A 111,292-nucleotide genomic window follows, 5' to 3' on the forward strand; every position below is an offset into this window, starting at 1 on the left:
CTGGGTCACCGCTTCGATCAGGGTGATGGCGGCCGGCGCCGCATCCTTCGCCACGGCGCTCACGAGCGCTTCTCCAGGGCGATGGCGGCCGCGCGCTGCTCGAGCAGGTCGGCCGGCGGATCGGCATACAGATAGTCGAACATCGCTTCCACGGGCTGCACCTTGCACTCCAGGTAGGCGTTGATTTCCACGTCGACCATGCGGCCGCACTCCTCGATCCAGGCCGTTTCCTGCGCCTCGTCCCACACGCCCTGGGCGGTGAGCCAGGTGCGCAGGCGGGTCATCGGGTCGCGGGTCCAGCCGTCCTTGACCTCGGCCTCGTCGCGGTAGCGGCGGGCGTCGTCGGCGGTGGTGTGGTCGTGCAGGCGGTAGGTCATGAATTCGATCACGCTGCCGCCGCCGCCCGAGCGCGCGCGCTCCATGGCGCGGCGCATGCCCTCGAGCACTGCGAACAGGTCGTTGCCGTCCACCTGCAGGCAGTGCAGGCCGCCGGCCAGCCCCTTCTGGGCCAGCGTCTTCGCGCCGGTCTGCGACTTGCGCGGCACCGAAATCGCCCAGCCGTTGTTGATGATGCACTGGATGAAGGGCAGCTCGAACGCGCCGGCGGAGTTGATCGCCGCGTAGGTGTCGGTCTTGGACGAGCCGCCGTCGCCGCAGCAGGTCACGGCCACGCGGTCTTCGCCGCGGAGCTTGAACGACAGCGCCGCACCGGCGGCGTGCAGGCACTGGGTGGCGATCGGCACGCACCACGGGAAATCGTGCTTCGGGCCCGAGAAGTCGTTGCCCCGCTCGTCGCCACCCCAGTACATCAGGACGTCGCGGGGCTTCACGCCGCGCATGAACTGCGCGCCGTATTCACGGTAGCTGGGTGCGAACACGTCCTCGGGGCGCATCGCGGCGCCGATGCCGATGTGCGTGGCTTCGTGGCCCAGGCAGGCGGCGTAGGTGCCGAGCTTGCCGGTGCGCTGCAGCGCGATGGCCTTGGTGTCGAAGGTGCGCACCATCAGCATCTGCTTGAACAGCGGCAGGATGTCCGCCGCCGGAAGGGCTTCCGGAGGCAGGTCGGCCACCAGGGTGCCATCCGGGCCAAGATACTGGAGGTATTCGATTTCAAAGGTCGCGGCAACGCTCATACGGGCACGTGCTCGGTCATCCACGGGAGCCGGACATGATACCCGGAGCGGGTTTTTCTTCCGTTGCGCGGTGCGGCAAGGCCTTCCTTGGCGTAGCCGGTGCCCGCGGCGGCGCGCTGTGGCGCCGCCCGGGCCCTTGACGGTCAGTTGCCGCGGACGGTGCGGATGCGGGCACGCGCGGCGTTGTTGCCGGTGTCCGGGTCCTGGACGTCCGACTCCACCTGCACGGTGACGTCGTAGATCGGCGGAGTCAGGCGACCGCCGGTTCCGGTCATGAACGCGAAGTGGCGGACCTGGCCGGCCTCGATCGTCCCCTCCAGCACGCAGAGGGCACGGAACGGGTTGGCCGACTCGGTGACGCAATCGAGCGCGCTGCCGACATGGACCAGATTCTCGCGAACGCCGGTCGACAAGCGCACGACCACGTCTTCCACGGTCGCCGCACCCTCGTTGCGCACGCTGATCGCGTGGCTTCCCCAGGCACCGCGGACGATCCGCTCGGCCGCCACCATCGTCACCGCCAGGTCGGCCTGTGCATCGACGGCGATCGTGGCGCTGTCGCTGTCGTTGGCCGCCTCGGGATCTTCGGTCTGCGAGGTTGCCGCGGCCGTCAGCGTGGCCGTGTGGCCCGCGAGGTGCGCGGGGGCCGTCGCACGGAGCGTGAACGCGGCCGTGGCGGACGCTGCCAGGGTGTCGGCGGTACATGCGGAGGTGGTCAGGCCAGCCTCGGCCGTCGTCGCATCGCAGGTCCAGCCGGCAGGCGCCTCGACCGTCAGCGTCGGCAACAATGTGCCCACCGAGAAGCCTACTCCCGGGAACCCGGCTGCGTCGGGGCCTTCATTCCGGGCGTGCACCACCCAGCTCATCGTCCCGCCCACCTGCACGGCGGACTGGGGCGTGCTCACCACGGCCTGCATGTCGGCGAACTGGATGGCGTTCATGCGCAGCATCAGCACCGACGGGTCGTGGTCGGACAGGCGCGCGGCGCTGTCGGGGTCGTTGCGCGCGGTTTCCGGGAAGTCGGCGTTGAGCCGGGCGTGGCTGATGGTCCACGAGTTGAACAGCGGCGAGGCCAGCAGCCTCTGGTTCACAAGGATGTGGTCGAGCGACTGTGCGTTGTTCTCGAACACGAACGAGTATCGCTGCGACGGATCCAGGGCATGTGTCGCGTTCACGTAGCCGGGCTCGACGAGGTTGGCCCCGTCGTGCTCGACCGCCGTGGCCTCGTCGGGCGAAGCCATGCCGGTCAGGGCGCCCATCACGTCGACGTAGCCATCGTTGAACTCGAACGCGTTGAAGTCACCGAGCACCACGACCCTGCGGTCGAGCAGCGGGCTCTGCAGCTCCTGCAGCAGGTTTGCGAGGAATCCGGCCTGGATCTGGCGCTTCTGCCGCACGCGGTCACCGTTGGTGCCGGTACCCAGCGGGGTTTCGTCATTGATGCCGCTGAGCGAACGCTGGTGCACGGTCACCACGGTGATGGGAAACGCGCGGCCGTCGGCGAAGTTCACCACCGCGTGGAGGACCAGCGGCGGACGGTCGTTGATGCGCGAGGTCGAGCCGTCGCCGGCATAGGTCCAGGTATCGGTCGCGCCGACCTGCTCCAGCGCCACCACCTGCACCCGCTGGAGGCCCGCGGCGATCTCGCCGGACTTCACCAGGAAGCCAACGTCGATGCCGCCGACGTCGTTGCCTTCCTCGAGGTAGGCGACGTAGCCGGGATCGGGCTCGCCGAGCGCCACCGCATCGGCATTGATCCTGTCGGCCAGGGCCTGCAGCGTGGGCAGGTTCTCGACTTCGCTCACGCCGATCACGTCGGGCGAATGCATGTAGGCGCGGATGCCGAGCGAGGCCTTGTTGAGCCGGGCCGCGAACGCGTCGGCGGTGAGCACCGGTTCGCTGATGGCCGGATCGTTCACCGTGTCGAAGAAGCGCTGCAGGTTGTAGGTGGCGAAGGTGGCGTGGTCCTCGCTGGGCACCACCGCGCCGCGCGGCTGGTCGAGGCCGTCGCAGGCGGTCGCCAGGGGGCCTTCGGGATAGATGGTGTAGCGGCGGAAGGTGTAGTCCAGCGGACCGGTCAGCGTACCGTCGACGATCCGGCAGCCGGCGGCCAGGTCCGCCTGCGGCGCGCCGATGGCGTCGCTGTCCACCGCGATGACCTCGGGGTTGAAGTCCCAGCGCGGGATGGCGGTGGCCGTGGTGCCGCTCGGATCCGGGTCGGGCACCTGGATGCCGGCCTCGCGCAGCGGGCGCGGTACGCCGGTGACCACCACCGCGAACTGGCCGTTGCCGGTCGACGTGGCATTGGCTTCGCTGGTGTTGCCGCGGGTGGGCGCGACCACGGTGGCGCTCGCGATGCTGACGCGCATGCCTTCGAAGGCCTCGAGCTGGCCGAGCCCGCCCTCGGGCAGCACGCTGTCCGCCGCCAGCACCATCGGCGCCGGCAGCGCATGGCCGGTGCCGAGCTGGGTGACGGTGGCGAAAGTCAGCTCGGTCATCGGCAGCTGGTAGGGATCGGCGGCGGGAATGTATTCCTCCACCGTGGCCTGCACGCGCACGCGGTGGCCAATCGAGGCCGCCGCGGGCGGGGCCCCCGCGGTGAACACGAAGATGCCCTCGGACGTGGCGTCGTCGCCGTCGTCCTGGCCGTCGGCGGTCTGCATGAAAAAGCCGTTGTTCTTGCGCGCGGTGACGATGCCCTCGGTCACCACCGACTGGCCCGCGAGCGGCGAGCTCGCGCCCGCGCCCTGGATGGCGGCGATCGGCACGATCGTGAAGTCGTCGTTGACGATGGTGCCGGTGCCAACGAGGGTGCCGTCCGCCGCGCCGGAGATGTTCGACAGCGCCAGGCCGAAGGTTTCGTCGGCCTCGGCCACGGTGTCACCGACCACGGTGACCGAGAGCGAGATCGAGGTGTCGCCTTCGGCGATGGTGGCCGTGCCGCTCTTGGCGACGTAGTCCTCGCCGGCCAGCGCGGTGCCGTTGGCGGTCGCATAGTCGAAGCTGGCGCCGCCGGGACCGGCGGGCCGGCTCAGGCCGACCTGGAAGAACATCTCGGTGGTGCCCGAATCGCCCTCGGCCACGCTGCCGTTGCCGAGGTTGATCACCGGGACGGCGCCGCCGCCGCCGGCAACCACGCTGATGTCGTCGATGCCGATCCATTCGTCGTTGCCGGCGGCGTTCGTGGTCATGATCCGCAGCTCAACCAGCGCCTGGTTGTCGGCGTCGGCGGGCAGGTTCACCGACACCGGCGTGTCGCGCGTGCCGCCGGGGCTGCTGGCGTCGGCGACGTAGGCCTCGGGCACGTTGCTGAAGTCGCCGATGCCGCCGACGCGGTAGTGCAGGGCGACCTGCTGGGCGGCGTCGTCGGCCGAGGCATCGACGTCGCGCAGGCGGTAGGACACCTGGATGCCGCTCGCGCCGCGGGTGTCGAGGTGGATCCGGAGATAGGGCGCGTCAGCCGAACCACTGCCCTGCAGCCCCACCACCGGATCGGCAATGTGGAACTCGGCCACGCCGCCGTTGCTGATGCTGGTACTGGTCTGGTTGGCGATCACGTCGACGACGCCGGCGGCATCGGCGCCGAGCACCGTCTGCGGGTCGACCCCGTTGGCCGAAGTCAGGTCGCCGCCGAGGTAACCGAGGATGCCCGGCACGTTCGACCAGTCGTCATTGGCGGTGACCAGGCCGGTATCGGTCCAGTCCTGCGCGAACGGCAGCGCCTGCGGCGTGGAATCGGCCTGCGCGGCGCCGATGGCCGCGGACAGGGCAAGGGCGAGCGCCAGGCGGCGCGGAGTCGGTTGCATGGTGTGGTTCCCCTGGAAGATGTCTGGTGCGGCCCCCGCCGCAGCCCAGCGATTCTGCACCAGCCGGGCGGCAGTTGTGTGACGCACCCGGGCTCGGCCATCCCCCGCCATGGGACGGGCCTGAGCTACCCTTTGCGCATGAGCATCGAACACAACGAACGCGCGCTTGAGGCCGGCATCCACACCGAGCTTTCCGGCCGCATGACCTACGGCGGCTACCTGCGTCTGGACCGGCTGCTGTCGGCGCAGCAGCCGGTGACCGACCCGCCGCACCACGACGAGATGCTGTTCATCATCCAGCACCAGGTCTCGGAGCTTTGGTTGAAGCTGCTGGTCCACGAGCTGCAGGCGGCGGTCGGCCACCTGCGGGCAGGCCGGCTCGATCCGTGCCAGAAGATCTTCGCGCGCTGCAAGGCCGTGCTGCGCCAGCTGACCGCGATGTGGTCGGTGCTGGAAACGCTCACGCCCTCCGAATACGCCGAGTTCCGCGACCTGCTGGGGCCGTCCTCGGGATTCCAGTCGGCCCAGTACCGCACGGTGGAATTCCTGCTCGGCAACAAGAACGCCGGCATGCTCAAGGTCTTCGCCCATGACCCGGCGGCCGAGGCGATGCTGCGCGGCGCGCTCGAGGCACCCAGCCTGTATGACGAAGCCCTGCGCCACCTTGCGCGCACCGGCCATGCGGTGCCCGCGCGCCACCTGGAACGCGACTGGACCCGGCCGCACGTGATGGACGAAGAGCTGATGCCGGTCTTCGAGCGCATCTACCGGGACACCGCATCGCACTGGGAGGCCTACCACCTCTGCGAGGACCTGGTGGACCTGGAAACCGAGTTCCAGCTCTGGCGCTTCCGCCACATGCGCACGGTGATGCGGATCATCGGCTTCAAGCGCGGCACCGGCGGCTCCAGCGGCGTGGGCTTCCTGAAGCAGGCGCTGGACCTGACCTTCTTCCCGGAGCTGTTCGAGGTGCGCACGCGCATCGGCGGCGCGCCCGACAGCGCCTACTGAGCGGCTGATGGAGGCCAGCGCCGGACTCCCCGCCTGGGCCACGCCGCTGGCCTGGGCGCTGGCGCTGGCGGTGCTGGCGGCGTGCGCGCGCCGCAGCGTGCTGGAGCGCGTCCGCGCCGGCGGCGAAGCGCGCCGCGTGTTGCTGGCGGCCACGCTGGCCGCGATGGCGCTGCGCTGGTTCAACACCGCGGCGCTGCAGGGCGTGGTGCTGCATTTCCTCGGCGCCACCGTGCTCGCGCTGATGTTCGGCGGCCGGGTCGCATGCTGGATCATGGCCCTGGCAAGCCTGGCGGGGGTCGTACTCGGCGCAGGCTGGCAGTCCAGCTGGCCCGCCGATTTCCTGCTGTCCGGCGCGTTGCCGGTGGCCGTGACCCTGGCGGTCGGCGTCGCGGCAGCGCGCTGGGTGCCGGCGAACATCTTCACCTACGTCATGGTCAACGCGTTCGGCGCGGGCGCGCTGGCGATGGCGGCCTCGTCGATGCTGAAGGCCGCGATCGCGGCGGCGCTCGGCGTGCCGGAAGCATCCTTCGGCGGCGCAGCGGCGGCCTACCTGGTGGCGACGCCGCTCTTGATGTTCGGCGAAGCCTTCCTGAGCGGCGGGATCATGGTCCTGCTGGTGGTCTATCGCCCGCAGTGGTGCGCGAGCTTCGACGACCGCCTCTACCTGGGACCGGGGCGGCCGATGTAGGCGGGAGCCTGCCGTCGGTCCGCCTGCTAGGATCCGCCACTGATTCCAAGGGGGACTCCCGCATGAACCAGCCAGCACCGGAGCGCGCCGATGCGTCGCGCGGCGTCGTTTCGCGCGCCCTCGACGCCATCGAGCGCGTCGGCAACCGGCTTCCGGATCCGGCGATCCTGTTCCTGATCCTGATGCTGGCGACCTGGGCGATCTCGGCGCTGCTTTCCGGCGTCAGCTTCAGCGAGATCGATCCGCGCAGCGGCGATCCGGTGGTGATCCGGAACCTGCTCTCCGGGGCCAGCCTGACCGCGTTCATGGCCACGATGGTGTCGACCTTCGTGAACTTCGCGCCGCTGGGCGTGGTGCTGGTGGCCATGCTGGGCCTGGGCGTGGCCGAGCACACCGGTTTCATCAATGCGGTGCTGCGCGCGATCCTCGGCGTGACCCCGAAGATGCTGCTGACGCCCGCGCTGATCGGCGTGGGCATCCTCAGCCACGTCGCGGTGGATGCGGGCTACGTGCTGGTGATCCCGCTCGGCGCGGTGATCTTCTATGCGGCCGGGCGCCATCCTTTGGCCGGCATCGCGGCGGCCTTCGCAGGCGTGTCGGGCGGCTTCTCCGCGACGTTCTTCGTGCCGTCCAGCCTCGACCCGATGCTGGCCGGTCTGACCCAGGAGGCCGCGCGCATCATCGCGCCCGAGGCCCTGGTCAATCCGATGAACAACTACTTCTTCACCACCGCTTCGACCTTCCTGGTGGTGCTGGTCGGCTGGTTCCTGACCGATCGCGTCATCGAGCCGCGCCTGCAGGCCACGGTCGTCGACGGTGACAGCGGTGACATGCCGACCATGGATCCGCTGACGCCCGTCGAGAAGCGCGCCCTATGGAGCGCGCTCGCGGCCATGGGCGTGGCGGTGGTCCTGTTCGTGCTGAGCCTGCTGCCGGCGGGGACGCCGTGGGCCGCGGACCCGGCCACGCTGCCGGCCTCGACCCATCCGTTGCTCGCATTCAGCGCACCGCTGATGCAGTCGATCGTGGCCCTGATCTTCCTGTTCTTCCTGATTCCGGGCGTGGTCTACGGCTACGTGTCGGGAACGGTCGGCAGCCATCGCGACATCGTCCAGGGCATGAGCAAGTCGATGAGCGGCATGGGCTACTACATCGTCATGGCCTTCTTCGCGGCGCAGTTCATCTACGCATTCAGCCAGTCCAACCTTGGCGTGCTGCTGGCGATCAAGGGCGCCAACTCGCTGCAGTCGATGGGCCTGCACATGTCGCTGATGGTGATCGGCATCGTGCTGCTTTCGGGGACGGTGAACCTGCTGATCGGCTCGGCGTCGGCCAAGTGGGCGCTGATCGGCGCGATCATGGTGCCGATGATGATGCAGCTGGGGATCTCGCCCGACCTGACCCAGGCCGCCTACCGCGTCGGCGATTCGAGCACCAACATCATCACGCCGCTGATGCCGTATTTCCCGCTGATCGTGGTGTTCTGCCAGAAGTACGTGAAGTCGGCCGGCGTCGGCACGCTGCTGGCGCTGATGCTGCCGTTTTCGCTCACCCTGCTGGTCACCTGGAGCCTGTTCCTGGTCGGATTCTGGGCGTTGGGCCTGCCGCTGGGCGTGGGCTCGAGCTACGGCTACCCGGGCTGACAACATCTGCGGCACGGGCCCCGCACTTCCCCTTGGCGGCGGCATCACGCTAAGTTAACCGGTCGGCCAGCGCGCCGGACCCAATCAGCCAGGAGTAGCGAGTGACCCCGAATCCCTACGCAGCCGAGGAAAAGAAGACCATCCTCGGCCATCCGCGCGGCCTGTTCGTGCTGTTCTTCGCCGAGATGTGGGAGCGCTTCTCCTACTACGGCATGCGCGCGCTGCTGATCTTCTACCTCGTCCAGCACTGGATGTTCTCGGACGGCGAGGCCTCGGTGATCTACGGCGCCTACACCGCGCTGGTGTACATCGCACCGGTCGTGGGCGGCTACCTCGCAGACCGTTACCTCGGGCAGCGCAAGGCTGTGCTGTTCGGCGCCGTGCTGCTGACCTTCGGCCATTTCCTGATGGCGTTCGAAGGCACCGGTGGCCAGGGCGCGGCCGAGATCAACATCTTCTGGTTGGCGCTGTCCTTCATCATCGTCGGATCGGGCTTCCTCAAGGCCAACATCTCGGTGATGGTCGGCCAGCTGTACCCGCGCACCGACATCCGGCGCGACCCGGCATACACGATCTTCTACATGGGCATCAACCTGGGCGCGATGCTCGGTTCGCTGATCGCCGGCTACCTCGGCCAGACCTACGGCTGGAAGTACGGCTTCGGTGCCGCCGGCGTCGGCATGCTGTTGGGCCTGGTGGTGTTCATCATCGGCAAGCCGATGCTGATGGGGCGCGGCGAGCCGCGCGATCCGCAGCGGCTTGCGGCGCCGATGTTCGGCATCCGCTTCGAGTGGCTGCTCTACGCGCTCAGCTTCCTGACCGTGGGCCTGGTGTGGTGGATGATCCAGCACCAGAAGCTGGTCGGCTTCCTGCTGGGTGGCGCGGGCCTGATCCTGGTCTGCTACGTGCTGTACAAGGCGGTGTTCTCGATGCAGCGCGAAGAGCGCAACCGCATCTTCGCCGCGATGTACCTGATCATCGGCTCGATCCTGTTCTGGGCGCTGTTCGAGCAGGCCGGTGCGTCGCTGAACCTGTTCACCGACCGCTCGGTCGACCGCAACATCCTCGGCTGGGAAGTCCCGGCCTCGATGTTCCAGTCGCTGAACTCGATCTACATCGTCTGCCTGGCGCCGCTGTTCGCGATGATGTGGCTGGCGCTGGCCAGGCGCGGCCTGGAGCCATCGACCCCGGCCAAGTTCGCAATCGGCGTGGTGCTGGTGGGCGCGGGCTTCCTGGCCCTGGTCGCCGGCGCGAATGCGTCGACCGTGGGCGCGACGCCGGTGATCTTCATCTTCGTGATCTACCTGATCCACACCCTTGGCGAGCTGTGCCTGTCGCCGGTCGGCCTGTCGGCGATGAACCGGCTGACGCCGGCGCACATGGCCAGCCTGATCATGGGCACCTGGTTCTTCGCCTCGGCCACCGGCAACTTCGCCGCGGGCCTGATCTCCGCCGCTACCGGCGGCGAGGGCGCGGGCCCGGAGAAGGTGCTGGAGGTCTACTCCAACGTCGGCTGGCTGGCGGTGGGCGTGGGCATCGTGATGCTGTTGATCGCGCCGCTGGTGAAGAAGCTGATGCACCTCGACACCCTGCGCGACGACGATCTGGCAGGGCAGAACGAACTCGGCGAGCCCACCGCCGCAGGGGTGGATATCACCGAGGAGCGTCGCTAGGCGATACGCTCCGACAGGCAACTGCATGCTGCGCCGCGCCCTTCGGGGCGCGGCTTTTTTTTCCCCGGCCTGCCTTCAGTCCAGCTGGATGCCGAGTCCGGAGGCCAGTGGTCCCAGGTGCTCGCGATAGGGCCACCAGTCCGGCTGACGCGGCGCGCGGATGCCACCGCGCACCTGGGCCGCGCTGGCGGTCGAGATCGCACCGCCGTCGCGTTCGGGCAGGAGCACTTCGGGCTGGAAGGCGAGCCCGCAGTGCGCAAGCACGCGTTCCAGCTCGTGCGCGGGGTCGCGCACCAGGTCCGCGTGTGCGACGTCCAACAGGCGCTCGCCAAGCACCGCGCGCCAGTGCGCCATCAGTGCGGCGTGGTCCTGGTGCCAGGCGGCCAGCTCGCGCTGGTCGTAGGACCACGGTGCAAAGCCGCCATAAAGCATGCGCAGGTTGGAGAAGCACACGTCCATCGGTGGCCGCCACGCATGCACGAAGCGCGCGTCGGGCAGCGCGCGCGCCACCAGTCCCAGCAGCAGGGCATTGGTCGGCAGCTTTTCCGTCCACCATGCGCGCCCCTGCGCGCGCCAGCCGTTGGCGGCGATGAACGCCGCACCCAGCGCGGGCCAGTCGGCGCCGTCGGCGCGGCGCAGCGTTTCGATATCGATCACGCCGCGCGCGCGATGGTCCACGGCGTGGCGCACCGCGGCGGTAAACCCCATGCTCTCGCCGCCTTCGGCGATGGCGGTGTGTCCGCCCAGCATGCGTTCGAGCAGGGTGGTGCCGGAGCGGAACATGCCGACGATGAACAGCGGGCGCGGCGCCCCGGCTTCGCTGCGATGGCCCGGGCCCGATGCGAAACCAAGGTCGCAGCGTGCGCGGATGGCTTCGAACAGGCGGGCATCGTCGGCCGGGTCGTAGCGAAGGCTGGCGCGCTTGGCGGCAGCGCCGCGGGCCAGCGCCTCCCAGGCGGCGTCGTGCTCGCCGAGGTCGTGCAGCTCGTCGAACAGGGCATGGCTGAAGTGGATGTCGTGCTCGCTGCCCGGCGCTACGCGGTCGCGCTCGGCGCGCAGGCGGTCGATACGCACACGGGCGCCATCGCGATCCTCGGCACGCAGCTGCGACAGGCGGCGGTGGGCGTGGGCGAAGTGCGGCGACGCGGCGATCGCGTGTTCCAGGTCGTCGCGGGCGCCGGCCATGTCGCCCAGGAACAGGCGCGTGCTGCCGCGAACATAGCGCGCGGGGGCGTGGGTGGATTCGCGCTGCACGGCGCGGTCGAGCCAGGCCAGCCCCTGGTCGTGCAGATCCTCGTCGCCGAGCAGGTCGGCCAGGGCCACCATGTCGTCGACGGTGGCCTCGGCGGCGCGTTCCGCCAGCCTGGACGAGAGTTCGGCCAATGTCCGGGTTTCATGCAGTTCGCGCAGCAGGCGCGCCAGGGCAAGCGCATGCGGCCAGTTGCCCGCGCCAGCGGCGTGCGCGCGCATGGTCGCCGCGTGCATGTCACGGTAGTGGCCGCCGCGACCGCGCGATTTGGCCAGTCCGATCCAGGCCGCTGCATCGTCAGGCGCGGCTTCGGCCAGCAGTGCGTACGCCGCTCCGGCGGCATCCCAGTCGCGTGCTTCGGCCAGGGCATTGGCCCGCCGGAAGGCGTCGGGCCCGGCAGTGGCTGCGTGGTCGGAACCGGCGTCTGCTGGCATCGTGGTCAGTGGATCAAAGCCCGTAGCGTTCGCCGAGTTTGTCGAGCATGCGCGAAAACTGCACGCGTTCATCCCCGCTCAGCGGCGACAACAACTCTTGTTCGTATGCCAGGGCCAGCGGAGCGACCTGCGAATACACCTCGCGCCCGGCTTCGCTGAGCTCCAGCACCGAGCGCCGGCGGTCGTCATCGTGCATTTCCCGGTGCAGCAGGCCGCGTTCGAGCAAGCGTGCCACCGCGCGGCTGACCGCCACCTTGTCCATCGCGCTGCGCTCGGCCACGCCCGCCGCCGAGAGCCTCGGGAAGCGGCCGAGCACGGCGATGATCCGCCACTCGGTGACCGCCAGGCCGAAGCGTTCGCCGTAGGCCTGTGCGATCTCCTGGCTGACGACGTTGGACAGCAGGCTGAGCTGGTAGGGCACGAAGCGCTCGAGGTCGAGGGCCGCGTCACGGGCGGCGTCGCCGTCGGCGCCGAAAGGGCTTTTCTTATCGGGAGGCTGGGACATTGCTGCGCTGCGCCTTGCAACTGGTTTCACATGAAACTATAACAACGCATCCCTCCCGTCCACTCCCAGGAGCCGCCATGAGCGCCCAGACCCAGGCCCAGCCGAACCTCGGCATGCAGGTCACCACCTTTGAAAACCCGATGGGCATCAACGGCTTCGAGTTCGTCGAGTTCGCCGCGCCTGCGGGTCGTGCCGACGCGATGCGCACGTACCTGGAGCAGCTCGGCTTCACCGCCGTTGCGAAGCACCGCAGCCGTGCGATCACCCTGTACCGCCAGGGCACGATCAACTTCCTGCTCAACGAGGAGCCCGATTCCTTCGCCTCCGACTTCGCCGCCAGGCACGGTCCTTCGGCCTGTGGCTTCGCGATCCGCTTCAAGACCCCGGCCGCCGAAGTGCTGGAGCACGTGCTTGCCAACGGCGGCGAGAAGGCCGACTTCAAGCCCGAGACCGGCGCCGTGGACTTCCCCGCGATCAAGGGCATCGGCGACTGCATGCTGTACCTGATCGACGACACCAGCGCCGATGTGTACGCCGACTATGAGCCGCTGCCGGGCGTCGACCAGCACCCCAAGGGCTTCGGCCTGACCTTCATCGACCACCTCACGCACAACCTGTTCCTGGGCAACATGCAGAAGTGGTCGGACTACTACGAGAAGCTGTTCAACTTCCGCGAGATCCGCTACTTCGACATCAAGGGCTCGAAGACCGGCCTGCTGTCGAAGGCGATGACCGCGCCCGACGGCGTGGTGCGCATTCCGCTCAACGAGTCCTCCGACGAGAAGAGCCAGATCAACGAATACCTGCGCGACTACAAGGGCGAGGGCATCCAGCACATCGCGCTGTTCACCGACGACATCTACGAATCGGTGGAGAAGATGCGCGAAGCGGGGGTCGCCTTCCTCGACACGCCGGCCACCTACTTCGACGTGATCGACCAGCGCGTGCCGGACCATGGCGAGGACGTCGAGCGGTTGCGTCGCAACGCGATCCTGATCGATGCCGATCCGGAGACCAAGCAGCGCAAGCTGCTGCAGATCTTCGGCAAGAACGCGTTCGGGCCGATCTTCTTCGAGATCATCCAGCGCAAGGGCAACGAGGGCTTTGGCGAAGGCAACTTCCAGGCGCTGTTCGAGTCGATCGAGCGGGACCAGATGGAGCGCGGGGTGCTGTAAGAGGCGCGCTCGGGTTTGGCAGGAAGAGCACGCTTCGCTTTACCACGGATGACGCGGATCACGCGGATTTACGCGGATCAAGCAAAGGCATGAGTTGCACTTTGCCTTGATCCGAACCATCCCCGCGCAACCGCGGCATGAGTGCCTCGGCTGAATCCGTGTGATCCGCGCGAATCCGTGGCAAAAAAGCTTTTCCGTACACAAACCCGCCCGCCGCACGGATGCGGCGGGCGGTTGGATCAGTAATTTCCGGTAGCGCCGGCGAGGCCGGCGAGCATGGCGAAGCCGCCCAGCGCGAACATCGCGCCAACCGCCAGCAGGCCGATCAGCATCAGGATGCCCTGGATCATGAAGAACAGACGCAGCTTGTCGGTGGCACGAGTGGCCAGCACAACATCGCCGGAGCTGGAAGCCTGCTCCGCGGCGCTTGCCGACTGGAACAGCAGCACGCCCAGCCAGATCGGCAGCCAGCACCACAGGATGCCGACGATGGTCAGTACCTGGAGGGCGCCGCTGATGATCAGCATGACGCCAAGCAGCTTCATCCACAGCTTGCCGTCGGTGAGCGGGCGCATGATCGCCCGCACGTCGTCGAGTGACGTTTGCATCGGTGTATTCCCCTTCCCCTGGAGTGAACGCGCCGCCTGATGGCGGCGCAGGGCGATTATTCGCGATTCGACGCGGACCCGCCAATCCCTGCGACCGAGGAACCCAACATGTCCGACCGCACTGCCGCTTCCAGCCGCTATATGTCCGGCTTCGGCAACGAGTTCGCCACCGAGGCGGTGGCCGGGGCGCTGCCTGAAGGGCGCAATTCGCCGCAGAAGGTGGGGCACGGTCTTTATGCCGAACAGCTCACGGGCACGGCGTTCACCGCGCCGCGCCATGCCAACCGCCGCAGCTGGCTGTACCGGATCCGTCCGGCGGCGATGCACGGCAGCTTCCAGCCGTATGCGCAGCCGCGCCTGCACGAGGATTTCGGCGATGGGCCGGTGACGCCGGACCAGCTGCGCTGGGATCCGCTGCCGATGCCGGCCGACGGGACCCGGGTCGACTTCGTCGATGGCCTGTTCACCATGGCCGGCAACGGTGGTTCGCGCGCAGGCACGGGCGTCGGCATCCACATGTACGCGGCCAACGCTTCGATGCGCGGCCGTTTCTTCTACAGCGCCGACGGCGAGCTGCTGATCGTCCCGCAGCAGGGTCGCCTGCGCATCGCCACCGAGCTCGGCGTGCTGGAGGTGGAGCCGCAGGAGATCGCGGTCATCCCGCGCGGCGTGCGCTTCCGGGTCGAGCTGCCGGACGCCGACCGCGACGGCGGCACCGTGCGCGGCTACGTCTGCGAGAACTTCGGCGCGCTGTTGCAACTGCCCGACCTCGGCCCGATCGGCTCCAACGGCCTCGCCAACCCGCGCGATTTCCTCGCGCCGGTCGCGACGTATGAAGAGGACGAGGGCGACTTCGAGCTCATCGCGAAGTTCCAGGGCCACCTGTGGCGCGCCGGCATCGGCCATTCGCCGCTGGACGTGGTCGCCTGGCACGGCAACTACGCGCCGTACAAGTACGACCTGCGTCGCTTCAACGCCATCGGCTCGATCAGCTACGACCATCCGGATCCGTCGATCTTCCTGGTGCTGCATTCGCCCAGCGACACGCCCGGCACCAGCAACATGGACTTCGCGATTTTCCCGCCGCGCTGGCTGGTGCAGCAGGACACGTTCCGGCCGCCGTGGTTCCATCGCAACATCGCCAGCGAGTTCATGGGCCTGGTGCACGGCGCCTACGACGCCAAGGCCGAGGGCTTCGCGCCCGGCGGCTGCAGCCTGCACAACTGCATGACCGGGCACGGGCCCGATGCCGCGACCTTCGAGAAGGCCTCGGCGGCCGACCTGTCGCAGCCGGACGTGATCAGCGACACCATGGCCTTCATGTTCGAGACCCGGGCCGTGATCCGGCCGACGCGGCAGGCGCTCGAGGCGGGGCACCGCCAGCGCGGCTACCAGGCCTGCTGGGCGGGGCTGCGCAGGCACTTCCCGGCCGGCGGCTGAGCGACGGCGCGGGGCGCGTCAGCGCTTCGCGGGATCTCCACGCCGTCAGCGCATGGTTTTGTCGTAGCCTTGGACCATCGCCATCCGGAGCAAGCGCATGCGTCGTGCCCCCACAGTTGTCCTGCTGACCCTGACCCTGGCGCTCGCCGCCTGCGACGCCGAGCGCAGCGCCGAGAACGGCGTGGACGCGGCCACCGACGCCATCGAGGCGATCGAGCCCGTGACCGAACCCGCAGCGGCCGCCGCGGCGATTCCGGCCGCGGGTGATTCACGCATGGACGGTTACGCGGACCTGGAGTTCGGCATGACCGCGGACGAGGCGCGCGCGGACTGGAGCGGCAACCCGCTCGAATCCCTTGGCGAGCCGGCCGACGGCTCCAGCTGCCACCACCTGGTCCCGGCAGGCCAGGCGACGCCGGCCGACCTGGCCTTCATGTTCGAGGACGACCTGTTCGTGCGCTACAGCGTCGAGTCGACCGAAGTCACCGCTCCCGGCGGCGGCCGCGTCGGCATGGACGAGGCCACCCTGCAGGGCCTCTACGGCGAACGGCTGCAATCTACCCCGCACAAGTACGTTGAAAAGGGCAAGGTGCTGATGAGCCCCGAGGACGGCGGCGCGCTGCCGTCGCGGCTGTTCTTCGAGCTGGGTGCCGACGGCGTCGTGAGCAGCTGGCGCGTCGGCATGGTGCCGCAGGTCGGCTACGTGGAAGGCTGCAGCTGATGCTGGAGGCGGGCGTGGCCACGGCCGCGAGACCCGCTGTGCAATCGCGGCCATGGCCGCCCCCATGGGAATGAGCGGCTCGGAGACAAGGCGATGTTCGAGGCAATAGGCTTCACGGTCCTGGGCCTGGTGCTCCTGGCCCTCGGTGGCGACTCCCTGGTCAAGGGCGCGGCGGGGCTGGGCGAGCGCCTGGGCATCCCGCGCTTCGCGGTTGGACTCGGGCTGGTCGCGGTGGCGACGTCGTTGCCGGAGCTTGCGGTCAATGCACGCGCGGTGGCGTCCGGCGACAGCGCGCTCGCGCTGGGCAACGCGGTCGGCAGCAACATCGTCAACATCGGCCTGACGTTGGGGCTGGCAGCGCTGGTAGCGCCGCTGGTCATCCGCTGGCGGGCGCTTTCCCCGCTGCTCGCGGTGCTGCTGCTGTCCACGCTGGCGATTGCCGGGCTCAGCCTGGACGGTGGGCTTTCTCGCATCGAAGGGGTTGTGCTGCTGCTGGTTTTCGTTGGCGTCGTGGCCTTCGTCGCGATGCGTGGCGATGACGAGTCGCCGGAGGTGCGCGCGGAGATCGATGCGTTCGCGGCCACGCGCGGTGGCGTCGGCCTGAACATCATCCGGGTTGCCCTGGCCACCGTGCTGCTGTGGTTCGGCGCGGGCTGGGTGGTGGCCCATGTGCCGACCATCGGCCACGCCCTGGGAATGGACTCGCTGCTGTCCGGCCTGGTGCTGGTCGCCGTGGGCACGGCGCTGCCGGAAGCCGCGGCCGCGGTTGCGGCGGCGCGTCGCGGCCAGGGCGACATCGTCGCCGGCCATGTGATCGGCTCGAGCCTGTTCAACCTGCTGGTGGTGCTGGGAGGCATGGCGGCGGTCGGCGGCAGCATTCCGGTGCCGGCATCGTTCGTGCGCCTCGAGCTGCCGGTGGCCTTCCTGTTCGCGCTGCTGCTGGTGCCGCTGCTGCGCGGCAACACCACGGTCAGCCGGGGCGAGGGCGGGATGTTGCTGGCCGCGCTGGCCGCCTGGCTCGTGCTGGAAGCCGCGCTGCTCGGCTGAGTTGCCCGGGCCGGCGGCGGTGCGACGGGCCGGGGCTCAGAAGCCCTCGTCGTCGCTGCCGTCCGGGCGCGGTGGCACATGGGTGTCCTCGTCGGACTTGCCCGGAAGCTGCGGCCACTCGTCCATCCGCAGTGACAGTGCGGCCTTGGACATCAGGTGCGCGCTGATCGGCGCGGTGATCAGCAGGAAGGCGACGATCAGCAGTTCGCGCGGCTGCGGGTCGCTGCCCACGAACATGTGATAGCCGACCGATGCGCTCAGCACGCAGCCCACGCCCAGGGTGCTGGCCTTGGTGGGCGCGTGCAGGCGCCGGAAGAACTCCGACAGTTTCACCAGGCCCACCCCGCCCATCAGGATGAAGAAGCTGCCCACGAGCAGCAGCGCGACCAGCAGCAGTTCCCAGAAGACGTTCATTCGACGATGTCCCTCCGCATCACGTACTTGCTCAGCACCACCGTGCTGACGAAGCCGAGCATGGCGATGATCAGCGCCGCCTCGAAGTAGATGGCGGTCTTCAGGTGCATGCCCAGCAGCATGAGCTCGGCGATGGCGGTGACGTTGAGCGTGTCCAGGGCGAGAATGCGGTCGGGCACGGTGGGGCCGCGCAGAAGCCGCCACAGCGCCAGCAGCATCGCCAGGCCGACCACGTACATCGACACGCCGATGGCGACGTCGATCAGGCCGTGGCCGAAGACCTGGATGCCGGCGAGTTCGGGAGGGTTCACGGGAAGATCTCCATCAGCGGGCATTCGTAGCGGTGCTTGATGTCGGCCACCAGCGTGGCTTCGTCGGCAAGGTCCAGCACGTGCACCAGCAGGTAGCGGCGGTCGTGGGACAGCGCGGCGGTGACCGTGCCCGGGGTCAGGGTGATGCAGCACGCCAGCGCGGTAATGCCGTGGATGTTGCCGATGTCCAGCGGGTACCAGATGAAGCCGGAATGGATCCGCGACTCGCGGCCAAGCACCTGCCGCGCCACGCGCACGTTGCACATCAGGATGTCCCAGAGCAGCACGACGAGCAGCTTCGGCAGCGGGCGCAGGCTGCCGATGTTCGCGAATTCGCGATCGATCCGGGTGGCATACAGCGGGATCACCAGGCCCAGCGCCAGCGCGAGCGTGAGCTGCGCGGCGTTGACCTCTGACACCATCAGCAGCCAGAACACGGTGATGGACAGGGTGAGCGGCAGCGAGGGCAGCCAGCGGCGGGGGTTCATGGCAGCCTCCGCTGCGGCATGGCGGCGCGCACCTGGTCGACATAGGTGGCCGGGGCGAGCAGTTGTTCGGCGGTCGCGCGCGTGTAGGCCGTCACCGGGCCCGGAGCGACCGCCATTGCGACGCCGTAGGACAGCAGCAGCATGGTCGCGATGGTCTCGGGCAGCCGTAGCCGCCCGCGCCCCTCGCGGGGGGCGTCGCCGGCAGCCGACAGCTGGGCCGCGGCGGGCTTCCAGAAGATGCGCGTTCCGGCACGCGTCAGTCCAACGATCACCAGCATGCTGCTGCCCAGGATCGCCGGCCACGCCCACTGGATGTCGACCTCGGGCACCGCCTGCAACAGCAGGGTCTTGCCGATGAAGCCCGACAGCGGAGGCAGGCCCGCGACGGAGATCGCGCCGACCATGAACATGGCGCCCGCCATGATCCGCACGCCGGGCGCGGGGGCGAAGGCGCGCAGCGCGTCGCCGGCGTCGCCGCGCCCGCGGCGGACCAGGTCGGCGACCAGGAACAGCGCCGCGGCGACAAAGGTGCTGTGCACCAGGTAGTAGAGGCCGGCGCCTATGGTGCCGGCGGTGCGCAGGCCGAAGGCGATGAACAGCGTGGTTGCCGAAACCAGGACCACGTAGGCCACCAGCACCCGCAGGCGCGACGCGGCGAGGACGCCGAGCGTGGCCAGCGCCAGCCCGCCGACCGCCGCCGGCAGGATCCAGTCCCAGCCGTAGCCGGCCATCGGCCCCGCGTCCTCGCCCAGCATCAGTGAACCCACGCGCAGCACGGCGTAGATGCCGACCTTGGTCATGATCGCGAACAGCGCCGCGACCGCGGCCGGGGCACGGGTATAGGCCTCGGGCAGCCACAGGTACAACGGCATCAGCGCGGCCTTGGAGCAGAACACCACCAGCAGCAGGCCGATGGTGGCCTTGGCCAGCTTCAGGTCGCCGGGCGGAAGCGTGGCCACGCGCGCGGCGAGTTCGGCCATGTTGAGCGTGCCGAACACGCCGTAGACCAGGCCCAGCGCGATCAGGAACAGGGTCGAGGCGGCGATGTTGAACGCCACGTAGTGCATGCCCGCGCTCATGCGCACGCCGCGGCCACCGGACAGCAGCAGGCCGTAGGACGCGATCAGCATGACCTCGAAGAACACGAACAGGTTGAAGATGTCGCCGGTGAGGAAGGCGCCATTGATGCCCATCAGCTGCAGCTGGAACAGGGCGTGGAAGTGCGGCGCGCGCCGGTCCCAGCCCGAACAGGCGTGCAGCAGGCAGGCCGCGCCCAGCAGCGAGGTGGTGAGCACCATCAGCGCCGAGAGCCGGTCGACCATCAGTGCGATGCCGATGCGCGCCGGCCAGTCGCCAAGCAGGTAGACCAGCACCGAACCTTCGTGGGCGCGGGACACCAGCAGGATCGACGCCACCAGGGTGGCCAGCATGAAGGTCCACGCTACCGAGCGCTGCACGATGGTGCCCACGCGCCGGTGCTCGACGAACAGCGACAGCGCGCCACCCAGCAGCGGCAGCAGGATCGGGAGGACGGGCAGCTGGCTCATCCGCGGTTCCCCCGGTCGTCGCGCACATCGCCGGCATCGACATGGTCGCTGTCGTTGTCGGCGCGGCTGCGCATCGCCAGCACGATGAGGACCGCGGTCATCGCGAACGAAATCACGATCGCGGTCAGCACCAGCGCCTGCGGCAGCGGGTCGGTGTGGTTGGCCAGCGTCGCCTCCAGGCCCGGTTGCAGCACCGGCGGCTTGCCGATGGTGAGCCGGCCGCTGGAGAAGATCAGCAGGTTGGTGCCATAGGACAGCAGAGTGAGGCCCAGAATCACGTCGAAGCTGCGCGCGCGCAGGACCAGGTACACGCCGACGAACACCAGCACGGCGATACCGCTGGCAATGGCCAGTTCCATCAGAGGGCCTCCCCGGTGGTGGCGGAGCGGGTGGCCGGATCGATCGTGCCGCGATGGGCGATCATCTTCTTGGAGGACTCGACGGTGCCCATCATCGACAGGATCAGCATGGTGCTTCCGAATACGACCAGGTAGACGCCGAGGTCGAAGACCGCCGCGCTGGCCAGGGGGATCGTGCCCAGCAGCGGCAGCTCCAGGTCGTAGTGGCCGCTGGACAGGAAGGGCACGTCGAACAGCATCGCCGCCGCGCCGCCGAAGAGCGCGATCAGCAGGCCGAGGCCGATGGCACGGATGTAGTCGAAGCCGAAGCGCGACTCCACCGAGGCCGCGCCCTGGATCACGTACTGGATCAGCAGGGGCACCGCCAGCGTCAGGCCGGCGATGAAGCCGCCGCCGGGCGAGTTGTGGCCGCGCAGGAACAGGAAGATCGACACCACCAGCGTCAGCGGGAACATCATCTGTGCAAGGTCGGCGGGTACCGGCAGCTTGACCGGCGGCCCCGGCATCACCTTTTCCGGCGCCATGTGCGCGCGGCGCAGCATGGCGTGCACCACCAGGCCGGCGATGCCGAACACGGTGATCTCGCCCAGGGTGTCGAAGCCGCGGAAGTCCACCAGGATCACGTTGACGATGTTGCTGCCCCAGGCTTCGGGCAGGGCGCGGGCGGTGATCTCCGCGGCGACGCCGTTCGACGGTGGCCGGGTCATCATCGCCCAGGCCAGGCCGCCGGCGCCGGCACCGGCAACCAGCGCCACCGCGCCATCGCGCAGGCGGCGCGGCAGGGAGCGCAGTGGCGGCGAATCCTTGGGCAGGTAGTGCAGGCCCAGCAGCATCAGCGCCACCGTCACCAGCTCCACCAGCAGCTGGGTGAGCGCGAGGTCCGGCGCCGACAGCGCCACGAAGGTCATGCTTACCGCCAGGCCGCAGCCGCCCATCACCAGCACCGCCAACAGGCGGTGGCGGTACAGCGCCAGCGTGCCGAACGCGCAGCACACCAGCATCAGCCACAGCACCCAGGCCAGGCGCACCATTGGCTGGCCGGCGAACACCGTGGGCACGTCGGGGTCGCCCCAGGCGGCGATGAACGGCGCTGCGCCCGCGGCGATCGCCACCAGCACCAGCCACAGCAGGCTGCGCTGCATGCTGCCGTTGGCGATGGTGTGGGTGAATCGACGCCCGAGCCGGAACAGCGCCTCGATGTTGAGATGGAACAGCTTGCGCCCCTGCGACTGGCGCACGATCGCGTGCAGGTCGAGCACCCGGTTCAGGCCCAGGTACAGCAGCACGCCGCAGACCACGCCACCCAGGCTCATCAGCAGCGGCGTGTTGATGCCGTGCCAGACTGCCAGGCTGTATTCGGGCAGCGCGTCGCCAAGCACGCCGCGCGCCGCCGTCTGCAGGAAGGGGCCGATCGTCCACTGCGGCGCCATGCCCACCGCAACGCAGGCCACCACCAGGATCGCCACCGGCACCTGCATGAAGCGCGGCGGCTCGTGGACTTCGCCCTCGACCGCGCGCGGGCCGCGCCCGAGGAAGGTGTCATGGACGAAGCGCAGGCTGTACGCGACGCCGAAAGTCGCGAACAGGAAGGCGGCCGCGGTGATGAACCAGCGCATCTCCTCGTGGCCCTCGATTTCGAGCGCTTGGGCGAAGAACATTTCCTTGGACAGGAAACCGTTGAGCAGCGGGATGCCGGCCATCGCCAGCGAGGCGATGATCGCCAGTGCGCTGGTATAGGGCATGATCCGGCGCAGCCCGCCCAGGCGGCGCATGTCGCGGGTCCCGGTCTCGTGGTCGACGATGCCCGCGGCCATGAACAGCGAGGCCTTGAACGTGGCGTGGTTGAGGATGTGGAACATCGCCGCCACCACCGCCATCGGCGTGGACAGGCCGAGCAGCAGCGTGATCAGGCCGAGGTGCGAGATGGTCGAATACGCGAGCACGCCCTTCATGTCGTGCTGGAAGATCGCGTTCCAGGCGCCGATGAGCAAAGTCAGCCCGCCGACGATGCTGACCGTGTAGAAGAACAGGTCGGTGCCCGCCAGCGACGGGTGCAGCCGCGCCAGCAGGAACACGCCGGCCTTCACCATCGTCGCCGAGTGCAGGTAGGCCGAGACCGGCGTCGGCGCCGCCATCGCGTGCGGCAGCCAGAAGTGGAACGGGAACTGCGCGCTCTTGGTGAACACGCCGGCCAGCACCAGGCCCAGGATCCACGGGTACAGCGCGTGGGCGCGGATCGCGTCGCCCGCGGCCAGCACCGCATCGAGCTCGTAGCTGCCTACGACGCGGCCGATCAGCACCACGCCGCCGAGCAGCGCCAGGCCGCCAGCTGCGGTGATGGTCAGCGCCATGCGCGCGCCCTCGCGGGCGTCGTCGCGGTGGAACCAGAAGCCGATCAGCAGGAACGAACTGATCGAGGTGAGCTCCCAGAACACCACGGTCAGCAGCAGGTTGCCCGACAGCACCATGCCCAGCATCGAGCCCATGAACAGCAGCAGGAAGCAGAAGAAGCGCCGGGTCTTTTCCTGCGGACCAAGGTAGTAGTGCGCGTACAGCACCACCAGCGCGCCGATGCCAAGGACCATGGCCGAGAACATCCAGCCCAGGCCGTCCAGGCGCAGGCTGAAGGCGAGGCCGGCCTGCGGCAGCCACTCGTGCATGGCACGCGGGATGTCGCCGGCCATCACCCCCGGCGTCAGCCAGGCCAGCACCGCCAGCGCGAGCAGCGGGGCCAGGCCCGCCAGCCACGCGACCGCGCGGGCCGGTGCATCGCGCAGGATCGCGAGCACCAGCGCCAGCACGAAGGGCAGGGCCAGCATGAGTTCGAGCATCGGTGTCCTTGGTCTTGCATGGGGGAGACCGCGCTCCGCACGGTCGTCAGGGGATTCTAACAGCGCCGCATATCGCCCCCGGTCATCGCGTCGCCTATCCTGAGTCGATGCATGCCCATCACACGCACGCGGCCGCGCCGCCATGGACGCCCCGCGCATGAGCGCCGGGCGCGGGCGCGTGCTGCTGTTCGGCGGCAGCGGACAGGTCGGCGCCGCGGTGCTCGCGCGCCTGCTGGATGCGGGATGGGAGGTGGATGCGCTTTCCCGCAGCGGACGTGCACCGGCGCCCGGACTGCGTTGGCTGCCGGGGGGCTTCGATGCCATGCCGCTCTTGGCATCGGGCTACGACGTGATCCTGAGCTGCGGCCCGCTGGACCGGTTCGCGCGCTGGTATGCGGCGGGCAAGTTCGCGTCGCCGCGCGTGATCGCGTTCGGTTCGACCAGCCTTGCTGTGAAGCGTGCATCGATCGATGCCGCCGAGCGTGACCTGGCGACGCGCCTTGCCGTAGCCGAGGACGCGCTGTTCGCGGCGGCGGCGGCGCGCGATGGCGACGCCATCGTGCTGCGCCCGACCCTGGTCTATGGCGCGGGGCGCGACCAGACGCTGAGCCGCATCGCCGCGATGGCCGGGCGGCACGGACTGTTCGTGCTGCCACGCGGGGCGACGGGCCTGCGACAGCCGGTGCACGTCGACGATCTTGCCGCGACGGCAATGGCTGCGCTGGATGCGCGTGGCGCGGGTGGGCGTGGCTATGACCTTCCGGGTGGCGAAACCCTGGCCTATCGCGACATGGTGGCGCGCGTGCTGGCTGCGCTGCGGCCACCGGCGCGGCTGGTGGAGTTGCCGGCGCCGCTGTTCGCGGTGCTGGCCGCCGCGCTGCGCGCGGGTGGACGGCTGCAGGGCTTCGGGGGGCAGGCACAGGCGCGCCTGCGCGAAGATCTGGTGTTCGACATCGCTCCGGCCGCGGCCGCCCTGGACCATGCGCCGCGGCCGTTCCGGCCGGATGCGGCGATGCTCGGCGTGGAGTGATCCCGCCGCCGCGGCGGCCAGGCGCGGTGGCTCAGATCTCGCGCGCGGGCGGCAGCGGGCGGGACTTGGCCAGCGCGCGCAGCGCGATCGCCACCACCCCGCCCAGCACCAGCGCACCGCCGATCCACAGCTGTGGCCCTGGCCGGTCGCCCCAGACCAGGATGCCCAGCAGCACCGCAAGCAGCGGCGTCAGCATCAACCACGGCGTCAGCTGCGCCACGGGATGGCGCTGCAGCAGCAGGAAGTACACGCCGTGGCCCAAAAGCGAGGCCACCAGTGCCGAATAGGACACGCCGATCCAGGCCCGGGGGCTCGCCGCCGCCAGCGCGGGGATGCCGCCCGGTTCGAAGACCAGGCTGAGCGCAAGCAGCGGCAGCACGGCGATCAGCGCGCTCCAGCCCTGCTGGGTGGCCATGCCGATGCCGCCCAGGCGGCGCATCAGCACCGTGCCCAGCGCAAGGAACGCGGCGGAGACCAGCATGGCCAGGATCGCCACCGGCTTCTCGACGATCGACGGGTCGAAGCCGATCACCAGCACGCCGATGAAGCTGGCAGCGATCGCGGTGCCGGTGCGCCAGGCGAAGCGCTCGCCCAGTACCACCCAGGCCAGCAGCGCCGACATCGGCACGTAACTCTGCATCACGATCGCCACCGCGGACAGCTCGCCGGCCAGGCGCAGCGCCCAGAAACTGAGCCCGAAGTGGAACACGTTCATGCACAGCGCCACGGCGAGGAAGCGCGGCCATTGCTCGCGCCGCACCGGCTTCAGGAAGGGCAGCAGCACCAGGGCCACGATCGCCATCCGCAGCGCGGTGTACAGGAACGCCGGCATCTCCAGCAGCGCGTAGGCCGAGAACAGGAAATTGCCGGCCCAGGCCAGGCAGATGGCCAGGATCAGGAAGAGGTCACGTGGGGACATTGGCCATTGTCGCCCGTGCCGGTCCCGCGTGCCCGCCGATCCGGGTGACGGCCCTGGCACGCAGCGTTGTGCACTGCCGTGTGGGAGCCGCCATGGCGGCGATGCGTCGTCCTACCAGCGCCAGCCCAGCCGCCGGTACAGCTTCGACAGCACCCAGGCCGGCCCGATCAGCAGGTAGACCAGGTCGGTGAGGAAGCTCGGCTTGCGGCCTTCGATCCGGTGGCCGACGAACTGCGCGATCCAGGCCACCACGAACACCGCGATCGCGAGCGTCAGCAGCCCGCGCGTCCCGAACGCCCCGTGCAGCCACCAGGTGAGCGAGGCCATGGCCAGCAGCACCAGCGCCATGCCGACGCCCAGCGGCCGCGAGCTGCGCTGGTAGAACAGCCATGCCGCGAACATCGGCAGCACCGCCCAGATCCCCGGCTTGAACAGCGTGCCCGGCGCCGGGATGCACCACAGCAGCGCGATCACGCTCCACAGGATGGCCGGCACCGCGAAATAATGGATGGCCTGGTTGCTGCCGTTGCGGTGGTCGCCGGAGTAGCTGGCGAACCAGCGGTCGATCGGACGGTCTGTGTGGCCGTTGCCTGCCATGGTGGAACCCCCTGGACGCCTGTGCGCCGAGGATAGGGGAATCGGCCGGGGGGCGTCCGCGCGATCGGCACTCAGGACAGGCCGAGGCGGGCGCGCACCGCGGCGGCCACCCGCGCGGTTTCGCGCAGCGGCGGCGCGTCGAACGGCAAGGCCGTGGCGTCGAGCGGACGCACCCGGCCGCGCGCCAGCAGCTCGTCGACGAAGCGCCGGGGGCGGCCGCGCACGGCGTCCGGGCGGTGCACGAACACCGGTGCCGTGGTGGCGCAGGCTTCCGACAGCATGTTCACCGAGTCCGCGCTGCAGGCGATGCGGTCCGCCCAGCCCAGCATGCCGGCATAGGGGTTGGCGCCATCCGCCGCGTCGACCCAGGCCACGGTCGGCACCCGCTCCGGGCGGGCGCGCAGCGCACTGCGCACCTCCGGCGGCGTGCGCCGTGATGCGGTGACCATCAGGCTGCCGCGGGAGCGATCGGCCATGGCTTCGGCCGCGGCCATGAGGGCATCGAGATCGCCGGGGTCGAAGCCGGCGTGGGCGCTGGGACCGCCGATCAGCACCGCGATCCGCGGCGCCGGGAGCGCGGCGAGGACGGCGAAGGCATCGCGGCCGCGCGCAAGCCACGCATCGTCCACCGCATGCAGGCTGCCGAGCAGGGTCACGACGTTGTCGCCGCGCAGCCGGTCGTGCAGCGGCGCGACCACCACGTCCCAGTGCCGTGGCGGCAGGCGCGGGTCGAGGACCTGGACCACGCGCGAGCCGCGGGCGCGGAGGATGCGCGTGGCCAGCGCGGCCTGGCGCCCGCAGCCGACGGCCAGCGGCGGCGGTTCCGCCAACGCGCGTGCGAAGGCCTCTCCGAACGCACGCGCATCGCCGGGCAGCCGGCGCGGCGCCAGCCATCGCCAAGGCGCGCGTGGGTCGAGGACCAGTTCCGGCGGCGCGGGCGGCGGCACGTGCGCCTGGGCGGTGCCGGGCGTGGGATGCGCCGCCAACGCAAGCGCCGCGGCCAGGGCCTGTGCCTGGCGCGCATTCCCCGCGCGCCCGTCGCTCAGCGCGACCACGCTTCCAGGGTCGCCGTCGATCGTGCTCATGACCATGCGTTGCGGCCGTGGGACGGTGGAGTCATCGCCGAAACTCTACACTGCGGCCTCCACCTGCCGACCCCGAGGGATCCCGATGTCCGATGTGCTGCCCGATGCCACGCTTGCCCGCCTGTTCCGCGAGGCGCGCACCCACAACGCCATCGGCGGCGAAGTCGACGACGCCACCCTGCGCACGCTCTACGACCTGGTGAAATTCGGGCCCACCGAGGCCAACTCCTGCCCGGCGCGCTTCGTGTTCGTGCGCTCCCCCGAGGCCAAGGCGAAGCTGGCGCCGGCGCTGAGCGACGGCAACCGCGACAAGACCCTGGCCGCGCCGGTGACCGTGATCATCGGCCACGACCTGGCCTTCTACGACAAGCTGCCGGTGCTGTTCCCGCACACGGACGCGCGCTCCTGGTTCGCCGGCTCCGACGAGGCACGGCTGGAGCGCGTGGGGCTGCGCGGGTCGAGCATGCAGACGGCCTACCTGATCATGGCCGCCCGCGCGCTGGGCCTGGACTGCGGACCCATGACCGGCTTCGACAACGCCATGGTCGACGAAGCCTTCTTCAGTGGCACGGCGATCCGCTCCAACATCCTGGTCAACCTGGGCAAGGGCGACCCGGCGCAGCTCTTCCCGCGCTCGCCGCGGCTGCCGTTCGACGAGGCCGCGCGCATCGAATGAGCGACGACGCGACCACGCCCTCGCCGCGCCGTGCATCCGTGCGCGGGCGCTCCGACCGGGACGGCATCGTGGCGCTGGAGGCCTTCTCCCGCGGCGGGGTGATCGACCGCGACTGGATGGGCTGGGGCGTGCTTCGCGTGCTGTCGCGCCAGGACTGGGCGCCGGCTGCCCGCCGCGACGACGGCCGCGTCGCCAACATGGAGCGGCTGCTGGTGCTGCTGGACGGCGCCCTCGAGCTCGACTGCGGGCCACTGGGCGGTCATCGCCTCGAGCCCGGCGACCTGCTGTGGATCGGCTGCGGACACGGGCTGCCGTCGCGACTGCGCAACGCATCGGCCACCGCGCCGCTGCGCCTGGTCGAGTGCTGGCTGCAGCCCGGCCGCGTCAATGCCGCACCGGCGACCGGACTGCGCGCCGCGACGCCCGCCGATGCCGACGGCACCTGGACGACGCTGGCGGCCGATGACAGGCGCGCCGGCCCCGCGCTCCCCGGTGTATTGCCGTTGCGGCAGCACGCGCGGGTGATGTCGGCGCGGGTCGCCGCGGGCGCCACCGTCGAACTGCCGGCCTGCGACGGCGGCAGGCAGTGGCTCGAGGTGCTCGAAGGCGACGTTTCGGTATCCGACGGTGCCCGGGGTGCCCATGGCCAGCAGCTCGCTGCCGGTGACGGCATCGGCTGGGTCGCGGCGGCCACCGGCGCGCCGGCCACGCTGGCCGCCACCGGCACGGGACCGGCCTGGCTGCTGCTGTTCGTGCTCCCTGCCTGAGCCGGCGCCACGCGGGCGCAGGCGCGGTAAACTGTGCAGGTCCCCGCAGCTTCCGGTCACGTCACGATGTCCACCGCCACGCCGCAGCCCGTACAGGCCAATGCCGAAACGCAGTACGAGGTCCGGCGCGCCGACCTGCCGCTGAGCTGCCCGCTGCCGTCGATGGCGCTGTGGAATTCGCACCCGCGCGTGTACCTGCCGATCGAAGACGAAGGCGGGCAGTCCGACTGCCCCTATTGCGGCGCCCATTTCGTCCTGGTCGACTGAGCGCGGCGCGCCGCGCCGCCGGCGCATGCCCCGGCCACTGACCGTCCTGCAGCTGCTCCCGGCCCTGGAGTCGGGCGGCGTCGAACGTTCCACCCTCGAAGTGTCCGCGGCCCTGGCCGCGGCCGGCCACCGCGCGCTGGTCGCGTCGGCCGGCGGCCGGCTGCTGCCGGCGCTGCTGGAGTGCGGCGGGGAGCACGTGGCCCTCGACATCGGCCGCAAGTCGCTGGCCACCCTTGGCCTGGTGCGCCCCTTGCGGCGGCTCCTGGTGGCGCAGGGCGTCGACATCGTGCATGCGCGGTCGCGGCTGCCGGCCTGGATCGGCTGGCGCGCGCTGCAGGGCCTGCCCGCGGACTCGCGGCCGCGCTTCGTCACCACGGTCCACGGCCTCAACTCACCGTCGCGCTACAGCCAGGTCTTGGCCCGCGGCGAGCGCGTGGTCTGCGTCTCCGACAGCGTGCGCGAACACCTGCTGCGGCACTACCCCGGCACCGATCCCGGCCGGCTGCGGGTGATCCCTCGCGGGATCGACCCGGCGGCATTCCCGCGCGCGCCGCTGCCGGACCCGGCGGCACGTGCCACGGCGGCGGCCGCACACCCGTCGCTGGATAGCCACGGCCCCCTGCTGCTGATGCCAGGCCGCGGCACCCGCCTCAAGGGGCATGCCGATGCGCTCGAGCTGCTTGCCGGCCTGCGCGCCGGCGGACTGGACGCCAGGCTGTGGATGCCCGGCGCACGCGATCCCGCGCGCGCGGCCTACGTCGCCGAGCTTGAAGCGCAAGCGCGGGCCCTCGGCGTCGCCGGTGCCATTGCGATCACGCCACCGACCGCGGCGATCGCCGAAGCCTATGCCGCCTGCGACCTGGTGCTGCAGCTTTCGCGCAAGCCCGAGGCCTTTGGCCGCACGGTGATCGAAGCCCTGTCCGTGGGTCGGCCCGTGCTTGGCTGGGACCACGGCGGCGTCGGTGAACTGCTGCGCGAACTGCAGCCCGATGGCGCGGTAGGGGCCTTCGACGCGGCCGCGTTGATCGAAGGCGCACGCGCCATGCTTGCGCGCGACGCGCGGCTTCCAGCTACGATTCCATCGGCTCCCGCCAGGTATTCGCTCCGGTCCATGCAGGACGCCACGCTTTCGGTCTATGACGAACTCCGCTGACACCACGCCCGCCACGCCGCACGCGACCGCCGCCGGATGGCGCTGGGCGCCGCACTGGGTGCTGGCCTTCGTCGCGCTGTGGCCCGCGCCCGGCTATGCCGAAGCCGTCATGGTGCTGGGCGCGCTGGCGGTGATCGCCAAGCTCGCGGCCACGCGTTTCCGCGGCGGCGCGACGCTGCTCAGTGGCCCGGCCTGGGCCCTGACCAGCGTGCTGTTCTTCGCCTACTGGCTGCCGGAGCTGCTGTCGGCACCGGGTTCGGTCGACCCCGGGCGCGCGCTGCGCGAAGCGGCCGTCGACCTCCGCTACCTGCCTTTCCTGTGGCTGGTGGCGATCGCGGTCGCCGACGACCGTGGCCGGCGGCTGAGCTTCGGCGGGCTGGCGGTGATCGTGGCGCTGTGGACCGCGGACGCGCTGGCGGAGGTGGTGTTCGGCACCAGCCCGCTGTTCTGGGGCATCGACGCCGCCAAGCAGCTGATCAGCGGCCGCCCGATGTGCGGCCTGGACGAACTTGCGCGCGCCGACCGGCTGGGCGGCGTGCTCGGCCCCTGCAACCTCAAGCTCGGCCTGGTGCTGGCCAGCCTGTCGCCGTTCCTGCTGTATGCCGCGGGGCGGCGCTGGAAGACCGCCGGCTGGGTGGCCGCGGCGGCGGCGGTCGGCATCGTCATCGTGTTCGCAGGCTCGCGCGCCTCGTGGCTGACCTACGGCCTGGTGCTGCTGCTCTCCGGCTGGCGCCTGCTGGGCTGGAAGCGGCTGCTGCTGGTGTTCGCCGCCGGGGCCGCGGTGACGGTGGTCGTGGGCCTGGCGTCGCCGGAGGTGCGCCTGCGCCTGGAGCGGACATCACACGCCTTCCAGGCGGGCGAGAGCGGCGTCGACACCGCGCTGTCCGGGCGCACGCGGATCTGGGGCGCCGCACTGTGCATGGTGCGTGAGCACCCGTTGAACGGCGTCGGTGCCCGCGGCTTCCGCGAAGCGTTCCCGGCCTGCGACCCTGACGCCGGCACGACGGCCGCCTGGGGCGAAGGGCCGGCGCTGCACGCACACCAGGTCGTGCTCGAGATACTCAGCGAAACCGGCCTCATCGGCCTGCTGCTGTGGCTGGCGGGCGTGGCGCTGGCGGTACGCGCCTGGCGCTACGCGGGCATGGCGGCGCGCGAACGCGCACGGCCGGCGATGCTGGCGCTGCTGGTCACGGTATTCCCGCTCAACACCCACCTGGCGTTCTATTCGACCTTCTGGGGCGCGCTGACCCTGATGCTGGCCGCGCTGTATGCCGGCAGCCTGCTGGCGCGCGCCGGGACGGCTGCGGCCACACCGCCCACGGCCGGAACCTCCACGGCGCCACCAGCGGCTCAGTAGGCCGAGCTGCCGTCCGGCTGCCGCTTGAAGCGGCGGTGGATCCAGAGGTACTGCCCGGGCGCGGCGCGTGCCATGGTCTCGATCGCGGCCATCACTTCGGCCGTATCGGCGGTCGCATCGCGCGAGGGATAGCCCTCGCTGGCAGGGAACAGGCGCAGGGTATAGCCACCGTCATCGCGCCGGGCGTGCTGGAAGAACAGCACCGCCGCGCCCGACATGCGCGCCAGCTGGTGGGTCGAGGTCAGGCTGTGCGCCGGCTGGCCGAAGAAAGGCACGTACACGCTGTCGCCGCGGCTCGGGTCCTGGTCGGGCGCGTACCAGAGCAGGCCGCCGCGCTTGAGGTGGCGCACGCTTCCGCGCAGGTCCTGCTTGGGGAACATCGCCGCGGCGTAGCGCAGGCGGCCGCGGCGCACCGCCCACTCCATCGCCGGCTGCGCGTGCGGCCGGTACATGCCGGCCAGCGGCACGTGGTCGCACATCAGCCGGCCGCAGACCTCCAGCGTGGTGAAGTGGCCGCTGACCACGATCACCCCGCGGCCGCCGGCGCGCGCCGCCTCCATGTGCTCCAGGCCCTCGACCACGAGCCCGCGGCGCAGCGGCTCCACCGAGCCCCACCACGCGCGCGCGAATTCGAACAGGCCGATGCCGATGGCGGCGAAGTGCCGGCGCAGCAGCGCTTCGCGTGCGGCGGCGTCGAGTTCCGGGAAGCACAGTTCGAGGTTGCGCGCGGCCACGCGCCGCCGCGCGGGCAGGGCGCGGCGCAACAGGCCGCCAACGGCGCGGCCAAGTGCGCGCTGCAGGGGCCACGGCAACCGTGCCAGCAGCGCCATCGCGCCGATTCCCGTCCACGTGGGCCAGTGGCGTGGTCCCAGCGGTGGTTTGTCCTGGTGTGTGGCCATGCATTGATTCTAAGGGCTGCGCCTCGGCACGCGCCCGCGCGGGCAGCGGCTTCGCTATCCTTGGCGCATGGAGGCCGCCCCCCGGGATCGCGCTGTCGAACGCCTGCTGCGCGGCCTGTACTCGGCCGCGCTGTACCTGCTGGTGCCGGTCACGGTCTATCACCTGATCTGGCGTGGCTTCCGCCAGCCCGAGTACCTGGAGCGCTGGGGCGAGCGCTACGCCGCCTACCGCACGCCGCCGCTGGATGGATGCGTATGGGTGCACGCGGTCTCGGTGGGCGAGGTCACCGCCGCCGCGCCGCTGGTCAACGCCCTGCTCGAGCGCCGCCCCGACCTGCGCCTGCTGGTCACCACCATCACCCCGACCGGCTCGGCGCGCGTGCGCGCGCTGTGGGGCGATCGCGTCGAGCACGTCTACCTGCCCTACGATCTTTCCGGCGCGGTGCGCCGCTTCCTCGGGCATTTCCGGCCGCGGCTGGCGCTGGTGCTGGAAACCGAACTCTGGCCGAACCTGCTGTTCTGCTGCCGTGACCACGGCGTGCCCGCCTACCTGGTCAACGCGCGACTGTCGGAACGCTCGCTGCGCGGCTATCGCGCGCTGCGTCCGCTGATCGGTCGCGCCCTGCGCACGCTCGCCTGCGTGGCCGCGCAGTCGGATGCCGATGCTGCGCGCTTCGTGCGCCTGGGCGCGGAGCCGGCGTCGGTCTCGGTGCTCGGCAACCTGAAGTTCGACGTCAAGGTGGATGACGCCGCGCGCCGGGTCGCGGCCGCATTCGCCGAGCAGAGCGGCGGGCGCATGGCCTGGATCGCCGCCAGCACGCATCCCGAGGAAGAGGCCGCGGTGATCGCCATCCACCGCCGGCTGCGCGAGCGCTGGCCGGAGCTGGTGCTGCTGTGGGCGCCGCGCCATCCCGAACGCTTCCGCCCCGTGGCCCAGGCCTGCGTCGAGGCCGGATGGCGGGTGGCCACGCGCAAGCTCACGCAGTGGCCCGACCGCGACGACGAAGTCTTCGTGATCGATACCCTGGGCGAACTGGTGAATTTCTACGCCTGCGCGAAGGTGGCCTTCGTCGGCGGCAGCCTGCAGCCGGTGGGCGGGCACAACCTGCTGGAGCCCGCGGCGCTGGGCGTGGCCGTGGTCACAGGGCCGCACCTGCACAACTTCGCCGACATCGCGAGGCAGATGGACGCTGCCGGCGCGGTGCGCATCGGCGCGGACGCCGAGGCGGTGGGGGATGCGGTGGAAACGCTGCTGGCCGATGCGGATGCGCGCGCGTCGATGTCGGCGCAGGGGCTGCGCCTGGTGATGGAAGGCCGCGGCGCGCTGGCGCGGACCATCGCGATGGTCACGCCGGAACTGCCCCCGGCGTGACCGTCGTGGCCCGGCTCAGCCCTCGGCGCTGGTGTCCGGGGTGGCTGCGTCAACCGTGAGCAGGCGGTTGATTTCCTGCACGTTGCCGATGTCCAGCGTGCCGGCGGCCTGCGCCAGCAGCAGCCGGTTCTGCAGGTAGTTGTAGCGTGCCAGCGCGTACTGCTGCTCGGCGTTGAACAGGTTCTGCTGGTTGATCAGCACGTCGACCACGGTGCGGGTGCCGACTTCCAGGCCGACCTGGGAGGCTTCGTACGCGCTGCGCGCCGAGACCAGCGCCTGGCGGCGGGCCTCGATCTCGCTGACGCCGGCGACTACCGTCTGGTACGCGTTGCGGGTGTTGCGGTCGAGCGCGCGGCGGGCCTGCTCGAGCTGCTGCTCGGAGATGTCGCGGCGCGACAGTGCCTGGCGGACCTGCGACTGGGTCGCGCCGCCGGCGAAGATCGGCACGGTCAGGGTCAGGCCCACGCTGTGGCCTTCGCCGGTGGACGTGCCGGTACCGCCGCCGGTGCCGAGATCGCCCCAGGCCGCGCCGTTGTCATAGCCGGCGCCAAGGGTGAGTCGCGGCAGGTGGCCCGAACGGGCGGTGTTGACGCTATGTTCGGCGGCGCTGACGTTGTACTCGGCGGCGCGCAGCGAAGGGTTGTTCTCCAGCGCGCTCGCGAGCCAGCGGCCGAGCCCGTTGCCTTCCGGTGCTTCGGGCTGGAAGTCCTCCGGCAGCGCACGCAGGGTGCGCACCGGCCGGCCGGTGATCTCGGCCAGGCCCTGGTATGCGTCCTCCAGGGCGTTGCGCGCGAGGATGGTGTTGGCGCGCGCGGCGTCGTACTGGGCGCGCGCCTCGTGCACGTCGGTGATCGGCGCCAGGCCGACCTCCAGGCGCTTGTCGGCGAAGTCGAACTGCTTCTGCAGCGCGGCCTCGGCGGCCTCGGCGGCGGCCAGGGTCTCGATCGCCACCAGCACGTTGAAGTAGCTGGCCGAGGTGCGCGTGATCAGCTCGTCGTTGGCGGCTTCAAGGTCGAGCCCGGCGGCCGCGTCCAGGTCGCGTTGCGCGCGCAGGTTGGAGATCGCACCGAGATCGAACACGGTCTGGCTGAGGTCGACGCCGACGCTGCGGCGGCGCGCATCGCCGTCGACGCCGGCGGCGTAGCTGCGGCTGAGCGAGGCGCTGCCATTGATCTGCGGCAGCAGGCTGGCGCGCGCCTGGACGCGGCCTTCGCGGCTGATGTCGCGGTTGGCTTCGGAGATCGCCAGCTGCGGGTCGCTGCCACGCGCCAGCTCGTAGGTCTGCAGCAGGTCTTCGGCCGATGCCGCGGTGGGCAGCAGGGCGAGGAGGAGCGCGAGGGCGAGGGGGCGACGGATCATCAGGGGAGGTCCTTGGTCGGGCCGGCGGTCAGCCGGTGGTCAGAACGCGAATGCGGGCACCGGCGCGGCGCCGGCGAGATAGGCGAGGTCGGTTTCGAACAACGATTCGATGCGCTTGCCGTTGACGTCGGCGTGCACGAGCACCGCCTCCATGGCCGGCGCCTGGCCGCGCACGATGAACATGCGGCCGCCGGGGCGCAGCCAGCCGATGAAGCGCTCCGGCACGATGTCGGCCGCGGCGCTGACGCAGATCGCATCGAACTGGCGGCCCGGCTCCCAGGCGAAGGCATCTGCATGGACTACCGAGACGTTGCTCGCGCCCTGCGCCATCAGCGCGGCCTGCGCGCACTGGGCCAGGTCGGCGTGGCGTTCGATCGTGGTCACCGCGCGCGCAAGCCGGCCCAGGCAGGCCGCCATGAAGCCGCTGCCGGTGCCGATCTCGAGGACGTCCTCGGAACCTTCCAGCGCCAGCGCCTGCAGCGCGCGGCCTTCGACCACCGGCTTCATCATCGATTCGCCGTGGGCCAGCGGCAGGGCGATGTCGGCATAGGCCAACGCCCGGTGCGCGGCCGGCACGAAGGCGTGGCGCGGCAGGCGCAGCAGCACGTCCAGCACGCGGGGCTCGAGCACATCCCACGGACGGATCTGCTGCTCGACCATGGCTTCACGTGCTTTGGCGAAATCGAGGGTCATGGTCTGGGGCCTGGCGGGTCTGGGTGACCGGCCATTTTACGGTGTATTGGCTGGGGGTGCCGACAGCATCGCCGCGACGGGGTGCCGTACCTGAGTGCCGGAAGTCACCGGGCCGGTCGGCGGGGCGCTCACGGCCCCGGGCGAGGGGCGTAGGCGCGCAGGAAGAGGTCCACCGTGGCCTCCAGGTGCGCGTCGACGTCGAAACCGGGCATGTCGCCGCAGCCCATCATCAGCCGCGGGTGGAGCTCCCCGCGAAGCAGGGCGAAGAACTGGCTTGCCGCGCGCCCGGTGTCGGCCACGTCCAGCTCGCCGGTGGCGGTGCGTCGCGCAAGGAGTGCAGCGAATCCGGCCTGCAGATGGCCGGCGCCGGCGTCCCAGAACATCCGCGACAGCCGGGGATCCACCCGCGCCGACCCGCACACCAGGCGGAAGCCGGCGAGCGCTTCGGGCGAGATCATCAGCGCATGCACCGCGCGCGCGATGCCGATCAGGCGCGGCCGCAACGGCGTGCCCGGCGACGGCGTGAACAGCGACGGCGGCACCTGCTGCTCGCAGTAGTTCTCGACCGCGGCGGCGAACAGCGTGTCCTTGTCGCCGAAGTGACTGTAGACGGTGAGCTTCGACACGCCGGCCCCGGCCGCGATCTGGTCCATGCTCACGCCCTCGAAGCCGTGCTCCAGGAACATGCGCTGGGCCGCGTCGAGGATCGCGGCGCGCTTGGCGAGGTCCTTGGGGCGGCCCGGTGCGGGACGCGGCACCGCCGGATGGTCGCTGGGCGTGGGCATCGGCAAATACTAGACCGTGGAGTTTTGTAAATATAGCATTCGCCCCCTGAAGCCCGGGTCGCGGGCCGGTGACAGGAGCGACGCCATGGTTGGCATGCGCGGGATCCGATGGCTGGGTGGTGCCGCGGTTGGCCTGGCGCTGGCCGCGTGCGGCGGTTTGGAGCCGGAACAGCCGGCATCGCGTCCGGTGCTGGTGGACCGGCCGCAGGCGGCGGCCGGCGTCGGGCGCAGCTATTCCGGCGAGGTCCGCGCGCGCGAGGAAAGCCCGCTGGCCTTCCGCGTGGGCGGCAAGCTGCTCCGGCGCGAGGTCGATGTCGGGGACCGGGTGGCCCGTGGCGACCTGCTGGCGGTGATCGACGCCGGTGATTTCCAGGCCCAGGCCCGCGCCGCCGAAGCCCGGCTGTCCGCCGCCGAGGCCCAGCGCAAGCGCGCGGCCGCCGATCGCGCCCGCTACGCCACGCTTGCGGGGGAGCAGCTGGTCAGCCGTTCCGCGCTTGACGCCCAGGATGCCGCCTGGCGCGCGGCCGAAGGCGAGGCCCGGGCCGCGCGCGCCCAGGTCGAGGTCGCGCGCAACCAGGCCGGCTATGCGGAGCTGCGCGCGCCCGCCGACGGCGTCATCGCCAGCCGCCAGGCCGAGGCCGGGCAGGTGGTGGCGGCCGGGCAGGCGGTGTTCACCCTGGCCGGCGGCGACGGCCGCGAAGTCGCGATCGCGCTGCCGGAGTCCGCGGTGGGCAATTACGCCGTGGGCCAGCCGGTCGAGGTCGAGCTGTGGACCGCGCCCGGCGGGCGCCTGCGCGGGCATTTCCGCGAGATTTCCCCGGCGGCCGACGCCACCGCGCGCACCTACGCGGCCCGCGTGGCGCTGGACGGCGAGGGTGCCGCGCGCGTCGCACTGGGGCAGAGCGCGAAGGTGCACGTGGCCAGTGGCGGGTCTTCGCTTTCGGTGCCGCTGGCAGCGGTACAGCCCGGGGAAGGCGCCAGGACTGGTGACAGCAAGGCTGGCGACAGCGCGGCTGGCAGCAGCACGGCGTCGGTGTGGGTATTCAAGGACGGCCGCGTCCACGCCGTCGCCGTGGGGACTGGCGATTTCGGCGCCGCGCGGGTCCCGGTGACCACCGGCCTGGACGTGGATGACTGGGTGGTGGTCGCCGGCGGCCATCTGCTGCGCGATGGCCAGGAAGTCACCGCGGTCGATCTGCACAATCGTCCGGTCCAGGCGCATGCCCGGGCGGAGCCGTCGCAGTGACAGCCCGAGCCGCGGCGCGATGAGCGGCCCGCGCTTCAACCTGTCCACATGGGCGCTGCGCAACCGCGCGCTGGTTGTGTACGTGATGCTGGTCGCGGCCCTGGTGGGCGCGTGGTCGTACAAGCAGCTCGGGCAGTCGGAAGACCCGCCGTTCACCTTCAAGGCGATGGTGGTGCGCACCGTGTGGCCGGGCGCCACCGCCGACCAGGTCGCGCGCCAGGTCACCGACCGCGTCGAGCGCGCGCTGATGGAGACCGGGCGCTACGAGACGATCCGCTCGTACTCGCGGCCCGGCGAGTCGCAGGTCATCTTCATGGCCTCCGATTCGCTGCCGCAGCGCGACGTCCCCGGGCTCTGGTACCAGGTGCGCAAGAAGGTCGGCGACATCCGGCCGACGCTGCCGGCCGAAGTGATCGGCCCGTTCTTCAACGACGAATTCGGCGACACCTTCGGCAATATCTATGCGCTGACCGGCGAGGGCTTCGACTACGCCGTGCTCGAGGACTATGCCGAGCGCATAGAACTGGAACTCCAACGCCTGCCCGACGTCGGCAAGGTCGAGCTGATCGGCCTCCAGGACGAGAAGGTCTTCGTCGAGGCCAGCAACATGCGCCTGGCCACGCTGGGCGTGCCGATGGAGGCGCTTCAGCAGGCGCTGGCGCGGCAGAACGCGGTGGCACCGGCGGGCTTCGTCGAAACCGCGACCGACCGCGTGCAGCTGCGCGTGGACGGGGCCTTCCGTTCGGTGGACGAGATCCGCGCGCTGCCCGTGCGCGCCGGCGACCGCACGCTGCGCCTGGGCGACGTTGCCGAGGTCAGGCGCGGGTACGCCGACCCGGCGGCGCCGCGGATGCGCTTCATGGGCGAGGACGCGATCGGCATCGGCGTGGCCCTGCGCGACGGCGGCGACATCCTGGCCCTGGGCGACACGCTGGCCGCGGCGGCCGTGCGCCTGCGCGACACGCTGCCGCTCGGCATGGAGCTGCGCAAGGTGTCCGACCAGCCGGCGGCGGTGCGCGAATCGGTGGGCGAGTTCGTGAAGGTGCTGGCCGAGGCGGTGGTGATCGTGCTGCTGGTCTGCTTCTTCTCTCTGGGCTTGCGCACGGGCCTGGTGGTGGCCGTTTCGATACCACTGGTGCTGGCGATGACCTTCGCCCTGATGCACTGGTTCGGCATCGGCCTGCACAAGGTCTCGCTGGGCGCGCTGGTGCTTGCGCTCGGCCTGCTGGTGGACGACGCGATCATCGCGGTGGAGATGATGGCCATCCGCATGGAGCAGGGCGACGATCGGCTGACGGCCGCGGGCTACGCCTGGTCGCACACCGCGTTTCCGATGCTGACCGGCACGCTGGTGACGGCGGCCGGGTTCCTGCCGATCGCGACCGCGGCGTCGTCGGTGGGCGAGTACACGCGCTCGCTGTTCCAGGTGGTCGGCATCGCCCTGGTGGTGTCGTGGATCGCCGCGGTGCTGTTCATCCCGCTGCTGGGCGAGAAGATGCTGCCGGACTTCGCCAACCCGAAGCAGCCGAAGCCCGGTTCCCTGGCCGGACGCCATCGCGCCTGGCGCCTGCGACTGGTTGATCGCTGGCCGCAGTATGCGTTCGTGCTTGCCCCGCGGGAGCCGCACGCGCACGACCATGATCCCTACCAGCGTCCGTTCTACCGGCGCCTGCGGAGGATGCTCCACTGGTGCCTGGTGCACCGTTGGCTGGTGATCGCGACGACGGTGGCGCTGCTGCTGCTGTCGCTGCTCGGCTTCCGCTTCGTTCCCCAGCAGTTCTTCCCCGATTCGCAGCGCCTGGAGCTGATGGTCGACCTGGAGCTGGCCGAGGGCGCTTCGCTGCGCGCGACCGCCGACGCCGCCACGCGGCTCGAGGCGCTGCTTGCGGACCATCCCGGCATCGAGAACCACGTCGCCTACGTCGGCAGCGGTTCGCCGCGCTTCTACCTGCCGCTCGACCAGCAGCTGCCGCAGACCAATTTCGCCCAGTTCGTGGTCCTGGCGCGCGATGTCGAATCCCGCGAGACCCTGCGCGACTGGCTGATGGAGGAGGTCGCGCCGCTGTTCCCCGAGCTGCAGCTGCGCGTGACCCGGCTCGAGAACGGGCCGCCGGTGGGCTATCCGGTGCAGTTCCGGGTCTCGGGCGAGCACGCCGACCAGGCGCGCGAGATCGCGCACAGGGTCGCCGACGTCGCGCGCGCCAGCCCGCACGTGGCCAACGTCAACCTCGACTGGGACGAGCCGAGCAAGGTCGTGCGCCTGGTGATCGACCAGGAGCGCGCGCGCGTGCTGGGCGTCGACTCGCAGCAGCTGGCGCGGTTCCTCTCGGCCTCGCTGTCGGGCCAGGCGGTGGGCGTGTACCGCGAGGGCAACGAGCTGATCGAAGTGGTGATGCGCGGGCCCGTCGACGAGCGCATCGCGCTCGACCAGCTTGGCAGCCTCACCGTGCACGGCGCCGACGACAAGCCGATCCCGGTGTCGCAGGTGGCGCGGCTGGAGTACGCCTTCGAGGACGGCATCATCTGGCACCGCGACCGCCTGCCGACGGTGACCGTGCGTGCCGACGTGCGCGGCGACGCGATGCCGGCGACGGTGGTTGCCGAGCTCCTGCCCGGGCTGGAAGGCATCCGCGACGCGCTGCCGCCCGGCTACCTGCTGGAGACCGGCGGCACCATGGAGGATTCGGCGCGCGGCCAGGATTCGATCGCCGCGGGCATGCCACTGTTCCTGTTCGCGGTGGCGACGCTCCTGATGCTGCAGCTGCGCAGCTTCTCGCGCAGCGCAATGGTCTTCGCCACCGCGCCGCTGGGGCTGGTGGGCGCGGTGCTGTTCCTGCTGGTGTTCCGCGTGCCCTTCGGTTTCGTGGCGCTGCTGGGCACGATCGCGCTGGCCGGCATGGTGATGCGCAACTCGATCATCCTGGTCGACCAGATCCAGCAGGACATCGACGCCGGGCACGCGCGCTGGGACGCGGTGATCGATGCAACCGTGCGCCGCTTCCGCCCGATCGTGCTGACCGCTCTGGCCGCGATCCTGGCGATGGTGCCGCTGTCACGCAGCGTGTTCTTCGGGCCGATGGCGGTGGCGATCATGGGCGGGCTGACGGTGGCCACCCTGCTGACCCTGGTGTTCGTGCCCGCGCTGTATGCGGCCTGGTTCCGGGTGCGCCGCGACGAGCCCGCGCCGCAGCGATCATCGAACCCGTCGGCCTCGATCCACCCACCGCGGTAATCCCCCACGGGAGACGCGCTGTAGCCGCCCCTACAGGGTATGTGGCTGCGGGCGGGATCCCGGGTTGGAGTCGGGACGGGCGACAGGATGGTCCAGCAGCTCCGCGCGCGGCCCTGCCACGGGCGAAACATGCGCCTTTGCGGCGACGCCCGCGGTGGCGAAGCCTGCCACCATCCCGGGCGCCGCGGCCTCCGCCTGCGCCCGCGATGCGAACCACGCGAAGCACGAAGGACCGCCGCCGGAGATGCTGGCGCCCAGTGCGCCATGGTCGAGCGCGGCCTGCTTCACCGCGGCAAAGCCGGGGATCAGGGGCGCGCGCCGCGGCTCCACCAGCACGTCGCGCAGGCCGTCGCCGATCAGCACGGCGTCGGCGCGAGCCAGGCCGGTGAGGAACAGGGCGAGGTGCGTGGAGTGTTCGACCACCCGGGCCAGCGGACAGGGCTCGGCCAGGACCGCGCGCGCATGGCGGGTCTCAAGCACCAGGTCCGGCTGCACCACCACGCAGTGCAGCCAGTCCGGCACCTCCAGGCGAAGCAGCCGCGTGGGCGTGGCCAGCGCCACGCCGCCCACCAGCATCGGGCCGACGTTGTCGCCCTGCCGGCTGTGGGTCGAGGCCCACTCGCCTTCCAGCGCGTACGGGTAGAGCGCTTCGCGCGACAGTGGTTGCGCCAGCAGCGCGTTGGCCGCGACCAGGGCGGCCACGCAGGACGCCGCCGAGCCCCCCAGTCCCGAGCCCATGGGGATGCCCTTGTCGAGCTCGATTGCAAAGCCGTGGCCCAGCCCAAGCGCTTCGCGCAGCGTGATCAGCGCACGCCCGGCGGTATTGCGCGCAGCGTCCAGGGGAATGTCGCCGATGCCACGCACCGGTCCGCGCACCGCGTCCACCCGCACCACCGGCGCTTCGATGGCGCGCACGGTGGCGACGTCCCGCGGGCCGTCGATCACGTGCCCGAGCAGGTCGAAGCCGACACCGATGTTGCCGACGCTTGCGGGCGCGAATGCGCGGGCCTGGCGATGTGATGGGTCCATGGGCGGATTGTCCCATCCCGGGTCGTGTTGCGGCGCGGCAACAGGGGCGCCCGCTTGCGGCCTAGACTGGGCCCACGAGCGAGGACCGGCGCGGCCGGCCAGCCACGGGGGGCGCGATGAAGCCGACCGATATCCGCAATCCGGACACCTTCCACAGGGTCGTCGATTGCCAGTGGGCCTGCCCGGCGCACACGCCGGTTCCCGAGTACATCCGCATGATCGCCGCCGGTCGGCCGGCAGACGCCTACATAGTGAACTGGGTGAGCAACGTGTTCCCGGGGATCCTCGGCCGCACCTGCGACCGGCCGTGCGAGCCGGCCTGTCGCCGCGGCCGGGTCGAGGTGAACAACGGCCCGCCGTCGATGCGCGGGAAACCGGAGCCGGTGGCGATCTGCCGGCTCAAGCGCGTGGCCGCCGACCACAAGGGCGACGTCCGCGCGCGCATGCCGAAGGCGCCCGCGGAGGGCAACGGACGGCGCATCGCCTGCGTCGGCGCCGGCCCGTCGTCGCTGACCGTGGCCCGCGACCTGGCGCCGCTGGGCTACGCGGTCACGGTGTTCGAGGCCGACCCGAAGGCCGGTGGCTTCATGCGCACCCAGGTGCCGCGCTTCCGCCTGCCGGAGGAGGTGATCGACGAGGAGACGGGCTACATCCTCGACATGGGCGTCGAGTTCGTCGCTGACACGCGCATCGAGTCGATGCGCGCGCTGCTGGCGCGTGGTTTCGACGCGGTGTTCATCGGCAGCGGCGCGCCGCGGGGACGCGACCTGGACCTGCCGGGCAGGCAGGAATGCGCGAGCAGCATCCACGTCGGCCTGGACTGGCTGGCGAACGTGTATTTCGGCCACGTCACCCGCGTCGGCCGGCGGGTGCTGGTGCTGGGCGGTGGCAACACCGCGATGGATTGTTGCCGCTCGGCAAGGCGCATGGGCGGCGACGAGGTCACGGTGGTGGTGCGTTCCGGCTTCGACGAAATGAAGGCCAGTCCCTGGGAGAAGGAGGACGCGATGCACGAAGGCATCCCGATCCTCGACTTCCGCGTGCCCAAGGCCTTCGAGCACGCCAGCGGGCAGCTCACCGGCATGCGCTTCCAGCGCGTGCGGGCGGAGTACGACGAGCGCGGCCGGAGACGGTTGGTGCCGACCGGCGAGCCGGACGACGTCATCGCCTGCGACGAAGTGCTGATCGCGGTCGGGCAGGAGAACGCGTTTCCCTGGATCGAGCGCGACCTCGGCATCGATTTCGACGAATGGGGCATGCCGGTCGTTGAGCCGGTCACGCACCAGTCGACCCTGCCACGCGTGCTGTTCGGCGGCGACGCGGCGTTCGGGCCGAAGAACATCATCTGGGCGGTGGCCCATGGCCACGCCGCGGCGATCTCGATCGACCGCCTGCTGGAGGGGCGTGATCCGCGCGACCGCCCGGCGCCGGGCGTGACGCTTGCTTCGCAGAAGATGGGCATCCACGAATGGCGCTACGACAACGCCGTCTCCCCCGACGAGCGCTTCGCAGTGCCCTGGTCGGAGGCGGCGAAGAAGCTCGACAGCATGCATGTCGAAGTTGAGCTCGGGTTCGACGCCGCCACCGCGTGGAAAGAGGCCCAGCGCTGCCTCAACTGCGACGTGCAGACGGTGTTCACCGACGACAAGTGCATCGAGTGCGATGCCTGCGTCGACATCTGTCCCACCGACTGCATCACCTTCACCGCCAATGGCGATGAAGCCGACCTGCGCACGCGGCTGGCCGCGCCCGCACTCAACCTGGACCAGCCGCTGTACGTGTCCGGACCGCTGAAGACGTCTCGGGTGATGGTCAAGGACGAGGACGTCTGCCTGCACTGCGGCCTGTGCGCGGAGCGCTGCCCGACCGGCGCCTGGGACATGCAGCAGTTCCTGCTGCGCGAAACCCGCGCCGGCGGCGACCGCGTTTTGGCCGGGTCGGCAGGCGTGGCGGTGGCGGAGGCGACGGCATGACCCCTGGCCATGCGCCGCTCCAGGCGGTCAACGATTTCGTCGTCAAGTTCGCCAACGTCAACGGATCGGGCTCGGCTTCGGCCAACGAGCTGTTCGCCAAGGCGATCCTGCGCATGGGCGTGCCGGTCAGCCCGCGCAACATCTTCCCTTCGAATATCCAGGGGCTGCCGACCTGGTACGAAGTGCGCGTCTGCGAGCGCGGCTGGCTGGGGCGCCGCGGCGGCGTCGACATGATGGTGGCGATGAACCCGCAGACCCGGGACGCCGACATCGCCGGGATCGAGCCCGGCGGCTACCTGTTCCACGACAGCAGCAAGCCGCTGCCGCGCGCGCGCCTGCGCGACGACATCACCGCGATCGGCGTGCCGCTGACGGACATCTGCAACGCGCACTACGGCGATCCGCGCCAGCGCCAGCTGTTCAAGAACATCATGTACGTGGGTGCCCTGTCGGCGCTGCTGGACATCGACCCCGACGTGATCGAGGCCCTCATCGGCGAGCAGTACCGCAGCAAGCCAAGGCTGCTGGAGCCGAACGTCGAGGCCCTGCACCTGGGCCGCGACTGGGTGCGCGAGAACCTGGCGCACCCGGTCGGCCTGCGCGTGCAGCCGGCCGACGCGGTCGGCGACCGGATCTTCGTCGACGGCAACGATGCCGCGGCGCTGGGCTGCGTCTACGGCGGCGCCACCGTCTGCGCCTGGTATCCGATCACGCCGTCGTCGTCGCTGGCCGAGGGCTTCCAGAAGTACTGCGCGAAGTTCCGCGTCGATGTCGAGGGCAGGGCGCGTTACGCCGTCATCCAGGCCGAGGACGAGATCGCGTCCATCGGCATGGTGGTCGGCGCGGGCTGGAACGGCGCGCGTGCGTTCACCACCACCTCGGGACCGGGTGTGTCGCTGATGAACGAATTCATCGGCCTGGCGTACTTCGCGGAGATCCCGGTGACGATCCTCAACGTGCAGCGCGGCGGGCCATCGACCGGCATGCCCACGCGCACCCAGCAGTCCGACGTGCTGGCCTGCGCGTTCGCCTCCCACGGCGACACCAGGCACGTGCTGCTGTTTCCCGAGGACCCACGCGAGTGCTTCGACTTCGCGGCCGCGGCGCTGGACCTGGCCGACCGCCTGCAGACGCCGGTGTTCGTGATGAGCGACCTCGACATCGGCATGAACCAGCGCCTGTGCGCGCCCTTCGAGTGGGACGACGCGCGCGCCTACGACCGCGGCAAGGTCATGACCGCGGCGCAGCTGGACGACGGCCGCGAGTTCGCGCGCTACAGGGATGTGGATGGCGACGGCATCCCGTGGCGGACCTGGCCCGGTACGCATCCGGACAAGGGCGCGTACTTCACGCGCGGCACGTCGCGCAACCCGCAGGCGCAGTACTCCGAAAGCGGGGAGGACTACGTCTACAACATGCAGCGCCTGCTGCAGAAGTTCGATACCGCAAAGGCGCTGGTGCCGCAGCCGGTGCTGGCCCCGGCGCACGAGCCCGCGCGCTTCGGCGCGATCTTCTACGGCTCCACGAGTCCGGCGATGGACGAGGCCGTGGAGCAGCTGCGCGCGGCCGGCGTCGCGCTGGATACGCTGCGGGTGCGCGCCTACCCGTTCCCGGACCAGGTGCGCGGGTTCATCCACGGCCACCAGCAGGTGTTCGTGGTCGAGCAGAACCGCGACGGGCAGCTGCGCCTGCTGCTGGTCGACGCCTTCGGCACAGACCCCGCGCGACTGGTGGCCGTGCTCCACTATGACGGCACCCCGATCACCGCGCGCTTCATCTCGGGTGCGATCCAGGCCCATGTGCGCTGCGGAGTGCCGCAGGAGGAGGTGGCATGACCTGGCTGGCGAAACCGAAGCTGCACCACCCGACGCTGCCCTGCAACGCCATCGGCTTCACCCGCCGCGACTACGAGGGCAAGATCAGCACGCTGTGCGCGGGCTGCGGACACGACTCGATCTCCGCGGCGATCATCCAGGCCTGCTGGGAGCTCGACATCCAGCCGCACCGCATCGCCAAGCTGTCGGGCATCGGCTGCAGCTCCAAGACCCCCGACTATTTCCTCGGCCAGTCGCACGGCTTCAACACCGTGCACGGGCGGATGCCGTCGGTGCTGACCGGCGCCAGCCTGGCCAACCGGTCGCTGACCTACTTGGGCGTGTCCGGTGATGGTGATTCGGCATCCATCGGCATCGGCCAGTTCGTGCACGCGATCCGGCGGGGGGTCGACATGACCTACATCGTCGAGAACAACGGGGTGTACGGGCTGACGAAGGGCCAGTTTTCCGCCACCGCGGACCAGGGCTCGGTGTCCAGGCGCGGCGTCGCCAATGCCGACAGCCCGCTGGACCTCGTGGCGATGGCGCTGCAGCTGGGCGCGAGCTACGTCGGCCGCGGGTTCTCCGGCGACAAGCAGCAGCTGGTGCCGCTGATCAAGGGCGCGCTGTCGCATCGCGGCGCCGCGTTCATAGACGTGATCAGTCCCTGCGTCGCGTTCAACAACCACGCCGGAAGCACCCGGAGCTATGACCACGTGCGCGAGCACAACGAGGCCGTGAACCGCCTCGACGTGATGCCGCCGCGCGCCGCGATCGAGCTCGAGCAGGCCGCCGGCAGCACGATCGACGTCGCCCAGCATGACGGCAGCGTGCTGCGCCTGCACAAACTCGATGCCGGCTACGATCCGCGTGACCGGCTGGCGGCGATGAACCTGCTGCAGCAGCGGCAGGCGCGAGGCGAGGTGGTGACCGGGCTGCTCCATGTCGACCCCGGGGCCGGCGACCTGCACGGCCATCTCGGCACGGTGGACACGCCACTGAACGCCCTCGGCCCCGCCGAGCTCGGGCCCGGCACCGCGGCGCTGGCGAGGATCAACGCCGCCCTGCGCTGACCCGCAGTCGTGCTTAAATATCGCCTGAAGCGGGGGTACCGCGCCACGGCGCGGTTGAGACAGACCCTTCGAACCTGATCCGGCTGATACCGGCGTAGGGAGCTTCGCGGCCGTGCCGTATCGCCTTCCCGCCATGCCTGCGCATGCGGGCCGCGTGCGCCCACGGCACGCGCCGCCGCTTCGTCCCGCCACCAAAGGACGATGCCGATGAACGCAGTGCCTTCCACCCTGGCCCAGCAGGCCGAACAGCTTTCCGATTCCGTCACCCGCCCGATCCCCGGCTCGCGCAAGGTCTTCGTCGGGGGTTCGCGCCCCGACCTGCGCGTGGCCATGCGCGAGATCGTGCAGTCGAGGACCCCGACCCTCTTCGGCGGCGAGGACAACCCGTCGATCCCGGTCTACGACACCTCGGGTCCCTACACCGACCCGGATGCACGCATCGACTTGTCCGCCGGCCTGTCGGCGCTGCGCGCAGGCTGGATCGCCGGGCGGGGCGACACCGAACGCCTGGATGCGCCGAGCTCGGCCTTCGGCCGCGGCCGCGAGCAGGATGCCCGCCTGGACGCCGTGCGCTTCCCGTCGCGCGCGCTGCCGCTGCGCGCCCGCGCCGGCGCCAACGTCACCCAGATGCACTACGCGCGGCGCGGCATCGTCACCCCCGAGATGGAATACGTCGCCATCCGCGAGAACCAGCGCCTTGACGAAGTGTGGGAGCGGCTACAGCCGCGATCCGGGGAGACCATCGCGGCCTTGGCCGCTCCCACATTGCTGGCGCAGCACCCGGGACAGTCCTTCGGCGCGTCCATCCCCGCGCGGATCACGCCCGAATTCGTGCGCGACGAGATCGCGCGTGGCCGCGCCATCCTGCCCTGCAACATCAACCACCCGGAAAGCGAGCCGATGATCATCGGCCGCAACTTCCTGACCAAGATCAACGCCAACATCGGCAACAGCGCGGTGTCGTCCGGCATCGCGGAGGAAGTGGAGAAGCTGGTCTGGGCGATCCGCTGGGGCGCCGACAACGTCATGGACCTCAGCACCGGCAAGCACATCCACGAAACCCGCGAGTGGATCATCCGCAACTCGCCGGTGCCGATCGGCACGGTGCCGATCTACCAGGCGCTGGAAAAGGTCGATGGTCGCGCCGAGGAGCTGACCTGGGACATCTTCCGCGACACGCTGATCGAGCAGGCCGAGCAGGGCGTGGACTACTTCACCATCCATGCCGGCGTGCTTCTGCGCCATGTGCCGCTGACTGCGAAGCGCGTCACCGGCATCGTCTCGCGCGGCGGCTCGATCATGGCCAAGTGGTGCCTTGCGCACCACCGCGAAAGCTTCCTGTACGAACATTTCGAAGACATCTGCGAAATCATGAAGGCCTACGACGTGGCCTTCTCGCTGGGCGACGGACTGCGCCCGGGCTGCATCGCCGATGCCAACGACGCTGCCCAGTTCGCCGAGCTGGAGACCCTGGGCGAACTCACGAAGATCGCCTGGACGCACGACGTCCAGACCATGGTCGAAGGCCCAGGCCACGTGCCGATGCAGCTGATCAGGGAGAACATGGACAAGCAGCTGGCCGAGTGCGGCGAAGCGCCGTTCTACACCCTGGGTCCGCTGACCACCGACATCGCACCCGGCTACGACCACATCACCAGCGCCATCGGCGCCGCGATGATCGGCTGGTTCGGGACCGCGATGCTCTGCTACGTCACGCCGAAGGAACATCTGGGCCTGCCCAACCGCCAGGACGTGCGCGACGGGATCATGGCCTACCGGATCGCCGCGCATGCGGCGGACCTGGCCAAGGGCCATCCGGGCGCGCAGGTGCGCGACAACGCCCTGAGCAAGGCGCGTTTCGAGTTCCGCTGGGAGGACCAGTTCCACCTCGGCCTGGATCCGGAGAAAGCCCGTGAGTTCCATGACGAGACGATGCCGAAGGACGCGCACAAGCTGGCCCACTTCTGCTCGATGTGCGGCCCTCACTTCTGCTCGATGAAGATCAGCCAGGACGTGCGCGAGCATGCGGCCGCGCAGGACAGTGACAGCGACGGGGCGGCGGCGGTGGAGGCCGGGATGGCCGGCAAGGCGGCCGAGTTCAGGGCGGCGGGCGGCGAGCTCTACCGGCGCGACTGAACGGCGGGAAACGGGAGGATCGGCGGAGTGCCCCGGGGCGCTCCGCCTCACGTGCGCGCGGCGGGCCATGCTAGCGTCGAGGCATCCAGGAAAGGAGGTTCGCCATGGCACGCATCCCCCCGTCTTCATTCCGCTGGCTGCTGGCGGCCCTGCTCCTCGGCCTGCTGGCCGCATGCGCCACCAGCCCGCGCATCAGCTCGGACTCCGACCCCGGCGCGGATTTCAGCGCCTACCGCACCTTCGCCTTCTATTCGCCGCTGGCGATCGAGCGGGAGGGCTATGCCAGCCTGGTCAGCGGCCGGATGAAGGCCGCGGCCCGCGCCCAGATGGAGTCGCGCGGCTACCGCTACAGCGAGTCCGACCCCGACCTCTGGCTGAACATCAACGCCTACATGCAGCAGCGCACCGACGTCAGCACGATTCCCGATGTCGACTACGCCTATTACTACAGCTACCGGTATCGCGGCTACGTGGCCATGCCGTACTGGCGCGACCGCACCAGTGTCACCCGCTACACCGAGGGCACGATGAACATCGACCTGGTCGATGCCAGGCGCAACGCGCTGGTCTGGGAAGGCATCGCGGTAGGCCGGGTCTCCCGCAACCAGGATCCCGTGGCGCGCGATGCGGCCATCGACAGTACGATCGCAGGGATCTTCGAGGCCTATCCGCACCGCGCAGGGACGCGCTGACCAGCGCCGGCCGCCCGCGGGGTCCGGCAGGCCGGCAAGCGCCGCTCAGCGGCTGAACGCATCCCGCAGCGACGCAAGCCAGGCGCGCCAGCTGCCGCCCTCCCGGCTCGGGTCGTATTCACAGCCCAAGGACTGCATCCGGGCACCAAGGGCGGGCTCATCCAGGTTCTCGTCCGCCAGGCTTGCAAGATCGTCGCGCACCGCGACGATCTCGGCGTCGGCCTCGCTGCCAAGATACGCATCGACCACCCCGGAGGCGGTGTCGTGCTCCATCGCCCAGTCCTGGTGGAAGTAGGCGGAGAGGAAGTTCTCAAGCGCGGGGGTGTCGCTCATCGGGGGCCTCGCGGTAAGCCGGGTCAGGGCGTCGAAGGATAGCCGGTGACGATGCGATAGCCGGTGTCGAGGCGATCCGAGCGCTCCAGCACCAGGCGAACGGAGAAGACGTCCTCGGCCTGGCTGTCGCCGCGCTTCACCGAGATGCCGGTGCTGGCGTCGAAGCTGGCGTCGACCACCAGGCGGTTGCCGCCCTTGCCGTCGACCCAGGCGTCGATGCGGCCCTGGTGTTCGGAAAGGGTGGCGGCCACGAAGTGCCCGGCCTCTCCGATGTCGCGGAAGCTGGAGGCGGCGCTGATGTTGTCGCGGCGCACGCGGTCGACCAGCCACTCCTCGCTCTTGCCCACGTGGCGCTCGATCAGGTGGCCGCCGGCGTCCTCGTGGGCCTGCAGGCCGCCGCCGGGGACCTCGCCGGGAGCGTCGGGGCCGTCCGGGACATCCGGGCTGTCGACGCCATCGGTTGCCAGGTGCGCGTCGAGGTCGCGGGTCGTGGCCTCGACCGCATCGCGCCCGGCGCGCGGAAGTCCGCTCACGTCCAGCTCGCCCAGCGCGTCGCGGATGCGGCCCAGCAGCGGGTCGAGGTGCTCGCCGAAGGTCCGGTCGCCGCCGGCGAGCGAGATCGCGTCGCGCACCTGGCCGAGGAAGCCCTCGATGTCCCCGTCGTCGGCGAGCGCCTGGAGGTGGGCGACGAGGTCGGAATCAGGGTCGGCCGCCGCCGCCATGGCCGCGCGGCCGGACGACTGCTGCAGCGGTGCCAGCGGGGGAAGCGACCACCGGGTGGCCGGTGACAGGGCTTGGGCGGCATCCATCACGTGCGGCGCCTTCTGTGCGGGGGAGCCACGAAGCCTATGCACCGCGCGCGGCCGCCGACAGCTGGTGCCGGCCCGAGGGTGTGCGGTGGTGGGCGCGTGCGCGTGCGGCCGTCGCGGGGCACACTCCCGCGATGGCCAACCTCTTCCGCAAGCCGATCAGCTGGACCGCTGCCGCCGCCAGGCACCCCTCGGCGCTGCTGCTTGCCGTACAGATGGCCAGCCTGCTGCTGTACCCGCTGATGGACGGTAGCGAGAGCCGGGTGCTGTTCAGCGCGTTCACCCTGGTCGCGGTACCGCTGGCGGTCTGGGTGGTTTCGCGCAGCCACGCGGCCAACTGGTTCGCGTGGGCGCTCGCGGTGCCAGCGATGCTGCTGGCCGGCGCCGCGATCGGCTTCGACCTGCCGCTGCTCGCGGTGGCCTCGGCCCTGCTGGAGTCGATGCTCTACTTCTATGCCGCCGGCGCGCTCATCGTGTACATGCTCGAAGACCACACGGTCACAGTCGATGAACTGTTCGCGGCGGCCGCGGCGTTCACGCTGCTGGCCTGGGGCTTCGCCTATGCGTTCCTGGTGTGCCAGGCGGTGTTGCCGGCAAGCTTTACCGGCTTGGTCGAACCCGAGCGGCCACGACGCTGGATCGAACTGCTGTTCCTGAGCTTCTCCACGCTGTCCGGCACCGGGAACGGCGACATCATGCCGCTGACGCCGTATGCGCGGGTGCTGGTGATGCTGGAGCAGTTCGCCGGCGTGGGCTACATCGCGGCCGTGGTGTCACGGCTGATCGCGCTGAGCATCGTGCGCCAGCGAGGGCGCAGCCGGGACTGAGCCCCGGCCGTTATGCCGAGCGGTAGCGCTCGATCGCCTCGAGCAGCAGGCCCTTGGCCTCGGCGGCGTTGCCCCAGCCCTCGATCTTGACCCACTTGCCCTTCTCGAGGTCCTTGTAGTGCTCGAAGAAGTGGCCGATGCGCTCCAGCCAGTGTCCGGACACCTGGTCGATGTCATGGATGTGCGCATAGCCCGCGAACACCTTCGGCTCCGGCACCGCCAACAGCTTCTCGTCGCTGCCGGCCTCGTCGGTCATCTTCAGCACGCCGACCGGGCGGCAGCGGATCACCGAGCCCGGCACCAGCGGCAGCGGCAGGATCACCATGACGTCGGCCGGGTCGCCGTCGCCGCAGACGGTGTTGGGGACGTAGCCGTAGTTGCAGGGGTAGCGCATGGGGGTCGACAGCACGCGGTCGACGAAGATCGCGCCGGATTCCTTGTCGACCTCGTACTTGACCGGCTCGGCGTCCTTGGGGATCTCGATGATGACGTTGATTTCGTCCGGCGGACTCTTGCCGGTGGTCACATGATCCAGGCCCATGGGTGCTCCAGTCGTGCGGGCGAACCGGGATGGCCCGCTGCCGCGTAAGGGGAAGGGCGCCCATTCTACGCGTCGCTGTTGCGACGCAGCAAAGGGTGATCGTGCCGGCGCCCCGCGGCATGGGCGGGGCGGTGTGGTGATGAACGGGAGCCGGGACGACCCCAGCTGGGGTACGCCCCAGCTTGGTCCCGTAAACGTCCCGGTTACACAGTACGGCACCGTATCCACACCGAGAGTGCCCTGCATGAGCATCCAGTCCGCGAATATCGTTCCAGGCGCCAGCGCCGCTGCCCAGTTCGAGCGTGCGGGCTACTGGAACAACCCCGACGCCCCGCACCAGCATGACCACGGTCCCGACGCCCTGGGCAGCGAGGCCCCGGCGCCCCGGTCGGTCGACGTGGGGGGCGCCGACGCCGTGGATATCGACCAGGGCCCCGGGCAGGAGGACGGCCGGACGATCGACGGCGGCTCGGACAATCCCGCCGGGCGCAGCCAGCGCAGCACGGTGGACGGCAAGCCGATCGTGGTCGACCCGCTGCATTCGGAGAAGGGACTCGACGTTGCGCGCGAGCGCACCGTCGACGCCTGGAACCAGGTCAGCAGCGACCAGCTGGTGTTCACCACCGGCGCCGGCAATGACAGCTTCGGCGTCAAGCAGCGCGACGACGGCACGCTCGACGTCAGCATCAACGGCGAGAACTACGAGGTGCATCTCGATCGCGGGCAGGAGCTGACCATCCGCGCTGGCGATGGCAACGACGTCATCGAGGTGGCGCCCAACGTCACGGTCAATATCGTGGTCGAAGGCGGCAAGGGCGACGACACCATCACCACCGGTGCCGGCGACGACCGGATCGACGGCGGCGAGGGCAACGACACCATCTTCTCCGGTGCCGGCCGCGACGACATCTTCGGCCACAGCGGCAACGATGTCCTGGGCGGTGGCGAAGGCGTCAACATCATCCATGGCGGCGACGGCGACGACGAGATCACCGCCGGCGCGGGCACCAACTTCATCGAAGGCGGCGCCGGCGACGACGTGATCCAGGGCGCCGGCACCAGCGACATCCTGTCCGGTGGCGTCGGCAACGACCGCATCGCCGCGGGCGACGGCAAGAGCACCATCTATACCGGCGCCGGCGACGACGCCGTGGACGGCGCCGGCGTCAACGCCACGGTCTACGCCGAGGTCGGCGACCTGATCAACTCGGCCACCGGCAGCAAGCCGACCGTGGTCAACGTCGCCATCGACGCCAACGCCGGCCACACCATCAAGGTCGAGGGTTCGGCAGGCTTCGTGCAGCGCATCCAGTCCGAGCTCGACTTCCTGCGCGCCTCGCCGGTGGGGCAGCAGATGCTGGCCGAGTTCGACAAGGCCGCGGACGTCAAGGGCAACATGGTCACGATCAAGGAGCTGGCCAACGAGCAGAACGGCTATGCCCAGACCTTCAGCCGCGATGCCGACATCGTGAACGGCCGGGCCGGCGCCGGCGGCAACGTCGACATCGTCTACAACCCGTCATTCCACATGGACGCCTTCCCGGCGCCCGTGGTCGTGCTGTACCACGAGATGTCGCATGCCTACAACGGCGTGAACGGGAGCTTCCAGCCGGGTGAGTACACCGGTCCGGGCCCTGACAACGGCATCGCCAACGCCGAGCGACAGGCCGTGGGCCTTGAGACCAGCGCGCCCGCCTTCGACTTCGACGGCGATCGCTCGACTGCACCGACCACCGCCAATCCCGATCACCTGACCGAGAACGGCATCCGCGAGGAGCTGGGCATGCCGGACCGCCCGAGCTACGCGCTCGAGTTCTGAACACACCAGGCCCGATGACGGTCCCGCGCAGCCTGCGTTCACCGCAGGCTGCGTGCGTTCGGTCATCCTGAGCGGTACCAGCCAGGAGGCAGCACACACATGGCCCTGAACATCATCCGGCACGCGGGCATCCTCGCGGCCGCCCTTTCGACCGCTGCAGTCGTGCCGCAGCCCGCGGTCGCGGGCGGACAAGTGGAGACCAACGCCGTGAACGAGGAAGACCAGGTGGCGCGTACCCGCGTGAGCGGGGAAGGGGCGATGGTCGAAGTCGCCTTCGACCCCGACGCACAGCGCCTGGCGGTGCGCTATCGCGTCAGCAATGACAGCGACGCGCCGCTGGCGGTCTTCGATCGCGGCGACGTCCATTCGGTACTGAGCAAGCGCCTGGTGGCGGGTGAAGTGCCGGGGCCGCGGATGGAGGGCGGGGTCGATGGCCTCACGCTGTCGCATGCCGCGCAGGCGCTGCCGGATCCGACACCGACGTCACCGCCGACGCCCCTGGCCACGAAGCTCGGTCCGGGCGAACGCCTGGATGCCAGCTTCGATGTGGACCTGTCGCTGTCCCCCGCCAGCGTCGCGCGGGTGCGCTGGTGCCTCGGCGTGCTGCCCTTCGACGAGGCGGAGTTCAGGCCGGCGACCTCGGCGGGCGATGTCGCCCTGTGGTCGGCGCCCTTCAGCGTGGTCGAGCGGCAGCAGCTGCTGTGCACGCCGTGGTTCGACATGGCGGCGGGGACGTTCGAAAGCGGCTGACGTGGACGGATGGTGATCGCCACTGCGTACGAGCGAGCCTGAAAGCAGAAGCGGCCCCCATGGGCCGCTTCTGCGTTGCAGGCCGGCACGGCCGGCGGGCGGCGTCGCTAGAGCAGCGGCACCAGCAACAGGGCCACGATGTTGGTGACTTTGATCAGCGGGTTCACCGCCGGACCCGCGGTGTCCTTGTAGGGATCGCCGACGGTGTCGCCGGTGACCGCGGCCTTGTGCGCCTCGGAGCCCTTGCCGCCGTGGTGGCCTTCCTCGATGTACTTCTTGGCGTTGTCCCAGGCGCCGCCGCCGGTGCACATCGAAATCGCCAGGAACAGGCCGGTCACGATCGTGCCCATCAGCAGGCCGCCGAGCGCGTCCGCGCCCAGCACCAGGCCGACGATGATCGGAATGGCCAGCGGCAGCAGCGAAGGCACGATCATTTCCCTGATCGCCGAGCGCGTCAGCAGGTCGACCGCGCGGTCGTACTGCGGCTTGCCGGTGCCTTCCATGATGCCGGGGATCTCGCGGAACTGGCGCCGCACCTCCTCGACCACGGCGCCGGCGGCGCGACCGACGGCCTGCATCGCCATTGCACCGAAGAGATACGGAATCATGCCGCCGATCAGCAGGCCGATCACCACGTTCGGATTGTCGATGGAGAAGTTCACCGCGCGGCCCGAGGCTTCAAGCTTGTGCGCGTAGTCGGCGAACAGCACCAGCGCGGCCAGTCCCGCCGAACCGATCGCATAGCCCTTGGTCACCGCCTTGGTGGTGTTGCCCACGGCGTCGAGCGCGTCGGTGGTCTCGCGGATCTCCGGCGGCAGGCCGCTCATCTCGGCGATGCCGCCGGCGTTGTCGGTGATCGGGCCGTAGGCGTCGAGCGCCACGATCATGCCGGCCATCGACAGCATGGCGGTGGCCGCGATGGCCAGGCCGTATAGGCCCGCGATCGCGTAGCAGCACCAGATCGCGGCCGCGACCACGATCACAGGCGCCGCGGTCGACTTCATCGACACCGCCAGGCCGGCAATCACGTTCGTGCCGTGGCCGGTTTCCGACGCCTTCGCCACCTGCTGCACCGGGGCGTACTCGGTTGCGGTGTAGTACTCGGTGATCACCACCAGCATGCCGGTCAGCACCAGGCCGACAATCGCGCACCAGAACAGCGGCAGCGCCAACGCGGCCTCGAACATGCTGTTGGTGATGAACCAGAAGGCGATCGCCGCCAGCACGCCCGACACGCCCAGGCCGCGATACAGCGCGTTCATGATCTTGCCGCCCGGCCGCGCCTTGACGAAGAAGGTGCCGATGATCGAGGCGATGATGGACGCCGCGCCCAGCACCAGCGGATAGACCACGCCCGCCCAGCCGTAGGTCGCGAAGAAGATGCCGGCGACCAGCATCGAGGCGATGATGGTCACCGCATAGGTCTCGAACAGGTCGGCCGCCATGCCGGCGCAGTCGCCGACGTTGTCGCCCACGTTGTCGGCAATCACCGCCGGGTTGCGCGGGTCGTCTTCGGGGATGCCGGCTTCGACCTTGCCCACCAGGTCCGCGCCGACGTCGGCGCCCTTGGTGAAGATGCCGCCGCCCAGCCGCGCGAAGATCGAGATCAGCGACGAGCCGAAGGCGAGGCCGATCATCGGCTGCAGCGCGGCCTCGACCGCCATCGCGTCGCGACCGTCGCCGATCACGAACATGAAGTAGCCGGCCACGCCCAGCAGGCCCAGGCCCACGACCAGCATGCCGGTGACCGCGCCGCCGCGGAAGCTGACCGCCAGCGCCTCGTTCAGGCCCACGGTCGCCGCCTGGGTGGTGCGCACGTTGGCGCGCACCGAGACGAACATGCCGATGAAGCCGGCCACGCCCGAGAGCACCGCGCCGATCAGGAAACCGATGGCCGTCGGCCAGCCCAGGGCCGGCACGAAGCCGATCACCAGGAACAGCACCACGCCGACGATGGCGATGGTGATGTATTGCCGCCGCAGGTAGGCCCCGGCGCCCTCCTGGATCGCGGCCGCGATCTGCTGCATGCGCTCGTTGCCCGCGGGCCGCGCAAGGATCCATCGCGCGGAGACAATGCCGTAGATGATCGCCAGGCCGGCACAGGCAAGTGCCAGCCACAAAGCTTGTTGCTCGAGCATGAATCCCTCCCCAGGGTGTGGTCGAAAGCATCTGATCGGAGCTGGAACCGCCCGACTATGGCATACGCCCCGGGCCCGGTATTGCCGCGCTGCAGCGCGTGCCAGGCCATGTGCGGTGGAGGCCGATCCTTGGAGGTCCGGCGACGTCGGGCGGATGTGGAGGGTGGATTCAGGCGCTGCGTGCCAGCCTGACCATCGCCCCGCTCCAAGGAGTCACCCGCGATGCGATCCGCCGCTGCCATCTGCCTGCTTGCCTTCGCTGCCGTCCCCGCGCTGGCCGCCGACCCGAAGCCCGAGATCAGCCGGCCGGCGGCGGCGGCGCAGGCGGTGGGCGTTGTCCACACGCTGCGCCAGATCCCGGAGGCCTGCGCGCGCATCGAAGGCGCGTTCACCGGTGATGCCGCCGATCCCTACCGTTTCGCCGTGGTGCGCACCAGCGCGAACTGCCAGCCGCGCGCACGCTTCGTGGACGCCGCCAAGGCCAAGCCCTCGGTGGCTTCGGGCTGGGTGTTCAACGATGTGCTCAGGGTGCCGAGCGCGGACTGCGCCTCGCGGGAGGCGGTGGTGCGCGTGTGGCGCAAGCCCGTCGACCAGACGATGGAGCTGGACGGCCAGGGCCAGTCGCGGATCTACATCGAAGAGTCGAAGCAGGCCGCCGCCGCGGGCAAAATCGCCGCGACCCCGATGTACGCCGCCGAGATGGGCGTGGAAGGCAAGGCCTGCGGCAGCGAGTGACAAGATCGCCCTGAATGACACATCGCAGTTACAGGGGCAGCTCGACGGTCGACCGCAATCGTTGCCCCGGATCGGAGCTCACTCGTCCCAGGCCGGCAGTTTCTTCGGAACGGCGACATTCTTCAGAGTGACGTACTTCGGCAGGCCGTCGCGGCCGTAGGGCGGGTAGGCCTCGCCGCGGATCAGCGGCTCGAGATAGGTTCTCGCCGCGGCCGTGATGCCGTAGCCGTCGCGACGGATGAAGCCCTTGGGCATGGTCTTTTCGCGGTTGGCGATGCGGGCCAGCGGCGCCGGCTCGATCTTCCAGCGATAGGGCGCGTCGGACGTGCGGACGATCGCCGGCATGGTCGCGTTGCGGCCCTCCAGGGCGAGGCGCACGGCGGCCTTGCCCACGGCCATGGCGTGGTCCAGGTCGGTCTTCGAGGCGATGTGGCGCGCCGAGCGCTGCAGGTAGTCGGGCAGGGTCCAGTGCACTTTCAGGTCGAGGCGATCCTTCACCCGTCCCGCAAGGTAGGAGGCGACCCCGCCAAGCTGGGTGTGGCCGAACGAGTCCTTGCCGCCGCCCGCGTCCGCCACGAAGCTGCCGTCCGCCGTGCGGATGCCCTCGCTGGCCACGACCACGCAGTACCCGACGCGATCGACGACCTTGCGCACGCGGGCCAGGAAGTCCTCCTCGTCGTAGGCGCGCTCCGGGAACAGGATCAGGTGCGGCGCGGCATCGGGGCCGTCGCCGGCGAGCCCGGCGGCGGCCGCCAGCCAGCCGGCGTGGCGGCCCATCGCTTCGTACACGAACACCTTCGTCGACGTGTCGGCCATGGCGGCGACGTCCAGCGCGGCTTCGCGCACCGACACCGCCGTGTACTTGGCCGCCGAGCCGAAGCCCGGGCAGCAGTCGGTCACCACCAGGTCGTTGTCGACCGTCTTCGGCACGCCGATGCAGGTCAGCGGGTAGTCGAACTCCGCGGCCAGCTGCGAGACCTTGTTGGCGGTGTCGGCGGAATCGTTGCCGCCGTTGTAGAGGAACCAGCGCACGTCGTGGGCGCGCAGCACGTCGAGCAGGCGCTCGTACTTCGCGCGGTCGGCGTCCAGTGATTTCAGCTTGTAGCGGCACGAGCCGAAGGCCCCGCCGGGCGTGTGGGCCAGGGCGCGGATCGCGGCCACGGGCTCCTTCGAGGTGTCGATCAGCTCCTCGCGCAGGGCGCCGAGGATGCCGTTGCGGCCGGCCAGCACGCGGACTTTTCGGGCACGCGCCTCGGTGATGACAGCCGAGGCGGTGGCGTTGATGACGGCGGTGACGCCGCCGGACTGGGCGTAGAACAGGCAACCTTTGGGCATCTCGGGTCCGTTGGAAAGGGGCTTCGGGCCGGGGGGGTGGATACGGTAAGCTGGCGCGGTCGTGGCCGCAGGCGGTGGATTCTACGCCCCGCACCGTCCACGCCCCGAGACCACATGGAGCGTTCGATGCGACTGGTACTGCTTGGTGCGCCGGGTTCCGGCAAAGGAACACAGGCCACGCGCCTGAAAGAGCACCTGCAGGTGCCACACGTGTCGACCGGCGACCTGCTGCGCGCAGAGGTCAAGGCCGGCAGCGCGCTGGGCCTTCAGGCGAAAGAGGTGATGGCCCGCGGCGAGCTGGTGTCGGACGAGATCCTGCTCGGCATGCTTGAGGACCGGCTCTCGCGCAGCGACGTGGCCAAAGGCTTCATCCTCGACGGCTATCCGCGCAACCTGGCCCAGGCGGCCGCGCTCGACGCGCTGCTGCGGCGCATCGGCCAGCCGATGGATGCCGCGATCCAGCTGGAAGTCGACAACGAACTGCTGATCGACCGCCTGGCCGGCCGCGCCCAGGCCGAGGGCCGTTCCGACGACAACCCCGAGTCGGTCCGCAAGCGCCTGCAGGTCTATGACGAGCAGACCGCGCCGGTGATCGGCTACTACCGCGACGCCGGCAGGCTCGGCGTGGTGGATGGCGTCGGCACGCTCGACGAGGTCCTGGACCGCATCCTGACGGCGCTCGACCGGTCCTGACGCCTTGAAGCTGCATATCCTCGGCATCGCCGGCACCTTCATGGGCGGCGTGGCCGCGCTGGCACGCGAGCTCGGCCACGAGGTCGAGGGCAGCGACCAGGCGGTATACCCGCCGATGTCGACCCAGCTCGAGCGCCTCGGCATCGAGCTGCGCCAGGGCTACGACCCCGCCAATATTTCGCGTGATTGCGACCAGGTCGTGATCGGCAACGCGCTGTCGCGCGGCAACGCCGCGGTCGAGCATGTGCTGGACCACGGCCTGGCTTACACCTCCGGCGCGGAGTGGCTGCGCGACAAGGTGCTGCCGGGGCGCGACACGATCGCGGTCGCGGGCACGCACGGGAAAACCACCACGACCACGATCCTCGCCTGGCTGCTCGAGGCCGCGGGGCGGCATCCCGGATTCCTGATCGGCGGAGTGGCGGAGGATTTTGGGGTCTCGGCGCGGGTTGGTGGCGTGCACGACGGTGCCCGGCGCGAAGGCCTGGAACAGTCCCCCTTCGTGGTCGAAGCCGACGAATACGACACCGCCTTCTTCGACAAGCGCTCCAAGTTCGTGCACTACCGGCCGCTGGTGGCGGTGCTCAACAACCTCGAGTTCGACCACGCCGACATCTTCCCGGACCTGGCCGCGATCCAGCGCCAGTTCCACCATTTCGTGCGCACCGTGCCGGGCCGCGGCCGGCTGGTGGTCAACGGCGAGGACCCGCACCTGGCCGAGGTGCTGGCGATGGGCTGCTGGACCCCGATCGTGCGCTTCGGCATCGACGCGGCGCCGGGCGCGCCGCTGGACTGGAGCGCGCGCCTTCTGGCCGATGACGGCAGCGCGTTCGCCGTTGTGCAGGGCGGACGCGAAATCGGCGAGGTGCGCTGGCCGCTGCTCGGCCGCCACAACGTGATGAACGCGCTCGGCGCCCTTGCTGCCTGCGATGCGGTGGGCGTCGATGTCGCCTCGGTACTGCCGGCGCTTGGGGCCTTCCGCAGCGTCAAGCGGCGCATGGAACTGCTCGGCGCGGCCGCCGGGATCAGCGTCTATGATGACTTCGCCCACCATCCCACCGCCATCGCCACCACCCTGAAAGGCCTGCGGGCACGGGTCGGCGAGGGGCGGATCGTGGTGGCGATGGAGCCGCGCAGCAACTCGATGCGCCTGGGTGCGCACGCCGCGGCGCTGGCGCCGTCCCTGGGCCTGGCCGATGCCGTCGTGTTCCTGCATCGCCCCGGCCTGGAGTGGGACGCGGCCGCGGTGGTCGGCGGCCTCCGCGGCCACGGCATCGCCGTGCCCGACGCCGACAGCCTGCTGGCCCGGTTGCGCGAACTGGTGCGCGAAGGCGACCACGTGGTGTTCATGTCCAACGGCGGCTTCGACGGCGCGCCGCGGCGCTTCCTGGCGATGCTGCGAGGCGACTGAGGCCGGGCCACCGCCGTCCTCGCCGCCGCCTTGACGCGCACGCCGCGTAGACTGCCGACGATGGTCGATACGCCGCTGCTTCCGCTGTTTCCACTGCAGACCGTGCTGGTGCCCGGCGCGGTCCTGGGCCTGCGCGTGTTCGAGCCGCGCTATCTTGACCTGGTGGGGGAATGCGGCCGGCGCGGCAGCGGCTTCGGCATCTGCCTGATCGCCGACGGAAGCGAGGTCGGCACCCCCGCAGTACCGGCGGAGTTCGGCACCGAAGCGCTGATCGAGGATTTCGGCACCGACGACGGCGGCCTGCTGACCCTGCGCGTGCGCGGCGCGCGTCGCTTCCGCGTCGCGCGCACGGCCGTGCGCGACAACGGCCTGGTCGAGGCCGAGGTGGAGTGGCGTGCCGATGACCCCGCCCCGGCGCGGCTGCGGCCCGAACACGCGCTGCTCGGAACGCTGCTGGAGCGAATCTTCGACCAGGTCGGGCGGCCGCCAGGCTTCGAGCCAGGCTTCCAGGATGCCGCCTGGGTCGGCTGGCGCCTGCTCGAGCTCCTGCCGATGCCGGAGGAACGCCGGGTCGAGCTGCTCGCCATCGACGACCCCCACGCGCGGCTTGAAGGCCTGCTGGCACTGATCGGCTAGGGCGCGGCGGCGCCTGCCAGGGGCGTCCGCAGGCGCAGGACCTGTTCGCCGGACGCCGGGTGCGGGTCTTCCCGCAGGTCGAGTCCGGCAAGGTCGTCGCGCAGCAGCGCGTAGGCACCGTTTGTATCCGCGTCCGGGGACCACAGTCCGAACAGGTCGAACGGCCGCCCGTGGGTCAGCGCCTGGACGGTGCCGATCCACAGCGGCGTTCCGTCGCGCGGTTGGCGCGGTGCATGCCACAGGCGGAGCACCAGGATGCGGCCGTCGTCGAGCGTGCGGCGCATAAGCAGGGCCTCGGCGCTGGCGCCCAGCGTGGCCGGCAGCACCTTCTGCTCCAGCGCCGGCGTGTCGTCGTCGAGCAGGAGCAGGGTGTCGCGCCAGTCCGCCTGGGCCTGGGGCACCCAGCCATGTGCGCGCAGGTGCATGTCCAGCGGGGCGAGCGGCCCGGCGACCTGCACGTCCAGCGGCCAGCGGCGGCTGGCGTCGCGTTCGTTGCGCTGCCAGGGCAGGGCTGCCCAGCCGTCGCGCCACCAGCTGTCGAGATCGATGTTGGCCGGCGCAGCCTGCGGCGCGAAGCGCTCCAGCAAGGGGTCGACCGCCCGCGGTGCGTGCCACAGCGCGGCCAGCAGGAACGCGCCGTAGAACAGGCCCGCGAGCGGCCGCATCCAGAACGAGCGGGCGACGTGGCGGCGGTAGGCGATGCCCAGCGCCAGCAGCCAGGCGATGCCCAGCAGCATCCCGCCCACGAGGTCGGTCAGCCAGTGCGCGCCCAGGTACAGCCGGGCGAAGCCCAGCACCGCCACCACCGCGCCGGACACCAGGTAGGGCCAGACGCGCTGCCTCCCGGGAAGTTCGCGCGCGATCAGCACGGCGAAGAAACCGAAGGTGATGGTGGTCATCGTCAGCCCCACCGAGGGGAAGCCGAAGCCGCTGAGCGCGGTCGGCGGGCGCGGCATGTCGATCACCGCCTCCAGGGCCGCGGTCAGCACCAGGCCGAAGGCCAGCGCCGCCAGCCAGTGGGCCGCCGCCATCCAGCGCCGCCGCCACAGCAGCCACAGCGTCGACAGCGCGATCGGCAGGCCCAGCACCACCGGGTCGCCGATCGATGCCAGTCCCGCCATCAGCCGGTCGGCCAGCGGGTTGCGCAGCGCATACATGGCGTCGTGGATGCGCAGGTCCAGCGCCAGGGGCTCGCCGCGCGCCAGCATCGTCGCCAGCAGGGTGAACCAGGCCACGCCGATCGCCAGCAGGCAGGCCGCCAGCAGCACCAGTGAGGCGGATTCCGGGCGGTTGGGCGAGATCAGCGCGGCGGCATACCGGCCCAGCCGCGGATGGTCGCGCGTCCAGCGCAGCGCGCGGGCCAGCAGCGCATCGGCGTGGTTGGCGAACCAGCGATAGGTATAGAGGACCAGCGCCCAGGCCAGAGCGATCGCCGCCAGCAGCGCCGCGACCACAAGGGCCAGGCGGTCCGCCACCGCCGCAACCGCGTCGTAGGCCTCGCCAAGCAGCCAGCCAGGCGCGAGGAACAGCACCGCCCATGAAATCGCGGCGACGATGCTCGCGGGCACGTAGCGCCGCAGCGGCATCCGCGACATGCCGGCGATCGCAGGCACGAACGGGCGCACGGGCCCGACGTAGCGCGCGATGAAGATGCCCTTGATCTCGTTCCGGCGGAACAGCACTTCGGCGCGATCCAGCAGTTGCGGGTACTTGCGGAATGGCCAGGTCGCGCGCAGCTGTGCGCCCCACCGGGCCCCGATCCAGTAGCTGCTGGCGTCCCCGGCCAGGGCCCCAAGCGCGGCGCAGGCGATGGCGTATGGCCCCGAGATCTCGCCGAAGCCGATCAGCACGCCGATCGCGAACAGCAGCGGCAGCGCGGGGACCACGGCGCCAAGGATGATGACCGCGTCGCAGAAGGCGATCGCGAAAATGGCCACGCCGGCGGCCACGGGATGGGCGCCGATCCAGGCAACGAGGCTGTCGAACCAGGCACTCACCGCCGCGATTATGGCAGCCGGTGGCGGTATCGCGCCGCCTACAATGCAGGGATGGATGACTCGGGTTCAGTCGAAGTGCGCGCGCTGAAGGCGGACAGCTTCGGCCGCATCGCGCTGATGCGCCGCGTTGGGGCGGCAGATGGCGCCGGCCGGGGTGGCGAGGGCGACGCCCTGCTGTTCGTGCGCCGGGACCTTCGCCACGTGCCGGCGTGGCTCCGCCTGCCGGCCTGGTGGCTGGCGCGGCGGGAGGCGCGCGGGTTGCAGGCGGTGGCGGGCATGGGCGACGTGCCGCAGCTGCTGCGCTGGGACGGCCGCATGCTTGATCGCAGCTACATGGCCGGCGATGCCATGTACCAGCGCCCGCCGCGCGGGGACATTGCCTATTTCCGCCGCGCACGGCGCCTGCTCCGGCAGCTGCACCGCCACGGCCTGGCCCACAACGACCTTGCCAAGGAAGCCAACTGGCTGGTGCTGGAGGACGGGCGCCCGGCGATCATCGACTTCCAGCTGGCGGTGCGCGGCGACCCGCGTTCGCGCTGGATGCGCCTGCTGGCGCGCGAGGACCTGCGCCACCTGCTCAAGCACAAGCGCACCTACTGCCCTGACCGCATCACCCCGGTCGAGCGCCGCGTGCTCAAGCGCACCTCATGGCTGCGCGACGCCTGGTTCGCCACCGGCAAGCCCGTCTACCGCTTTGTCACCCGCAGGGTCCTGAAGTGGGAAGACAACGAAGGCCAGGGCCCGAAGCCCTGACGTTTCGCACACCGCGCCTTCGGCCGCGATCCCTTGCGAGGCCGCGGCTCCTGTCGGAGCCAATGCGCGCCATGTCCTATGATTGATCCGGTCGCAGCTGTCGCTGCTCCTGCAGGGCGTGTCCCGGCCATGGCCTCCACACTTTCCGGAAAAACCCTCTTCATCACCGGCGGCTCTCGCGGCATCGGCCTGGCGATCGCGCTGCGCGCGGCGCGCGACGGCGCCAACGTCGCCATCGCGGCCAAGTCCGACGTTCCCAACCCCAGGCTGCCGGGCACCATCCACACCGCCGCGAAGGCGGTCACCGAAGCCGGCGGCCAGGCCCTGGCGCTGAAATGCGACATCCGCGAAGAAGACCAGGTGCGCGCCGCGGTCGCGGCCACCGTCGACGCCTTCGGCGGCATCGACATCCTGGTCAACAACGCCAGCGCGATCTGGCTGCGCGGCACGCTGGACACGCCGATGAAGCGCTTCGACCTGATGCAGCAGGTCAACGCCCGCGGCAGCTTCCTCTGTGCCCAGGCCTGCCTGCCGCACCTGCTTGAGGCGCCGAACCCGCACATCCTGACGCTCGCGCCGCCGCCCTCGCTGGATCCGAAATGGTGGGCGCCGCACACCGGCTACACCCTGGCCAAGATGGGCATGAGCTTCGTGACCCTCGGGCTTGCGGCCGAATTCGGGCCGCAGGGCGTGGCGGTCAACGCGCTGTGGCCGCGCACGATCATCGGCACCGATGCGCTGAACATGATCCCCGGCGTTGAGCCGGGCAACGGCCGCTCGCCGGAGATCATGGGTGACGCCGCCCACGCCGTGCTGGTGCGCCCCGCGGCGGACTTTGCCGGCAATTTCCTGATCGATGACGAGGTCCTGGCCGAGGCCGGCGTCACCGACCTGGCGGGCTACGCCATGGATCCGTCGAAGCCGCTGTTCCCGGACCTGTTCCTCGACTGAGCCCCCGCCCGATGTCCGACACCGCCTCCCTCCTTGCCGTCGGCCGCGACCATTACCTGCCGGTCTACCGCCAGCGCGGGGTGGTGCTCGAACGCGGCGAAGGCGCCCGGGTCTGGGACAGCGAGGGCCGCGACTACATCGACTTCGCGGCCGGGATCGCGGTCTGCAGCCTGGGACACGCCGATCCCGACCTCGTCGCCGCCCTGGTCGAGCAGGCCGGCAAGCTCTGGCACACCAGCAACGTCTTCCACAGCGAGCCGCCGCTGCGCCTGGCGCAGGAACTGGTCCAGGCCTCTCGCTTTGCCGAGCGTGTGTTTCTCTGCAACTCCGGTGCCGAGGCCAACGAGGCGGCGATCAAGCTGGTACGGAAGTGGGCGGCCGCGCAGGGGCGGGCACCGCAGCGGCGGGTGATTCTCACCTTCCGCGGCAGTTTCCATGGACGGACGCTGGCCACGGTCACCGCGACGGCGCAGCCCAAGTACCAGGAAGGCTATGAGCCGCTGCCAGGCGGATTCCGCTACGTCGATTTCAACGACGTCGCGCAACTCGAGGCGGCGATGTCCGGAGGCGACGTCGCCGCAGTCATGCTTGAGCCGGTGCAGGGCGAGGGCGGCGTGGTCGCGGCCGCGCCCGGCTTCCTGCAGGCGGTGCGCGCGCTGTGCGACCGGCACGGCGCGCTGCTGGTCCTCGATGAGATCCAGAGCGGCATGGGGCGCACCGGTGCGCTGTTCGCGCACTGGCACGATGGCGTGACCCCCGACATCGTCACCCTGGCCAAGGCGCTGGGAGGCGGCTTCCCGGTCGGCGCCATGCTGGTCGGGCCCAAGGCGGCCGGCGCCATGCAGTTCGGCGACCACGGTACGACCTTTGGCGGCAACCCGCTGGCGGCCGCGGTGGCGCGGGTGGCGCTGCGCAAGCTGGCTTCGCCGGAGGTGGCGGCCAACGTCGCGCGCCAGGAAGCCGCGCTGCGCGCGGGGCTCGCGGCCATCGATGCCCGGCACGATGTGTTCGGCGAGATCCGTGGGCGCGGCCTCATGCTCGGTGCGGTGTTGCGTCCGGAACATGCGGGTCGGGCTGCCGGCATCCTCGATCGTGCAGCCGCCCACGGCCTGCTGCTGCTGCAGGCAGGGCCTGACGTGCTGCGTTTCGTGCCCGCGCTGACCATCAGCGACGCCGAGGTGGCGGAGGGTCTGGCGAGGCTCGAGGCCGCACTTGCCTGAGCCGGCCCGGCGGGGTCAGTCGACCTCCTGCGGCGGCAGCGCGCGGCCGCACTTGCGACAGTGCCAGGCATCCGCTTCATGGTCGGGCAGGCCGCATTCGTCGCAGCGGACCTGGCGCCTGCGCGGCTGCAGCGAGCGCGCGAGCTCGGCGGTGTAGATGCCGGTCGGCACGGCGATGATGCTGTAGCCGATCACGATCAGCACCGAGGTGATGAAGCGGCCGAAGCCGGTGGTCGGCGCAACGTCGCCGAAGCCCACGGTGCCTACGGTCACGATCGCCCAGTACATGCCCGTGGGAATGCTGGTGAAGCCGCGCTCGGGGCCTTCGACCACGTACATCAGCGCGCCGAAGATGACCACGATGGTCAGCAGCGTGGCGATGAACACGAAGATCTTGCGTCGGCTCCGGAGCAGTGCCTGGATCAGCACCCCGGCCTCGCTCGAGTACTCGACCAGCTTGAGCACGCGGAACACCCGCAGCAGGCGCAGCGCACGGATCACGGCGAACGACGCACTGGCCGGGAACAGCAGCGACAGGAAGGTCGGCAGGATCGCCAGCAGGTCGATCACCCCGAAGAAGCTGGTCGCGTAGCGCAGCGGGCGCTTCACCACCCATAGCCGGACCGCGTATTCGACGGTGAAGGCCAGCGTGAACAGCCACTCCAGCGCGTACAGCCAGGCGTGCCAGCGGGCCTTGACCGCCGGCACGCTGTCGAGCATCACCACCACCACGCTGGCCAGGATCACCAGGATCAGCACCAGGTCGAAGTTGCGTTCGTCCGGCGCTTCGTGGTGGAAGATGCGCCGGTACCAGAGGTGGCGCGCGCCGGTCCGAGAGGCCGGCAGGAACTCTTTCTCGAACACGCTCGGCCCGGTCGGGGCCGGCTCCTGGCGGTCAGCCGGGGATGGCATCGGCAACCGCCTTGAAGGCCTCGCGCGCCGCGGCCAGGGTCGCCTCGACCACCTCGGCGCCGTGCGCGCTCGACACGAAGCCCGCCTCGTAGGCCGATGGCGCCAGGAACACGCCGCGCTCCAGCATCGCGTGGAAGAAGCGCTTGAACGCCGCGCTGTCGCAGGCAATGGCGTCGTCATAGGTGTCGACCTTGCGGTCGGTGAAGAACAGCCCGTACATCGCACCGACGCGGTTGGTGGTCAGCGGCACGCCGGCCTCGCGCGCGGCGGCCTCGAAGCCGTCGCACAGGGTGTTGGTGGTGGCTTCCAGGCGGTCGTGGAAGCCAGGTTCCTGCACCAGTTCCAGCATCGCCAGGCCGGCGGCCATCGCCACCGGGTTGCCGCTGAGCGTGCCGGCCTGGTAGATCGGACCGGCTGGGGCGATCTGCTGCATCAGTTCGCGGCGGCCGCCGTAGGCGCCCACCGGCATGCCGCCGCCGATGATCTTGCCGAAGGTGGTCAGGTCGGGAGTGACGCTATAGCGCGCCTGAGCGCCGCCCAGGGCCACGCGGAACCCGGTCATCACTTCGTCGAAGATCAGCAGCGCGCCGTGCTTCGTGCACAGTTCGCGAAGGTGCTGCAGGTAGCCTTCGCGCGGCGGCAGGCAGTTCGCGTTGCCCACCACCGGTTCGATGATCACCGCCGCGACCTCGCTGCCGATGTCGTCGAACAGCTGCGTCGCGGCCTCGAAATCGTTGTAGCTGATGGTCGAGGTAAGCTCGCCCAGCGCGGCCGGCACGCCCGGCGAGGTCGGCACGCCGAGCGTGAGCATGCCGCTGCCGGCCTTGACCAGGAACGAGTCGCCGTGGCCGTGGTAGCAGCCTTCGAACTTGACGATCCGCTGGCGCCCGGTGGCGCCGCGCGCCAACCGCACCGCCGAAAGCGTGGCCTCGGTGCCGGAATTGACCATGCGCACCATTTCGCACGAGGGCACCAGGCGGGTGATGGTTTCAGCCATCGTCACTTCAGCGGGGCAGGGCGCGCCAAACGAGAGGCCGTTGCCGATCGCCGCCTGCACCGCTTCGCGCACCTTCGGGTGGTTGTGGCCAACGATCATCGGCCCCCAGGAGCCGACATAGTCGATGTAGCGGTTGCCATCGACGTCATGCAGATAGGCGCCGTCGGCGCGCTCGACGAAAAACGGCTCGCCGCCGACCGACTTGAACGCGCGTACCGGCGAATTGACCCCGCCCGGGATCAGTTCCACGGCGCGGGAGAACAGGGCGTGTGACTTGTCGTGTTTCATCGCAATGGATTCCTGTAGTGGCGCCCATGGGCGCGAATGGCGTGGCGGCGTGGTGATGCGTCGGGCCGTGCTGCACGCCGATGCGGCGAAGTGGCCTGCACGCTATGCGTGGCGCGATTCGAATGCCTGGAGGTATGCCTGCGCTGCAGCCACCGGGTCGGCTGCATCGAATACGCCGCTGATCACCGCGACCAGGTCCGCGCCGGCATCGACCACGATGCGGGCATTGTCCGGGGTGATGCCACCAATGGCCACCCGCGGCAGGTCGAACTTCGCCGCGCTGTGAAGCAGGCCTGGCGTCGCGCGGCGGGCCAGTGGCTTGGTCGGTGACGGGAAGAATGCGCCGAACGCCAGGTAGTCGACGCCGGCGGCCGCTGCGGCCTCCGCATGTTCCAGGCTGTCGTAGCAGGAGGCGCCGATGATCGCGCGCGCGCCAAGCGCCTCGCGCGCGGCAAAGATGTCGCCGTCGCCTTCGCCCAGGTGCACGCCATCGGCACCGGAAGCCAGCGCAAGCCGCCAGTCATCGTTGACCACCAGCGGCACGCCGCGCTCATGGCAAAGCTGCAGCAGCGCGGCAATCTGCGTGCGCGCCAGCGTGGTGTCGGCAAGCTTGTTGCGGTACTGCAGCACCGTCGCCTGCTCGAGCACAGCCGATACCCTGGTCAGCAGGCGCGGCGTGTCGGGCTCGTCCGGCGTCAGCAGGTAAAGACCGCGCGGGTGCGCGCACGGACGCGGAGGCATTGCCTTGGACATTGCGTGGTTTCCTGTCGCTGGGCGTGATGGGACAATGGCGACCCGCGCCTTGCGCCACCGGAACTGCATTATCCGATGAACGACACCACCGCCTACCGCACCTGGATGTGCGTGGTCTGCGGCTTCATCTATGACGAAGCCGTCGGCCTGCCCGAAGAAGGCATCGCCCCCGGAACGCGCTGGGATGATGTCCCGGACACCTGGACCTGCCCCGACTGCGGCGTGACCAAGGACGATTTCGAGATGATGGCGCTCTGAAGCGCTCCGGCTGAGCGCATTCAGCGTCCGCGGGCGATGTCCGGACCGAGTTCCAGCGCGGCGCCGTCCTCCAGCCCCAGCCGGCGGGCTTCGCCGGCGTTGAGTTCAAGCACGTAGAGCGCCGGCGCCCGGCTCGGGTATGGCGGGCAGCGGTCTCCCGCCGAGCACGGTGGCACTCCCCGCTGCTGTGACACCAGGCGCAGCGACGCGTCGAAATAGAGGATGTCCAGCGGGATCCGCGTGTTCTTCATCCAATAGGCCTGGCGCTCTTCGCGTTCATGGATGAACAGCATGCCGTGGCCCTCTGCCAGAGAGTCCCGGAACATCAGGCCGCGCGCCCGGGCCTGGTCGTCGTCGGCCACCTCGACCACATAGCGCTCGCCGGCAAGTCCCACCCAGTGCCCGTCACTGGCGCACGCCGACGCAAGCACGGTGGTGCAACACAGCATCAAGGCGAAAAAGGACATGCGCATGGGCGGGGTCTCTCGGCATATATAGGGAGTGCTCCAACACTCCGGGAGAGGCGCGGCGCGGTCAAGTGGAATGAATTGCACCCGACCCCTTCCCAAATCCGTCCGGGCGCTGCACAATGCGCGCCCCGCCAAGCAGCGGCCGGCACCGCCGGCAACCGCGAAGCAGGGAAGAACGAAAAACCGCTTCACAAGGTGTTGACGTTCTTCAAAACCGCGCTAAGATGTGCGGCTCCCCTGACGGAAACGGCCTCCGGGCCACGACGACAAGGGAGGCTGGAATCAACCCCTCACAGGGTGTTGACGAAAGCAAAAGCTGCGCTAAGATGGGCGGCTCGCTTCGGACAAAACGGTCACTGACCGCAACCTCCGAAGCACGCTGAAGAAAACGCCTCACAGGGTGTTGACGGAAGCAAAAGTCGCGCTATAATGGGCGGCTCGCTTCGGACAAACGGTCACTGACCGCCACCTCCGAAGCACGCTGAAGAAAACGCCTCACAGGGTGTTGACGGAAGCAAAAACCGCGCTACAATGTGCGGCTCGCCTCGGAGGAAACGACGGGGCAACGGGAAAGGCGCTGAGGCCGATCCCAATGATCTTTGACAGTGTGCGCAGGTGACTTGTGCGGGCGTCTGGCAAGTGGATGGTTGTCCATATTGCAGACGTTCGTAACAAGAGCAAAAAATCAAGCAAATGCAGAAATGCATGCGAGTGATTCGAGCTCGGGACGACGACTGCACTCAAAGCGTTTGGACTTCGGTCCATGCAATTTTAAGTGAAGAGTTTGATCCTGGCTCAGAGTGAACGCTGGCGGCAGGCCTAACACATGCAAGTCGAACGGCAGCACAGGAGAGCTTGCTCTCCGGGTGGCGAGTGGCGGACGGGTGAGGAATACATCGGAATCTGCCTATTTGTGGGGGATAACCTCGGGAAACCGGGACTAATACCGCATACGACCTACGGGTGAAAGCGGAGGACCTTCGGGCTTCGCGCAGATAGATGAGCCGATGTCGGATTAGCTAGTTGGAGGGGTAACGGCCCACCAAGGCGACGATCCGTAGCTGGTCTGAGAGGATGATCAGCCACACTGGGACTGAGACACGGCCCAGACTCCTACGGGAGGCAGCAGTGGGGAATATTGGACAATGGGCGAAAGCCTGATCCAGCCATGCCGCGTGAGTGAAGAAGGCCTTCGGGTTGTAAAGCTCTTTTGTTGGGGAAGAAAAGCAATCGGTTAATACCCGGTTGTTCTGACGGTACCCAAAGAATAAGCACCGGCTAACTTCGTGCCAGCAGCCGCGGTAATACGAAGGGTGCAAGCGTTACTCGGAATTACTGGGCGTAAAGCGTGCGTAGGTGGTTCGTTAAGTCTGATGTGAAAGCCCCGGGCTCAACCTGGGAATTGCATTGGATACTGGCGGGCTAGAGTACGGTAGAGGGTGGCGGAATTCCTGGTGTAGCAGTGAAATGCGTAGATATCAGGAGGAACATCCGTGGCGAAGGCGGCCACCTGGACCAGTACTGACACTGAGGCACGAAAGCGTGGGGAGCAAACAGGATTAGATACCCTGGTAGTCCACGCCCTAAACGATGCGAACTGGATGTTGGGTTCAATTAGGAACTCAGTATCGAAGCTAACGCGTTAAGTTCGCCGCCTGGGGAGTACGGTCGCAAGACTGAAACTCAAAGGAATTGACGGGGGCCCGCACAAGCGGTGGAGTATGTGGTTTAATTCGATGCAACGCGAAGAACCTTACCTGGCCTTGACATGTCGAGAACTTTCCAGAGATGGATTGGTGCCTTCGGGAACTCGAACACAGGTGCTGCATGGCTGTCGTCAGCTCGTGTCGTGAGATGTTGGGTTAAGTCCCGCAACGAGCGCAACCCTTGTCCTTATTTGCCAGCACGTAATGGTGGGAACTCTAAGGAGACCGCCGGTGACAAACCGGAGGAAGGTGGGGATGACGTCAAGTCATCATGGCCCTTACGGCCAGGGCTACACACGTACTACAATGGTCAGGACAGAGGGCTGCAAACCCGCGAGGGCAAGCCAATCCCAGAAACCTGATCTCAGTCCGGATCGGAGTCTGCAACTCGACTCCGTGAAGTCGGAATCGCTAGTAATCGCAGATCAGCATTGCTGCGGTGAATACGTTCCCGGGCCTTGTACACACCGCCCGTCACACCACGGGAGTCTGTTGCACCAGAAGCAGGTAGCTTAACCTTCGGGAGGGCGCTTGCCACGGTGTGGCCGATGACTGGGGTGAAGTCGTAACAAGGTAGCCGTATCGGAAGGTGCGGCTGGATCACCTCCTTTAGAGACTAAAGACAGCTAATTGCCTGTCAGGCGTCCGCACAAGTGACCTGCATCCAGGAGTTCCACGGCGAAAGCCGGGGGACCGACCCCTCTTATGGGGCCTTAGCTCAGCTGGGAGAGCACCTGCTTTGCAAGCAGGGGGTCGTCGGTTCGATCCCGACAGGCTCCACCACGCTGGGGAAAGACATTGGGTCTGTAGCTCAGGTGGTTAGAGCGCACCCCTGATAAGGGTGAGGCCGGTGGTTCGAGTCCTCCCAGACCCACCATTCCTGGATGATCTGCGCACACACTAAAGATTTAGAAGCGGGGCGGCATTGTGGCCGAACCGTGTTCTTTGAAAATCAGGGACGTAGCGAGCGTTTGAGACGAATATCCAAACGTGTCGTTGAGGCTAAGGCGGGGCCCTAGAGGCCCTAAAGATTGAGTGTATGTTTCGCGTTGCCGGTTTTGTACCCCGGCAGCACGTCATATAGCTCCGAGGCGACTTGGGGTTATATGGTCAAGCGAATAAGCGCACACGGTGGATGCCTTGGCGGTCAGAGGCGATGAAGGACGTGGTAGCCTGCGAAAAGTGTCGGGGAGCTGGCAACAAGCTTTGATCCGGCAATGTCCGAATGGGGAAACCCACTCCGCAAGGAGTATTGCATGGTGAATACATAGCCATGCAAGGCGAACCCGGGGAACTGAAATATCTAAGTACCCGGAGGAAAAGAAATCAACCGAGATTCCCCCAGTAGCGACGAGCGAACGGGGAGCAGCCCAAAAGTTGTTCCGGTTCTAGCAAAACAGTCTGGAAAGACTGGCCATAGAAGGTGACAGCCCTGTATGCGAAAGGGCCGGAATGATGAAAAGTGAGTAGGGCGGGGCACGAGAAACCCTGTCTGAACATGGGGGGACCATCCTCCAAGGCTAAATACTCCTGACCGACCGATAGTGAACCAGTACCGTGAGGGAAAGGCGAAAAGAACCCCGGAGAGGGGAGTGAAATAGACCCTGAAACCGTGTGCGTACAAGCAGTAGGAGCCCTTCGGGGTGACTGCGTACCTTTTGTATAATGGGTCAGCGACTTACTGTTCGTGGCGAGCTTAACCGTATAGGGGAGGCGAAGGGAAACCGAGTCTGATAAGGGCGCATAGTCGCGGGCAGTAGACCCGAAACCGGGTGATCTAGTCATGCCCAGGGTGAAGGTACCGTAACAGGTACTGGAGGCCCGAACCCACTCCCGTTGCAAAGGTAGGGGATGAGGTGTGATTAGGAGTGAAAAGCTAATCGAACCCGGAGATAGCTGGTTCTCCTCGAAAGCTATTTAGGTAGCGCCTCGCACGAATCTTCTTGGGGGTAGAGCACTGTTATGGCTAGGGGGTCATTGCGACTTACCAAACCATTGCAAACTCCGAATACCAAGACAGAATATGCGGGAGACACACGGCGGGTGCTAACGTTCGTCGTGAAAAGGGAAACAACCCAGACCCACAGCTAAGGTCCCAAATTCCATGCTGAGTGGAAAACCATGTGGAAAGGCACAGACAGCCAGGAGGTTGGCTTAGAAGCAGCCATCCTTTAAAGAAAGCGTAATAGCTCACTGGTCGAGTCGGTCTGCGGGGAAGATTTAACGGGGCTAAGCATGGAACCGAAGCTTGGGGTGCATCACTTTGTGATGCGCGGTAGAGGAGCGTTCCGTAAGCCGTTGAAGGTGGATTGAGAAGTCTGCTGGAGGTATCGGAAGTGCGAATGCTGACATGAGTAACGATAATGGGGGTGAAAAGCCCCCACGCCGAAAGCCCAAGGTTTCCTTGCGCAACGTTAATCGACGCAGGGTGAGTCGGCCCCTAAGGCGAGGCAGAAATGCGTAGTCGATGGGAAGCTGGTTAATATTCCAGCACCTCGCACAAGTGCGATGGAGGGACGGAGAAGGTTAGGTCTACCAGGCGTTGGTTGTCCTGGGGAAAGGAGGTAGGTTTGGGTCTTTGGCAAATCCGGGACCCTTCAAGACCGAGCACCGAGACGAGCTCATTAGAGCGAAGTGACTGATACCACGCTTCCAGGAAAAGCTCCTAAGCTTCAGCTTGTGCAGACCGTACCGTAAACCGACACAGGTGGGTAGGATGAGAATTCTCAGGCGCTTGAGAGAACTCGGGTGAAGGAACTAGGCAAAATGGTACCGTAACTTCGGGAGAAGGTACGCCCCCTTTGGTGGCCACATGCGTGGCTGAGCTGAGGGGGGCCGCAGATACCAGGCCGCTGCGACTGTTTATCAAAAACACAGGACTCTGCAAACACGAAAGTGGACGTATAGGGTCTGACGCCTGCCCGGTGCCGGAAGGTTAATTGATGGGGTCAGCCGCAAGGCGAAGCTCTTGATCGAAGCCCCGGTAAACGGCGGCCGTAACTATAACGGTCCTAAGGTAGCGAAATTCCTTGTCGGGTAAGTTCCGACCTGCACGAATGGCGTAACGATGGCGGCACTGTCTCCACCCGAGACTCAGTGAAATTGAAATCGCTGTGAAGATGCAGCGTTCCCGTGGCAAGACGGAAAGACCCCGTGAACCTTTACTATAGCTTTACACTGAACGTTGAGTTCGTCTGTGTAGGATAGGTGGGAGGCTGTGAAACCCTGGCGCTAGCTGGGGTGGAGCCAACCTTGAAATACCACCCTGTCGTGCTTGACGTTCTAACCTAGGTCCGTTATCCGGATCGGGGACCGTGTATGGTGGGTAGTTTGACTGGGGCGGTCTCCTCCCAAAGAGTAACGGAGGAGCTCGAAGGTACGCTCAGCGCGGTCGGACATCGCGCACTGTGTGCAAAGGCATAAGCGTGCTTGACTGCAAGATCGACGGATCAAGCAGGTACGAAAGTAGGACTTAGTGATCCGGTGGTTCTGTATGGAAGGGCCATCGCTCAACGGATAAAAGGTACTCCGGGGATAACAGGCTGATACCGCCCAAGAGTTCATATCGACGGCGGTGTTTGGCACCTCGATGTCGGCTCATCACATCCTGGGGCTGTAGCCGGTCCCAAGGGTATGGCTGTTCGCCATTTAAAGTGGTACGCGAGCTGGGTTCAGAACGTCGTGAGACAGTTCGGTCCCTATCTGCCATGGGCGTTGGAGATTTGAGAGGGGCTGCTCCTAGTACGAGAGGACCGGAGTGGACGAACCTCTGGTGTTCCGGTTGTCACGCCAGTGGCACTGCCGGGTAGCTACGTTCGGAAGCGATAACCGCTGAAAGCATCTAAGCGGGAAGCGCGCCTCAAGATGAGATCTCCCGGGGCACAAGCCCCCTGAAGGAACCATCAAGACTAGGTGGTTGATAGGCTGGGTGTGTAAGCACTGCAAGGTGTTGAGCTAACCAGTACTAATGATCCGTGTGGCTTGACCATATAACCTCAAGTGGCCTTGGACTCGACGACGCGTCGATGTTCGACCCAAAAGTTCGCTACGTCCCTATTTATTCGCCAACGGCGGAGCTGATTCATGGCTCCGTTCCGAGGCAAACCAACGAGAGCGTGTGCGCGTCAAGCCGGCAACGGCCCGCGACCCTCCACCCTCTCCCTGGTGACAATAGCTGCGTGGAACCACCCGATCCCATTCCGAACTCGGAAGTGAAACGCGCATGCGCCGATGGTAGTGTGCATCAAGCATGCGAGAGTAGGTCATCGCCAGGGTTTTACCCCAAAACCCCGCAGCCACGGCTGCGGGGTTTTTCTTTGTGCATCACCCCGCGCGGCCTTGCCTAGGCGGGCCGCCTCCGATAACGTGGGCAACCTTTCAAGACCGGTGAATCCAATGCGTCGTGCCGCCAGTTTGCTGTTTACCGCCAGTTGCCTCCTGGCGCTGTCGCCGAGTTCGGATGCCGCCGAGCTGGGGCGCGTGGATGTCCAGGGTGCGGTCGGCATGTGCAGGGCGATTACCCAGGCCGACGCGGCCGGCATTCGCTACAGGCCCTTGGCGCTTGCCAACGAGTCGAGTGGAATCGCCCGCGTCGCCTGCAGCTGGCAGGGCGATGACAGCCCGCAGACCGTGCGCGCGGCCAAGCGGCTCGCGGTCACCATCAGCAATTTCGGTGACGTGCCGGTCGAGGTGAGCTGCACCCTGGTCAACGGCCACCAGACGGGTGCCCTGGTCTATGCGAGCTACACACCCAAGACGGTGGCCATTGCCGCCGGTGCTTCGGCCGAGCTTGCGTGGCTTCCGGGCGACGTCGCGAATTCCAAGCCTTCCGGCATCGACAGGCCGTCGGTGAGCTGCCTGCTTCCGCCGCAGGCGGCGATGATGCACACCACCCGCGAGTACAACGAAAATGTCGGCGCCTGAGGTGCGCGCGGGCGCGCCGCTGGCGGCAACCGCCCTGTTCGCGGTGCTCGTGGTCGCTGCGCCGGCCTTTTCGCTCGACGCGCGCAGTGCGGAAGTCTCCCGCTACGATTTCCAGGGGGCGGCGGCGATCTGCCAGCCTGCGACCGCCGCCTACGGACAGTCCGTGCGCTCGCGTCCATTGGCCGTGGTCAACGAAGGCACCAGCAACACCTTCGTGACCTGCGCGCTGCGCGGCGATCCGCGCCCTGGTGGCCGCGGCGCGATGAAGGTCCTGGTTGAAACCGGGGCCCCTGTCGGAAGGAACGGCATCGTGTCCTGCACATTCGTCGACGGCACCCAGCACGGCAATGTGGTCGACGCGGTGTATCGCACCAAATCCGCCAGTGTCGCAGCCGGAAGCCGGGGCGTTGCGCTGACCTGGCAGCCGGTCGAGATCGCCGGTGCACCCGAGCACATCTTCCGGCCGGCCGTGCAGTGCATGCTCAGCCCAGGGACCGCGCTGCACTACCTCAGCGTGACCTACGACGAAGACGTCGGCAGTTGAGGCGTCCCACCCGGGACCGGTGACGCGCGGTAGGTTCCGCGCTCAACGCACCCGTGGCGGCGTTCCGCCGACGATCACCACGTCGGCGGGCCGGCGCGCGAACAGGCCGACGCTCACCACGCCCGGCACCTGGTTCAGCAGTTGCTCGAGCGCGACCGGGTCGGTAATCGACAGGCCGTGGATATCGAGCACCCAGTTGCCGTTGTCGGTGACCGTGCCCTGCCGCCACACCGGTTGGCCCCCGGTCAGCGCCACGATTTCGCGTCCCACCAGGCTGCGCGCCATCGGGATGACTTCAACCGGCAGCGGGAAGCGCCCTAGTACCGGCACTTCCTTGGAGGGGTCGATGATGCAGACGAATTTCGCCGCCGCCTCGGCGATGATCTTCTCGCGCGTCAGCGCCGCGCCGCCTCCCTTGATCAGGCGTCCGGCCGGGTCGCATTCATCGGCGCCGTCGACATAGAGCGGGATCGGGCCGCAGGCGTTGAGATCCAGCACGTCGATGCCAAGGCCGCGCAGACGCTCAGTGCTCTGTTCCGAACTCGACACCGCGCCGGCAATGCGATCGCGGATGCCGCCAAGTGCGTCGATGAAGAAGGCCACGGTCGATCCCGTGCCCACTCCCACGACCATGCCGTCCTCGACATGGTCCAGGGCTTTCTCGCCAGCCAGGCGCTTGGCTTCGCTCATTTAGGCTCCATGGCCAGCAGGACCTTCCATTGTGCGGCGCTGACGGGCAGGACCGACAGGCGCGAACCCTTGCGGATCAGGGCGAAATCCTCGCCCAGGGCGTCCGCGCGGCCGCGGATCGCCTCGAGCGTGATCGGCGCGGCGAGCCTGCGAATGAAGCCAACGTCGACCAGCATCCAGCGCGGCTCCTCGGGACTTGCCTTGGGGTCGAAATACTTCGACTTGCGGACGAATTGCGTCGGATCCGGATAGGCCACGCTCGCGACCGCGGCGATGCCGTAGATCCCGGGCACCGCGCAGTTGGAGTGGTAGAAAAACACTCCGTCACCGACGCTCATGCCATCGCGCATGAAGTTGCGCGCCTGGTAGTTGCGGACGCCAGTCCAGGGCTCAGTGCCGACGCGTTCGAGGTCGTCGATGGAGAAGTCCTCGGGTTCGGACTTCATCAGCCAGTATCGTTTGCGCTTGCCAGTGCTCATGTCGGACGGAAGAGGGTGGATTGATCGGTGCAGACCGCGTCGAGCTGGACATCCCAGTCTTCGTTGGGAAGGTCGCCTGCGACCTGTTGGAATGCGAACGCGGCGCCCACCAGTCGCGGGGGGGCGGGCTGGCGGTGCCGGAAGGCGAAGCTGCGATCGTACCAGCCACCGCCCATGCCGAGCCGGTGGCAACGCAGGTCGAAGGCGGCCAGGGGCACGACGACGAGGTCCAGCGCCGACGGGTCCAGCAGCGCTCCGGGCGCGACGGCGGGCTCGGGAATGCCATGGCGATTGGGCTCCACGGGATCGCCGGGCCGCCAGGGAGCGAAGCGCAGCCGGCCATCGTCGTGCAGTACGGGAAGGCAGTAGGTGCAGTCGGCGGGCAGGCGCAGCTGCCAGACATGAAGCGCGATCTCCCCGTCGGCGGCCCAGTAGCCGGCAACCGTCGAGCGGGGCGCGAGCGGCAGGGCGAGAAGCTGTCCGGCAAGGGCACCGGCGGCGCCGATGCGCGCGGCCGGAGGGACCCCGCGCCGCTGTTCACGCATGAGGCGGCGGGTGTCGCTGCGGAGTGCGCGACTCACGCCACGCCCGGCGCAGTGCGCGCCGCGGAACGGAAAGGAGATACGCCCTCCACCATGTCGATGCGTGCCAAACGACCTTGAACCCGGGGTTCAAGTGGAGACGCTTGGCTGCCATCGGGCTTCCCGCTCGGGGGCGGACATGCACGCCAGGCTACCGTCGCGTCCCCGTGGTCGTGATTAAGGGACAAGGCGAATGTTTGTGCACGCCGTCGATCACGGCAGAGGACGCAAACGCAGTATACCCCGTCGCTTTCAGGCTCGAGGGCCACCCGTCGGCGGGCGTTCACCTTGTTCGCAGCGGTGTGGACGTCGGACGCAACCTCAGGCATCGAGCAGCGCGTCGAGCTTCAGCTGCAGCGCCGACAGCGCATTGGAAAGCTCACGGTCGCGGCGTTCCGTGGTGCTGCGCAGCTGGTCGAGTTCGTGGGCCAGGTTGAGCGCGGCAAGCACCGCCACCCGGTCGATCGCGGCCATGCGGTTGGCGCCGCGCGCCTCGCGCATGCGCGTGTCCAGCAGGCGTGCAGCGGCCATGAGGCCCTCGACCTCGCCGCTGCCCACGCCCACCGTGTACTCGCGGTCCAGCACCCTGACGCTGACTGCCTGCGTACCGCTCACGTGTGCTGCTCCAGCGTCTTGAGGTGCGCGATCATCGCCTCGACGCGACTGCGCGCCTGCTCGTTCCTGGCCAGGAGGTGCGCGCGTTCGCCCGAAGCCTGTTCATGCTGCTGGCGAAGGCTGCGGTTTTCCTCGCCCAGACGGCGCGCGCGCGCCGCGAGTTCGTCGACGCGTTGGGAAAGCCGCTGCAGCTGGGCAAGCACGTCGGGAGTGTCCATCAAGGGCACGATAGGCAGGCTGGCGGAGGTGGTCAAGGCGCGCCGGCCAGCGCGGCCGCCGCCTGCCCGCCGGAGTGCGGCCGGTTGTGGATGAAGGCCATGCAGGACACCGCGTCCAGCGGCTGGGACACCCAGAAACCCTGGATCTCGTCGCAGTGGTTGCGCGTCAGGAATCGCGCTTGCTCCCCGGTCTCCACGCCCTCGGCCACCACGCTCAGGCCGAGCCCGTGTGCCATCGCGATCACCGTGGTCGTGATCGAGGCGCCTTCACGGTCGTTGCAGATGTCGGCGATGAAGGTCTTGTCGATCTTGATCGTGGTGATCGGCAGCCGCTTGAGGTAGGCGAGCGACGAGTAGCCGGTCCCGAAGTCGTCGATGGCCAGCGAGACGCCCAGCTCCCGGAAGGCCTGCAGCTTGTGCGCGGTCTGCGCGGCGTTGGCCATGAGCATGCTTTCGGTCAACTCAAGCTCGAGCGCCTGCGCCGGTACGCCGGTATCGTCCAGTACGCCGCGCACCACCTCGGCGAAGTCGCCGCGCAGCAGCTGCAGCACCGACATGTTCACCGATACCCGGACCTCGGACAGGCCATGGTCGCGCCAGCGGCGGGCCGCAAGGCAGGCTTCGCGCAGGACCCATTCGCCGATCTCGAGGATCATGCCGTTTTCTTCGGCCAGCGGGATGAAGTCGGCCGGCGGGATCTCGCCGTGCTCCGGGCTGGTCCAGCGCAGCAGCGCCTCGGCGCCGGTGATGCGCGACGAGGCCAGCGCCTGGCGCGGCTGGTAGACCACCCGCAGCTCGCCGCGATCCAGCGCCTTGTGCAGCGCGCCGGCGAGGGTCGCGCGCCGGCGGATCGCGGCCTCCATGCTGTCGTTGTAGCGCATCCAGGTGCGCCGTCCCGCGGCCTTGGCCTGGTACATGGCGGCGTCGGCGCGCTTGAGCAGCTCGGTGGGCACCTGGGCGTGGTCGGGGTAGAGGCTGATGCCGATCGATGTCGACACCGACACCTCCTGGCCATCATCGGGCATCAGCGGGGCCTCGAAGGCCATGATGATTTCGCGCGCCACGCGCTCGGCGTCCTCGGCCGCGGCCAGGTCCTCGAGGATGACCGTGAACTCGTCGCCACCCAGCCGGGCCACCGTCTGGCCCGGGCCGACGGCCTGCTGGAGTCGCGCCGCGGCGGCGCGCAGGATGCGGTCGCCCACGGCGTGGCCCAGCGAATCGTTGATGTCCTTGAAGCGGTCGATGTCCAGGAACAGCACGGCGACCCGGGAGCCTTCGCGCCTGGCGCGGACGATCGTGCGCGACAGCCGCTCGGCGAGCAGCGAGCGGTTGGGCAGGTTGGTGAGCGAGTCGAAGTTGGCGAGATAGCGCAGCTCTTCCTCGGCGCGTTTCTGCAGCGTGATGTCGCTCAGCATCAGCACGTGCATGCGCTCGCCGCCGGCGTCGCCGTCGAGCACCGTGGCGGCCTCGACCGCGCAGAGGAATTCTTCGCCGCTGCTCTGCCGCTGCCATAGCTCGCCCGACCAGCGGCCTTCGCGCCGGACGGCATTGCGCATGCCGGGACCGCCGGACGGGTCGTGGCGGATGCTGTCAATCAGGTCGACGCCGCGACCGATCACGTCGAGCGCATGATGGCCGGTGATGCGCGTGAACGCGGGGTTGACCGAGAGGAAACGGAAGCCGTCGTCGAGCACGGCGACGGCTTCGTTCATGCTGCGCAACACCTCGCTGGCGATGCGGTTCTCGCGCTCCACGGCGCGGCTGCGCGCGATGTCGAGCGAGGTGCCGGCCAAGCGCAGGATGGAGCCGTCGGCGTGGTGTTCCACCGCGCGACCGCGCGCGCGGATCCACGTCCAGTCGCCGCGGGTCGACGCGGGACTGTCGACGCGGACCCGGTGTTCGGACGAGAACTCCGGGGTTTCGCCGGCCACGTAGCGGTGCATCGCGTCGACCACTCCCGGCAGGTCGTCGGGATGGATCACGGCGGCCGGCTCCGCCTGCCTGGAACTGAAGTCGTGCCTGCCGCCCTCGCCCTCGCCATCCCGGGCGACCAGGAACTGCAGGCGCGCGGTGGGGACGTGGTAGTCCCAGTAGCGCTGGCCGCTTGCCCACAGGGCGAGGCGAAAGCTGCGCTCGCGTCCGCGCAGCAGCGCGACCGCCCGGCGCGCCCGGCGCGCGCGCGCGGCCAGCGCGATGCAGGCCGCGGCAAGCAGCAGCATCGCCACGATGACCAAGGTTGCAGTTCCACCGGCCACTGGCAAGCGGCTCTCCCACCGCCCCCCTGGCGGACATCGCAGTGTAGGCGCGCGCGCGTGCCGGCAACAAGCGACGCCCGGCGGTACACTGCCCCGGCCCATCGCAGACGCCATGCCATGTCCGGAAAACCACTGCCGTCCCTCGAAGAAGTCGAACAGGCCTGCCGCGAGGCCGGCCTCGCCACCCCCGCGCCCGAGCTGCACGGCAGCCTGTCCGGCTGGCTGGCCGGTGGCGGCGACGCCGCCGGCAACTGGCTGGCCCGGGTGATGGTTGACGACAGCCTCCCGGCCCCCGCGGGCGATTCGGTGCTGGCCCGCCTGGCGTCGGCCACGCGCGGCCAGTTCGAGGACCGCGAGTTCGGCCTGGTCCTGCTGGGCCCGGGCGAAGATGCGTCGATCGCCGAGCGCAGCGGCGCGCTGTTCGACTGGTGCCGCGGGTTCGTGGGCGCGTTCGGGCTCTCCGCCGGTGACGGCGCGAAGCTGTCGGAGGAGGGCGAGGAAGCCCTCGCCGACCTGGCGCGGCTGGCACGCGCCACCGCGCAGGACGAAGGCGACGAGGAGGATGAGGCGGCGCTGGCCGAGATCGAGGAGTTCGTCCGTGTCGCCGCGCTCCTGCTGCACGGCGACTGCGCGCTGGCCGCGCGCCACCGCAACAGCCTCAACTGAGTCCCGCATGGCCTTTGGCGGATCGACCAGCAGCTGCACGCGCCGTCGCCGCCAGCTCATGCGCATGGCCGGCGAGGACGCGATCATCATCCTCCCCGCCGCGCCAGAGCGCGTGCGCAGCCGCGACACCTTCCATCCCTACCGGCCGGATTCGGACGTCCTGTACCTCAGCGGCTTCGAGGAGCCCGACGCGGTCCTGGTGCTGGTGCCGGGTCGCGTGCACGGCGAAAGCCTGCTCTTCTGTCGCGAGCGCGATCCCGCGCGCGAGGCCTGGGACGGCCCGCGCCTGGGTCCGGAAGGCGCAGCGGAAGCGCTTGGCGTCGACGACGCCTACGCCATCGACGACATCGACGAGATCCTGCCCGGCCTGATCGAAGGGCGCCGGCGCGTCTACTACCATTTCGGCCGCGATACCGACTTCGACCTCAAGCTGATCGGTTGGGTCAACAACGTCCGCGCCCAGGTCCGCCACGGCGCGCGGCCGCCGCACGAGTTCCTCGAGCTGGGCCACCTGCTGGACGAGATGCGCCTGTTCAAGGGCGCCGACGAACTGCGCCTGATGCGCCGCGCCGCGGCGATCAGCGTGCAGGCGCATGAAGCGGTGATGCGCGCGGCACGCGCCGGCATGCGCGAATACGAGCTGCAGGCCGAGCTCGAACGCGTGTTCCGCGCCGCCGGGGCCGAGCCCGCCTATTCCAGCATCATCGGCGCGGGCGCCAATGCCTGCGTGCTCCACTACCGCGACAACCGGGCCACGGTGCGCCGCGGCGACCTGGTGCTGGTCGACGCCGGCGCCGAGCATCGCGGCTATGCCGCCGACATCACCCGCACCTTCCCGGTCGACGGCAGCTACAGCCGCGAGCAGCGGATCCTGCACGACCTGGTGGATGCCGCCTACGCCGCGGCGCTCGCGCAGGCGCGGCCCGGCGTGCCCTACGAGGCCGGCCACCTGGCCGCGGTGGAGGTGCTCACCGAGGGCATGCTGTCGCTGGGCCTGCTGAAGGGAACGCTGCGCAAGGCGCTGGCGGACGAGGCCTACAAGCGCTACTACCCGCACAAGACCGGCCACTGGATCGGCCTGGACGTGCACGACGTGGGCGACTACCGCATCGACGGCGAATCGCGCCTTCTCGAGCCGGGGATGGTCTACACCATCGAGCCCGGCATCTACATCCCGCCGGGCGACACCGGCGTCGCGGCGAAGTGGCGCGGCATCGGCATCCGCACCGAGGACGACGTGGCCATCACCCGCGATGGCCACGAGGTGCTGACCGCGGCGCTGGCGCGCAGCGCCGACGCGATCGAGGCGTTCATGGCGGGCTGAGCGCGCTCAGTCCAGCGCGGCGAACTCTTCGCGGGTCAGGTTCACCGGCTCGCCGTCCGTGCACACCACGTTGTCCTCGATGCGCACGCCGCCGAAGGGACGGAAGGCGTCCACGCGGTCCCAGTCCACCAGGCGCGCGTTGTCGCCGGCCTGGAGGTCCTCGAGCAGCATGTCGCCGAAATACAGGCCGGGCTCGATCGTCACCACCATCCCCGCCGCCAGCTCGCGCGTCAGGCGCAGGTAGGGATGGCCCTCCGGCTTGTCGATGCTGCCGCCGGCGTCGGAGGCCGCGAAGCCGGCGACGTCGTGCACCTGCAGGCCGAGGCCGTGGCCGATGCCATGCGGGAAGAAGCTCGCGCTGAGGCCACTGGCCACGGCCTCCTCGGCGCCGCACGTGACCACGCCGAACTCCTTCAGCACGCCCGACAGGGCCAGGTGGGCGTCGAGGTGCAGCTGACGGTAGTCGACGCCGGCGCGGACCTGGTCGCACATCGCCAGCTCGGCGCGGTCGACGGCGTCGATGAAGGCCTGGAACTCGCCGCCACGGTCCATCGCGTGGGTGCGGGTGATGTCGGCCGCATAACCCGCGTGACCGGCGCCGGCGTCGAGCAGGAAGCTCTGCACCGGCTTCGGCGGCAGGCGGTCGCGCTCGGTGTAGTGCAGCACCGCGCCATGGCCGTTGAGGGCGACGATGTTGCTGTACGGCAGTTCGTTGGCGTCCTGGCCCACCGCCTGGCAATAGGCCAGGTGGATGCCGAATTCGCTGGCGCCGGCGCGGAAGGCACGCTCGGCGGCGCGATGGCCGCGGACCGCGCGCCGGTTGGCCTGGCGCAGCATGGCCAGTTCGTAGGGGGTCTTGTATGCGCGGTGGTAGTCGAGGTAGTCGAGCACCGGCTGCGGGTTGTTCGGGGCGAAGGCACCGTAACGGCCGAGCGCGCTCTGCGCCTCGCCGAGGATGGCGCTGCGGGTGGCGTCCCGCGGCAGGTGCTGCAGGGCCTCGTCCGGCGTACGCACCAGGGTGATGTCGAAGTGCTCGACCCAGTCGCCCGACGGCGACTCCGGCACCACGTGCCAGTAATCGCGCGGCTGCAGGTACACCAGCTTCGGGCGCGCGCCGGGCGTCGCCACCAGCCAGCTGCCGGGATTGGCCAGCAGTGGCAGCCAGGCCTTGAATTGCGGATTGACGGCGTAGGGATAGTCGCGGTCGTCGAAGACCTGGTAATGCAGGGTGCCACTGGGAACCACCAGGTGGTCGAAGCCTCCGCGCTCGAGCGCGACCGCGGTGCGCGCGGTCAGCGTCTCGAGGTGAGCGGAGTAGAGCGATGTGGAAGTCTGTGCGGTCATGGCGGGTACCCATGCGGGGAGACCCCCATTTTGCCGCATCGGCCGGAGCGTCGCCGGGCGCGGCTACTCGTAGCGGCTGCCGGGAGCGTCGATCCAGGCGCGAAGCGGCCGTGCCTGCAGTTCGGTGATGCCGAGGAACCTGAAGCCGGCCCACACCTGGCCGGGCGCGCTGGCCTGGTCCATCCACAGAAGGTGGGCACCGATCTCGACGCTGGATTCCTCGCCGCCGTCCGCAGGCAGGCTGAAGCGGAACTGGTACAGAGCGTCGTCCACCAGCGGCGTCCCGGCCATCAGCAGCATCCCGGTTTCCGACAGGTTGCCGATGCGGCCGACCACGCGCTCGGTCATGGTATCGACCACCAGTATGGTGGCGGGGGCCTTGCGCCGCCTGGCGCGCCGGAACTCGTTGATCATGCGTGCGGGTCCGCGGTGAAGGGCAGGGCGTCGCTGCGCCCGGCGAAGCTGCGCAGGGTGCGCAGGGCCGCCTGCCAGGCGCGGTCGACCAGCCGGCCGCGCTCGGCGGTGACGATGCGCGCCTGGCCGGCCACGATCATCCGCGCCAGCGAATCCAGCGAATGCTCGCCGATGCGCTGGCCGCGCTGGTTCACGAACAGCGCGTTGTCGGTCACCGGGCTGAACCAGGACATGCGGCGGCGGACGACGTCGCCCTGCTGGTTGGTGGTGAACTCGATCCAGGTGCCGAACGGCATCACCCTGAGCTGCTCGTAGCGCGCCTGCTCCTCGGGCGTGCGCTGTGGCAGGTCGGGCCGACGCGCACGCTGGGCGTCCTCGCCGAGCCGGGTGCGCGCCTTGAGCTTCATCGCCAACTCGGTGCGCGAGGCGGGGTCGTCCTCGTCGCTGCGGCTGCTGGTCAGGCGCGCGGCGATGATGCCGGCCTCTTCGGCGTGGTAGCCGACCTGCGACAGGGCGGCTTCGACGTGGGTCGCCAGCGCGGGGTCGGCGATCTCCTCGCGGCGCGCGCAGGCGGTGATGATCCGCCGGGTGGCGTCGAGCTGGGCCTGCCATTCGGGCGAGTCCTCGCCCTGGCGAAGCAGGCTCAGGGTCAGGACGTCCGCCCAGGCCTGGTTGAGGAGCGCCCGCGAGAACTTCGGGATCCGCTGGTCGCCGAGGAGCGTCTCGAGCACCGCCGCCGAGCGCAGCTTGGCGACTTCGAGCTTTTCCTTGCCGCGCGCGGCCTCGACGTGCCGCCGCTCGAGCATCTCGGCCTTGCGCACCTGCGCCTGCAGGTGCGTCTGCAGCTGCTCGTTGCTGGCCTCGAACACCTTGTTGTCGCCGTCATACTTCTCGACGACCTGGTTGACCGCCTGCTGCAGTGGCTGCAGCAGCTGGGGATCGACATCGTCCTTGTCGAGCCAGCTGGCCGCGGTCTCGGCGACGGTGTTGAGGAGTTCGCGCGCCGGATGCGTCGCCTGGACGAAGAACGCCTGGTCCTGCAGCGCCACGCGCAGCAGCGGCAGCTGCAGGCGGCGGATCAGGGCCGCGGCTGGCGCATCGGTGCGGATCTCCCCCTCGAGCTGGCCGTACAGCAGGTGCAGCAGCTCGAAGGTGTCGTTGTCGCGCTGGGAGAGGCTGGCGCCCTTGCCGTGGCGCTGCCGCGCCTGCGCCAGAAGCATCTGGCGCACGTCCATCAGGCTCGGCTTGGTGCCGCCGGGCCCGTCGGGCTGGCGCTGGATGGTTCCCAGCGCCTGCATCAGTTCGCTGGTCCCGAGAGTGGCCGTCCGGCTCGACGAAGGCGTGGCGCGCAGCTTGCCGATCAGCGCGCGGCGCCCGGCCAGCAGCTGCTGCAGGGCCGAGTAGGACGACTGCTCGTCGCTGCCGGCATACGTCGTGGTGGTCTCCGCCATCCAGCCGGTATGCGGCTGCGTGCCGGCGGTGCCGGGGGCCGACGCCCCGGATGGTCCTGATCGGCGCTGCGCGTCGCCGCTGCCGGCGCCGGGTCGGCCACCGTGCGGTGCGTCGGCGCTGGCCGTCGCATCGTCCGCGCCCATGTCGCCGCGTCGTCCGTCCGGCGTGCCGCGCTCCCGGCTGCCGGACCGTCCCGGCGCCGCGCTCTCGGCGGCTTCCTCGGCCTGCACGCGCGGCGAGGCGCGCAGCCTGGCGGGTACGTAGGTGAGGCCTTTGAGCACGCCTGCCTGGTCCAGGGTCGCGTCGAGCTTCTCGAGCACTGGCGCGTAGTGGGCCATGACCATGCGGTCGAACAGCCGGTACAGCAGTTCGCGCGCCTCGGCCCCGAGCTGGAGGGCGTGGCAGGCGCTGCGGAGCGCGCGGCACACGGCCTGCGGCCCCAGCGGCAGGCGCTCGGCGTCGGGCGCCGGCGTCCCGGCGAGGACGCCGAAGCGCTGGCCGAGCAGGTGCATCGGCAGGGTGGCCCGACCCTCCTGCCGGATCGCGATCTCGCGCAGCAGCGTGTCCTCGTCGATCATCGAATCATCGACCAGGCTCAGGATCCGTCCTGCGGTGGGCGCCGCCGGCGGGGATTTCGCCGCGGCCACGGGCGGGGCGCGCAGCGCGGCCAGCCCGATCTCCAGTTCGAGCATGAACTGGGGCACCAGGTCCGAGCGGTTCACGCGGAAGCTGCGCAGGGCCTGCACATAGGCGGATTCGCTGCCGGGGTGTCGTGCGCGCTCGGCCAGGCGGAACAGCTCCTGTTCGTACTCGTCGAGCATCGTCGCCAGGTAGGGGTCGAGCTCCGTCGACACGAGCGTCAATGCCGCGTCCAGGGCCTTGCGCACGCGCCGCGGAAGGTCGGCGGCCGCAAGGCCGCGCCGACCCGCGGCATCGTTGGAATGTGTCGTCAATGACATGAGCGTGTACTGGTTCCCCTGTGGGCTTCATATCACGGGCTTCGTGTGACGACCAGCACGCAAAGCGGAGGTGCGGGCGGCCAACGCGCGTGCGGGCCGGCGCGTCAGGCCAGGAAGAGCGAGACCACGTCGTTGCCCAGGCGCCGCCCGAGTGCGGTGGGGACCACGCGACCGCCATCGATGCGGAGCCAGTCGCGAGCCACCGCTTCGTCCAGTTCGGCCGCGATCGCCGCGCGCGGCAGGCCGGTGCGTGCCTCGAAATCGCCCAGGGCGAAGCCTTCGTGCAGGCGCAGCACATTGAGCATGTATTCGAAAGGCAGGCGGGAGGCCGGGACGTCCTCATCGCCGCCCAGTGCGTCGGCGCCGCCGGCAACGCCCATCCACGCCGTCGGGTGCTTGAGCTTCCAGCGGCGGCGCACGGTCTGCGTGGCGCCAAGGCTGATCTTGCCGTGTGCGCCGGCGCCGATGCCCAGGTAGTCGCCGAAGCGCCAGTAGTTGAGGTTGTGCGCGCACTGCTGGCCGGGGCGCGCGTAGGCGCTGACCTCATAGTGGTCGAAGCCGGCTTCGGCCAGCATCGCCTGGCAGTGCTCCTGCATGTCCCAGGCGGCGTCTTCGTCCGGGATCGCCTCCGGCGGGCGCGCGGCGAACAGGGTGTTGGGCTCCAGCGTGAGCTGGTAGTGCGACACGTGCGCGGGCTGCAGCGCGAAGGCGCGCTCGAGGTCGCGCGCGGCGCCCGCCAGGTCCTGGCCCGGCAGGGCGTACATCAGGTCGATGTTGATGTTGTCGTAGCCGGCGTCCTGGGCCAGCTTCACCGCGGCGTCGGCCTCGCGGCTGTCGTGGATGCGGCCCAGCCGCCGGAGGCAGCCGTCGTCGAAGCTCTGGATGCCGAAGCTGAGCCGGTTCACCCCCGCCGCGAGGTACCCCTCGAAACGCCCGTGCTCGGCGGTGCCGGGATTGGTCTCCAGCGTGATCTCGCAGCCGGGCGCGAAGCGGAGCCGCGCGCTGGCCTGCTGCAGGAAGTCGTCGATCGCATCCGCCGGGAACAGCGAGGGCGTGCCGCCGCCGAAGAACACGCTGTGCACGGTGCGCCCCCACGCCAGCGGCAGGTCGTGCTCGAGGTCGGCGATGAGTGCCTGCACGTAGCCGGCGAAGGGCAGGGCGCCGCGCTGTTCGTGCGAGTTGAAGTCGCAATAGGGGCATTTGCGCACGCACCAGGGCAGGTGCACGTACAGCGACAGCGGCGGCGGGACCAGCACGGCCTAGGCCGCTTCGTGCAGGCGCGCGCGCAACAGGGCAAGGGCCCGGCCGCGGTGGCTGATCGCGTTCTTGTGCGTGGCGGGCAGCTCGGCGGCGGTCAGGCCGCTGTCGGGGTCAAGGAACACCGGGTCGTAGCCGAAGCCGCCGTCGCCGCGTGGCGCGCGCAGGATGCGGCCGCGCCAGCTGCCCTCGACAACCAGCGGCCGCGGATCCGTGGCGTGGCGCAGCAGGACGATGCAGCAGTGGAAGCTGGCGCCGCGGGCGTCGTCGGGCACGCCGTCGAGTTCACGCAGCAGGCGCTCGATGTTGCGCGAGGCGTCGCCGCCGGGACCGGCGTAACGCGCCGAGTACAGCCCGGGCGCGCCGTCGAGCGCGTCCACGCACAGTCCGGAGTCATCGCCAAGCGCCGGCAGGCCGGTGGCCTGCGCCGCGTTGCGGGCCTTCAGCAGTGCGTTCTCGACGAAGCTGAGTCCGGTCTCGTCGATATCCCCGACGCCGAGCTCCGACTGCGCGCGCAGCCTGAAGCCCGCCTGGCCGAGCAGCTCGCGCAGTTCGACCAGCTTGCCGGCGTTGCCGCTGGCCAGCACCAGGTCCATCGTTCAGCCCGCGGCCACGGCCAGCGCGGCCTGCTGGGCCGCGAACAGCTCGCCGCAGCCCTGGGCCGCCAGCTCCAGCATCGCGTCAAGCTCGTCGCGGCGGAAGGCGTGGCCTTCGGCCGTGCCCTGCAGCTCGATGAAGCCGCCGCCGTCGTTCATCACCACGTTCATGTCGGTATCGCAGTCGCTGTCCTCGGCATAGTCGAGGTCGAGCACCGGCACGCCGCCATGGATCCCGACCGAGACCGCGGCCACCGCGCCGTGGACCGGGTCGCGCTTGATGTCACCGCGCGCCTGCAGCCAGCGGGTCGCGTCGACCAGGGCCACGTAGGCGCCGGTGATCGCGGCGGTGCGGGTGCCGCCGTCGGCCTGCAGCACGTCGCAGTCCAGGGTGATGGTGCGTTCGCCCAGGGCGTCGCGGTTCACGCAGGCGCGCAGGCTGCGCCCGATCAGGCGCTGGATTTCCAGCGTGCGCCCGCCCTGCTTGCCGCGCGAGGCCTCGCGGTCGTTGCGGGTGTGGGTGGCGCGCGGAAGCATGCCGTACTCGGCGGTGACCCAGCCCGTGCCCTTGCCGCGCAGGAAGCCGGGCACGCGGTTTTCGACGCTGGCGGTGCACAGCACGCGGGTTTCGCCGAACGAGACCAGGACCGAGCCCTCGGCGTGGCGGGTATAGCCGCGCTGGATGCGCACTTCGCGCATCTGGCCGGACGTGCGGCCGCTGGGGCGTGGGGTCTGGGACATGTCGATTACCGCTGGAATGGCGCGCGAGTTTACCATCGGCACCCCGATCCACTGGATGCCGGCATGATCCGCAGCATGACCGCCTACGCTTCTGGCGAGCGCACAACCCCCTGGGGCACGCTTGCCTGCGAGCTGCGTGCGGTCAACCACCGCTTCCTCGAGATCGGCATGCGCGCGCCCGACGAGCTGCGTCCGCTGGAGCCGCAGCTGCGCGAGCGGATCTCGGCCCGGGTCTCGCGCGGCAAGCTCGACCTGTCGTTGCGCCTGCGTCCAGCCGAGGGCGCGGCTTCGCTGCACGTCGACGATGCGCTGCTTGGCCAGCTGGCGGCGATCGCCCAGGACGCCGGCGCGCGCTTCCCCGGGCTGCGTACCCAGTTCGTCGACCTCCTCCAGTTCCCGGGCGTGCTGCGTTCCGCCGCGCCGGAGCCGGACGCGCTGCAGGCGGAGTTGCTGGCGCTGCTCGACCAGGTGCTGGGCGAGTTCATCGCCGCGCGCGAGCGCGAGGGCGGCAAGCTGGTGGGAAACATGCTTGAACGCGTCGACGGCATCGAGGCCCGCGTGGCGGAGGTACGCACGCTGGTCCCGCTGATCCGCGCCGCGCAGCGCAGCCGGCTCGAGGCGCGCCTGGCCGACCTTGCGCAGACGGCGGATCCCGGTCGCGTCGAGCAGGAGCTGGTACTGGCGCTGCAGAAGCTCGACGTCGACGAGGAACTGGACCGCCTGGACAGCCACGTCGCCGAGATCCGTCGCGTGCTTGGCCAGCCCGAGCCCGCTGGCCGCCGCCTCGACTTCCTGCTGCAGGAGTTCAACCGCGAGGCCAACACCCTGGGGTCGAAGTCGGTCGATGCCCGCACCACCGGCATCGCCGTGGAGCTCAAGGTGCTGATCGACCAGATCCGCGAACAGGTGCAGAACATTGAGTAACGGCGACGCCCCCATGCGCGGGACCCTGTTCATGGTCGCGGCCCCGTCGGGCGCCGGGAAGTCGAGCATCGTCAACGCCTGCCTGGCGCGCGACCGCAACATCAGCCTGTCGATCTCGTTCACGTCGCGCCCGCCGCGGCCGGGCGAGCGCCAGGCCGAGCACTACCACTTCGTCGACGACGCGCGGTTCCAGCGGATGATCGACGCCGGCGACTTCTTCGAGCACGCCCGCGTCCACGGCGACTGGAAGGGCACTGCGCGGCAGTCGGTGGAGCCTCAGCTGGCCGCCGGCCGCGACGTACTGCTGGAGATCGACTGGCAGGGCGCGCGCCAGGTGCGCACGGCGGTCCCGGACTCGGTGGGCGTGTTCATCCTGCCGCCGTCGCGTGCGGCGCTGGACGAGCGCATGCGCAAGCGCGGCCAGGACAGCGAGGAGGTCATGGCGCGCCGCCTGTCCGCCGCGCGCGAGGAAATGTCGCACTACGACGAGTTCGACTACGTCATCGTGAACGAGGACTTCGACACCGCGGTGGCCGAGATGTGCGCGGTGTTCAGCGCCAGCCGCCTGCGGCGCGAGGCGCAGGCATTGCGCCACCGGGCGCTCATCCAGGCATTGCTGGCCGGGGGCTGAGCCGGCGAGGACGCAAGTCACTGATTTTCATTGCGGCTTGCTTGTGCGTGCGCGGAACTTGGGGTACCCTTTCCGGTTCCTTACACCGCATCGACGGCCTGCTGGCCGCCCGGAGATTTATGGCCCGCATCACCGTTGAGGATTGCCTCCAGGTCATCGACAACCGCTTCGAGCTGGTCATGATGGCCGCCAAGCGCGCCCGCCAGCTTGCCAACGGCGTCGAGCCGCAGCTCGACAACAGCGAGAACGACGACAAGCCGACCGTGCTGGCGCTGCGCGAGATCGCCGCCCGCCGGATCGACGAGGACTACGTCGAGGCCGTCGAGAAGTCCGAGCGCGAGCGCCGCGAGCGCGAGGCGCTGGAGTGGGCCGCCGCCGAAGTGGTGGCCGACGACGACCTCGCGAAGGGCGACGACGCCTGAACCCCGCGAATGCGCGCCTGCAGGCGCGCGAGCGCAGTGACGGCCCCGCCCTGGCGGGGCCGTTTGCGTTGCGGCGACGCGTGCGCACGGGTCGGGCGGCAGGCTCCATTGCCGCACTGCAGGCGCGCGCGTAGGCTCGCTGCATGAACGCAGCCGAACTTGCGCTGGTCACCGTGCCGGTTCCCGGGGATGACGACATCCCCGGGTACATGCGTGCGCTCGAAGCCGCGGCCGCCTACCTGCCCGCCGAGCAGATGCGGCTGGTGCGTCGTGCGTGGGCGGTCGGTGCCGCCGCGCACGCCGGGCAGGTGCGGAAATCCGGCGAGCCCTACATCACCCATCCGGTGGCCGTGGCCGGCGTGCTCGCCGAGCAGAAGGTCGACCTGGAGACCCTGATCGCGGCGATCCTGCACGACACCATCGAGGACACGCCGTTGACCCGCGCCGCCTTGGCCAGCGAGTTCGGCGAATCGGTGGCCGAGCTGGTCGAAGGCGTGACCAAGCTCGACAAGCTCGACTTCGCCAGCCGCCGGGAGGCCGATGCCGAGAGCTTCCGCAAGATGATGCTGGCGATGGCGCGCGACCTGCGCGTGATCCTGATCAAGCTCGCCGACCGCCTGCACAACATGCGCACGCTGGGTGCCCAGTCGGCCGAGGCGCGGGCGCGCATCGCGCGCGAGACGCTGGAGGTCTATGCGCCGATCGCGCAGCGCCTGGGCATGAACCTGATCAAGGCGGAGCTGCAGGACCTCGGCTTCCGCGCGCTGTACCCGATGCGGCACCGGATCCTCGACAAGCGCATCCGCACCCAGCCGCTGGTGCGCCGCGAGGCCATGGCCAAGATCGAGGCGCAGCTCGCGCAGCGCCTGAGCAAGGAAGGACTGGGCTACCGCCTGGTGAGCCGGGTGAAGTCGCCCTGGAGCATCTACAACAAGATGCGCGCCGAGACCAAGACCTTCGCCCAGGTGATCGATGTCTTCGGCTTCCGGCTGATCGTGGACACGGTGGCCGACTGCTACCACGCACTGGGCGTGGCGCATTCGGTGTACAAGCCGGTCGATGGCCGTTTCCGCGACTTCATCGCGATCCCGAAGGCCAACGGCTACCAGTCGCTGCACACGGTGCTGTTCGGGCCCTACGGTTCGCCGATCGAGGTCCAGATCCGCACCGAGGAGATGGACCTGATCGCCGAGCGCGGCATCGCCGCCCACTGGGCCTACAAGCACGGCGGCGGCCCCAACAGCGCGCAGCAGCGCGCGCACTCGTGGATCTCCGGGCTGCTGGAGTCGCAGAGCGATACCGGCTCGTCGCTGGAGTTCCTGGAGAACGTCAAGGTCGACCTGTTCCCCGACGAGGTCTACCTGTTCACGCCCAAGGGCGAGATCATGTCGCTGCCGCGCAACGCCACAGCGCTCGACTTCGCCTACGCGGTGCACACCGATGTCGGCAACCAGGCGGTCGCCGCGCGCGTGGACCGCAAGCTGGTGCCGCTGCGCACGCGGCTCGCCAGCGGACAGACGGTCGAGGTGGTGACTGCAAGGTCGTCGCAGCCGCGGCCGCAGTGGCTGGAGTTCGTGGTCACCGGCAAGGCGCGCACCGCGATCCGGCAGCAGCTCAAGCAGATCGAGCACGAGGACGCCGTGCAGCTTGGCCACCGCATGCTCGACAGCGCGCTGGAAGACCTCGACAGCTCGCTCGAGCGCCTTCCGGCCGCCCAGCTGGAGGCCTATCTCGCCGAGCACCGCTATCCGCGGCTCGAGGCCCTGCTGGCCGACGTCGCGCTCGGCAACCGGATGCCGGCGCACGTGGCGCAGTCGCTCAGCCACAAGGATCCGTCCAGTCCGCGCGCGCATCGCGAGGACCGCATCCTGATCACCGGTGCCGAGCGTGGCGTGGTGACCTTCGCCAACTGCTGCATGCCGATCCCGGGCGACGACATCATGGGCTACCACACCACCGGGCGCGGGGTGATGGTGCACCGGATAGAGTGCCCGAACGTGGCCGAATACCGGAAGTCGCCCGAGCGCTGGGTCGACATCGGCTGGGACCGCGAGGTCACCGGTGACTACAACGTCGCGCTGCGCTTCCAGGTCGAGAACCGGCCTGGCGTGCTGGCGCAGGTGGCGGCTGCGGTCGCCAGGGCCGAGTCCAACATCGACGCCGTGGAATACCTGGAGCGCGACACCAACGTCTCGGTGATCCAGTTCGCCATCGAAGTGCGCGACCGCACGCACCTCGCCGACGTGATCCGCAAGGTGCGCAGGCTGGGCGTGGTCCATGGGGTGCAGCGGCAGTAGGCCTGCGCCGCATGGCGGCGGGCGTCGCCGGCGGTCATAATCGGCGGCCACGTCCAGTCGCAAGGAAATCGCCCAATGCCCAGGCAACCCGTCCGCACCGGCGATGCACCCGCCGCGATCGGCCCGTATTCGCAGGCGGTGCGCGCCGGCGACACCGTCTTCATTTCCGGCCAGATCCCGCTCGACCCGGCCAGTGGCGAACTCGTCCCGGGTGACCTCGCCGCGCAGGCGCGCCGCGCCTTCGACAACCTGCGCGCGGTCTGCCAGGCCGGCGGCGGTTCGCTCGACGACGTCGCCCGCGTCGGTCTGTACCTGACCGACCTGTCGCAGTTCGCGGTGGTCAACGCGGTGATGGCCGAGTACTTCTCCGAGCCCTATCCCGCGCGTTCGACCATCGAGGTATCGGCGCTGCCCAAGGGCGCGCAGTTCGAGGTCGACGCGGTGATGGTCCTCGACTGAGGCGTGGCCGCGCGGCGTACGCCGGCGGTGCCCGCGCCCGGACTGGCGCCGGCCGGTGCGACCGCGCTGTCCACGCTTGCCGGCGTGGGCCCGAAGGTCGCGGAAAAGCTCGCCGCGCGCGGCCTGGACACCCTGCAGGACCTCTGGCTGCAGCTTCCGCGCGGCTACGAGGACCGCACGGCGCTGACGCCCATCAGCCTGCTGCAGCCTGGCGTCGCGGCCCAGGTCGAGGGCCGGGTGGAGGCTGTCGAGCGCGGCTTCCGCTACCGGCCGCTGCTGCGCGTCGCGCTGTGCGACGACTCGCGCGCGACGCTCGTGCTGCGCTTCTTCCATTTCCGCGCCGCGCAGGCCGCCCAATTCCAGCCCGGCGCGCGGGTGCGCGCCTACGGCACGCCACGGCCCGGGCAGCGCGGGCTGGAGATCGTGCACCCCAGCTATACCCTGCCTGGGGACGAAGACGAGGGCGCGGCCGGCCTGGGCGATTGTCTCGACCCCGTCTATCCGGCGGTGGAGGGCATCGGGCCGGCAACGATGAAGCGGCTGATCACACAGGCGCTCGACCGCCTCCCGGGTGATGACGTGCTGGAGCTTCTGCCGCCGGGACTGCTGCGCACGCACCGCCTGCCGGGACTGCGCGAGGCGCTGCTCACCGTGCACCGGCCCCCGCGCGACGCAGACGTCGGGGCGCTGCTTGCAGGAACCCATCCCGCGCAGCGGCGGCTGGCGTTCGAGGAACTGCTCGCGCACCACCTGAGCATGCGCAGCCAGCGCCTGGCCCGCCAGGCCCATGCGGCGACCCCGCTGGCCGATGCCGGCCTGGCCGATCGCCTGCGTGCCGGCTTGCCATTCGCGTTCACCGGCGCGCAGGAGCGGGTGCTGGCCGAGGTGCGCGCGGACCTGGCGAGGCCGGTGCCGATGCTGCGCCTGGTGCAGGGCGATGTCGGTTCCGGCAAGACCGTGGTCGCGGCGATGGCCGCGCTGATGGCGGTGGCCGATGGCCGGCAGGCTGCGCTGATGGCGCCCACGGAGCTGCTTGCGGAACAGCATCTCGGCAACCTGCGCGGCTGGCTGGAGCCGCTGGGCGTAGAGGTCGCGTGGCTGGCGGGCAAGGTGACCGGCCGTGCCCGCGACCACGCGCTGGCGGGCGTTGCCGATGGCCGCGCGCAGGTGGTGGTCGGGACCCATGCGCTGATGCAGCAGGGCGTGGCCTTCCATGACCTTGCGCTGGCGATCGTCGACGAACAGCACCGCTTTGGCGTCCACCAGCGCCTGGCACTCCGCGACAAGGGCGGCGAGGGCGGGCGCGTGCCGCACCAGCTGGTGATGACCGCGACCCCGATCCCGCGGACGCTGGCCATGGCCGCCTATGCCGACCTCGACGTGTCCGCCATCGACGAGCTGCCCCCCGGGCGCACGCCGGTGCAGACCGTCGTCATGGCCGGGGGCCGCCGCCCGGAGCTGATCGAACGCATCCGCGCCGCCTGCGCCGAAGGCCGCCAGGCCTACTGGGTGTGCACGATCATCGACGAGTCCGACGAAGTGGTTGCGCAGGCCGCGCAGGCGACGTACGAGGGGTTGTCGGCCGCGCTTCCCGGCCTGCGCGTGGGCCTGGTGCACGGGCGCATGAAGGCCGCGGAGAAGCAGGCCGCGATGCGCGCGTTCAAGGGCGGCGACTGCGACCTGCTGGTGGCGACCACGGTGATCGAGGTCGGCGTGGACGTGCCCAATGCCTCGCTGATGGTGATCGAGAACGCCGAGCGACTCGGGCTTGCGCAGCTGCACCAGCTGCGCGGACGGGTGGGGCGGGGCAGCGAAGCCTCCAGCTGCGTGCTGCTCTACCAGGCACCGCTGTCGCGCACGGCGCGCGAACGCCTGGCGACCATGCGTGAAACCGGCGACGGCTTCGTCATCGCCGAAAAAGACCTGGAGCTGCGCGGTCCCGGCGAACTGCTTGGCACGCGCCAGACCGGGCTGGCCGCGTTCCGCGTGGCCGACCTCGCGCGCGACGCGGCAATGCTGCCGCTGGTGCACGAGCTTGGCGAGGGGCTGCTGCAGGACCATCCGGCGGTGGCCGCGCGCCTGGTCGCGCGCTGGGTCGGCGGCGCGACCCGGTACGCCTCGGCCTGATCGGGGATAATCCGGCGATGGACGAACCTATTCCGCTGTTGATCGATACCGACCCGGGCGTCGATGACGCACTGGCCCTGCTGATGGCCTTCGCCGATCCGCGGCACGAGGTCGTGGGCCTGACCATCGCCGCCGGCAACGTCGGGTTGGGGCACACGGTCGCCAATGCCCTGAAGCTGTGCGAGGTGCTGGGCCGCGACGACGTGCCGGTGTTCGCGGGCTGCGATCGCCCGCTGCTGCATCCCGCGCCGGATGCCGCCGACGTGCACGGGCGCGACGGCTACGGAGACGCCGGCCTCGCGCCGGCCACGCGCGGCGCGGAGTCGCGCCACGCGGCCGAAGCGATCATCGAACTCTCGCACCGGCACGCCGGCCGGCTGTTGCTGGTGGCGCTGGGGCCGCTGACCAACATCGCGCTCGCCCTGCGCCTGGACCCGACGCTGCCGTCGCGGGTGGCGCGACTGGTGGTGATGGGCGGCGCGGTCACCGGCCACGGCAACATCACGCCATCGGCCGAGTTCAACGTCTTCTTCGATCCCGAGGCGGCGCACATCGTGTTCGGGGCGTTCGAACGCTTCGACCTTTGCGACTGGGAGGCGACCCTCGTCCATGGCTTCCTCCACGCCGACGTCGAGCGCTGGCTGGCGGCCCCGGGCCCGGTGGCCGCATTCTACGAGGCGATATCGCGGCACACCCGCCTCTGGTCGGCCGACGCGCGCGGCGAGCGCTGGCACTCCGCGGATTCCCTGGCCATGGCGATGGCCCTGCGCCCCGACGGCATCCTTGAAGCGCAGGAGCGTCCGGTCGAAGTGGTGCTGGGGCAGTCCGCCGCGCGCGGCGCCACCCTGGTCGACTGGCAGCGCCAGCAGGGCCGTCCGGACCGGGCGCGGATCCTGCTCCGCTACGACCAGGCGGCCTACGAGGCGCTGGTGCGCGATGCGCTCGCCTGAAGGCTTGCGGGCGGTTCCGCTGCCGGCTATAATGCCGCTCTTCCCTCGATCACTCTGGTGCCCGCCATGAAGGCCGACATCCATCCCGAATACCGCGACGTCGTCTTCCAGGACGTGACCTCGGACTTCAAGATCCTCACCCGTTCCACGCTCTCCAGCAAGGAGACCGTGAAGTGGGAGGACGGCAATGAATACCCGCTGGTCAAGATCGAAGTCTCCTCGGCTTCGCATCCGTTCTACACCGGCCAGAACAAGCTGATGGACACCAGCGGCCGCGTCGACAAGTTCCGCAAGCGCTACGCCAAGTAAGCGCCTGCCATCGCGCACGCCCGACGGCCGCCGAAAGGTGGCCGTCGTCGTTTCCGGGCCTGCCCCGCGCGTGCGGCAGGCGCGACATCCCATCGCTCCGCAGGCGGCTGGATACGGCGGCGCACGTTGCTATGCGATAATTGCCGCATCGCGCCAAAGCCGCGATCCGCCTGATTCCCCGACCGCCCGCGCGCACCGCGCCGGCGTGGGACGCCAAGAAGGAGTGCGAGAGTGTCCGCCAACCAGAACACGGCCGGCAGCGAGCCGTCCATCGCCACCCTGCAGGTCGCCGGTGCCTCGGTCGAACTGCCGGTCCTGAAGCCAACGCTCGGCAACGAGTGCATCGACATCGCGACCCTGCCCAGGGCCACGGGGCGCTTCACCTACGATTCCGGCTTCACCGCCACCGCCAGTTGCAAGTCCGCCATCACCTATATCGACGGCGACCAGGGCGTGCTGCTGTACCGCGGCTACCCGATCGAACAGCTGGCGCAGCACTCGAACTTCCTTGAGGTCGCCTACCTGCTGATGAACGGCGAGCTCCCGAACCAGGCCGAAATGGCCGCGTTCGACCACGACGTCACCCATCACACGATGATGCACGAGGCCTTCAAGAGCTTCATCGGCGGCTTCCGCCACGACGCGCACCCGATGGCGATGCTGGTCGGCATGCTCGGTTCGATGGCGAGCTTCTACCACAACGACCTCGATTACGACGATCCAGCGCAACGTCGCCTGGCCGGCATCCGCCTGATCGCGAAGCTGCCCACCATCGCCGCCGCCTGCCACCGGTATTCGATGGGCTGGCCGCTCGGCTACCCGCGCAACGACCTCGGTTACGTCGAGCGTTTCCTGCACATGATGTTCGAGCTGCCCAGCGGCCCGCTTGAGCTGTCCCCGGTCGCCGCCAAGGCGATGGACCTGCTCTTCATCCTGCACGCCGACCACGAGCAGAACGCTTCGACCTCGACCGTGCGCCTGGTCGGCTCGACCGGTGCCAACCCCTATGCCTGCATCGCCGCCGGCGTCGCGGCGCTGTGGGGTCCCGCGCACGGCGGAGCGAACGAGGCCGTGCTGAAGATGCTCGGCGAGATCGGCGACGTGAAGAACGTGCAGTCCGCCGTGGATCGCGCCAAGGACAAGGAGTCGGGCTTCCGCCTGATGGGCTTCGGCCACCGCGTCTACAAGAACTTCGACCCGCGCGCGAAGATCATCCGCGAGATGACCCACAAGGTGCTGGGCGAGCTCGGCGTCGACGACCCGATGCTCGAAATCGCGATGCGCCTGGAAGAGGCCGCGCTCAAGGACGATTACTTCGTGCAGCGCAAGCTGTACCCAAACGTCGACTTCTACAGCGGCATCATCTACAAGGCGCTGAAGATCCCGACCGAGATGTTCACGGTGATGTTCGCGATCGCGCGCACCGCTGGCTGGGTCTCGCACTGGCTGGAGCAGCAGGACGACCCGGAGTTCAAGATCGGTCGCCCGCGGCAGATCTATACGGGTGCGGCTTCGCGGGACTACCTGGCCACCGACAAGCGCTGAGTCCCGGCCGATTCTTCTTACGAAAACGCCCCGCATCCGCGGGGCGTTTCCGTCAGCGAGCGGGATATCCCGACGCCCGCTCGGTGCCTGGGCCGATTGAGCCACCACCATCGCTGCGCCAACCATGGAAGCCCGTCCGGGAAAGTGCCCGGATATCCATGGAAGGAATGTGCAATGGCGATCAGGCCGGAATTTGCAGGCGTCGTGGTGGCGGCACTGCTGGCATCAACCGCGCTCCCCGCGATGGCGGAGGAGCTTCAGGTGCGCTCGGGAGTCGTGACCGCGATCCAGCCCGTGGAGGTCAAGGCGGCCAAGCCACCTGTCCTCAGCAGGCGCGAGAAGCGGGAGCTTGGCGGCTGGCTGGGCTACGTGGTCGGACAGGCGACCGGAGGCAACGGCGCCGACGCGTACTTGCTCGGGCGCGTGGCCACCGACCTCGGTGCGGAAATCGCAACGGGTGATGCCGGCAGCGCGAAGGCCGGCAGCTATACGTTCATGGTGCGCTTTGACGATGCTTCGGAATCCGCGTTTACGAAGAGTCGTGAGCATCTTGACCATATTCTGGTCGGCAGTCGGGTGCGGGTGGTCGGTGCGGGCAAGTCGGCGGCGTTGCTCCCCGAGTAGGCGATCGACCTCAGCGGGGCGCGTTTGATCCATCGGCGCACTCATCCTCGGACAGCAGCAGGCGGAGCTGGGCCGACGACGCGCGCTGCATCGGCCGCTCATCGATGCCCGACAGCGGCGCCTGGCGCAGCGTGTCCAGCGGCAACACGGTCAGGTCGAAGGCCAGTCCGTCGGCGCTGAACGTCCAGACCGGCGCATCGAAGTCGCGCGTCCGGTCCAGACGCATGCGGCGCGAGCTTGCCTCGGCCGGAACGCCGGCGTCGGCAAGGAAGCGCGTGACTTCGTCGGCGTCGTCGGCGTGCAGGTGCAGGGACACGGGCGTGTGTTCGTCGGCGGTGCCGTCGAGCACGCGGCCGACCAGGCGCGGCTGGAAGGGCTCGAAGAATCCGAGGGCCTGCAGCGCCGCCTCGCGGCGCATGCGCAGCGTGTGCGCCTGCTGGCCCTCGCCCAGGAACAGGCGCTGGTACTCGCGCAGTGCATCCTCGACCTCGCTGTTGCGCGGCAGCGAGGCGTCGTCGTGGATGCCCAGGCGTTCCGCGGCCTTGCGCTTGGCCTGGTGGTAGTCGCGGATGCCGCCTTCGGCCATCAGCCTGGCGGCTTCCTGTGCGAGCCTGTGGCGGCGTTCGCGGGTGTTTCGCGCGGCGTGCTGTCGGGCGTGTCGCATGCGGGGACCTCCGTGCGGGCCCGGCAAGCCTAGCGGATGCGGGTGTCAGAAGATGTCGAAGGCTTCCTCGGCGGGCATCTCGTCATCGAAGTCGTCGAAGGTCGACTCCATGCGCTCGAGGTCCTCGGCCTTCACCCATTCGGTGATCCCGCCCTCGCCGGCGGGCAGCAGGCGTCCGCTGGCGCTGACCGATACCTTGACCATGCCCTCGGGCGGCTCGTTGGCCGCGATCGGCACGCCGTCGAGCGCCACGCGCATGTAGTCGATCCAGATCGGCAGCGCAGACCGGCCGCCATACTCGCGGCTGCCCAGCGAACGGTTGTCGTCGCGGCCGACCCAGACCACGGTGACCAGGTTGCCGCCGAAGCCGGAGAACCACGCGTCGCGGTGGTCGTTGGTGGAGCCGGTCTTGCCGCCGACATCCTCGCGGCCCAGCACCTTGGCCTGGGTACCGGTGCCGCGCTGGACCACGTCGCGCATCATCGACACCAGCTGGTAGGCCACCCGCGGGTCGATCGCGCGCGGGGCGACCACGGCATCGGGGCCGGGCGCCTGCGCGGGTTCGGGCGCGGTGGCGCTGGTTTCCGCAACCGCGTCCTGCGCCGGCATCGAAGGGCCGAGGTTGAACCCGTCGATGACCGTCGACGGCGTGCCCGGCCTGCCGCCGACGCCGCAGCTGCGGCAGGCCACCGGCGGGTTTTCCTTGAAGATCACCTGGCCGTCGCGGTCGCGGACCTCGTCGATGTACCAGGGCGTGACCAGGAAGCCGCCGTTGGCGAAGACGCTGTAGCCGCGGGCGATGTCCAGCGGCGCCAGCGACGGCGTCCCCAGCGAGATCGACAGGTTGGGCGGCAGCTCGGACTCGTCGAAGCCCATGTGGCTGATGTAGCGGCGCGCGTAGTCCACGCCGATGGCGTCGAGCAGGCGCACCGAGACCAGGTTGCGCGAACGCACCAGCGCTTCGCGCAGGCGCATCGGGCCGACGAACCTGCCATCGTCGTTCTGCGGCCTCCAGTCCTGGCCGCGACGCATGCGGAACACCACCGGCGCGTCGGGCACGATCGATGCAGGATTGAAGCCACGCTCGAAGGCGGCGGCATAGATGAAAGGCTTGAAGCTGGAGCCCGGTTGGCGCCGCGCCTGGGTCGCCCTGTTGAACTTCTGCCCGGCGAAGCTGAAGCCGCCCACCAGCGCACGCAGCGCGCCGTTGTCGGGTTCGAGCGACACCAGCGTGGCCTGGGCGCGCGGCAGCTGGTCGAGTTGCCAGGTCGGCGTGGCGCCTGCCTCGGGCGGTGCGCCATCCTTGCCCTTGGGCTCGACCCTGCGTACGCGCGTGAGGTCGCCGCGCTTGAGCAGGGCGGCCGGGTTGCGCCCGGTCCAGCGGCTCGAGGCGGCGTCCAGGGTGACCACGGTGCCGTCGGCCAGCACCACGTCGGCGGTGCCCGAATCGGCGCGCAGCGTGATTGCAGGCAGGAGGTCGGCCTGCGCCGGGATCCCGCGCAGGCGCGTCGCCACGGTCGCGGCGTCTTCATCGGCCGCGAGTTCGAAGGTCTGCTCGACCTTCGACCAGCCATGGCGATGGTCGTACACCGACAGCCCGCTGCGCACCGCCTCGTCGGCAGCGGCCTGCCTGGCCGGGTCGATGGTGGTGGTGACGTGGTAGCCGCGGGTGAGCACGTCGCCGCCGTAGCGGGCGATCATTTCCTGGCGGACCATTTCCGCGACGTAGGGCGCATAGACCTCGACGGGGCGCTCGTGCGGGCGCGCGTGCATCTCCACCGCCTGCGCCGCGGTCGCCTGGGCGCGGGTGATGAACCCGAGGTCGGCCATGCGCTCGAGCACGTAGTCGCGGCGGATCTGCGCGCGCTCCGGGTTCGAGATCGGGTTGCCGCTGGACGGGAACTTCGGGATCGCCGCCAGCGCGGCGACCTCGTCGAGGTCGAGCTCGCCAAGCTGCTTGCCGTAATAGAACTCGGCGGCGGCGGCGATGCCGTAGGCGCGATTGCCGAAGAAACTCTTGTTGAGGTAGAGCTCGAAGATCTCGTCCTTGCTGAGCTCGCGCTCCATCTTCATCGCCAGCAGCATTTCCTCGAACTTGCGGCTGAAGCTGTACTCCGAGCTCAGGTAGAACTGCCGCGCCACCTGCTGCGTGATCGTGGAGCCACCCGGCACGCGCTCGTCGCTGGTCGTGGCCAGCAGCCAGATCGCGCGCGCCACGCCCTTGTAGTCCACTCCGCCGTGTTCGTAGAAGCGGTTGTCCTCGATCGCGATGAAGGCATGCTTGACCGCGTCCGGCACCTCGGCGATGTCCACCGGGTAGCGGCGCATCTCACCGAACAGCGCCATCAGGCGGCCGTCACTGGCGTAGACGTACATCGGCTCCTGCAGCTCGATGGTGCGCAGGCTGTCGACTTCGGGCAGGCGCGACGACACGACGTAGTACAGTGTGCCCGCCGCGAGTATGCCGAGGGCGGTGGCGAGTACGGCCAGCAGCAACAGCCAGCGGAGCAGGCGACGAAAACGTGACATCGGATTGATCCTGGGCCCAGTTGGCCCTTGGCGGGCCGCGGTGAGTCGCGCAGTATATATATTGGTTGGCCGGACAGCCGCGACGCGATCTGTCCGGAGGGGTGACGTTCTGCGTCAAGACGTGACCGAACGCGCAATGCGACACGCTTTGGGGCGTCGCTTGTTGCCAATCGGTAAAAACTCCGTTATTTAATGCACCGGGGCACGAAGCGCACGTAAGCGCCCGTGACATGGGGAGAAAAGCGTGGGGCTGATCACAAAAAGCCAGGCACCGCTTGTCGGGGTCGATATCAGTTCGACAGCCGTCAAGCTGTTGCAACTGTCGCGGTCTGGCGACCGCTATCGCGTCGAGCACTACGCCGTCGAGCCGCTTCCACCCAATGCGGTGGTCGAGAAGGGCATCGTCGAGGTCGAGGCCGTCGGCGAAGCGATCCGTCGAGCGATGTCGCGCTCGGGCAGCAAGGCGAAGCATGCGGCCGCGGCCGTTGCCGGCTCCGCCGTCATCATCAAGCTGATCCCGATGCCGGCCGACCTCGATGAAGAGGAGATGGAGTCGCAGGTCGAGCTGGAAGCGGTCAACTACATTCCGTACCCGATCGAGGAAGTGAACCTCGACTTCGAGGTGCTCGGACCGATGCCCGGCAACACCGAGATGGTGCAGGTGATGCTGGCCGCCTCGCGCTCGGAAAGCGTCGAGATGCGCGCCTCCGCCCTGGAACTCGGCGGCCTTGCCGCCAAGGTCATGGACGTCGAGGCCTTCGCGATCGAGAACGCCTTCGCGCTGCTGGCCAATACGCTCAGCGTGCCGCGCGACGGCATCGTCGCCCTGGTCGACGTGGGCGCGACCATGACCACGCTCAGCATCCTGCGCAACGACCGCAGCCTGTACACCCGCGAACAGGTCTTCGGCGGCAAGCAGCTCACCGACGAGGTCATGCGCCGCTACGGGCTGTCCTACGAGGAAGCCGGGCTGGCCAAGCGCCAGGGCGGGCTGCCGGAAAGCTACGAGGTGGAGGTGCTGGAGCCGTTCAAGGAGGCCCTGGTCCAGCAGATCAGCCGCCTGCTGCAGTTCTTCTACGCCGGCAGCGAGTTCAACCGCGTCGACCAGGTGGTGCTGGCCGGGGGCTGCGCCTCCATCGCCGGCATCTCCGAAATGGTCGAGGAGCAGCTCGGCGTGCAGACGGTGGTAGCCAACCCGCTCGCGCAGATGACGCTCGGCCCGCGCGTCCAGGCCCATGCATTGGCACAGGATGCGCCGGCGCTGATGATCGCCTGCGGACTGGCCCTGAGGAGCTTCGACTGATGGCCCGCATCAACCTCCTCCCCTGGCGCGCAGAACGCCGCAAGCAGCGTCAGAAGGAATTCGGCGTCATGCTCGCCGGCGCCGCGCTCGCCGGCGTCGTGCTCTGGTTCCTGGTGAACGGCTATTACAACGCCCAGATCGACGGCCAGAACGCGCGCAACGCCTACCTCAAGGACCAGATCACGCAGGTCGAGGCGCGCATCACCGAGATCGACGAACTCGACCGCCAGAAGGCGCGCCTGCTGGCGCGCAAGGAAGTGATCGAGCAGCTGCAGGCCAACCGCTCGCAGATGGTCCACCTGTTCGATTCGCTGGTGCGCACCATTCCGGACGGCGTGGTGCTCACCAATATCAAGCAGGTCGGCGAAAAGCTGACGCTGGAAGGCCGCTCGCAGTCCAATGCGCGCGTCAGCACGTACATGCGCAACCTCGAGGGCTCGGGCTGGATGACCAAGCCGGACCTCTCGATCATCGAAGCGCGCGACGGCGTGGCCGGCCTGCCCTACGCCTTTACCCTGGCGGTAGAGCTTGCCAACCCCAACGCGCCGAAGGACGAGGACGGCGACGGCATTCCGGATGCGGTTCCGCCGGTTGACGCCGCGGCGCCTGCCGGCGTCACCGCCGATCCGGCGCTGGATGACGCCGGAGCTTCCGGTGCCGCACCGGCCGTCAATGCCGAACCTGCCGCCGACGCCCCCGTGGACGCCGAAGAAGCCGCGCCGGCCGCTGAAGAAGGAGCCGCATCGTGAGCAAGCGCAAGATGTCGCTCAAGGAACTCGATTTCAACAACATCGGTTCCTGGCCGCGCGAGTACAAGATCGGGTTCTGCGCGATCGTCGGCCTGTTGATCTTCGGACTGGCGTGGTGGGTGTTCACCCGCGAAAAGGGCGACCAGCTCGAAGGCCTGGAGCGCACAGAGTCCGACCTGCGCGCCGAGTTCGAGACCAAGCAGGGCCGCGCCGCCAACCTCGAGCCGCTGAAGCTCCAGCTGGCGCAGATGGAACAACAGCTGCAGCAGATGCTGCGCCAGCTGCCCAGCCGCACGGAGATGCCCGACCTCATCGTCGACATTTCGCAGACCGCGCTGGCCACCGGCATCCAGAACGAGCTTTTCCAGCCCGGTCCGGAGACGCCCAAGGAGTTCTACGCCGAGAAGCCGATCTCGCTGCGCATGGTCGGCAGCTACCACCAGTTCGGCGCCTTCGTCAGCGGCGTGGCCTCGCTGCCACGCGTGGTGATCATGACCATGCACGACATCCAGCTGCGTCCGCGCGGTGCCGACAAGGATCCGCGTGCCGGCATCCGCGCCAACTCGCCGCTTGAACTCGCCGGCACGGTGAAGACCTATCGCTACCTGGACGAGGAAGAAGCCGCCGCCCAGGAAGCCGCGGCCGCTGCAGCCGGGGGGAGCCGCTGACATGCGCATGACATCAAACGCCATCCGCGGGCTGGTCCTGGTCGCGGCCATCGCGGCAGTGGCCGGCTGCGGCCGCGGCATCACCAGCGAGCCCGGCGGCGCGCCGAACCTGGAGGAGTGGGCCGCCAACGTCCGCGCCCGGCCGGCACCGCCGCTCGATCCTCTGCCGGTGATGCAGCAGTTCGAAACATTCGAATACGCGGCACAGGGCATGCGCGATCCGTTCAGCGCCGCCTTCAGCAACGAAGGTGGTGGCAGCGGTCCGCGGCCCGACTCCAATCGCCGCAAGCAGACGCTCGAGCAGTTCCCGCTCGACAGCATGGACATGGTCGGGTCGCTGGGTGCCGGCAACAGTTTGAAGGCGCTCGTGATGGCGCCGGACAAGGTCACCTACCAGGTCGGCCCGGGTGTGTACATGGGCCAGAACGACGGCCGCGTCACCAGCGTTACCGATGACCGCATCGAACTCGTGGAACTCGTGCCTGATGGCTCGGGTGGCTGGCTGGAACGGCCGGCCTCGATTGCGCTCGAAGACAATTGATTAGGGGAAGCCAGATGACGTTCACCAACGCGCAACGCCGTTCGCCCACCCAGCGGGCACTTCCGCTCCGGGCTGGCGCCTGCGGACTCCTCGCCGGCCTGCTTGCCGCCTTCGGAACGGTCAACGCCGCTCCGAATCCGGGCGTACCCGTCGCCAGCTTCGCCCAGTCGTCCGTCGTAGCGACGGATCCGGCGAAGCAGGTCCCGGCCGAAGTGGCCGTGGCCGACATCGATTTCAAGCGCGGCGACGGCGGCGCGGGGCGGCTCGTGCTCCGTTTCGACGGCGAAGGTGCGGCCCCGGACCTGCGTACCGAGGGTGGTGCCGTGATCATCGACGTCGGCAACGCGTCGCTGCCGGCTTCGCTGCAGCGGCCGCTGAACGTCACCGACTTCGCGACCCCCGTGCAGCGGATCGATGCCAACCAGGGCGCCAACGGCACCCGGATCGTGCTCAGCACGGAGGGCGCGTTCGAGCCGCTGGCGTATCAGACAGGCCGCGACTACATCGTCGAGATCGTGCCCCGCGCCGAAGCGCCGGACCGCGCAGTGGGCGCAGCCGCCTCCAACACCGTGGCGGCCACCGGCCAGGTGGTCGCGGGCCAGGCCGCGCAGGGCGAGACCCGCGCGTACCGCGGCCGCCCGGTCACGTTCAACTTCCAGGACGTTCCGGTGCGCACCGTGCTGCAGCTGATCGCCGAGCTGTCCGACCTCAACATCGTCGCCAGCGACAACGTCACCGGCAACGTCACCCTGCGCCTGATCAACGTGCCGTGGGACCAGGCGCTGGACATCGTGCTGCAGGCCAAGTCGCTGGACAAGCGCCGCAATGGCAACGTCGTCTGGGTGGCTCCGCAGTCGGAGATCGCGAAGTTCGAACAGGACATCGCCAACGCCCGCATCGCGCTCGAGAACAGCGCGGAAATGATCACCAAGTACATCCCGATCTCCTACGGCAGCGCCGAAGACATCGCCAAGCTGCTGACCGACGAGAGCAAGAGCAGCCAGGGTGGTGGCGGTGGGCAAGCCAACTCCAGCCGGGGCTTCCTGTCTCCGCGCGGCAGCCTGAGCTTCGATCGCCGGACCAATACGCTGCTGGTGATCGATATCCCGGATCGCGTGCAGGAAATCCAGAACCTCGTCGACGAGCTGGACAAGCCGGTGGACCAGGTGGTGATCGAGTCGCGGATCGTGATCGCGAACGAGTCGTTTGCCCGCGACCTCGGTGCCCGCTTTGGCGTGCGCGGCGTCAAGGATCACCTGATCGGCTCGGGTTCTCTTCAGGCCAACCATGGCCTCCTCAAGTCGGCGGCAGAGGCCGAGCCGGGCGATCTCATCGAATGGGGTTCGCCTTCGCTCAACAACGATTTCAGCATCCGCAACCTCAATCCCGGCTCGATCGCCTTCACGATCCTGGGCAACACCATTGACTGGGACCTCGAGCTCCAAGCACTGCAGCAGGAGCAGCGTGGCGAGATCGTGTCCAATCCGCGCGTCGTGACCAGCAACCAGCGCGAGGCGGTCATTCGACAGGGCCGGGAAGTCGGCTACCTGACTGTCACCGGCGGCCAGAGCAACAACGTGCCGACGGTCCAGTTCAAGGAAGCCCTGCTCGAGCTGAAGGTCACCCCGACCATCACCGCGGACGGGCGCGTGTTCCTGACGCTTGCTGTCAAGAAAGACGAGATCGAGGACTACACCGAGATCACCGGTTTCGGCTCGATTCCAAACCTTGCCAAGCGCGAAGTCACTACCGCGGTCCTGATCGAGGACGGCCAGACGGTGGTCATCGGCGGTGTGTACGAGTTCAGCGACCGCAACTCGGTGTCCAAGGTGCCGTTCCTCGGCGACCTGCCGATCCTGGGCAACCTGTTCAAGACCAAGAGCCGCTCCAAGGCCAAGGCCGAACTGTTGATCTTCGTCACCCCGCGCGTGCTGCGCGTGGCGCCGCGCGGGTACTGATTTCGCAAGGCGAGGCGTGACTGCGACGGGGCCCTTGCGGCCCCGTCGTCGTTCCCGTGACCGGTCGCACTTGAACCATCCGGTCCGCCTGAGGTCAAACTGGCCCCGGCGCAGCCCGCGCCGCAGACCGGCATTCCATGGAAACGACCAGCGACGAAGGTGACCGCCTCCACGGCCTGTTCACCAGCCTCCGCGACGCGCTCGCGGAAGAGATCATCGGCCAGGCGGCGCTTGTCGAGCGCCTGCTGGTGGCGCTGCTGGCCGACGGCCATCTCCTGGTGGAAGGCGCCCCCGGCTTGGCCAAGACCACGGCAATCCGTGCGCTTGCCGCGCGCATCGAAGCGGACTTCGCCCGGGTCCAGTTCACGCCAGACCTGCTGCCGGCGGACCTGACCGGGACCGAGGTCTGGCGGCCGCAGGACGGCCGCTTCGAGTTCCTGCCGGGGCCCGTGTTCCACTCGCTGCTTCTGGCCGACGAGGTCAACCGGGCCCCCGCCAAGGTGCAGTCGGCCCTGCTCGAGGCCATGGGCGAGCGGCAGGTGACCGTGGGCCGCCAGACCTACGCGCTGCCGTCGCTGTTCCTGGTCATGGCGACGCAGAACCCGATCGAGCAGGAGGGCACGTTCCCACTGCCGGAAGCCCAGCTCGACCGCTTCCTGATGCACGTCCGCGTCGGGTATCCGGAAGCGGAGGCTGAGGCCGCGATCCTGCGCCTGGCGCGCGAGCGCGCGATCGCGATGCTGGAAGCGCCGTCGGTTCCCGCCGAACGCATATCGCAGGGCGACGTGATGGCCGCGCGATCCAGCGTGCTCGCGCTGCACATGGCGCCAGCGGTCGAACGCTACCTGGTCGAAATCGTGCTCGCATCGCGCGACGCCGCGCGTTATGACGAAGCGCTCGCGCGACGCATCGCCTGGGGGGCAAGTCCCCGTGGCTCGATCGCGTTGGAACGCTGCGCGCGCGCCCACGCCTGGCTTGCGGGGCGTGACTTCGTGACCCCGGACGACGTGCGCGCGGTCGCGCCCGATGTCCTCCGCCACCGGATCCTGCCCAGTTACGAGGCCACCGCCGAGGGCTGGGATGGCGAACGCCTGGTGCAGGCGCTGCTGGCGCAGGTGCCGCTGCCGTGATCGGCGCCGCCGTGGTCGATGCCGTGCGCGAGCGCTTGCGGGTTCGCGCCGACGCCCCAGCAGCGATCCCGCTGCCGGCAGGGACCCCGCCAAGCGAAGGCGACGGCATCGTGCCGACCCTTCCCGAGCTGATCGCCCTGCGCGGCCTCGCCCAGGCGCGCGGCGCGCCCCGTCGCGGCGCTGCGGGCCTCCGCGCGCAGGCGCCTTCGGTACTGCGCGGGCGCGGCATGGAATACGCGGAATCGCGCGGCTATGCGCTCGGCGACGACGCCCGCCACATCGACTGGCGCCTGACCGCCCGCAGCGGCAAACCGCATACCAAGCTGTTCCAGGCCGAGCGCGAGCGCCTGAGCCTGATCGTGGCCGATACCGCGCCGGCGCTGTACTTCGGCACGCGCGTGCGCTTCAAATCGGTGCAGGCTGCGCGCGCCGGCGCGGTCGCGGCGTGGCGCGCGGTGGCCGATGGCGACCGCGTGGCCGCGCTCCGCGGCAGCGACGCGTCGCCGCCGGTGCCAGCGGGTTCCGGCGCCCGCGGCGCGCTGCGCGTGCTGGATGCCCTGGTGCGCTGGTATGCGCGGCCGCCGGAAGCCGATGCCGGCCTGGATGTCGCCCTCGACCATGCCCATCGCCTGCTGCGTCCCGGCTCGCGCCTGCTGGTACTGGCCGACCCGGCCAGCGTGGCCGACGTGCCTGCGCGACGCTGGTCGGCGCTGGCCGCGCACAGCCAGGTGCGCGTGCTGCTGTTGACCGACCCGCTGGAGACGGCACCGCCGGCGGCCATGCTTGCGTTCACGCCCGCAAGCGCAGGTCACGCTCCCGGCGCGCGCATCAGCGT

At 69.4% G+C, this 111,292-nt stretch carries 98 protein-coding genes, 2 tRNA genes, 3 rRNA genes, 1 other RNA gene and 1 riboswitch (2 of these 105 cut by a window edge); of the genes, 59 read left to right on the plus strand and 45 right to left on the minus strand.

Going from position 1 to position 111,292, the window contains the following annotated elements:
* From WCE39_RS10680 to WCE39_RS10690, 3 genes are all read right to left on the minus strand, one after another.
* On the minus strand, positions 1 to 63 hold the beginning of the coding sequence (locus WCE39_RS10680; protein ID WP_343276668.1) for an alpha-ketoacid dehydrogenase subunit beta. The gene continues 945 nt to the left of window position 1, outside the view; 63 of the gene's 1,008 nt are visible here — the first part of the coding sequence; its start codon is at positions 61 to 63; the stop codon falls past the left edge of the window.
* Positions 60 to 1,133 carry a pyruvate dehydrogenase (acetyl-transferring) E1 component subunit alpha gene (gene pdhA / locus WCE39_RS10685; RefSeq protein WP_343276669.1) on the minus strand — a complete coding sequence of 358 codons (1,074 nt, stop codon included), beginning with the start codon at positions 1,131 to 1,133 and terminating at the stop codon, positions 60 to 62. The genes WCE39_RS10680 and pdhA overlap by 4 nt, the downstream gene beginning before the upstream one ends.
* A gap of 143 nt (positions 1,134 to 1,276) precedes the next feature.
* Complete coding sequence (locus tag WCE39_RS10690) at positions 1,277 to 4,939, minus strand: Calx-beta domain-containing protein (RefSeq protein WP_343276670.1); 3,663 nt, start codon at positions 4,937 to 4,939, stop codon at positions 1,277 to 1,279.
* 138 nt (positions 4,940 to 5,077) lie between these two features.
* Here WCE39_RS10690 and WCE39_RS10695 point away from each other — a divergent pair, with 138 nt between their 5' ends.
* The 4 genes from WCE39_RS10695 to WCE39_RS10710 all read left to right on the plus strand — a co-directional run bounded on the left by WCE39_RS10695 (position 5,078) and on the right by WCE39_RS10710 (position 9,954).
* Entirely contained in the window at positions 5,078 to 5,950 is an 873-nt protein-coding gene (locus WCE39_RS10695) for a tryptophan 2,3-dioxygenase (RefSeq protein WP_343276671.1), read from the plus strand.
* A 7-nt stretch (positions 5,951 to 5,957) separates the two neighbouring features.
* Positions 5,958 to 6,638 (plus strand): energy-coupling factor ABC transporter permease, encoded by a 681-nt coding sequence (locus WCE39_RS10700; RefSeq protein WP_343276672.1) that lies wholly within the window; start codon positions 5,958 to 5,960, stop codon positions 6,636 to 6,638.
* A 62-nt stretch (positions 6,639 to 6,700) separates the two neighbouring features.
* Entirely contained in the window at positions 6,701 to 8,281 is a 1,581-nt protein-coding gene (locus WCE39_RS10705; protein WP_343276673.1) for an AbgT family transporter, read from the plus strand.
* Positions 8,282 to 8,382: 101 nt separating this feature from the next.
* The gene (locus tag WCE39_RS10710) at positions 8,383 to 9,954 is read left to right on the plus strand and encodes a peptide MFS transporter (protein WP_343276674.1); all 1,572 of its coding nucleotides are present in this window, start codon (positions 8,383 to 8,385) and stop codon (positions 9,952 to 9,954) included.
* A gap of 75 nt (positions 9,955 to 10,029) precedes the next feature.
* Here WCE39_RS10710 and WCE39_RS10715 read toward each other — a convergent pair whose 3' ends face one another.
* Together WCE39_RS10715 and WCE39_RS10720 are read right to left on the minus strand one after the other, a co-directional pair.
* Positions 10,030 to 11,637, minus strand: coding sequence for a tetratricopeptide repeat-containing sulfotransferase family protein (locus tag WCE39_RS10715; protein WP_343276675.1), 1,608 nt, complete (start codon positions 11,635 to 11,637; stop codon positions 10,030 to 10,032).
* Positions 11,638 to 11,650: 13 nt separating this feature from the next.
* Entirely contained in the window at positions 11,651 to 12,142 is a 492-nt protein-coding gene (locus WCE39_RS10720) for a MarR family winged helix-turn-helix transcriptional regulator (protein ID WP_343276676.1), read from the minus strand.
* A gap of 77 nt (positions 12,143 to 12,219) precedes the next feature.
* Here WCE39_RS10720 and hppD point away from each other — a divergent pair, with 77 nt between their 5' ends.
* Positions 12,220 to 13,317, plus strand: coding sequence for a 4-hydroxyphenylpyruvate dioxygenase (gene hppD / locus WCE39_RS10725; RefSeq protein WP_343276677.1), 1,098 nt, complete (start codon positions 12,220 to 12,222; stop codon positions 13,315 to 13,317).
* 239 nt (positions 13,318 to 13,556) lie between these two features.
* Here the strand turns inward: hppD and WCE39_RS10730 are convergent, their stop codons facing one another.
* Positions 13,557 to 13,925 carry a DUF5362 family protein gene (locus tag WCE39_RS10730; RefSeq protein WP_343276678.1) on the minus strand — a complete coding sequence of 123 codons (369 nt, stop codon included), beginning with the start codon at positions 13,923 to 13,925 and terminating at the stop codon, positions 13,557 to 13,559.
* Positions 13,926 to 14,066: 141 nt separating this feature from the next.
* Here WCE39_RS10730 and hmgA point away from each other — a divergent pair, with 141 nt between their 5' ends.
* From hmgA to WCE39_RS10745, 3 genes are all read left to right on the plus strand, one after another.
* Positions 14,067 to 15,365: a homogentisate 1,2-dioxygenase gene (gene hmgA / locus WCE39_RS10735; protein WP_452299593.1), complete on the plus strand. Its 1,299-nt coding sequence runs from the start codon at positions 14,067 to 14,069 to the stop codon at positions 15,363 to 15,365.
* A 97-nt stretch (positions 15,366 to 15,462) separates the two neighbouring features.
* Positions 15,463 to 16,086 (plus strand): lectin, encoded by a 624-nt coding sequence (locus WCE39_RS10740; RefSeq protein ID WP_343276680.1) that lies wholly within the window; start codon positions 15,463 to 15,465, stop codon positions 16,084 to 16,086.
* A 93-nt stretch (positions 16,087 to 16,179) separates the two neighbouring features.
* On the plus strand, positions 16,180 to 17,133 hold the full coding sequence (locus WCE39_RS10745; protein ID WP_343276681.1) for a sodium:calcium antiporter: 954 nt from the start codon (positions 16,180 to 16,182) through the stop codon (positions 17,131 to 17,133).
* Positions 17,134 to 17,169: 36 nt separating this feature from the next.
* Here WCE39_RS10745 and WCE39_RS10750 read toward each other — a convergent pair whose 3' ends face one another.
* The 6 genes from WCE39_RS10750 to WCE39_RS10775 all read right to left on the minus strand — a co-directional run bounded on the left by WCE39_RS10750 (position 17,170) and on the right by WCE39_RS10775 (position 23,083).
* Positions 17,170 to 17,547, minus strand: coding sequence for a Na+/H+ antiporter subunit G (locus WCE39_RS10750; protein ID WP_343254773.1), 378 nt, complete (start codon positions 17,545 to 17,547; stop codon positions 17,170 to 17,172).
* Positions 17,544 to 17,786: a K+/H+ antiporter subunit F gene (locus tag WCE39_RS10755; RefSeq protein WP_343276973.1), complete on the minus strand. Its 243-nt coding sequence runs from the start codon at positions 17,784 to 17,786 to the stop codon at positions 17,544 to 17,546. Before WCE39_RS10755 ends, WCE39_RS10750 begins: the two co-directional genes overlap by 4 nt.
* Positions 17,787 to 17,854: 68 nt before the next feature.
* Positions 17,855 to 18,346: a Na+/H+ antiporter subunit E gene (locus WCE39_RS10760; RefSeq protein ID WP_343276682.1), complete on the minus strand. Its 492-nt coding sequence runs from the start codon at positions 18,344 to 18,346 to the stop codon at positions 17,855 to 17,857.
* Positions 18,343 to 19,893 (minus strand): monovalent cation/H+ antiporter subunit D, encoded by a 1,551-nt coding sequence (locus WCE39_RS10765; protein ID WP_343276683.1) that lies wholly within the window; start codon positions 19,891 to 19,893, stop codon positions 18,343 to 18,345. Before WCE39_RS10765 ends, WCE39_RS10760 begins: the two co-directional genes overlap by 4 nt.
* The gene (locus tag WCE39_RS10770; RefSeq protein WP_343276684.1) at positions 19,890 to 20,252 is read right to left on the minus strand and encodes a Na+/H+ antiporter subunit C; all 363 of its coding nucleotides are present in this window, start codon (positions 20,250 to 20,252) and stop codon (positions 19,890 to 19,892) included. Before WCE39_RS10770 ends, WCE39_RS10765 begins: the two co-directional genes overlap by 4 nt.
* Positions 20,252 to 23,083 carry a monovalent cation/H+ antiporter subunit A gene (locus WCE39_RS10775; RefSeq protein ID WP_343276685.1) on the minus strand — a complete coding sequence of 944 codons (2,832 nt, stop codon included), beginning with the start codon at positions 23,081 to 23,083 and terminating at the stop codon, positions 20,252 to 20,254. The genes WCE39_RS10770 and WCE39_RS10775 overlap by 1 nt, the downstream gene beginning before the upstream one ends.
* Before the next feature lie 157 nt (positions 23,084 to 23,240).
* Here WCE39_RS10775 and WCE39_RS10780 point away from each other — a divergent pair, with 157 nt between their 5' ends.
* On the plus strand, positions 23,241 to 24,113 hold the full coding sequence (locus tag WCE39_RS10780) for an NAD-dependent epimerase/dehydratase family protein (protein ID WP_343276686.1): 873 nt from the start codon (positions 23,241 to 23,243) through the stop codon (positions 24,111 to 24,113).
* A 31-nt stretch (positions 24,114 to 24,144) separates the two neighbouring features.
* Here the strand turns inward: WCE39_RS10780 and WCE39_RS10785 are convergent, their stop codons facing one another.
* The 3 genes from WCE39_RS10785 to WCE39_RS10795 form a co-directional block, all read right to left on the minus strand.
* Positions 24,145 to 25,032, minus strand: a complete 888-nt coding sequence (locus tag WCE39_RS10785) for a DMT family transporter (protein ID WP_343276687.1) — start codon at positions 25,030 to 25,032, stop codon at positions 24,145 to 24,147.
* A gap of 111 nt (positions 25,033 to 25,143) precedes the next feature.
* Positions 25,144 to 25,629: an Mpo1 family 2-hydroxy fatty acid dioxygenase gene (locus WCE39_RS10790; RefSeq protein WP_343276688.1), complete on the minus strand. Its 486-nt coding sequence runs from the start codon at positions 25,627 to 25,629 to the stop codon at positions 25,144 to 25,146.
* A 71-nt stretch (positions 25,630 to 25,700) separates the two neighbouring features.
* Positions 25,701 to 26,714 carry a mitochondrial fission ELM1 family protein gene (locus WCE39_RS10795; protein WP_343276689.1) on the minus strand — a complete coding sequence of 338 codons (1,014 nt, stop codon included), beginning with the start codon at positions 26,712 to 26,714 and terminating at the stop codon, positions 25,701 to 25,703.
* Between the two features lie 85 nt (positions 26,715 to 26,799).
* Here WCE39_RS10795 and WCE39_RS10800 point away from each other — a divergent pair, with 85 nt between their 5' ends.
* The 5 genes from WCE39_RS10800 (at position 26,800) to WCE39_RS10820 (ending at position 30,934) form a co-directional block, all read left to right on the plus strand.
* Complete coding sequence (locus WCE39_RS10800; RefSeq protein WP_343276690.1) at positions 26,800 to 27,390, plus strand: malonic semialdehyde reductase; 591 nt, start codon at positions 26,800 to 26,802, stop codon at positions 27,388 to 27,390.
* Entirely contained in the window at positions 27,387 to 28,157 is a 771-nt protein-coding gene (locus WCE39_RS10805; protein ID WP_343276691.1) for a pirin family protein, read from the plus strand. Before WCE39_RS10800 ends, WCE39_RS10805 begins: the two co-directional genes overlap by 4 nt.
* A 66-nt stretch (positions 28,158 to 28,223) precedes the next feature.
* Complete coding sequence (locus WCE39_RS10810; RefSeq protein WP_343276692.1) at positions 28,224 to 28,424, plus strand: zinc-finger domain-containing protein; 201 nt, start codon at positions 28,224 to 28,226, stop codon at positions 28,422 to 28,424.
* A gap of 25 nt (positions 28,425 to 28,449) precedes the next feature.
* A complete protein-coding gene (locus WCE39_RS10815; protein WP_343276693.1) occupies positions 28,450 to 29,577 on the plus strand; it encodes a glycosyltransferase in 1,128 nt (375 codons plus the stop codon).
* On the plus strand, positions 29,561 to 30,934 hold the full coding sequence (locus WCE39_RS10820; protein ID WP_343276694.1) for an O-antigen ligase family protein: 1,374 nt from the start codon (positions 29,561 to 29,563) through the stop codon (positions 30,932 to 30,934). The genes WCE39_RS10815 and WCE39_RS10820 overlap by 17 nt, the downstream gene beginning before the upstream one ends.
* Here WCE39_RS10820 and lpxL read toward each other — a convergent pair.
* Positions 30,928 to 31,833 carry an LpxL/LpxP family Kdo(2)-lipid IV(A) lauroyl/palmitoleoyl acyltransferase gene (gene lpxL, locus WCE39_RS10825; RefSeq protein ID WP_343276695.1) on the minus strand — a complete coding sequence of 302 codons (906 nt, stop codon included), beginning with the start codon at positions 31,831 to 31,833 and terminating at the stop codon, positions 30,928 to 30,930. The genes WCE39_RS10820 and lpxL overlap by 7 nt on opposite strands.
* Positions 31,834 to 31,900: 67 nt before the next feature.
* Between lpxL and waaA the strand changes: the two genes are divergently transcribed.
* The gene (gene waaA, locus WCE39_RS10830) at positions 31,901 to 33,205 is read left to right on the plus strand and encodes a lipid IV(A) 3-deoxy-D-manno-octulosonic acid transferase (RefSeq protein ID WP_343276696.1); all 1,305 of its coding nucleotides are present in this window, start codon (positions 31,901 to 31,903) and stop codon (positions 33,203 to 33,205) included.
* A 15-nt stretch (positions 33,206 to 33,220) separates the two neighbouring features.
* Here the strand turns inward: waaA and WCE39_RS10835 are convergent, their stop codons facing one another.
* From WCE39_RS10835 to WCE39_RS10845, 3 genes are all read right to left on the minus strand, one after another.
* Positions 33,221 to 34,564 carry a TolC family outer membrane protein gene (locus WCE39_RS10835; RefSeq protein ID WP_343276697.1) on the minus strand — a complete coding sequence of 448 codons (1,344 nt, stop codon included), beginning with the start codon at positions 34,562 to 34,564 and terminating at the stop codon, positions 33,221 to 33,223.
* A gap of 39 nt (positions 34,565 to 34,603) precedes the next feature.
* Positions 34,604 to 35,257, minus strand: coding sequence for a protein-L-isoaspartate O-methyltransferase family protein (locus tag WCE39_RS10840; protein ID WP_343276698.1), 654 nt, complete (start codon positions 35,255 to 35,257; stop codon positions 34,604 to 34,606).
* A 128-nt stretch (positions 35,258 to 35,385) separates the two neighbouring features.
* The gene (locus WCE39_RS10845) at positions 35,386 to 36,042 is read right to left on the minus strand and encodes a TetR/AcrR family transcriptional regulator (protein ID WP_343276699.1); all 657 of its coding nucleotides are present in this window, start codon (positions 36,040 to 36,042) and stop codon (positions 35,386 to 35,388) included.
* A 94-nt stretch (positions 36,043 to 36,136) separates the two neighbouring features.
* On the opposite strand from WCE39_RS10845, the gene WCE39_RS10850 reads away from it, so the two are divergent.
* Complete coding sequence (locus WCE39_RS10850; RefSeq protein ID WP_343276974.1) at positions 36,137 to 37,288, plus strand: efflux RND transporter periplasmic adaptor subunit; 1,152 nt, start codon at positions 36,137 to 36,139, stop codon at positions 37,286 to 37,288.
* 19 nt (positions 37,289 to 37,307) lie between these two features.
* A complete protein-coding gene (locus WCE39_RS10855; RefSeq protein WP_343276700.1) occupies positions 37,308 to 40,520 on the plus strand; it encodes an efflux RND transporter permease subunit in 3,213 nt (1,070 codons plus the stop codon).
* 30 nt (positions 40,521 to 40,550) lie between these two features.
* On the opposite strand, the gene WCE39_RS10860 is transcribed toward WCE39_RS10855, so the two are convergent.
* Positions 40,551 to 41,549 carry a homoserine kinase gene (locus WCE39_RS10860; protein ID WP_343276701.1) on the minus strand — a complete coding sequence of 333 codons (999 nt, stop codon included), beginning with the start codon at positions 41,547 to 41,549 and terminating at the stop codon, positions 40,551 to 40,553.
* Between the two features lie 116 nt (positions 41,550 to 41,665).
* On the opposite strand from WCE39_RS10860, the gene WCE39_RS10865 reads away from it, so the two are divergent.
* From WCE39_RS10865 to WCE39_RS10885, 5 genes are all read left to right on the plus strand, one after another.
* Positions 41,666 to 43,522, plus strand: coding sequence for an FAD-dependent oxidoreductase (locus WCE39_RS10865; protein WP_343276702.1), 1,857 nt, complete (start codon positions 41,666 to 41,668; stop codon positions 43,520 to 43,522).
* Entirely contained in the window at positions 43,519 to 45,357 is a 1,839-nt protein-coding gene (locus WCE39_RS10870) for a 2-oxoacid:acceptor oxidoreductase subunit alpha (RefSeq protein ID WP_343276703.1), read from the plus strand. Before WCE39_RS10865 ends, WCE39_RS10870 begins: the two co-directional genes overlap by 4 nt.
* Entirely contained in the window at positions 45,354 to 46,409 is a 1,056-nt protein-coding gene (locus WCE39_RS10875; RefSeq protein ID WP_343276704.1) for a 2-oxoacid:ferredoxin oxidoreductase subunit beta, read from the plus strand. The genes WCE39_RS10870 and WCE39_RS10875 overlap by 4 nt, the downstream gene beginning before the upstream one ends.
* A 21-nt stretch (positions 46,410 to 46,430) precedes the next feature.
* Positions 46,431 to 46,527, plus strand: a riboswitch (TPP riboswitch).
* Positions 46,528 to 46,616: 89 nt separating this feature from the next.
* Positions 46,617 to 48,545: a phosphomethylpyrimidine synthase ThiC gene (gene thiC, locus WCE39_RS10880; protein WP_343276705.1), complete on the plus strand. Its 1,929-nt coding sequence runs from the start codon at positions 46,617 to 46,619 to the stop codon at positions 48,543 to 48,545.
* A 104-nt stretch (positions 48,546 to 48,649) separates the two neighbouring features.
* A complete protein-coding gene (locus tag WCE39_RS10885; RefSeq protein ID WP_343276706.1) occupies positions 48,650 to 49,237 on the plus strand; it encodes a DUF4136 domain-containing protein in 588 nt (195 codons plus the stop codon).
* Positions 49,238 to 49,282: 45 nt separating this feature from the next.
* Here WCE39_RS10885 and WCE39_RS10890 read toward each other — a convergent pair whose 3' ends face one another.
* Positions 49,283 to 49,570: a contact-dependent growth inhibition system immunity protein gene (locus tag WCE39_RS10890; RefSeq protein ID WP_343276707.1), complete on the minus strand. Its 288-nt coding sequence runs from the start codon at positions 49,568 to 49,570 to the stop codon at positions 49,283 to 49,285.
* A 23-nt stretch (positions 49,571 to 49,593) separates the two neighbouring features.
* Positions 49,594 to 50,379, minus strand: coding sequence for an RNase A-like domain-containing protein (locus WCE39_RS10895; RefSeq protein ID WP_343276708.1), 786 nt, complete (start codon positions 50,377 to 50,379; stop codon positions 49,594 to 49,596).
* A gap of 134 nt (positions 50,380 to 50,513) precedes the next feature.
* Between WCE39_RS10895 and WCE39_RS10900 the strand changes: the two genes are divergently transcribed.
* Positions 50,514 to 51,206, plus strand: coding sequence for a potassium channel family protein (locus WCE39_RS10900; protein WP_343276709.1), 693 nt, complete (start codon positions 50,514 to 50,516; stop codon positions 51,204 to 51,206).
* A gap of 10 nt (positions 51,207 to 51,216) precedes the next feature.
* Here the strand turns inward: WCE39_RS10900 and ppa are convergent, their stop codons facing one another.
* Entirely contained in the window at positions 51,217 to 51,747 is a 531-nt protein-coding gene (gene ppa, locus WCE39_RS10905) for an inorganic diphosphatase (RefSeq protein WP_343276710.1), read from the minus strand.
* Between the two features lie 244 nt (positions 51,748 to 51,991).
* Between ppa and WCE39_RS10910 the strand changes: the two genes are divergently transcribed.
* Both WCE39_RS10910 and WCE39_RS10915 read left to right on the plus strand, forming a co-directional pair.
* Positions 51,992 to 53,566 carry a M91 family zinc metallopeptidase gene (locus WCE39_RS10910; protein ID WP_343276711.1) on the plus strand — a complete coding sequence of 525 codons (1,575 nt, stop codon included), beginning with the start codon at positions 51,992 to 51,994 and terminating at the stop codon, positions 53,564 to 53,566.
* Positions 53,567 to 53,665: 99 nt separating this feature from the next.
* A complete protein-coding gene (locus WCE39_RS10915) occupies positions 53,666 to 54,316 on the plus strand; it encodes a hypothetical protein (protein WP_343276712.1) in 651 nt (216 codons plus the stop codon).
* Positions 54,317 to 54,423: 107 nt separating this feature from the next.
* On the opposite strand, the gene WCE39_RS10920 is transcribed toward WCE39_RS10915, so the two are convergent.
* The gene (locus tag WCE39_RS10920; RefSeq protein ID WP_343276713.1) at positions 54,424 to 56,454 is read right to left on the minus strand and encodes a sodium-translocating pyrophosphatase; all 2,031 of its coding nucleotides are present in this window, start codon (positions 56,452 to 56,454) and stop codon (positions 54,424 to 54,426) included.
* 222 nt (positions 56,455 to 56,676) lie between these two features.
* Between WCE39_RS10920 and WCE39_RS10925 the strand changes: the two genes are divergently transcribed.
* Positions 56,677 to 57,189, plus strand: a complete 513-nt coding sequence (locus WCE39_RS10925; protein WP_343276714.1) for a hypothetical protein — start codon at positions 56,677 to 56,679, stop codon at positions 57,187 to 57,189.
* A gap of 78 nt (positions 57,190 to 57,267) precedes the next feature.
* On the opposite strand, the gene WCE39_RS10930 is transcribed toward WCE39_RS10925, so the two are convergent.
* Positions 57,268 to 58,524 (minus strand): 6-phosphofructokinase, encoded by a 1,257-nt coding sequence (locus WCE39_RS10930; RefSeq protein ID WP_343276715.1) that lies wholly within the window; start codon positions 58,522 to 58,524, stop codon positions 57,268 to 57,270.
* 126 nt (positions 58,525 to 58,650) lie between these two features.
* Here WCE39_RS10930 and WCE39_RS10935 point away from each other — a divergent pair, with 126 nt between their 5' ends.
* Genes WCE39_RS10935 through WCE39_RS10945 form a run of 3 tightly spaced genes read left to right on the plus strand, consistent with a single transcriptional unit; the run spans position 58,651 to position 61,264 of the window.
* Entirely contained in the window at positions 58,651 to 59,217 is a 567-nt protein-coding gene (locus tag WCE39_RS10935) for an adenylate kinase (protein ID WP_343276716.1), read from the plus strand.
* Positions 59,218 to 59,221: 4 nt separating this feature from the next.
* The gene (gene mpl, locus WCE39_RS10940) at positions 59,222 to 60,628 is read left to right on the plus strand and encodes a UDP-N-acetylmuramate:L-alanyl-gamma-D-glutamyl-meso-diaminopimelate ligase (protein ID WP_343276717.1); all 1,407 of its coding nucleotides are present in this window, start codon (positions 59,222 to 59,224) and stop codon (positions 60,626 to 60,628) included.
* A 60-nt stretch (positions 60,629 to 60,688) separates the two neighbouring features.
* Positions 60,689 to 61,264: an LON peptidase substrate-binding domain-containing protein gene (locus WCE39_RS10945; protein ID WP_343276718.1), complete on the plus strand. Its 576-nt coding sequence runs from the start codon at positions 60,689 to 60,691 to the stop codon at positions 61,262 to 61,264.
* On the opposite strand, the gene WCE39_RS10950 is transcribed toward WCE39_RS10945, so the two are convergent.
* The gene (locus tag WCE39_RS10950; RefSeq protein ID WP_343276719.1) at positions 61,261 to 63,261 is read right to left on the minus strand and encodes a bifunctional DedA family/phosphatase PAP2 family protein; all 2,001 of its coding nucleotides are present in this window, start codon (positions 63,259 to 63,261) and stop codon (positions 61,261 to 61,263) included. The two genes, WCE39_RS10945 and WCE39_RS10950, sit on opposite strands and share 4 nt — an antisense overlap.
* 51 nt (positions 63,262 to 63,312) lie before the next feature.
* On the opposite strand from WCE39_RS10950, the gene WCE39_RS10955 reads away from it, so the two are divergent.
* The 3 genes from WCE39_RS10955 (at position 63,313) to WCE39_RS10965 (ending at position 66,185) form a co-directional block, all read left to right on the plus strand.
* Positions 63,313 to 64,014: a protein kinase family protein gene (locus WCE39_RS10955; RefSeq protein ID WP_343276720.1), complete on the plus strand. Its 702-nt coding sequence runs from the start codon at positions 63,313 to 63,315 to the stop codon at positions 64,012 to 64,014.
* A 129-nt stretch (positions 64,015 to 64,143) separates the two neighbouring features.
* Positions 64,144 to 64,965: an SDR family oxidoreductase gene (locus WCE39_RS10960; protein ID WP_343276721.1), complete on the plus strand. Its 822-nt coding sequence runs from the start codon at positions 64,144 to 64,146 to the stop codon at positions 64,963 to 64,965.
* Positions 64,966 to 64,976: 11 nt separating this feature from the next.
* Positions 64,977 to 66,185 (plus strand): acetylornithine transaminase, encoded by a 1,209-nt coding sequence (locus tag WCE39_RS10965; RefSeq protein WP_343276722.1) that lies wholly within the window; start codon positions 64,977 to 64,979, stop codon positions 66,183 to 66,185.
* A 15-nt stretch (positions 66,186 to 66,200) separates the two neighbouring features.
* Here the strand turns inward: WCE39_RS10965 and WCE39_RS10970 are convergent, their stop codons facing one another.
* The 3 genes from WCE39_RS10970 to thiE form a co-directional block, all read right to left on the minus strand.
* Positions 66,201 to 67,097 carry an ion transporter gene (locus tag WCE39_RS10970; protein ID WP_343276723.1) on the minus strand — a complete coding sequence of 299 codons (897 nt, stop codon included), beginning with the start codon at positions 67,095 to 67,097 and terminating at the stop codon, positions 66,201 to 66,203.
* Positions 67,081 to 68,382, minus strand: coding sequence for a glutamate-1-semialdehyde 2,1-aminomutase (hemL, locus tag WCE39_RS10975; RefSeq protein WP_343276724.1), 1,302 nt, complete (start codon positions 68,380 to 68,382; stop codon positions 67,081 to 67,083). The genes WCE39_RS10970 and hemL overlap by 17 nt, the downstream gene beginning before the upstream one ends.
* Before the next feature lie 102 nt (positions 68,383 to 68,484).
* Positions 68,485 to 69,123 (minus strand): thiamine phosphate synthase, encoded by a 639-nt coding sequence (gene thiE, locus WCE39_RS10980; protein WP_343276975.1) that lies wholly within the window; start codon positions 69,121 to 69,123, stop codon positions 68,485 to 68,487.
* 87 nt (positions 69,124 to 69,210) lie between these two features.
* Between thiE and WCE39_RS10985 the strand changes: the two genes are divergently transcribed.
* Positions 69,211 to 69,393: a rubredoxin gene (locus tag WCE39_RS10985; RefSeq protein WP_343276725.1), complete on the plus strand. Its 183-nt coding sequence runs from the start codon at positions 69,211 to 69,213 to the stop codon at positions 69,391 to 69,393.
* Positions 69,394 to 69,413: 20 nt separating this feature from the next.
* Here the strand turns inward: WCE39_RS10985 and WCE39_RS10990 are convergent, their stop codons facing one another.
* Positions 69,414 to 69,860 carry a DUF192 domain-containing protein gene (locus WCE39_RS10990; protein ID WP_343276976.1) on the minus strand — a complete coding sequence of 149 codons (447 nt, stop codon included), beginning with the start codon at positions 69,858 to 69,860 and terminating at the stop codon, positions 69,414 to 69,416.
* A 775-nt stretch (positions 69,861 to 70,635) separates the two neighbouring features.
* On the opposite strand from WCE39_RS10990, the gene WCE39_RS10995 reads away from it, so the two are divergent.
* The 7 genes from WCE39_RS10995 to WCE39_RS11025 all read left to right on the plus strand — a co-directional run bounded on the left by WCE39_RS10995 (position 70,636) and on the right by WCE39_RS11025 (position 77,036).
* Positions 70,636 to 72,180, plus strand: a 16S ribosomal RNA gene (locus WCE39_RS10995).
* Positions 72,181 to 72,276: 96 nt separating this feature from the next.
* Positions 72,277 to 72,352, plus strand: a tRNA-Ala gene (locus tag WCE39_RS11000).
* A gap of 17 nt (positions 72,353 to 72,369) precedes the next feature.
* Positions 72,370 to 72,446 (plus strand) — tRNA-Ile (locus tag WCE39_RS11005).
* Between the two features lie 231 nt (positions 72,447 to 72,677).
* Positions 72,678 to 75,558 (plus strand): 23S ribosomal RNA (locus WCE39_RS11010).
* 171 nt (positions 75,559 to 75,729) lie between these two features.
* A 5S ribosomal RNA gene (rrf, locus tag WCE39_RS11015) occupies positions 75,730 to 75,843 on the plus strand.
* Together the 16S, 23S and 5S rRNA genes with 2 tRNA genes alongside form the textbook arrangement of a ribosomal RNA operon.
* Before the next feature lie 121 nt (positions 75,844 to 75,964).
* On the plus strand, positions 75,965 to 76,492 hold the full coding sequence (locus WCE39_RS11020; protein ID WP_343276726.1) for a hypothetical protein: 528 nt from the start codon (positions 75,965 to 75,967) through the stop codon (positions 76,490 to 76,492).
* A gap of 1 nt (position 76,493) precedes the next feature.
* A complete protein-coding gene (locus WCE39_RS11025; RefSeq protein WP_343276727.1) occupies positions 76,494 to 77,036 on the plus strand; it encodes a hypothetical protein in 543 nt (180 codons plus the stop codon).
* A 42-nt stretch (positions 77,037 to 77,078) separates the two neighbouring features.
* Here the strand turns inward: WCE39_RS11025 and rpiA are convergent, their stop codons facing one another.
* From rpiA to WCE39_RS11060, 7 genes are all read right to left on the minus strand, one after another.
* Positions 77,079 to 77,726: a ribose-5-phosphate isomerase RpiA gene (gene rpiA, locus WCE39_RS11030; RefSeq protein ID WP_343276728.1), complete on the minus strand. Its 648-nt coding sequence runs from the start codon at positions 77,724 to 77,726 to the stop codon at positions 77,079 to 77,081.
* Entirely contained in the window at positions 77,723 to 78,205 is a 483-nt protein-coding gene (locus tag WCE39_RS11035; protein WP_343276729.1) for an EVE domain-containing protein, read from the minus strand. Before WCE39_RS11035 ends, rpiA begins: the two co-directional genes overlap by 4 nt.
* Entirely contained in the window at positions 78,202 to 78,750 is a 549-nt protein-coding gene (locus tag WCE39_RS11040) for a 5-formyltetrahydrofolate cyclo-ligase (protein WP_343276730.1), read from the minus strand. The genes WCE39_RS11035 and WCE39_RS11040 overlap by 4 nt, the downstream gene beginning before the upstream one ends.
* A 78-nt stretch (positions 78,751 to 78,828) precedes the next feature.
* Positions 78,829 to 79,014, minus strand: a non-coding RNA gene (ssrS, locus tag WCE39_RS11045) — 6S RNA.
* Between the two features lie 93 nt (positions 79,015 to 79,107).
* Entirely contained in the window at positions 79,108 to 79,401 is a 294-nt protein-coding gene (locus WCE39_RS11050; protein ID WP_343276731.1) for a cell division protein ZapA, read from the minus strand.
* A complete protein-coding gene (locus tag WCE39_RS11055) occupies positions 79,398 to 79,619 on the minus strand; it encodes a TIGR02449 family protein (protein ID WP_343276732.1) in 222 nt (73 codons plus the stop codon). The genes WCE39_RS11050 and WCE39_RS11055 overlap by 4 nt, the downstream gene beginning before the upstream one ends.
* A gap of 32 nt (positions 79,620 to 79,651) precedes the next feature.
* On the minus strand, positions 79,652 to 81,844 hold the full coding sequence (locus WCE39_RS11060; RefSeq protein WP_343276977.1) for a putative bifunctional diguanylate cyclase/phosphodiesterase: 2,193 nt from the start codon (positions 81,842 to 81,844) through the stop codon (positions 79,652 to 79,654).
* A 147-nt stretch (positions 81,845 to 81,991) separates the two neighbouring features.
* Between WCE39_RS11060 and WCE39_RS11065 the strand changes: the two genes are divergently transcribed.
* Positions 81,992 to 82,540: a UPF0149 family protein gene (locus WCE39_RS11065; RefSeq protein ID WP_343276733.1), complete on the plus strand. Its 549-nt coding sequence runs from the start codon at positions 81,992 to 81,994 to the stop codon at positions 82,538 to 82,540.
* A 7-nt stretch (positions 82,541 to 82,547) separates the two neighbouring features.
* Entirely contained in the window at positions 82,548 to 83,864 is a 1,317-nt protein-coding gene (locus WCE39_RS11070; protein WP_343276734.1) for an aminopeptidase P N-terminal domain-containing protein, read from the plus strand.
* 6 nt (positions 83,865 to 83,870) lie between these two features.
* Here the strand turns inward: WCE39_RS11070 and pepQ are convergent, their stop codons facing one another.
* The 6 genes from pepQ to rph all read right to left on the minus strand — a co-directional run bounded on the left by pepQ (position 83,871) and on the right by rph (position 90,627).
* A complete protein-coding gene (gene pepQ, locus WCE39_RS11075; RefSeq protein ID WP_343276735.1) occupies positions 83,871 to 85,208 on the minus strand; it encodes a Xaa-Pro dipeptidase in 1,338 nt (445 codons plus the stop codon).
* A gap of 63 nt (positions 85,209 to 85,271) precedes the next feature.
* Positions 85,272 to 85,622 carry a PilZ domain-containing protein gene (locus WCE39_RS11080; RefSeq protein ID WP_343276736.1) on the minus strand — a complete coding sequence of 117 codons (351 nt, stop codon included), beginning with the start codon at positions 85,620 to 85,622 and terminating at the stop codon, positions 85,272 to 85,274.
* A complete protein-coding gene (locus tag WCE39_RS11085; RefSeq protein ID WP_343276737.1) occupies positions 85,619 to 88,033 on the minus strand; it encodes a DUF1631 family protein in 2,415 nt (804 codons plus the stop codon). The genes WCE39_RS11080 and WCE39_RS11085 overlap by 4 nt, the downstream gene beginning before the upstream one ends.
* Before the next feature lie 104 nt (positions 88,034 to 88,137).
* On the minus strand, positions 88,138 to 89,289 hold the full coding sequence (gene hemW, locus WCE39_RS11090) for a radical SAM family heme chaperone HemW (protein WP_343276738.1): 1,152 nt from the start codon (positions 89,287 to 89,289) through the stop codon (positions 88,138 to 88,140).
* Positions 89,290 to 89,292: 3 nt separating this feature from the next.
* Positions 89,293 to 89,886: an RdgB/HAM1 family non-canonical purine NTP pyrophosphatase gene (rdgB, locus tag WCE39_RS11095; protein WP_343276739.1), complete on the minus strand. Its 594-nt coding sequence runs from the start codon at positions 89,884 to 89,886 to the stop codon at positions 89,293 to 89,295.
* 3 nt (positions 89,887 to 89,889) lie between these two features.
* Complete coding sequence (rph, locus tag WCE39_RS11100) at positions 89,890 to 90,627, minus strand: ribonuclease PH (protein ID WP_343276740.1); 738 nt, start codon at positions 90,625 to 90,627, stop codon at positions 89,890 to 89,892.
* Positions 90,628 to 90,690: 63 nt separating this feature from the next.
* On the opposite strand from rph, the gene WCE39_RS11105 reads away from it, so the two are divergent.
* From WCE39_RS11105 to WCE39_RS11150, 10 genes are all read left to right on the plus strand, one after another.
* Entirely contained in the window at positions 90,691 to 91,551 is an 861-nt protein-coding gene (locus WCE39_RS11105; RefSeq protein ID WP_343276741.1) for a YicC/YloC family endoribonuclease, read from the plus strand.
* Positions 91,552 to 91,564: 13 nt separating this feature from the next.
* Positions 91,565 to 92,182 (plus strand): guanylate kinase, encoded by a 618-nt coding sequence (gmk, locus tag WCE39_RS11110; protein ID WP_343276742.1) that lies wholly within the window; start codon positions 91,565 to 91,567, stop codon positions 92,180 to 92,182.
* Positions 92,183 to 92,301: 119 nt separating this feature from the next.
* Positions 92,302 to 92,604 carry a DNA-directed RNA polymerase subunit omega gene (gene rpoZ / locus WCE39_RS11115; protein WP_343276743.1) on the plus strand — a complete coding sequence of 101 codons (303 nt, stop codon included), beginning with the start codon at positions 92,302 to 92,304 and terminating at the stop codon, positions 92,602 to 92,604.
* Positions 92,605 to 92,747: 143 nt separating this feature from the next.
* Positions 92,748 to 94,901, plus strand: coding sequence for a RelA/SpoT family protein (locus tag WCE39_RS11120; RefSeq protein ID WP_343276744.1), 2,154 nt, complete (start codon positions 92,748 to 92,750; stop codon positions 94,899 to 94,901).
* 75 nt (positions 94,902 to 94,976) lie between these two features.
* The gene (locus WCE39_RS11125; protein ID WP_343276745.1) at positions 94,977 to 95,360 is read left to right on the plus strand and encodes a RidA family protein; all 384 of its coding nucleotides are present in this window, start codon (positions 94,977 to 94,979) and stop codon (positions 95,358 to 95,360) included.
* A 3-nt stretch (positions 95,361 to 95,363) separates the two neighbouring features.
* On the plus strand, positions 95,364 to 97,487 hold the full coding sequence (gene recG / locus WCE39_RS11130; RefSeq protein ID WP_452299585.1) for an ATP-dependent DNA helicase RecG: 2,124 nt from the start codon (positions 95,364 to 95,366) through the stop codon (positions 97,485 to 97,487).
* Between the two features lie 17 nt (positions 97,488 to 97,504).
* Positions 97,505 to 98,437, plus strand: a complete 933-nt coding sequence (locus tag WCE39_RS11135; RefSeq protein WP_343276746.1) for a nucleoside hydrolase — start codon at positions 97,505 to 97,507, stop codon at positions 98,435 to 98,437.
* 66 nt (positions 98,438 to 98,503) lie between these two features.
* The gene (locus tag WCE39_RS11140) at positions 98,504 to 98,746 is read left to right on the plus strand and encodes a type B 50S ribosomal protein L31 (RefSeq protein WP_343254709.1); all 243 of its coding nucleotides are present in this window, start codon (positions 98,504 to 98,506) and stop codon (positions 98,744 to 98,746) included.
* 270 nt (positions 98,747 to 99,016) lie between these two features.
* Positions 99,017 to 100,291 carry a citrate synthase gene (locus WCE39_RS11145; protein WP_343276979.1) on the plus strand — a complete coding sequence of 425 codons (1,275 nt, stop codon included), beginning with the start codon at positions 99,017 to 99,019 and terminating at the stop codon, positions 100,289 to 100,291.
* A 174-nt stretch (positions 100,292 to 100,465) separates the two neighbouring features.
* Positions 100,466 to 100,915, plus strand: a complete 450-nt coding sequence (locus WCE39_RS11150; RefSeq protein ID WP_343276747.1) for a hypothetical protein — start codon at positions 100,466 to 100,468, stop codon at positions 100,913 to 100,915.
* 10 nt (positions 100,916 to 100,925) lie between these two features.
* Here WCE39_RS11150 and WCE39_RS11155 read toward each other — a convergent pair whose 3' ends face one another.
* Together WCE39_RS11155 and WCE39_RS11160 are read right to left on the minus strand one after the other, a co-directional pair.
* Entirely contained in the window at positions 100,926 to 101,579 is a 654-nt protein-coding gene (locus WCE39_RS11155; protein ID WP_343276748.1) for a hypothetical protein, read from the minus strand.
* A 45-nt stretch (positions 101,580 to 101,624) separates the two neighbouring features.
* A complete protein-coding gene (locus WCE39_RS11160; protein WP_343276749.1) occupies positions 101,625 to 104,108 on the minus strand; it encodes a penicillin-binding protein 1A in 2,484 nt (827 codons plus the stop codon).
* 244 nt (positions 104,109 to 104,352) lie between these two features.
* On the opposite strand from WCE39_RS11160, the gene WCE39_RS11165 reads away from it, so the two are divergent.
* The 7 genes from WCE39_RS11165 to WCE39_RS11195 form a co-directional block, all read left to right on the plus strand.
* Positions 104,353 to 105,411, plus strand: coding sequence for a pilus assembly protein PilM (locus WCE39_RS11165; protein WP_343276750.1), 1,059 nt, complete (start codon positions 104,353 to 104,355; stop codon positions 105,409 to 105,411).
* Positions 105,411 to 106,160 (plus strand): PilN domain-containing protein, encoded by a 750-nt coding sequence (locus WCE39_RS11170; protein WP_343276751.1) that lies wholly within the window; start codon positions 105,411 to 105,413, stop codon positions 106,158 to 106,160. Before WCE39_RS11165 ends, WCE39_RS11170 begins: the two co-directional genes overlap by 1 nt.
* 11 nt (positions 106,161 to 106,171) lie before the next feature.
* Positions 106,172 to 106,828, plus strand: coding sequence for a type 4a pilus biogenesis protein PilO (locus WCE39_RS11175; protein ID WP_449284038.1), 657 nt, complete (start codon positions 106,172 to 106,174; stop codon positions 106,826 to 106,828).
* A gap of 7 nt (positions 106,829 to 106,835) precedes the next feature.
* On the plus strand, positions 106,836 to 107,369 hold the full coding sequence (locus WCE39_RS11180; protein ID WP_343276980.1) for a pilus assembly protein PilP: 534 nt from the start codon (positions 106,836 to 106,838) through the stop codon (positions 107,367 to 107,369).
* A 14-nt stretch (positions 107,370 to 107,383) separates the two neighbouring features.
* Positions 107,384 to 109,327 (plus strand): type IV pilus secretin PilQ, encoded by a 1,944-nt coding sequence (locus WCE39_RS11185; protein WP_343276753.1) that lies wholly within the window; start codon positions 107,384 to 107,386, stop codon positions 109,325 to 109,327.
* A 137-nt stretch (positions 109,328 to 109,464) separates the two neighbouring features.
* A complete protein-coding gene (locus WCE39_RS11190; protein WP_343276754.1) occupies positions 109,465 to 110,457 on the plus strand; it encodes an AAA family ATPase in 993 nt (330 codons plus the stop codon).
* A 35-nt stretch (positions 110,458 to 110,492) separates the two neighbouring features.
* Positions 110,493 to 111,292, plus strand: partial view of a DUF58 domain-containing protein gene (locus tag WCE39_RS11195; protein ID WP_452299594.1) — the 5' portion only. Its footprint extends 178 nt past the window's final position; 800 of the gene's 978 nt are visible here — the first part of the coding sequence; its start codon is at positions 110,493 to 110,495; its stop codon lies off the right edge, out of view.

The organism is Luteimonas yanweni (assembly GCF_039548475.1).
GTDB lineage: Bacteria > Pseudomonadota > Gammaproteobacteria > Xanthomonadales > Xanthomonadaceae > Luteimonas.

What these genes read in the sequence shown, in the direction of transcription:
- WCE39_RS10835 (WP_343276697.1), bottom strand. Translation starts at nt 34,564, where the DNA reads ATGATCCGTCGCCCCCTCGCCCTCGCGCTCCTCCTCGCCCTGCTGCCC.
- WCE39_RS10925 (WP_343276714.1), top strand. Translation starts at nt 56,677, where the DNA reads ATGCGATCCGCCGCTGCCATCTGCCTGCTTGCCTTCGCTGCCGTCCCC.
- WCE39_RS11125 (WP_343276745.1), top strand. Translation starts at nt 94,977, where the DNA reads ATGCCCAGGCAACCCGTCCGCACCGGCGATGCACCCGCCGCGATCGGC.
- WCE39_RS10780 (WP_343276686.1), top strand. Translation starts at nt 23,241, where the DNA reads ATGAGCGCCGGGCGCGGGCGCGTGCTGCTGTTCGGCGGCAGCGGACAG.
- hemL (WP_343276724.1), bottom strand. Translation starts at nt 68,382, where the DNA reads ATGAAACACGACAAGTCACACGCCCTGTTCTCCCGCGCCGTGGAACTG.
- WCE39_RS10755 (WP_343276973.1), bottom strand. Translation starts at nt 17,786, where the DNA reads ATGTACGTGGTCGGCCTGGCGATGCTGCTGGCGCTGTGGCGGCTTCTG.
- WCE39_RS11080 (WP_343276736.1), bottom strand. Translation starts at nt 85,622, where the DNA reads ATGATCAACGAGTTCCGGCGCGCCAGGCGGCGCAAGGCCCCCGCCACC.
- WCE39_RS10760 (WP_343276682.1), bottom strand. Translation starts at nt 18,346, where the DNA reads ATGAACCCCCGCCGCTGGCTGCCCTCGCTGCCGCTCACCCTGTCCATC.
- WCE39_RS11160 (WP_343276749.1), bottom strand. Translation starts at nt 104,108, where the DNA reads ATGTCACGTTTTCGTCGCCTGCTCCGCTGGCTGTTGCTGCTGGCCGTA.
- rpiA (WP_343276728.1), bottom strand. Translation starts at nt 77,726, where the DNA reads ATGAGCGAAGCCAAGCGCCTGGCTGGCGAGAAAGCCCTGGACCATGTC.
- WCE39_RS10805 (WP_343276691.1), top strand. Translation starts at nt 27,387, where the DNA reads ATGAGCGACGACGCGACCACGCCCTCGCCGCGCCGTGCATCCGTGCGC.
- WCE39_RS10960 (WP_343276721.1), top strand. Translation starts at nt 64,144, where the DNA reads ATGGCCTCCACACTTTCCGGAAAAACCCTCTTCATCACCGGCGGCTCT.
- WCE39_RS10820 (WP_343276694.1), top strand. Translation starts at nt 29,561, where the DNA reads ATGACGAACTCCGCTGACACCACGCCCGCCACGCCGCACGCGACCGCC.
- WCE39_RS11105 (WP_343276741.1), top strand. Translation starts at nt 90,691, where the DNA reads ATGATCCGCAGCATGACCGCCTACGCTTCTGGCGAGCGCACAACCCCC.
- WCE39_RS10690 (WP_343276670.1), bottom strand. Translation starts at nt 4,939, where the DNA reads ATGCAACCGACTCCGCGCCGCCTGGCGCTCGCCCTTGCCCTGTCCGCG.
- WCE39_RS11065 (WP_343276733.1), top strand. Translation starts at nt 81,992, where the DNA reads ATGTCCGGAAAACCACTGCCGTCCCTCGAAGAAGTCGAACAGGCCTGC.
- WCE39_RS10915 (WP_343276712.1), top strand. Translation starts at nt 53,666, where the DNA reads ATGGCCCTGAACATCATCCGGCACGCGGGCATCCTCGCGGCCGCCCTT.
- WCE39_RS11035 (WP_343276729.1), bottom strand. Translation starts at nt 78,205, where the DNA reads ATGAGCACTGGCAAGCGCAAACGATACTGGCTGATGAAGTCCGAACCC.
- ppa (WP_343276710.1), bottom strand. Translation starts at nt 51,747, where the DNA reads ATGGGCCTGGATCATGTGACCACCGGCAAGAGTCCGCCGGACGAAATC.
- hmgA (WP_452299593.1), top strand. Translation starts at nt 14,067, where the DNA reads ATGTCCGGCTTCGGCAACGAGTTCGCCACCGAGGCGGTGGCCGGGGCG.
- WCE39_RS10800 (WP_343276690.1), top strand. Translation starts at nt 26,800, where the DNA reads ATGTCCGATGTGCTGCCCGATGCCACGCTTGCCCGCCTGTTCCGCGAG.
- WCE39_RS10750 (WP_343254773.1), bottom strand. Translation starts at nt 17,547, where the DNA reads ATGAACGTCTTCTGGGAACTGCTGCTGGTCGCGCTGCTGCTCGTGGGC.
- WCE39_RS10895 (WP_343276708.1), bottom strand. Translation starts at nt 50,379, where the DNA reads ATGGATGCCGCCCAAGCCCTGTCACCGGCCACCCGGTGGTCGCTTCCC.
- WCE39_RS10930 (WP_343276715.1), bottom strand. Translation starts at nt 58,524, where the DNA reads ATGCCCAAAGGTTGCCTGTTCTACGCCCAGTCCGGCGGCGTCACCGCC.
- rdgB (WP_343276739.1), bottom strand. Translation starts at nt 89,886, where the DNA reads ATGGACCTGGTGCTGGCCAGCGGCAACGCCGGCAAGCTGGTCGAACTG.
- WCE39_RS11175 (WP_449284038.1), top strand. Translation starts at nt 106,172, where the DNA reads ATGTCGCTCAAGGAACTCGATTTCAACAACATCGGTTCCTGGCCGCGC.
- WCE39_RS10700 (WP_343276672.1), top strand. Translation starts at nt 5,958, where the DNA reads ATGGAGGCCAGCGCCGGACTCCCCGCCTGGGCCACGCCGCTGGCCTGG.
- WCE39_RS11040 (WP_343276730.1), bottom strand. Translation starts at nt 78,750, where the DNA reads ATGCGTGAACAGCGGCGCGGGGTCCCTCCGGCCGCGCGCATCGGCGCC.
- WCE39_RS10990 (WP_343276976.1), bottom strand. Translation starts at nt 69,860, where the DNA reads ATGTCCTTTTTCGCCTTGATGCTGTGTTGCACCACCGTGCTTGCGTCG.
- WCE39_RS10875 (WP_343276704.1), top strand. Translation starts at nt 45,354, where the DNA reads ATGACCTGGCTGGCGAAACCGAAGCTGCACCACCCGACGCTGCCCTGC.
- WCE39_RS11070 (WP_343276734.1), top strand. Translation starts at nt 82,548, where the DNA reads ATGGCCTTTGGCGGATCGACCAGCAGCTGCACGCGCCGTCGCCGCCAG.
- WCE39_RS10890 (WP_343276707.1), bottom strand. Translation starts at nt 49,570, where the DNA reads ATGAGCGACACCCCCGCGCTTGAGAACTTCCTCTCCGCCTACTTCCAC.
- WCE39_RS10910 (WP_343276711.1), top strand. Translation starts at nt 51,992, where the DNA reads ATGAGCATCCAGTCCGCGAATATCGTTCCAGGCGCCAGCGCCGCTGCC.
- WCE39_RS10900 (WP_343276709.1), top strand. Translation starts at nt 50,514, where the DNA reads ATGGCCAACCTCTTCCGCAAGCCGATCAGCTGGACCGCTGCCGCCGCC.
- WCE39_RS11180 (WP_343276980.1), top strand. Translation starts at nt 106,836, where the DNA reads ATGACATCAAACGCCATCCGCGGGCTGGTCCTGGTCGCGGCCATCGCG.
- WCE39_RS10795 (WP_343276689.1), bottom strand. Translation starts at nt 26,714, where the DNA reads ATGAGCACGATCGACGGCGACCCTGGAAGCGTGGTCGCGCTGAGCGAC.
- WCE39_RS10970 (WP_343276723.1), bottom strand. Translation starts at nt 67,097, where the DNA reads ATGCCATCCCCGGCTGACCGCCAGGAGCCGGCCCCGACCGGGCCGAGC.
- pdhA (WP_343276669.1), bottom strand. Translation starts at nt 1,133, where the DNA reads ATGAGCGTTGCCGCGACCTTTGAAATCGAATACCTCCAGTATCTTGGC.
- WCE39_RS10845 (WP_343276699.1), bottom strand. Translation starts at nt 36,042, where the DNA reads ATGCCCACGCCCAGCGACCATCCGGCGGTGCCGCGTCCCGCACCGGGC.
- WCE39_RS10770 (WP_343276684.1), bottom strand. Translation starts at nt 20,252, where the DNA reads ATGGAACTGGCCATTGCCAGCGGTATCGCCGTGCTGGTGTTCGTCGGC.
- WCE39_RS10945 (WP_343276718.1), top strand. Translation starts at nt 60,689, where the DNA reads ATGGTCGATACGCCGCTGCTTCCGCTGTTTCCACTGCAGACCGTGCTG.
- WCE39_RS11085 (WP_343276737.1), bottom strand. Translation starts at nt 88,033, where the DNA reads ATGTCATTGACGACACATTCCAACGATGCCGCGGGTCGGCGCGGCCTT.
- waaA (WP_343276696.1), top strand. Translation starts at nt 31,901, where the DNA reads ATGGAGGCCGCCCCCCGGGATCGCGCTGTCGAACGCCTGCTGCGCGGC.
- WCE39_RS11055 (WP_343276732.1), bottom strand. Translation starts at nt 79,619, where the DNA reads ATGGACACTCCCGACGTGCTTGCCCAGCTGCAGCGGCTTTCCCAACGC.
- WCE39_RS10790 (WP_343276688.1), bottom strand. Translation starts at nt 25,629, where the DNA reads ATGGCAGGCAACGGCCACACAGACCGTCCGATCGACCGCTGGTTCGCC.
- WCE39_RS10920 (WP_343276713.1), bottom strand. Translation starts at nt 56,454, where the DNA reads ATGCTCGAGCAACAAGCTTTGTGGCTGGCACTTGCCTGTGCCGGCCTG.
- WCE39_RS10985 (WP_343276725.1), top strand. Translation starts at nt 69,211, where the DNA reads ATGAACGACACCACCGCCTACCGCACCTGGATGTGCGTGGTCTGCGGC.
- thiE (WP_343276975.1), bottom strand. Translation starts at nt 69,123, where the DNA reads ATGCCTCCGCGTCCGTGCGCGCACCCGCGCGGTCTTTACCTGCTGACG.
- WCE39_RS11135 (WP_343276746.1), top strand. Translation starts at nt 97,505, where the DNA reads ATGGACGAACCTATTCCGCTGTTGATCGATACCGACCCGGGCGTCGAT.
- WCE39_RS11020 (WP_343276726.1), top strand. Translation starts at nt 75,965, where the DNA reads ATGCGTCGTGCCGCCAGTTTGCTGTTTACCGCCAGTTGCCTCCTGGCG.
- WCE39_RS10870 (WP_343276703.1), top strand. Translation starts at nt 43,519, where the DNA reads ATGACCCCTGGCCATGCGCCGCTCCAGGCGGTCAACGATTTCGTCGTC.
- WCE39_RS11140 (WP_343254709.1), top strand. Translation starts at nt 98,504, where the DNA reads ATGAAGGCCGACATCCATCCCGAATACCGCGACGTCGTCTTCCAGGAC.
- WCE39_RS11155 (WP_343276748.1), bottom strand. Translation starts at nt 101,579, where the DNA reads ATGCGACACGCCCGACAGCACGCCGCGCGAAACACCCGCGAACGCCGC.
- WCE39_RS10840 (WP_343276698.1), bottom strand. Translation starts at nt 35,257, where the DNA reads ATGACCCTCGATTTCGCCAAAGCACGTGAAGCCATGGTCGAGCAGCAG.
- hppD (WP_343276677.1), top strand. Translation starts at nt 12,220, where the DNA reads ATGAGCGCCCAGACCCAGGCCCAGCCGAACCTCGGCATGCAGGTCACC.
- WCE39_RS11170 (WP_343276751.1), top strand. Translation starts at nt 105,411, where the DNA reads ATGGCCCGCATCAACCTCCTCCCCTGGCGCGCAGAACGCCGCAAGCAG.
- WCE39_RS10965 (WP_343276722.1), top strand. Translation starts at nt 64,977, where the DNA reads ATGTCCGACACCGCCTCCCTCCTTGCCGTCGGCCGCGACCATTACCTG.
- WCE39_RS10885 (WP_343276706.1), top strand. Translation starts at nt 48,650, where the DNA reads ATGGCACGCATCCCCCCGTCTTCATTCCGCTGGCTGCTGGCGGCCCTG.
- WCE39_RS10730 (WP_343276678.1), bottom strand. Translation starts at nt 13,925, where the DNA reads ATGCAAACGTCACTCGACGACGTGCGGGCGATCATGCGCCCGCTCACC.
- WCE39_RS10935 (WP_343276716.1), top strand. Translation starts at nt 58,651, where the DNA reads ATGCGACTGGTACTGCTTGGTGCGCCGGGTTCCGGCAAAGGAACACAG.
- WCE39_RS10815 (WP_343276693.1), top strand. Translation starts at nt 28,450, where the DNA reads ATGCCCCGGCCACTGACCGTCCTGCAGCTGCTCCCGGCCCTGGAGTCG.
- WCE39_RS10855 (WP_343276700.1), top strand. Translation starts at nt 37,308, where the DNA reads ATGAGCGGCCCGCGCTTCAACCTGTCCACATGGGCGCTGCGCAACCGC.
- pepQ (WP_343276735.1), bottom strand. Translation starts at nt 85,208, where the DNA reads ATGACCGCACAGACTTCCACATCGCTCTACTCCGCTCACCTCGAGACG.
- WCE39_RS11190 (WP_343276754.1), top strand. Translation starts at nt 109,465, where the DNA reads ATGGAAACGACCAGCGACGAAGGTGACCGCCTCCACGGCCTGTTCACC.
- WCE39_RS10785 (WP_343276687.1), bottom strand. Translation starts at nt 25,032, where the DNA reads ATGTCCCCACGTGACCTCTTCCTGATCCTGGCCATCTGCCTGGCCTGG.
- WCE39_RS11120 (WP_343276744.1), top strand. Translation starts at nt 92,748, where the DNA reads ATGAACGCAGCCGAACTTGCGCTGGTCACCGTGCCGGTTCCCGGGGAT.
- WCE39_RS11150 (WP_343276747.1), top strand. Translation starts at nt 100,466, where the DNA reads ATGGCGATCAGGCCGGAATTTGCAGGCGTCGTGGTGGCGGCACTGCTG.
- rph (WP_343276740.1), bottom strand. Translation starts at nt 90,627, where the DNA reads ATGTCCCAGACCCCACGCCCCAGCGGCCGCACGTCCGGCCAGATGCGC.
- WCE39_RS10775 (WP_343276685.1), bottom strand. Translation starts at nt 23,083, where the DNA reads ATGCTCGAACTCATGCTGGCCCTGCCCTTCGTGCTGGCGCTGGTGCTC.
- rpoZ (WP_343276743.1), top strand. Translation starts at nt 92,302, where the DNA reads ATGGCCCGCATCACCGTTGAGGATTGCCTCCAGGTCATCGACAACCGC.
- WCE39_RS10745 (WP_343276681.1), top strand. Translation starts at nt 16,180, where the DNA reads ATGTTCGAGGCAATAGGCTTCACGGTCCTGGGCCTGGTGCTCCTGGCC.
- thiC (WP_343276705.1), top strand. Translation starts at nt 46,617, where the DNA reads ATGAACGCAGTGCCTTCCACCCTGGCCCAGCAGGCCGAACAGCTTTCC.
- gmk (WP_343276742.1), top strand. Translation starts at nt 91,565, where the DNA reads ATGCGCGGGACCCTGTTCATGGTCGCGGCCCCGTCGGGCGCCGGGAAG.
- WCE39_RS10865 (WP_343276702.1), top strand. Translation starts at nt 41,666, where the DNA reads ATGAAGCCGACCGATATCCGCAATCCGGACACCTTCCACAGGGTCGTC.
- WCE39_RS10765 (WP_343276683.1), bottom strand. Translation starts at nt 19,893, where the DNA reads ATGAGCCAGCTGCCCGTCCTCCCGATCCTGCTGCCGCTGCTGGGTGGC.
- WCE39_RS10695 (WP_343276671.1), top strand. Translation starts at nt 5,078, where the DNA reads ATGAGCATCGAACACAACGAACGCGCGCTTGAGGCCGGCATCCACACC.
- WCE39_RS10860 (WP_343276701.1), bottom strand. Translation starts at nt 41,549, where the DNA reads ATGGACCCATCACATCGCCAGGCCCGCGCATTCGCGCCCGCAAGCGTC.
- WCE39_RS10850 (WP_343276974.1), top strand. Translation starts at nt 36,137, where the DNA reads ATGCGCGGGATCCGATGGCTGGGTGGTGCCGCGGTTGGCCTGGCGCTG.
- WCE39_RS10740 (WP_343276680.1), top strand. Translation starts at nt 15,463, where the DNA reads ATGCGTCGTGCCCCCACAGTTGTCCTGCTGACCCTGACCCTGGCGCTC.
- WCE39_RS10705 (WP_343276673.1), top strand. Translation starts at nt 6,701, where the DNA reads ATGAACCAGCCAGCACCGGAGCGCGCCGATGCGTCGCGCGGCGTCGTT.
- WCE39_RS10955 (WP_343276720.1), top strand. Translation starts at nt 63,313, where the DNA reads ATGGATGACTCGGGTTCAGTCGAAGTGCGCGCGCTGAAGGCGGACAGC.
- WCE39_RS11185 (WP_343276753.1), top strand. Translation starts at nt 107,384, where the DNA reads ATGACGTTCACCAACGCGCAACGCCGTTCGCCCACCCAGCGGGCACTT.
- lpxL (WP_343276695.1), bottom strand. Translation starts at nt 31,833, where the DNA reads ATGGCCACACACCAGGACAAACCACCGCTGGGACCACGCCACTGGCCC.
- WCE39_RS10810 (WP_343276692.1), top strand. Translation starts at nt 28,224, where the DNA reads ATGTCCACCGCCACGCCGCAGCCCGTACAGGCCAATGCCGAAACGCAG.
- WCE39_RS10720 (WP_343276676.1), bottom strand. Translation starts at nt 12,142, where the DNA reads ATGTCCCAGCCTCCCGATAAGAAAAGCCCTTTCGGCGCCGACGGCGAC.
- WCE39_RS10715 (WP_343276675.1), bottom strand. Translation starts at nt 11,637, where the DNA reads ATGCCAGCAGACGCCGGTTCCGACCACGCAGCCACTGCCGGGCCCGAC.